General features: G+C 70.0%; 110 protein-coding genes and 1 other RNA gene (2 of these 111 running past the window's edge). 40 read left to right on the plus strand and 71 right to left on the minus strand.

Going from position 1 to position 112,921, the window contains the following annotated elements:
• The 3 genes from JNB50_RS07725 to sucB form a co-directional block, all read left to right on the plus strand.
• On the plus strand, positions 1–574 hold the final stretch of the coding sequence (locus JNB50_RS07725) for a leucyl aminopeptidase (protein ID WP_208039510.1). It extends 908 nt beyond the left edge of the window; the window shows 574 of its 1,482 coding nt (coding positions 909–1,482); the start codon falls outside the window, past its left edge; its stop codon occupies positions 572–574.
• A gap of 106 nt (positions 575–680) precedes the next feature.
• A complete protein-coding gene (gene lpdA, locus JNB50_RS07730) occupies positions 681–2,054 on the plus strand; it encodes a dihydrolipoyl dehydrogenase (RefSeq protein ID WP_208039511.1) in 1,374 nt (457 codons plus the stop codon).
• Positions 2,055–2,120: 66 nt separating this feature from the next.
• On the plus strand, positions 2,121–3,650 hold the full coding sequence (gene sucB / locus JNB50_RS07735) for a 2-oxoglutarate dehydrogenase, E2 component, dihydrolipoamide succinyltransferase (protein ID WP_208039512.1): 1,530 nt from the start codon (positions 2,121–2,123) through the stop codon (positions 3,648–3,650).
• Between the two features lie 51 nt (positions 3,651–3,701).
• Here sucB and JNB50_RS07740 read toward each other — a convergent pair whose 3' ends face one another.
• Positions 3,702–5,372 (minus strand): hypothetical protein, encoded by a 1,671-nt coding sequence (locus tag JNB50_RS07740; RefSeq protein WP_208039513.1) that lies wholly within the window; start codon positions 5,370–5,372, stop codon positions 3,702–3,704.
• Positions 5,373–5,520: 148 nt separating this feature from the next.
• Between JNB50_RS07740 and lipB the strand changes: the two genes are divergently transcribed.
• From lipB to JNB50_RS07755, 3 genes are all read left to right on the plus strand, one after another.
• The gene (lipB, locus tag JNB50_RS07745; RefSeq protein ID WP_208039514.1) at positions 5,521–6,270 is read left to right on the plus strand and encodes a lipoyl(octanoyl) transferase LipB; all 750 of its coding nucleotides are present in this window, start codon (positions 5,521–5,523) and stop codon (positions 6,268–6,270) included.
• Entirely contained in the window at positions 6,267–7,256 is a 990-nt protein-coding gene (gene lipA / locus JNB50_RS07750; protein WP_208039515.1) for a lipoyl synthase, read from the plus strand. The genes lipB and lipA overlap by 4 nt, the downstream gene beginning before the upstream one ends.
• A gap of 85 nt (positions 7,257–7,341) precedes the next feature.
• Entirely contained in the window at positions 7,342–8,040 is a 699-nt protein-coding gene (locus JNB50_RS07755) for a DUF4191 domain-containing protein (RefSeq protein WP_208039516.1), read from the plus strand.
• Between the two features lie 3 nt (positions 8,041–8,043).
• Here JNB50_RS07755 and JNB50_RS07760 read toward each other — a convergent pair whose 3' ends face one another.
• Positions 8,044–9,222: a low temperature requirement protein A gene (locus tag JNB50_RS07760; RefSeq protein ID WP_208039517.1), complete on the minus strand. Its 1,179-nt coding sequence runs from the start codon at positions 9,220–9,222 to the stop codon at positions 8,044–8,046.
• Between the two features lie 36 nt (positions 9,223–9,258).
• A complete protein-coding gene (locus JNB50_RS07765; RefSeq protein WP_208039518.1) occupies positions 9,259–9,678 on the minus strand; it encodes an RDD family protein in 420 nt (139 codons plus the stop codon).
• A gap of 137 nt (positions 9,679–9,815) precedes the next feature.
• Between JNB50_RS07765 and glnA (JNB50_RS07770) the strand changes: the two genes are divergently transcribed.
• Positions 9,816–11,240: a type I glutamate--ammonia ligase gene (gene glnA / locus JNB50_RS07770; protein WP_055915700.1), complete on the plus strand. Its 1,425-nt coding sequence runs from the start codon at positions 9,816–9,818 to the stop codon at positions 11,238–11,240.
• A 138-nt stretch (positions 11,241–11,378) separates the two neighbouring features.
• Here glnA (JNB50_RS07770) and JNB50_RS07775 read toward each other — a convergent pair whose 3' ends face one another.
• The gene (locus tag JNB50_RS07775) at positions 11,379–11,612 is read right to left on the minus strand and encodes a histidine ammonia-lyase (protein ID WP_208039519.1); all 234 of its coding nucleotides are present in this window, start codon (positions 11,610–11,612) and stop codon (positions 11,379–11,381) included.
• Between the two features lie 104 nt (positions 11,613–11,716).
• Positions 11,717–12,121 carry a hypothetical protein gene (locus JNB50_RS07780; RefSeq protein ID WP_208039520.1) on the minus strand — a complete coding sequence of 135 codons (405 nt, stop codon included), beginning with the start codon at positions 12,119–12,121 and terminating at the stop codon, positions 11,717–11,719.
• Positions 12,122–12,270: 149 nt separating this feature from the next.
• On the opposite strand from JNB50_RS07780, the gene JNB50_RS07785 reads away from it, so the two are divergent.
• Entirely contained in the window at positions 12,271–12,780 is a 510-nt protein-coding gene (locus JNB50_RS07785; protein ID WP_208039521.1) for a hypothetical protein, read from the plus strand.
• 134 nt (positions 12,781–12,914) lie between these two features.
• Positions 12,915–13,226, plus strand: a complete 312-nt coding sequence (locus JNB50_RS07790) for a YciI family protein (protein ID WP_208039522.1) — start codon at positions 12,915–12,917, stop codon at positions 13,224–13,226.
• Positions 13,227–13,256: 30 nt separating this feature from the next.
• On the opposite strand, the gene JNB50_RS07795 is transcribed toward JNB50_RS07790, so the two are convergent.
• The gene (locus JNB50_RS07795; RefSeq protein WP_208039523.1) at positions 13,257–16,295 is read right to left on the minus strand and encodes a bifunctional [glutamine synthetase] adenylyltransferase/[glutamine synthetase]-adenylyl-L-tyrosine phosphorylase; all 3,039 of its coding nucleotides are present in this window, start codon (positions 16,293–16,295) and stop codon (positions 13,257–13,259) included.
• 7 nt (positions 16,296–16,302) lie between these two features.
• Positions 16,303–17,640, minus strand: a complete 1,338-nt coding sequence (gene glnA / locus JNB50_RS07800) for a type I glutamate--ammonia ligase (protein WP_208039524.1) — start codon at positions 17,638–17,640, stop codon at positions 16,303–16,305.
• Between the two features lie 92 nt (positions 17,641–17,732).
• Here glnA (JNB50_RS07800) and panB point away from each other — a divergent pair, with 92 nt between their 5' ends.
• On the plus strand, positions 17,733–18,584 hold the full coding sequence (gene panB, locus JNB50_RS07805; RefSeq protein ID WP_208039525.1) for a 3-methyl-2-oxobutanoate hydroxymethyltransferase: 852 nt from the start codon (positions 17,733–17,735) through the stop codon (positions 18,582–18,584).
• 10 nt (positions 18,585–18,594) lie between these two features.
• On the opposite strand, the gene JNB50_RS07810 is transcribed toward panB, so the two are convergent.
• Entirely contained in the window at positions 18,595–19,065 is a 471-nt protein-coding gene (locus JNB50_RS07810) for a DUF6194 family protein (protein ID WP_243768139.1), read from the minus strand.
• A gap of 41 nt (positions 19,066–19,106) precedes the next feature.
• Here JNB50_RS07810 and JNB50_RS07815 point away from each other — a divergent pair, with 41 nt between their 5' ends.
• On the plus strand, positions 19,107–19,895 hold the full coding sequence (locus tag JNB50_RS07815; protein ID WP_208039526.1) for a MerR family transcriptional regulator: 789 nt from the start codon (positions 19,107–19,109) through the stop codon (positions 19,893–19,895).
• Here the strand turns inward: JNB50_RS07815 and JNB50_RS07820 are convergent.
• Positions 19,892–20,104 (minus strand): SPOR domain-containing protein, encoded by a 213-nt coding sequence (locus tag JNB50_RS07820; RefSeq protein WP_208039527.1) that lies wholly within the window; start codon positions 20,102–20,104, stop codon positions 19,892–19,894. The two genes, JNB50_RS07815 and JNB50_RS07820, sit on opposite strands and share 4 nt — an antisense overlap.
• A gap of 12 nt (positions 20,105–20,116) precedes the next feature.
• Here JNB50_RS07820 and map point away from each other — a divergent pair, with 12 nt between their 5' ends.
• The gene (gene map / locus JNB50_RS07825) at positions 20,117–20,983 is read left to right on the plus strand and encodes a type I methionyl aminopeptidase (RefSeq protein WP_208039528.1); all 867 of its coding nucleotides are present in this window, start codon (positions 20,117–20,119) and stop codon (positions 20,981–20,983) included.
• Here the strand turns inward: map and JNB50_RS07830 are convergent.
• Positions 20,946–22,406, minus strand: a complete 1,461-nt coding sequence (locus JNB50_RS07830; protein ID WP_243768140.1) for an MDR family MFS transporter — start codon at positions 22,404–22,406, stop codon at positions 20,946–20,948. The two genes, map and JNB50_RS07830, sit on opposite strands and share 38 nt — an antisense overlap.
• A 74-nt stretch (positions 22,407–22,480) precedes the next feature.
• On the opposite strand from JNB50_RS07830, the gene JNB50_RS07835 reads away from it, so the two are divergent.
• The 4 genes from JNB50_RS07835 to JNB50_RS07850 are packed head-to-tail and all read left to right on the plus strand — an operon-like array spanning position 22,481 to position 27,085.
• Positions 22,481–23,086 carry a TetR/AcrR family transcriptional regulator gene (locus JNB50_RS07835; RefSeq protein WP_208039529.1) on the plus strand — a complete coding sequence of 202 codons (606 nt, stop codon included), beginning with the start codon at positions 22,481–22,483 and terminating at the stop codon, positions 23,084–23,086.
• Positions 23,087–23,096: 10 nt separating this feature from the next.
• Positions 23,097–23,855 carry a polyphosphate--glucose phosphotransferase gene (ppgK, locus tag JNB50_RS07840; RefSeq protein ID WP_208039530.1) on the plus strand — a complete coding sequence of 253 codons (759 nt, stop codon included), beginning with the start codon at positions 23,097–23,099 and terminating at the stop codon, positions 23,853–23,855.
• A 30-nt stretch (positions 23,856–23,885) separates the two neighbouring features.
• A complete protein-coding gene (locus tag JNB50_RS07845) occupies positions 23,886–26,381 on the plus strand; it encodes a DUF4118 domain-containing protein (RefSeq protein WP_208039531.1) in 2,496 nt (831 codons plus the stop codon).
• Positions 26,378–27,085, plus strand: coding sequence for a response regulator (locus tag JNB50_RS07850; RefSeq protein WP_208039532.1), 708 nt, complete (start codon positions 26,378–26,380; stop codon positions 27,083–27,085). Before JNB50_RS07845 ends, JNB50_RS07850 begins: the two co-directional genes overlap by 4 nt.
• 2 nt (positions 27,086–27,087) lie before the next feature.
• Here the strand turns inward: JNB50_RS07850 and rnpB are convergent.
• The 4 genes from rnpB to JNB50_RS07870 all read right to left on the minus strand — a co-directional run bounded on the left by rnpB (position 27,088) and on the right by JNB50_RS07870 (position 31,638).
• Positions 27,088–27,457, minus strand: an RNA gene (gene rnpB / locus JNB50_RS07855) — RNase P RNA component class A.
• 59 nt (positions 27,458–27,516) lie between these two features.
• Positions 27,517–28,251 carry a zinc ribbon domain-containing protein gene (locus JNB50_RS07860; protein ID WP_208039533.1) on the minus strand — a complete coding sequence of 245 codons (735 nt, stop codon included), beginning with the start codon at positions 28,249–28,251 and terminating at the stop codon, positions 27,517–27,519.
• Positions 28,252–28,308: 57 nt separating this feature from the next.
• Positions 28,309–29,124 carry a Nif3-like dinuclear metal center hexameric protein gene (locus JNB50_RS07865; RefSeq protein WP_208039534.1) on the minus strand — a complete coding sequence of 272 codons (816 nt, stop codon included), beginning with the start codon at positions 29,122–29,124 and terminating at the stop codon, positions 28,309–28,311.
• 159 nt (positions 29,125–29,283) lie between these two features.
• On the minus strand, positions 29,284–31,638 hold the full coding sequence (locus tag JNB50_RS07870; RefSeq protein WP_208039535.1) for a cytosine permease: 2,355 nt from the start codon (positions 31,636–31,638) through the stop codon (positions 29,284–29,286).
• A gap of 73 nt (positions 31,639–31,711) precedes the next feature.
• Here JNB50_RS07870 and JNB50_RS07875 point away from each other — a divergent pair, with 73 nt between their 5' ends.
• Positions 31,712–32,521: a thymidylate synthase gene (locus JNB50_RS07875; protein WP_208039536.1), complete on the plus strand. Its 810-nt coding sequence runs from the start codon at positions 31,712–31,714 to the stop codon at positions 32,519–32,521.
• Entirely contained in the window at positions 32,518–32,997 is a 480-nt protein-coding gene (locus JNB50_RS07880; protein ID WP_208039537.1) for a dihydrofolate reductase, read from the plus strand. The genes JNB50_RS07875 and JNB50_RS07880 overlap by 4 nt, the downstream gene beginning before the upstream one ends.
• On the opposite strand, the gene JNB50_RS07885 is transcribed toward JNB50_RS07880, so the two are convergent.
• On the minus strand, positions 32,990–33,634 hold the full coding sequence (locus JNB50_RS07885) for a DUF1345 domain-containing protein (RefSeq protein ID WP_208039538.1): 645 nt from the start codon (positions 33,632–33,634) through the stop codon (positions 32,990–32,992). The two genes, JNB50_RS07880 and JNB50_RS07885, sit on opposite strands and share 8 nt — an antisense overlap.
• Positions 33,635–33,695: 61 nt before the next feature.
• On the opposite strand from JNB50_RS07885, the gene JNB50_RS07890 reads away from it, so the two are divergent.
• Together JNB50_RS07890 and JNB50_RS07895 are read left to right on the plus strand one after the other, a co-directional pair.
• The gene (locus JNB50_RS07890) at positions 33,696–34,985 is read left to right on the plus strand and encodes an aminotransferase class I/II-fold pyridoxal phosphate-dependent enzyme (RefSeq protein ID WP_307794641.1); all 1,290 of its coding nucleotides are present in this window, start codon (positions 33,696–33,698) and stop codon (positions 34,983–34,985) included.
• A gap of 1 nt (position 34,986) precedes the next feature.
• Positions 34,987–35,544 (plus strand): GNAT family N-acetyltransferase, encoded by a 558-nt coding sequence (locus JNB50_RS07895; RefSeq protein WP_208039540.1) that lies wholly within the window; start codon positions 34,987–34,989, stop codon positions 35,542–35,544.
• 4 nt (positions 35,545–35,548) lie between these two features.
• Here JNB50_RS07895 and dhaM read toward each other — a convergent pair whose 3' ends face one another.
• Genes dhaM through trpD form a run of 4 tightly spaced genes read right to left on the minus strand, consistent with a single transcriptional unit; the run spans position 35,549 to position 39,038 of the window.
• Complete coding sequence (gene dhaM / locus JNB50_RS07900; protein WP_208039541.1) at positions 35,549–36,262, minus strand: dihydroxyacetone kinase phosphoryl donor subunit DhaM; 714 nt, start codon at positions 36,260–36,262, stop codon at positions 35,549–35,551.
• Entirely contained in the window at positions 36,259–36,891 is a 633-nt protein-coding gene (dhaL, locus tag JNB50_RS07905; RefSeq protein ID WP_208039542.1) for a dihydroxyacetone kinase subunit DhaL, read from the minus strand. The genes dhaM and dhaL overlap by 4 nt, the downstream gene beginning before the upstream one ends.
• A gap of 55 nt (positions 36,892–36,946) precedes the next feature.
• The gene (gene dhaK, locus JNB50_RS07910) at positions 36,947–37,948 is read right to left on the minus strand and encodes a dihydroxyacetone kinase subunit DhaK (protein WP_208039543.1); all 1,002 of its coding nucleotides are present in this window, start codon (positions 37,946–37,948) and stop codon (positions 36,947–36,949) included.
• Between the two features lie 40 nt (positions 37,949–37,988).
• Entirely contained in the window at positions 37,989–39,038 is a 1,050-nt protein-coding gene (gene trpD, locus JNB50_RS07915) for an anthranilate phosphoribosyltransferase (RefSeq protein WP_208039544.1), read from the minus strand.
• A 132-nt stretch (positions 39,039–39,170) separates the two neighbouring features.
• Between trpD and JNB50_RS07920 the strand changes: the two genes are divergently transcribed.
• From JNB50_RS07920 to JNB50_RS25455, 6 genes are all read left to right on the plus strand, one after another.
• A complete protein-coding gene (locus JNB50_RS07920; protein WP_208039545.1) occupies positions 39,171–39,815 on the plus strand; it encodes a heme-copper oxidase subunit III in 645 nt (214 codons plus the stop codon).
• Between the two features lie 24 nt (positions 39,816–39,839).
• On the plus strand, positions 39,840–40,691 hold the full coding sequence (locus JNB50_RS07925; RefSeq protein WP_208039546.1) for a c-type cytochrome: 852 nt from the start codon (positions 39,840–39,842) through the stop codon (positions 40,689–40,691).
• A 44-nt stretch (positions 40,692–40,735) separates the two neighbouring features.
• Positions 40,736–41,809 carry a ubiquinol-cytochrome c reductase iron-sulfur subunit gene (locus JNB50_RS07930; RefSeq protein WP_055915642.1) on the plus strand — a complete coding sequence of 358 codons (1,074 nt, stop codon included), beginning with the start codon at positions 40,736–40,738 and terminating at the stop codon, positions 41,807–41,809.
• A complete protein-coding gene (locus JNB50_RS07935; RefSeq protein ID WP_208039547.1) occupies positions 41,806–43,425 on the plus strand; it encodes a ubiquinol-cytochrome c reductase cytochrome b subunit in 1,620 nt (539 codons plus the stop codon). Before JNB50_RS07930 ends, JNB50_RS07935 begins: the two co-directional genes overlap by 4 nt.
• Before the next feature lie 82 nt (positions 43,426–43,507).
• Complete coding sequence (locus tag JNB50_RS07940) at positions 43,508–44,320, plus strand: methyltransferase domain-containing protein (protein ID WP_208039548.1); 813 nt, start codon at positions 43,508–43,510, stop codon at positions 44,318–44,320.
• 239 nt (positions 44,321–44,559) lie between these two features.
• Positions 44,560–45,705, plus strand: a complete 1,146-nt coding sequence (locus JNB50_RS25455; protein WP_208039549.1) for a glycosyltransferase — start codon at positions 44,560–44,562, stop codon at positions 45,703–45,705.
• 114 nt (positions 45,706–45,819) lie between these two features.
• Here the strand turns inward: JNB50_RS25455 and JNB50_RS07950 are convergent, their stop codons facing one another.
• From JNB50_RS07950 to JNB50_RS07970, 5 genes are all read right to left on the minus strand, one after another.
• Positions 45,820–46,242 carry a cytochrome c oxidase subunit 4 gene (locus JNB50_RS07950; protein ID WP_208039550.1) on the minus strand — a complete coding sequence of 141 codons (423 nt, stop codon included), beginning with the start codon at positions 46,240–46,242 and terminating at the stop codon, positions 45,820–45,822.
• A 4-nt stretch (positions 46,243–46,246) separates the two neighbouring features.
• Positions 46,247–47,998: a cytochrome c oxidase subunit I gene (ctaD, locus tag JNB50_RS07955; RefSeq protein WP_208039551.1), complete on the minus strand. Its 1,752-nt coding sequence runs from the start codon at positions 47,996–47,998 to the stop codon at positions 46,247–46,249.
• A gap of 25 nt (positions 47,999–48,023) precedes the next feature.
• Entirely contained in the window at positions 48,024–48,911 is an 888-nt protein-coding gene (gene coxB, locus JNB50_RS07960) for a cytochrome c oxidase subunit II (RefSeq protein ID WP_208039552.1), read from the minus strand.
• 144 nt (positions 48,912–49,055) lie between these two features.
• Entirely contained in the window at positions 49,056–49,412 is a 357-nt protein-coding gene (gene erpA, locus JNB50_RS07965) for an iron-sulfur cluster insertion protein ErpA (protein WP_208039553.1), read from the minus strand.
• A 104-nt stretch (positions 49,413–49,516) separates the two neighbouring features.
• Positions 49,517–50,950, minus strand: coding sequence for a dipeptidase (locus tag JNB50_RS07970; RefSeq protein WP_208039554.1), 1,434 nt, complete (start codon positions 50,948–50,950; stop codon positions 49,517–49,519).
• A gap of 42 nt (positions 50,951–50,992) precedes the next feature.
• On the opposite strand from JNB50_RS07970, the gene JNB50_RS07975 reads away from it, so the two are divergent.
• Together JNB50_RS07975 and JNB50_RS07980 are read left to right on the plus strand one after the other, a co-directional pair.
• Positions 50,993–51,589 (plus strand): DUF3043 domain-containing protein, encoded by a 597-nt coding sequence (locus tag JNB50_RS07975; protein WP_208039555.1) that lies wholly within the window; start codon positions 50,993–50,995, stop codon positions 51,587–51,589.
• A gap of 1 nt (position 51,590) precedes the next feature.
• Positions 51,591–52,511: a ribonuclease HI family protein gene (locus tag JNB50_RS07980; protein ID WP_208039556.1), complete on the plus strand. Its 921-nt coding sequence runs from the start codon at positions 51,591–51,593 to the stop codon at positions 52,509–52,511.
• On the opposite strand, the gene JNB50_RS07985 is transcribed toward JNB50_RS07980, so the two are convergent.
• The 3 genes from JNB50_RS07985 to hisD are packed head-to-tail and all read right to left on the minus strand — an operon-like array spanning position 52,479 to position 55,391.
• On the minus strand, positions 52,479–53,522 hold the full coding sequence (locus JNB50_RS07985; RefSeq protein ID WP_208039557.1) for a quinone-dependent dihydroorotate dehydrogenase: 1,044 nt from the start codon (positions 53,520–53,522) through the stop codon (positions 52,479–52,481). The two genes, JNB50_RS07980 and JNB50_RS07985, sit on opposite strands and share 33 nt — an antisense overlap.
• A gap of 36 nt (positions 53,523–53,558) precedes the next feature.
• Positions 53,559–54,032, minus strand: coding sequence for a transcriptional regulator NrdR (gene nrdR, locus JNB50_RS07990; protein WP_208039558.1), 474 nt, complete (start codon positions 54,030–54,032; stop codon positions 53,559–53,561).
• A gap of 54 nt (positions 54,033–54,086) precedes the next feature.
• Positions 54,087–55,391 carry a histidinol dehydrogenase gene (hisD, locus tag JNB50_RS07995; RefSeq protein WP_208039559.1) on the minus strand — a complete coding sequence of 435 codons (1,305 nt, stop codon included), beginning with the start codon at positions 55,389–55,391 and terminating at the stop codon, positions 54,087–54,089.
• A gap of 76 nt (positions 55,392–55,467) precedes the next feature.
• Here hisD and JNB50_RS08000 point away from each other — a divergent pair, with 76 nt between their 5' ends.
• On the plus strand, positions 55,468–55,974 hold the full coding sequence (locus tag JNB50_RS08000) for a flavin reductase family protein (RefSeq protein ID WP_208039560.1): 507 nt from the start codon (positions 55,468–55,470) through the stop codon (positions 55,972–55,974).
• Between the two features lie 83 nt (positions 55,975–56,057).
• On the opposite strand, the gene dnaE is transcribed toward JNB50_RS08000, so the two are convergent.
• From dnaE to JNB50_RS08105, 21 genes are all read right to left on the minus strand, one after another.
• A complete protein-coding gene (gene dnaE / locus JNB50_RS08005; protein WP_243768141.1) occupies positions 56,058–59,528 on the minus strand; it encodes a DNA polymerase III subunit alpha in 3,471 nt (1,156 codons plus the stop codon).
• Positions 59,529–59,621: 93 nt separating this feature from the next.
• On the minus strand, positions 59,622–60,542 hold the full coding sequence (locus JNB50_RS08010; protein ID WP_208039562.1) for an RluA family pseudouridine synthase: 921 nt from the start codon (positions 60,540–60,542) through the stop codon (positions 59,622–59,624).
• Positions 60,542–61,141 carry a signal peptidase II gene (gene lspA / locus JNB50_RS08015; protein WP_208039563.1) on the minus strand — a complete coding sequence of 200 codons (600 nt, stop codon included), beginning with the start codon at positions 61,139–61,141 and terminating at the stop codon, positions 60,542–60,544. Before lspA ends, JNB50_RS08010 begins: the two co-directional genes overlap by 1 nt.
• 31 nt (positions 61,142–61,172) lie before the next feature.
• On the minus strand, positions 61,173–62,009 hold the full coding sequence (locus tag JNB50_RS08020) for a DivIVA domain-containing protein (protein WP_208039564.1): 837 nt from the start codon (positions 62,007–62,009) through the stop codon (positions 61,173–61,175).
• A gap of 163 nt (positions 62,010–62,172) precedes the next feature.
• Positions 62,173–62,469, minus strand: coding sequence for a YggT family protein (locus JNB50_RS08025; RefSeq protein WP_208039565.1), 297 nt, complete (start codon positions 62,467–62,469; stop codon positions 62,173–62,175).
• 74 nt (positions 62,470–62,543) lie between these two features.
• Positions 62,544–63,059, minus strand: a complete 516-nt coding sequence (locus JNB50_RS08030; RefSeq protein ID WP_208039566.1) for a cell division protein SepF — start codon at positions 63,057–63,059, stop codon at positions 62,544–62,546.
• A gap of 69 nt (positions 63,060–63,128) precedes the next feature.
• Complete coding sequence (locus JNB50_RS08035; RefSeq protein WP_208039567.1) at positions 63,129–63,830, minus strand: YggS family pyridoxal phosphate-dependent enzyme; 702 nt, start codon at positions 63,828–63,830, stop codon at positions 63,129–63,131.
• On the minus strand, positions 63,796–64,974 hold the full coding sequence (ftsZ, locus tag JNB50_RS08040) for a cell division protein FtsZ (protein ID WP_208039568.1): 1,179 nt from the start codon (positions 64,972–64,974) through the stop codon (positions 63,796–63,798). Before ftsZ ends, JNB50_RS08035 begins: the two co-directional genes overlap by 35 nt.
• A 143-nt stretch (positions 64,975–65,117) precedes the next feature.
• Complete coding sequence (locus tag JNB50_RS08045; protein ID WP_208039569.1) at positions 65,118–66,116, minus strand: FtsQ-type POTRA domain-containing protein; 999 nt, start codon at positions 66,114–66,116, stop codon at positions 65,118–65,120.
• Between the two features lie 6 nt (positions 66,117–66,122).
• Entirely contained in the window at positions 66,123–67,535 is a 1,413-nt protein-coding gene (murC, locus tag JNB50_RS08050) for a UDP-N-acetylmuramate--L-alanine ligase (protein WP_208039570.1), read from the minus strand.
• A 145-nt stretch (positions 67,536–67,680) separates the two neighbouring features.
• Positions 67,681–68,751, minus strand: a complete 1,071-nt coding sequence (locus JNB50_RS08055; RefSeq protein WP_208039571.1) for a glycosyltransferase — start codon at positions 68,749–68,751, stop codon at positions 67,681–67,683.
• Positions 68,748–70,007: a putative lipid II flippase FtsW gene (ftsW, locus tag JNB50_RS08060; protein ID WP_208039572.1), complete on the minus strand. Its 1,260-nt coding sequence runs from the start codon at positions 70,005–70,007 to the stop codon at positions 68,748–68,750. Before ftsW ends, JNB50_RS08055 begins: the two co-directional genes overlap by 4 nt.
• Positions 69,970–71,514, minus strand: a complete 1,545-nt coding sequence (murD, locus tag JNB50_RS08065; protein ID WP_208039573.1) for a UDP-N-acetylmuramoyl-L-alanine--D-glutamate ligase — start codon at positions 71,512–71,514, stop codon at positions 69,970–69,972. The genes ftsW and murD overlap by 38 nt, the downstream gene beginning before the upstream one ends.
• The gene (mraY, locus tag JNB50_RS08070; protein ID WP_208039574.1) at positions 71,511–72,623 is read right to left on the minus strand and encodes a phospho-N-acetylmuramoyl-pentapeptide-transferase; all 1,113 of its coding nucleotides are present in this window, start codon (positions 72,621–72,623) and stop codon (positions 71,511–71,513) included. The genes murD and mraY overlap by 4 nt, the downstream gene beginning before the upstream one ends.
• Positions 72,620–74,071 (minus strand): UDP-N-acetylmuramoyl-tripeptide--D-alanyl-D-alanine ligase, encoded by a 1,452-nt coding sequence (gene murF, locus JNB50_RS08075; RefSeq protein WP_208039575.1) that lies wholly within the window; start codon positions 74,069–74,071, stop codon positions 72,620–72,622. The genes mraY and murF overlap by 4 nt, the downstream gene beginning before the upstream one ends.
• Entirely contained in the window at positions 74,071–75,615 is a 1,545-nt protein-coding gene (locus JNB50_RS08080) for a Mur ligase family protein (RefSeq protein ID WP_208039576.1), read from the minus strand. Before JNB50_RS08080 ends, murF begins: the two co-directional genes overlap by 1 nt.
• Positions 75,616–75,660: 45 nt before the next feature.
• The gene (locus tag JNB50_RS08085) at positions 75,661–77,403 is read right to left on the minus strand and encodes a penicillin-binding protein 2 (RefSeq protein ID WP_208039577.1); all 1,743 of its coding nucleotides are present in this window, start codon (positions 77,401–77,403) and stop codon (positions 75,661–75,663) included.
• Positions 77,404–77,442: 39 nt separating this feature from the next.
• A complete protein-coding gene (locus JNB50_RS08090; RefSeq protein WP_307794642.1) occupies positions 77,443–78,129 on the minus strand; it encodes a hypothetical protein in 687 nt (228 codons plus the stop codon).
• Positions 78,126–79,076 carry a 16S rRNA (cytosine(1402)-N(4))-methyltransferase RsmH gene (rsmH, locus tag JNB50_RS08095; protein ID WP_208039693.1) on the minus strand — a complete coding sequence of 317 codons (951 nt, stop codon included), beginning with the start codon at positions 79,074–79,076 and terminating at the stop codon, positions 78,126–78,128. The genes JNB50_RS08090 and rsmH overlap by 4 nt, the downstream gene beginning before the upstream one ends.
• A gap of 106 nt (positions 79,077–79,182) precedes the next feature.
• The gene (mraZ, locus tag JNB50_RS08100) at positions 79,183–79,614 is read right to left on the minus strand and encodes a division/cell wall cluster transcriptional repressor MraZ (RefSeq protein WP_208039578.1); all 432 of its coding nucleotides are present in this window, start codon (positions 79,612–79,614) and stop codon (positions 79,183–79,185) included.
• A gap of 250 nt (positions 79,615–79,864) precedes the next feature.
• Positions 79,865–80,245 (minus strand): DUF3040 domain-containing protein, encoded by a 381-nt coding sequence (locus JNB50_RS08105; RefSeq protein ID WP_208039579.1) that lies wholly within the window; start codon positions 80,243–80,245, stop codon positions 79,865–79,867.
• Positions 80,246–80,323: 78 nt separating this feature from the next.
• Here JNB50_RS08105 and JNB50_RS08110 point away from each other — a divergent pair, with 78 nt between their 5' ends.
• The gene (locus JNB50_RS08110) at positions 80,324–81,442 is read left to right on the plus strand and encodes a polyprenyl synthetase family protein (RefSeq protein WP_208039580.1); all 1,119 of its coding nucleotides are present in this window, start codon (positions 80,324–80,326) and stop codon (positions 81,440–81,442) included.
• A gap of 31 nt (positions 81,443–81,473) precedes the next feature.
• Here the strand turns inward: JNB50_RS08110 and JNB50_RS08115 are convergent, their stop codons facing one another.
• On the minus strand, positions 81,474–81,815 hold the full coding sequence (locus JNB50_RS08115) for an Rv2175c family DNA-binding protein (protein ID WP_208039581.1): 342 nt from the start codon (positions 81,813–81,815) through the stop codon (positions 81,474–81,476).
• Between the two features lie 152 nt (positions 81,816–81,967).
• Between JNB50_RS08115 and JNB50_RS08120 the strand changes: the two genes are divergently transcribed.
• Positions 81,968–83,098: a LysM peptidoglycan-binding domain-containing protein gene (locus tag JNB50_RS08120; protein WP_208039582.1), complete on the plus strand. Its 1,131-nt coding sequence runs from the start codon at positions 81,968–81,970 to the stop codon at positions 83,096–83,098.
• 85 nt (positions 83,099–83,183) lie between these two features.
• A complete protein-coding gene (gene pknB, locus JNB50_RS08125) occupies positions 83,184–85,088 on the plus strand; it encodes a Stk1 family PASTA domain-containing Ser/Thr kinase (RefSeq protein ID WP_208039583.1) in 1,905 nt (634 codons plus the stop codon).
• A gap of 121 nt (positions 85,089–85,209) precedes the next feature.
• On the opposite strand, the gene JNB50_RS08130 is transcribed toward pknB, so the two are convergent.
• From JNB50_RS08130 to JNB50_RS08140, 3 genes are all read right to left on the minus strand, one after another.
• Positions 85,210–86,538, minus strand: a complete 1,329-nt coding sequence (locus tag JNB50_RS08130; RefSeq protein ID WP_208039694.1) for a class II 3-deoxy-7-phosphoheptulonate synthase — start codon at positions 86,536–86,538, stop codon at positions 85,210–85,212.
• Between the two features lie 147 nt (positions 86,539–86,685).
• The gene (locus tag JNB50_RS08135; protein ID WP_208039584.1) at positions 86,686–87,372 is read right to left on the minus strand and encodes a 1-acyl-sn-glycerol-3-phosphate acyltransferase; all 687 of its coding nucleotides are present in this window, start codon (positions 87,370–87,372) and stop codon (positions 86,686–86,688) included.
• 73 nt (positions 87,373–87,445) lie between these two features.
• The gene (locus tag JNB50_RS08140) at positions 87,446–88,393 is read right to left on the minus strand and encodes an ROK family glucokinase (protein WP_208039585.1); all 948 of its coding nucleotides are present in this window, start codon (positions 88,391–88,393) and stop codon (positions 87,446–87,448) included.
• 164 nt (positions 88,394–88,557) lie between these two features.
• Here JNB50_RS08140 and JNB50_RS08145 point away from each other — a divergent pair, with 164 nt between their 5' ends.
• Complete coding sequence (locus JNB50_RS08145) at positions 88,558–90,387, plus strand: long-chain fatty acid--CoA ligase (RefSeq protein ID WP_208039586.1); 1,830 nt, start codon at positions 88,558–88,560, stop codon at positions 90,385–90,387.
• On the opposite strand, the gene JNB50_RS08150 is transcribed toward JNB50_RS08145, so the two are convergent.
• The 5 genes from JNB50_RS08150 to JNB50_RS08170 form a co-directional block, all read right to left on the minus strand.
• A complete protein-coding gene (locus JNB50_RS08150; protein ID WP_208039587.1) occupies positions 90,384–91,235 on the minus strand; it encodes an endonuclease domain-containing protein in 852 nt (283 codons plus the stop codon). The two genes, JNB50_RS08145 and JNB50_RS08150, sit on opposite strands and share 4 nt — an antisense overlap.
• Before the next feature lie 361 nt (positions 91,236–91,596).
• Positions 91,597–92,445 (minus strand): NAD(P)-dependent oxidoreductase, encoded by an 849-nt coding sequence (locus JNB50_RS08155; protein ID WP_208039588.1) that lies wholly within the window; start codon positions 92,443–92,445, stop codon positions 91,597–91,599.
• A 21-nt stretch (positions 92,446–92,466) separates the two neighbouring features.
• Complete coding sequence (gene def / locus JNB50_RS08160) at positions 92,467–92,958, minus strand: peptide deformylase (protein ID WP_208039589.1); 492 nt, start codon at positions 92,956–92,958, stop codon at positions 92,467–92,469.
• 45 nt (positions 92,959–93,003) lie between these two features.
• Positions 93,004–94,326, minus strand: a complete 1,323-nt coding sequence (locus tag JNB50_RS08165) for a MinD/ParA family protein (protein WP_208039590.1) — start codon at positions 94,324–94,326, stop codon at positions 93,004–93,006.
• 57 nt (positions 94,327–94,383) lie between these two features.
• Positions 94,384–97,788, minus strand: a complete 3,405-nt coding sequence (locus tag JNB50_RS08170; RefSeq protein WP_208039591.1) for a pyruvate carboxylase — start codon at positions 97,786–97,788, stop codon at positions 94,384–94,386.
• A 70-nt stretch (positions 97,789–97,858) separates the two neighbouring features.
• Here JNB50_RS08170 and JNB50_RS08175 point away from each other — a divergent pair, with 70 nt between their 5' ends.
• Entirely contained in the window at positions 97,859–98,677 is an 819-nt protein-coding gene (locus JNB50_RS08175) for a ParA family protein (protein WP_208039592.1), read from the plus strand.
• An 89-nt stretch (positions 98,678–98,766) separates the two neighbouring features.
• Here the strand turns inward: JNB50_RS08175 and JNB50_RS08180 are convergent, their stop codons facing one another.
• From JNB50_RS08180 to JNB50_RS08195, 4 genes are all read right to left on the minus strand, one after another.
• A complete protein-coding gene (locus JNB50_RS08180; protein ID WP_208039593.1) occupies positions 98,767–99,318 on the minus strand; it encodes a MerR family transcriptional regulator in 552 nt (183 codons plus the stop codon).
• 123 nt (positions 99,319–99,441) lie between these two features.
• The gene (locus JNB50_RS08185) at positions 99,442–100,143 is read right to left on the minus strand and encodes a MerR family transcriptional regulator (protein ID WP_208039594.1); all 702 of its coding nucleotides are present in this window, start codon (positions 100,141–100,143) and stop codon (positions 99,442–99,444) included.
• 11 nt (positions 100,144–100,154) lie between these two features.
• Entirely contained in the window at positions 100,155–100,604 is a 450-nt protein-coding gene (locus tag JNB50_RS08190) for an FHA domain-containing protein (protein WP_208039695.1), read from the minus strand.
• Between the two features lie 64 nt (positions 100,605–100,668).
• A complete protein-coding gene (locus JNB50_RS08195; RefSeq protein WP_208039595.1) occupies positions 100,669–101,298 on the minus strand; it encodes a CDP-alcohol phosphatidyltransferase family protein in 630 nt (209 codons plus the stop codon).
• Between the two features lie 63 nt (positions 101,299–101,361).
• Here JNB50_RS08195 and JNB50_RS08200 point away from each other — a divergent pair, with 63 nt between their 5' ends.
• On the plus strand, positions 101,362–102,189 hold the full coding sequence (locus JNB50_RS08200) for a DUF1295 domain-containing protein (RefSeq protein WP_307794643.1): 828 nt from the start codon (positions 101,362–101,364) through the stop codon (positions 102,187–102,189).
• On the opposite strand, the gene JNB50_RS08205 is transcribed toward JNB50_RS08200, so the two are convergent.
• The gene (locus tag JNB50_RS08205) at positions 102,173–102,670 is read right to left on the minus strand and encodes a hypothetical protein (protein WP_208039597.1); all 498 of its coding nucleotides are present in this window, start codon (positions 102,668–102,670) and stop codon (positions 102,173–102,175) included. The two genes, JNB50_RS08200 and JNB50_RS08205, sit on opposite strands and share 17 nt — an antisense overlap.
• Before the next feature lie 71 nt (positions 102,671–102,741).
• On the opposite strand from JNB50_RS08205, the gene JNB50_RS08210 reads away from it, so the two are divergent.
• Genes JNB50_RS08210 through JNB50_RS08220 form a run of 3 tightly spaced genes read left to right on the plus strand, consistent with a single transcriptional unit; the run spans position 102,742 to position 104,398 of the window.
• Positions 102,742–103,230 (plus strand): hypothetical protein, encoded by a 489-nt coding sequence (locus JNB50_RS08210; protein WP_208039598.1) that lies wholly within the window; start codon positions 102,742–102,744, stop codon positions 103,228–103,230.
• Positions 103,227–103,589 (plus strand): RNA-binding S4 domain-containing protein, encoded by a 363-nt coding sequence (locus tag JNB50_RS08215; RefSeq protein ID WP_208039599.1) that lies wholly within the window; start codon positions 103,227–103,229, stop codon positions 103,587–103,589. The genes JNB50_RS08210 and JNB50_RS08215 overlap by 4 nt, the downstream gene beginning before the upstream one ends.
• Complete coding sequence (locus tag JNB50_RS08220) at positions 103,589–104,398, plus strand: DUF72 domain-containing protein (RefSeq protein WP_208039600.1); 810 nt, start codon at positions 103,589–103,591, stop codon at positions 104,396–104,398. The genes JNB50_RS08215 and JNB50_RS08220 overlap by 1 nt, the downstream gene beginning before the upstream one ends.
• Positions 104,399–104,418: 20 nt before the next feature.
• On the opposite strand, the gene JNB50_RS08225 is transcribed toward JNB50_RS08220, so the two are convergent.
• Together JNB50_RS08225 and JNB50_RS08230 are read right to left on the minus strand one after the other, a co-directional pair.
• Positions 104,419–104,808: a VOC family protein gene (locus JNB50_RS08225; RefSeq protein WP_208039601.1), complete on the minus strand. Its 390-nt coding sequence runs from the start codon at positions 104,806–104,808 to the stop codon at positions 104,419–104,421.
• Positions 104,809–104,841: 33 nt separating this feature from the next.
• Complete coding sequence (locus JNB50_RS08230; protein WP_208039602.1) at positions 104,842–105,786, minus strand: nuclease-related domain-containing protein; 945 nt, start codon at positions 105,784–105,786, stop codon at positions 104,842–104,844.
• Positions 105,787–105,922: 136 nt separating this feature from the next.
• Between JNB50_RS08230 and JNB50_RS08235 the strand changes: the two genes are divergently transcribed.
• Positions 105,923–106,303, plus strand: a complete 381-nt coding sequence (locus JNB50_RS08235) for a VOC family protein (RefSeq protein ID WP_208039603.1) — start codon at positions 105,923–105,925, stop codon at positions 106,301–106,303.
• A gap of 3 nt (positions 106,304–106,306) precedes the next feature.
• Here the strand turns inward: JNB50_RS08235 and JNB50_RS08240 are convergent, their stop codons facing one another.
• Genes JNB50_RS08240 through JNB50_RS08265 form a run of 6 tightly spaced genes read right to left on the minus strand, consistent with a single transcriptional unit; the run spans position 106,307 to position 111,461 of the window.
• Positions 106,307–107,191, minus strand: coding sequence for a prenyltransferase (locus tag JNB50_RS08240; protein ID WP_208039604.1), 885 nt, complete (start codon positions 107,189–107,191; stop codon positions 106,307–106,309).
• The gene (locus tag JNB50_RS08245; protein WP_208039605.1) at positions 107,188–107,505 is read right to left on the minus strand and encodes a lycopene cyclase domain-containing protein; all 318 of its coding nucleotides are present in this window, start codon (positions 107,503–107,505) and stop codon (positions 107,188–107,190) included. Before JNB50_RS08245 ends, JNB50_RS08240 begins: the two co-directional genes overlap by 4 nt.
• On the minus strand, positions 107,502–107,828 hold the full coding sequence (locus JNB50_RS08250) for a lycopene cyclase domain-containing protein (protein WP_208039606.1): 327 nt from the start codon (positions 107,826–107,828) through the stop codon (positions 107,502–107,504). Before JNB50_RS08250 ends, JNB50_RS08245 begins: the two co-directional genes overlap by 4 nt.
• Entirely contained in the window at positions 107,825–109,456 is a 1,632-nt protein-coding gene (gene crtI, locus JNB50_RS08255) for a phytoene desaturase family protein (RefSeq protein WP_208039607.1), read from the minus strand. The genes JNB50_RS08250 and crtI overlap by 4 nt, the downstream gene beginning before the upstream one ends.
• Positions 109,453–110,355: a squalene/phytoene synthase family protein gene (locus tag JNB50_RS08260; RefSeq protein WP_208039608.1), complete on the minus strand. Its 903-nt coding sequence runs from the start codon at positions 110,353–110,355 to the stop codon at positions 109,453–109,455. Before JNB50_RS08260 ends, crtI begins: the two co-directional genes overlap by 4 nt.
• The gene (locus JNB50_RS08265) at positions 110,352–111,461 is read right to left on the minus strand and encodes a polyprenyl synthetase family protein (RefSeq protein WP_208039609.1); all 1,110 of its coding nucleotides are present in this window, start codon (positions 111,459–111,461) and stop codon (positions 110,352–110,354) included. The genes JNB50_RS08260 and JNB50_RS08265 overlap by 4 nt, the downstream gene beginning before the upstream one ends.
• A 76-nt stretch (positions 111,462–111,537) precedes the next feature.
• Between JNB50_RS08265 and JNB50_RS08270 the strand changes: the two genes are divergently transcribed.
• Positions 111,538–112,095, plus strand: coding sequence for a MarR family winged helix-turn-helix transcriptional regulator (locus tag JNB50_RS08270; RefSeq protein ID WP_208039610.1), 558 nt, complete (start codon positions 111,538–111,540; stop codon positions 112,093–112,095).
• On the opposite strand, the gene JNB50_RS08275 is transcribed toward JNB50_RS08270, so the two are convergent.
• Positions 112,076–112,921, minus strand: the 3' portion of a protein-coding gene (locus JNB50_RS08275; RefSeq protein WP_208039611.1) for an SDR family oxidoreductase. The gene runs 693 nt beyond the window's last position; the window shows 846 of its 1,539 coding nt (coding positions 694–1,539); its start codon lies off the right edge, out of view; it ends in the stop codon at positions 112,076–112,078. The two genes, JNB50_RS08270 and JNB50_RS08275, sit on opposite strands and share 20 nt — an antisense overlap.

Genomic DNA, 112,921 nt, shown 5'->3' on the forward strand with positions numbered 1-112,921 from the left:
GAACATGCCCTCCGGTTCGGCCATCCGGCCCAACGACGTGCTGCGCATCCGCGGCGGCCGCACCGTCGAGGTGCTCAACACCGACGCGGAGGGCCGGCTCGTGCTCGCGGACGGCCTCGTCGCCGCGAGCGAGGAGCACCCCGACGCGATCGTCGACGTCGCGACCCTGACCGGCGCCGCGATGGTCGCGCTCGGCACGCGCTACGCGGCCGTGATGGGGTCCGACGACCTGGTCGGCGACGTGCTCGCCGCGGCCAAGGCCTCCGGCGAACTGCTCTGGCCGATGCCGCTCGCCAGCGAGCTGCGCGCGACCATCAACTCCGACGTCGCCGACATCGCCAACGCGAACCCGGGCGTCACCGCGGGCGGGATGCTGCTGGCCGGCGTCTTCCTGCAGGAGTTCGTTGGCCGCACCGACGACGGGGACGACGCCCCGCGGATCCCCTGGGCGCACCTCGACATCGCGGGGCCGGCCAAGGGGCCGTCCGCCCCGTACGGGTTCACCGGCAAGGGACCGTCCGCCGTGAGCGTACGCGCGCTCATCCGTTTGGCCGAGGACTTTTCCCAGAGGTAGTAGGGTCGTATGGGCGGGAAAATCCTGCCCATGCAACTCCTGCCTCGGGCCACCCCTCGGGGCAGGATCGTGTCACGAATCCTGATGCACGCGAGGGAGTAGCTGGGTGTCTGAGCAGAACTTTGACATTGTGGTGCTCGGCGGTGGGAGTGGAGGCTACGCAGCAGCGCTGCGTGCGGCCGAGCTCGGTTTCACCGTCGGCATGATCGAGAAGGACAAGGTCGGCGGCACCTGCCTGCACCGCGGCTGCATCCCCACCAAGGCGCTGCTGCACGCGGCCGAGGTCGCGGACTACTCGCGCGAATCCGCCAAGTACGGCATCATCACCCAGCTGCAGGGCGTCGACATCAACGGCGTGACCGAGTACCGCCAGGGCATCATCGCCAAGAAGTACAAGGGCCTCCAGGGCCTGGTGAAGGCCCGCGGCATCACCGTCATCGAGGGCGAGGGGCGCCTCACCTCCCCGACCACCGTGCAGGTCGGCGAGGACACCATCGTCGGCAAGAACGTCATCCTCGCCACCGGCTCCTACTCCCGCAGCCTTCCCGGCCTCGAGATCGGCGGCCGCGTGATCACGAGCGAGCAGGCGCTCGAGCTCGACTTCGTGCCCAAGAAGGTCGCGGTCCTCGGCGGCGGCGTCATCGGCGTCGAGTTCGCCAGCGTCTGGAAGTCGTTCGGCGCAGAGGTCACCATCATCGAGGCGCTGCCGCACCTGGTCCCCAACGAGGACGAGGCGATCAGCAAGTCCCTCGAGCGCGCGTTCCGCCGCCGTGGCATCGACTACCGCCTCGGCGTCCGCTTCTCCGGCGTGACCCAGAACGAGAACGGCGTCGTCGTCTCCCTCGAAGACGGCAGCACCGTCGAGGCCGAGCTCCTCCTCGTCGCCGTCGGCCGCGGCCCGCTCACGCAGGGTATGGGCTACGACGAGGTCGGCGTCACGCTCGACCGCGGCTTCGTCATCACCGACGAGCGCCTCCAGACCAACATCCCCGGCGTCTACGCCGTCGGCGACATCGTCCCCGGCCTGCAGCTCGCGCACCGCGGCTTCCAGCAGGGCATCTTCGTGGCGGAGGAGATCGCCGGTCTCAACCCGATCGTCGTCCCCGACGTCAACATCCCGAAGGTCACCTACTGCGACCCGGAGGTGGCCTCCATCGGCCTCACCGAGGCCAAGGCGGTCGAGCAGTACGGAACCGACGCGGTCACGAGCTACGACTACAGCCTGGCCGGCAACGGCAAGAGCGAGATCATCGGCACCAGCGGCTCCGTCAAGGTCGTGCGTGTGAAGGACGGCCCCGTGGTCGGCGTTCACATGATCGGAGCCCGTGTCGGCGAGCTGATCGGCGAGGCGCAGCTGGCCGTGAACTGGGAGGCGTACCCGGAGGACATCGCCCCGTTCATCCACGCGCACCCCACGCAGAACGAGTCGCTCGGCGAGGCCTTCCTGTACCTCGCCGGCAAGCCGCTGCACACCCTCTGAAGACGTCTGCCGCGGGAGCGGCTGCAATAAGCTACTGAACGATCAGGTTTTGAAGGAGAAAAGCTCATGAGCGAATCCGTCAGCCTCCCGGCACTCGGCGAGAGTGTCACGGAAGGCACGGTCACCCGCTGGCTGAAGAACGTTGGCGACCGTGTCGAGGTCGACGAGCCCTTGCTCGAAGTCTCGACCGACAAGGTCGACACCGAGATCCCCTCGCCCGTGGCGGGCGTGATCGAGGCGATCCTGGTGCAGGAGGACGAGACCGTCGAGGTGGGCACCGCGCTCGTGACGATCGGCGACGGTTCCGGCGCCGGCTCGGCTCCCGAGGCCGCGGCCCCCACTCAGGAGGCCGCCCCGGCCGAGGCTGCAGCCCCGGCCCAGGAGGTTGCCGCGGCTCCCGCTGAGGCCGCTCCCGCCGCTCCGGCGCAGGAGGCTCCGGCCGCCGCTCCGGCTCCGGAGGTTGCTCCGGCTGCTCCGGCTCCGGCCGCTGCTCCGGCTCCGGCCGCCGAGCCCACGCCGGCTCCTGCTGCTGCTCCGGTCCAGGAGGCTCCCGTTGCCGCTCCCGCGCCTGCTGCAGCTCCGGCTCCGGCCGCCGCTGCTGCTCCTGCGGCCGCTGCTGCTCCGGCGCCTGCCGCCGCTCCGGCTCCCGCTGCCGCCCCGGCCGCTGCTCCTGCTGCGACCTCGGGGGCGCACGCGGGCAACGCCGGCTACGTCACCCCGATCGTCCGGAAGCTCGCGAACGAGCAGGGCGTCGACCTGTCGACCGTCACCGGCACCGGTGTCGGCGGTCGCATCCGCAAGGAGGACATCCTGTCCGCCGCCGCTCCTGCGGCCGCGGCTGCCACCCCGGCCGCGGCGGCTCCTGTCGTCGAGGTCTCGCCGCTGCGCGGTACCACGCAGCAGATGTCGCGTCTGCGCAAGGTTGTGGCCGAGCGTGCCGTCATCTCGATGCAGTCGACCGCGCAGCTGACGACCGTCGTCGAGGTGGACGTGACCAAGGTCGCCGCCCTCCGCGACAAGGTCAAGGCCGACTTCCTCGCCAAGACCGGCACGAAGCTGTCGTTCCTGCCGTTCTTCGCTCTCGCCGCCGCTGAGGCGCTGAAGGCCTACCCGGTCATCAACGCCACCGTCGACGGTGACAGCATCGTCTACCCGGACCACGAGAACATCTCGATCGCCGTCGACACCGAGCGCGGGCTGCTGACCCCGGTCATCCGCAACGCGTCCGACCTCGACATCGCCGGCCTCGCCGGTGAGATCACCGATCTGGCCGAGCGTACGCGCGACAACCGCCTCAAGCCGGACGAGCTGGCGGGCGGCACGTTCACGCTGACCAACACGGGTTCGCGCGGCGCGCTGTTCGACACCCCGGTCGTCTTCCTCCCGCAGGTCGCGATCCTGGGAACCGGCATCGTCACCAAGAAGCCGGTCGTCATCTCGGCCGACGGCACGGACTCGATCGCGATCCGCTCGACGGTGTACCTCGCCCTGTCGTACGACCACCGCATCGTCGACGGCGCCGACGCCGCCCGCTTCCTCGTCGCGGTGAAGAACCGCCTCGAGGGCGGCGCGTTCGAGGGCAGCCTCGGCATCTGACCCACCCGCGACCTCGACCGTCGCACCAGCTCGGGCGCTCAGCTCGAGTGATCACCGGTTCGGCCCTGTTCCGCCTTCGCGGAGCAGGGCCGAACTGCTTTTCCCGACGACGTCAGCGGCCGGTCCGTCCGCCGGAATCAGCACGAGGGCGAGCAGCACTCCCACGAGCGGAACGAGCGCGATCCCGACCAGCAGGGGCCGCTCGCCAGCCCACGCTCGCGCAGCGCCGACGAGCCGCCCGATCGGCCGGTCGCCGACCTCGTACAGCACCCGTTCGGCGGCCCCCAGAGCGCGCCCACTCCCCGAGGTGGCAACACCATTCCACTCGGTGCGTTCCGGTTGGCGGCCGCCGCGACCCGACTCCGCACGTTCCCGTGCACGCCGACCGCCACCCCGCTCGGCCCGATCCGGTGCGCGCCCACCGCCCCCATCCCGCACCGCGCGCTCTGGTGGGCGCCGACCGCCATCCCACATCGTGTGGTCTGGTGTGCGACCGCCGCCGTCCCGCGCAGTGCGGTCAGGTACGCGACCGCCGCCATCCCTCCCCACGGGTTCCCGTGCGCGACCGCCGCCATCCCACCTCAGGGGTCCCGGCGCGGGTCTTCGACCGGCCGGCACGGTCATGACCGTGTCTCGCCCGCCGCCGTCGTGGGGTGGAGCCTCCGCGTGCGTCACTCCGTACAGTCCTGGGGCAGCGTCGCGCGGCAACGCGGACACGACGGCACGCACGTCGTCGCGGAGGACGGTCGCTTCGAGGTCCCAGAAGGCCTCGACCGGGGGCGGCTCGTTCGAGTTCGGGGCGGCGCCGCTACGAGCCGGTTCTCTGCGTGTCGACGCTGCGTCGGCGTTCAGGGGCGCTGCAGTGTCCGCTCCGGCGTCTGACGGTCGAGCGATCGCGATCGGATCCGCGGAGCGCAGTACCGCTGAGATCACGTCGTCCCAGGACCGGTGGCCTCCCGCCGTCGATGCTGCCAGCAGTGCCGCGGCCCTCCCTCCGCGCACCGCGGAGCACACGGTCGTCGCCAGCTCCGCGAACGCGCCCAGGTCTTCCCGAGCCGTGCCGTGGTCGAGCGGACGCAGCCGGTCGATTCCCGTGAGGATCGGGCAACCGTCGTCACGGAACCCGACGTACGGCGCCGCGAGCAGCACACCGGCCCGACCTCCCGCGTGCAGGTCGGCGACACCGCGGGCGACGGCCGCCAGCACGGTGACGGCCTCCCCGATCGCCAGCCCGTCCGCTCGCGCAAGAACGTCGTCGAGCGTACCTCTCGTCGGATGCTCGACGAGACGGATCGCGAGACCGCGGGCGCGCGCCGCCCGCACCGCACGCAGCTCTGGGGGTGGCAGTGTGCGCGGGAGGTGTTCCGACCGGATACCCGCGACCGGGTCCGTACCGGGCGCATCACCGCCGGCGTGGGCGGCGATCGTCACACGTGCCGGAACGCGCAATTCTCCCCCACTCACCACGATCGAGACCTGCTCCATCGACCGCGCCGCAACCGTGCCCTCCGCTCCCCCGTACCCGGGCACCGCACGCCCGCGCCTTCGCGCCCTGCGCCGTCGCTCCCCGCGCCTTCGCACCCCGCCCGCCGCTGCACCGCCAGCACCCGCATCCACCCCGCTCCCGCCCGCATCCCACCGCTCGATCCGCCATCCCGCTTCGGACGCGACGGCCGCGACCAGCCGTGCCAGGTCGATGGGACGTCGCGCGAAGATGCTCATACCCCATCTCACCGCCCCGACTCCGGCCGCGGCGGCCGATCCCACGATCGGTGGACAACGCGTGCTTGCGCCGACCTGTGAGGGACGGAAGACGGTCGAACGGGCCCACAGTTCGAATTTTTGTACTGAGTCCACTTAGGATGCTGGCATGACCCTCTTCGATGTCTCCGGGCTCGGGTCCGGCCACGTTCCCTACGACGAGGCGCTGCGTCACCAGCGCGCCGTCCACGCCGAGGTCTCCTCCGGCGCGGCACCCGACACGATCCTGCTCCTGGAGCACGAGTCCGTCTTCACCGCGGGCAAGCGCACCTCTCCCGACGAGCGGCCGACCGACGGCACGCCCGTGATCGACGTCGATCGCGGCGGCAAGATCACCTGGCACGGACCGGGTCAGCTCGTCGGCTACCCGATCCTGCGGCTCGCCGAGCCGATCGACGTCGTCGGCTATGTGCGCTGGCTGGAGGAGGTGCTCATCGGAGTGCTCCACGAGCTCGGCGTGCCGGGCGAGCGCGTCGACGGACGATCCGGAGTGTGGCTGCGCGGCGACACCGCGGCCCCGAACGGCACCGGGCGCGACGAGAAGATCGCCGCCATCGGCATCCGGGTCGCCGAAGGCGTGACCATGCACGGCTTCGCGCTGAACTGCTCCAACAGCCTCGACGCCTACGACACGATCGTCGCCTGCGGAATCCGCGATGCCGGAGTCACCACGATCTCCCGCGTTCTGGGCCGCACGGTCACCCCCGTCGATGTCGCCCCGCTGGTGCGCGACGCCCTCGACCGCGCGCTGGCCGATCCCGCCTCCAGTCCGGTCGCGGCCGCCAGGCACACCGAGCCCACGGCTGGGCAGCCGACCGCTCAGCCCGCACACCCCACCACGCAGGAGGTCGCCGCATGAGCGCGCCGGTCGAGGGCCGCAAGCTGCTGCGGCTCGAAGTACGCAACGCCCAGACGCCGATCGAGCGCAAGCCCGCCTGGATCAAGACCAAAGCCAAGATGGGGCCGGAGTACCGGCAGCTCCAGAACCTGGTGAAGTCCGAGGAGCTGCACACCGTCTGCCAGGAGGCCGGCTGTCCGAACATCTACGAGTGCTGGGAGGACAGGGAGGCGACCTTCCTCATCGGCGGCTCCCAGTGCACCCGGCGCTGCGACTTCTGCCAGATCGACACCGGTAAGCCGGCCGACTTCGACCGCGACGAACCGCGCCGCGTCGGCGAATCCGTCGCGAAGATGGGGCTGCGGTACTCCACCGTGACCGGCGTCGCCAGGGACGACCTCCCCGACGAAGGCTCCTGGCTCTACGCCGAGACCATCCGCGAGATCCACCGGCAGAGCCCCGGCACCGGCGTCGAGATCCTGGTGCCCGACTTCTCGGGCAACCCGGAGCACCTGGGCGAGGTGTTCTCCGCCCGGCCCGAGGTGTTCGCACACAACGTGGAGACCGTCCCGCGCATCTTCAAGCGCATCCGCCCTGCGTTCCGCTACGAGCGGTCGCTCGACGTGATCACGCAGGGACGCGCTGCCGGGCTGATCACCAAGTCGAACCTCATCCTCGGAATGGGCGAGGAGCGCGCCGAGATCAGCCAGGCGCTCCACGACCTCCACGACGCGGGCACCGACATCATCACGATCACGCAATACTTGCGGCCGAGCCCGCGCCACCTCCCCGTTGCGCGATGGGTGCACCCGGACGAGTTCGTCGAGCTCAAGCAGGAGGCCGAGGAGATCGGCTTCCTCGGCGTGCTGTCCGGCCCGCTGGTGCGGTCGTCGTACCGTGCCGGACGGCTCTGGGCGCAGTCCATGCAGGCCAAGGGACGCCCGGTTCCCGCGGAACTCCAGCACCTCGCCGACGCGTCTGCGGGGTTCGCCCAGGCGGTCTCCTGACCGTCTGAGCAGCGCCTCAGCATCGGTGCTACGCCGCCCGTGAACAGGTCATCCAGAGGCGGGTCGAGCCGGTATCCTTGTCACTATGGCACGCAAGGACAAGTCCACCAAGGAGCCCGGTCGGCTGAAGCAGATGTGGCAGGTCTTCCAGATGACCCGCCGCTACGACGACCGCGCGCTGCTCTACATCGTGGGCGGAGTCGTGCTGCCGATCCTCGCCGGCATCGCGATGGCGGTGTTCCTGTCCGGCGGCAACGTGTTCACGATGGTGCTGTGGATCGTGGCGGGCGTGCTCGCGGGCGTGCTGGTCGGCCTCATCATCCTGGGCCGACGCGCCGAGCGCGCGGCCTACTCGCAGATCGAGGGCCAGCCGGGCGCCGTGGGCGCGGTGCTGCGCAGCTCGCTGAAGCGCAGCTGGCGCGGCTCCGAGATGCCGATCGCGGTCAACGGCAAGACCCAGGACGCCGTGTACCGTGCCACCGGCCGCGGCGGTGTCGTGCTCATCAGCGAGGGCCCCAAGACCCGCACCCAGCGCATGGTCGACGAGGAGCGCCGCAAGGTCACCCGCGTGCTGCCCAACGTCCCCGTCACGACCATCTCGGTCGGCCCCGACGCCGACTCGGTGCCGCTCCACAAGATTCCGCGCACGCTGGCCAAGATCAAGCCGACCCTCACCAAGGCGGAGGTCCTGGCGATCAGCAACCGTCTGCAGTCGCTCGAGAACCCGATGCCGATCCCGAAGGGCATCGACCCGATGAAGGTTCGCGCCCAGCGCGCACGCTGACGATCAGGTCGCGGCGCGGCGGCGATTCAGCAGCTGCTCCGCGACGACGACAGCCGCAAGCACGGCGTTCACCGTCCAGGTGACGACGGACGTCGGCAACAGGCTGCCGAGCGGCCACAGCACGCCGAGCGCGAGTGCGCCGATCGCCACCGTGAGCGACCACCGCATCCCGGTCGCCCGGCGGAACAGCAGCAGCCCGACCAGGTAGACGATCGCCGAACCGCACAGCAACCCCGTCGTCCACGGCGGCGAAGCGCCTACCGGACGCTGGAGCACGAGCCCGTCCGCCACCGCGGAGAGCACGATCCCGAGCACGAGCAGCAGCGGGATGTAGGTGTAGGCCGTCTGCGCGATCATCCCCCGCTCCCTGGCACCTTCGAGGTACTCGCTGCCGCGCTGCTGCACGTGCGAGAAGTAGAGCAGCCAGAGCAACACCGTCCCGGCGAATGCGGCGAGGAACGCCCCCAGGTGGACGGCGTCGAGCGGGGCGGTGGAGAATGCCGCCCCCGTGACCACGATCGACTCGCCGAGCGCGATGATCAGGAACAGACTCACCCGTTCGGACATGTGGGCGCCGGAGACGTTCCAGCTCGCCAGTGGTGACCCGCCCATCCCCGGCGTCCAGAATCTCAGCCTCGGCCCGATGTAGTCGATGGCGAGAGCGACCAGCCAGACGGCGAGCCTGGCCTGGTCGGGCAGGAACGCACCGGCGATCCAGAGCGCCCCGGAGACGGCGTGCCACACGATGATGCGCACGAAGTTCGCCGCGTGGTCGGGATGTTCGCGGGAGAACGCGAAGAACGTGAACACACTGCGGCTGAGTTGCATGGCCACCAGGCTGACGGCGAAGAGTACGGCGCGATCGCCGAACGCCTCGGGGATCGCGGATGCCAGGAGCAGGCCGAGCAGCATCAGCACGACGAAGAGCGCGCGCACGGCGCCGCGCTCCGGGTCGAGCCAGCTCGACGCCCAGGTGGTGAACATCCACACCCACCAGACCACCATCGCCAGCATCACGGCGTGCAGCAGGGACAGCGCGGACTGCTCGTGGAGCAGCACATGCGAGACCTGGGTGACGGCGAAGACGAACACCAGGTCGAAGAAGAGCTCGGTGTAGGTCACCCGGTGGGCGCCTGCGGCATCCGACCGCAGCACATCGCGGGCGAAACCGAAGGCGCGCATGGCAGGAGTGTAGCGGCGACGGGACCGCCGAGCGGCTCAGGCGCGGATGAGGACCGTGCCGGCGACCTTGTCGTGGAAGCCGCGCTGGTCGGAGTCCCAGACCAGGGCCGGGATGACGATGCAGAGCAGGACCGTGCGGACGATCGGCCGCCACACGCCGACCCAGCCACCGGCGACCGCGACCACGCGCATCCCGAACACCCGGTGGCCGATGCTGCCGCCGATCGTCGGGATGAAGAGGACCTGCATCAGCGCGAAGACGCCGAGGGTCGCCCACTGGTCGTAGTGGAAGAACGCGAGTGAGATCAGCGAGGCGAGCGCCCAGTCGATGACGATCGCGCCGAGGCGGCGACCGAGGCGCCCCACCGAGTGCGGACCCGCCTCCGGGAGGCCGAGCCGTTCGCCCGGGTAACGGCTGGGCGCGATGTCTCCCGAGCGGGAGGAGTTCTGGGGCACCTGACGAGTTTACCGGGCGGACAGCGGCGTAACATGCCGGAAACATTTGCGTCACCGGAGGGAAACGGCCTCCCCCTAGCGTGTAGCTTGGGCTGCAGGCGCAGTCCCTCACCGCAAAGCCATTGGGAGTCCTCCGTATGTTCCGTGATTCTTCCGAGGTGCTCAAGTTCATCAAGGACACCGACGTCAAGTTCCTTGATATCCGCTTCACCGACCTGCCCGGTGTGCAGCAGCACTTCAACATCCCCGCAGCGACCGTCGACGAGGAGTTCTTCTCGGTCGGCCAGCTGTTCGACGGTTCCTCGATCCGGGGTTTCGCGTCGATCCACGAGTCGGACATGCAGCTGATCCCGGATGTCTCGACCGCCTACATCGACCCGTTCCGCGTCGAGCGCACGCTGATCATGGTCTTCGACATCTACAACCCGCGCAACGGTGAGATCTACGCGAAGGACCCCCGCCAGGTCGCCAAGAAGGCCGAGAAGTACCTCGCCTCGACCGGCATCGCGGACACCGCGTTCTTCGCGCCGGAGGCCGAGTTCTACATCTTCGACGACGTGCGTTACGAAGTGAAGCAGAACTCCTCCTTCTACTCGGTGGACTCCGAGGAGGGTGCCTGGAACTCCGGCCGCGTCGAAGAGGGCGGAAACCTCGGCAACAAGACCCCGTACAAGGGCGGCTACTTCCCGGTGAGCCCGGTCGACAAGCAGGCCGACCTGCGTGACGACATCTCGCTCAAGCTGATCGACGCCGGCCTGATCCTGGAGCGCGCGCACCACGAGGTGGGCACCGGTGGCCAGGCCGAGATCAATTACCGGTTCGACACCATGGTCCACGCGGCGGACGACATCCTGAAGTTCAAGTACATCGTCAAGAACACGGCGGAGCAGTGGGGCAAGACCGCCACGTTCATGCCGAAGCCGCTCTTCGGCGACAACGGCTCGGGCATGCACACTCACCAGTCGCTGTGGAACGACGGCAAGCCGCTGTTCTACGACGAGGCCGGCTACGGCGGCCTGTCTGACATCGCCCGCTGGTACATCGGCGGCCTGCTCAAGCACGCCCCGGCGGTGCTGGCCTTCACGAACCCGACGGTGAACTCGTTCCACCGCCTGGTCCCCGGCTTCGAGGCCCCGGTCAACCTGGTCTACTCGGCCGGAAACCGCTCGGCGTCCATCCGCATCCCGATCACGGGCACCAACCCGAAGGCCAAGCGCATCGAGTTCCGCGCTCCGGACGCCTCGGGCAACCCGTACCTCGCGTTCGCCGCCCAGCTCATGGCGGGCCTCGACGGCATCAAGAACCGCATCGAGCCGCACGAGCCGGTCGACAAGGACCTCTACGAGCTGCCGCCCGAGGAGGCCAAGAACATCCCTCAGGTGCCGGCTTCGCTCGGCGAGGCCCTCGACGCGCTCGAGGCCGACCACGACTTCCTCACCGCGGGCGGCGTGTTCACCCCGGAGCTCATCGAGACCTGGATCGAGTACAAGCGCGAGAAGGAGATCAAGCCCCTCGCGCAGCGCCCGCACCCGTTCGAGTACGAGCTGTACTACGGGGTCTGATCGGTAACCCCTGACCATCAGGGGTTCCCACGGCTTCGCGGACGCCTCAGTCCGCTCACAGTCCGCACGAGTCGCAGGACGGTCCGCGAAAGCGACCGACACCGCGACTCGTGCGGATTCGTGTTTGTCCGGCCTCCCTCAGCTGGACGACCCGCCGGGGACGAACGGGTTCCCCGGCCCGTGCAGACGGCCGGTCGCGGGGTCGACCCAGTTGCCGGATCCGGTGGCCCGGTGCCAGCGTTTGTGGAACGCCAGGTCGGTGGTGTCGGCTTCGACCACGGCCGCACCGCACAGATCGCAGATGCGCAGGATGACTGTCTCGCCGCCCGCTGTCGTGACAGAGACAGACCCCTCTGGAAACGCGATTCCCATCACCCGGCTCCTCTCGATCGTCGACCGCCGCGGTTCGGCGCCGACACCGGCTCCCAAACTACGGCATGCGGAGCGGGGCTCCCTTCAGGTCCGAGGCCGTTCGATCAGCGGTCTCGGGCGTCGATCTGCGTGGAGTCCTCGAATCGGGCGAGACCGAGAGTGTCCGCGATGACGTCGCGCAGCTCGTCGGGCGTCAGATGGTCGAGCGACGTCCTGACCCGGTCGGGGATCGCGATGTCGCGGGCTGATGCGAGCACTTCGAAGACGGCGGTGAGGCGGGCGCGCTCGTCCGCGGTCGCGGGATCGGGCTCGACCCCTGCTTCGGCGAGGCGCGCCGCCCTGTCGAGGGCTGTACGCGCGTCGGCCGCGCGCTCCGCGGCTGTGCGGGCGTCATCCGTCGGCCAGGACCCCGCCGTGCGTCGCCGCACTGCCAGGAACACGGCGACAGCGGCGAAACCCGCTCCCGCCACAATGAGGGCCACCCCGACGGTGGACGGAGCGATGATCACTCCGTGACGCTATGGTCGGGAGGTGAACGCGACGAGTCCGGGGGCGGAACGGGCAGTGCGGCGGCATTCGATCCCGTGTGCGGTCGACCACGTGCGGCTACCGTTGTCGGTGTGACCGCTCACGACGTGGAGCGGGAGGAGGGCGTCGCATGGCCGACCGGGATCTGACCGAGGTGCTCGACGAGGTCGCGCGGGCGCTCTCCGGCCCTGCATGGGAGCGCCTCCGCAGGGACGACCGCGCCGAATGGTTCGGGCACTTCGTCAGCGGGATCGCGCTCGCTGTCGGGCTGCGGCCGATCGAGCATCAGGACTCGGGAATCCGCCTCGACGACGGCGGAGTCTTCTCCGCGAAGGTCGTCGTCTTCACCGACAAGACCATCGTGTTCGCCGACGCCGTCGGGCGCAGCTCCGACCCGTACGACGTCGAGACGCTCGTGGTCGCCCGACCGCGCGCCGGGCTCGCCCAGCTGACGGTGTCCGACGCGAATTCGGCGTTCCGGCGCGACCTGTTCGACCCGTGGCCGGGCGATTTCACGATCACGGCCGAGTGGACGTACGGCGCGAAGGTGACCTTCCCGCTCAGCCCGATCGAGACGGCCGACCATCGGGCGCGGTTCAGCGCACTGTACGCCGCTCTGATCGACGCATTGGGTGACTAGGCGCGCCACCGGCGCGTGAACATCGCCTGAGAACCGTCGCAGGGTGGCCGGGCGAGCATTCCCGGGACGCGGGCGGGCGGCTAGATTCGTCCGCGCCGGGGCCACTCGGACCCCGCCAGAGATCGGAGACCCCCATGGCCCGCTACCTCCTCCTCTACCGTGCCGACCCCGAGGCGATGGCCGCGATGCCGGAACCCACGCCCGAACAAGCCGAGGAGATGAACGCGGCGTGGAACGCCTGGGCGCAGCAGGTCGGCGCCGGACTGATCGACTTCGGAGCGCCGACTGCGGCTGTCTCGGAGGGCGCCGACCGCAGCGTCGGCGGCTACACGCTCATCGAGGCCGACGACGCCGACGCCGTCGAGACCGTGCTCACCGGCCACCCGCACCGTGCGATGGGGGGCACGATCGACGTCTACGAGCTGACGCCCGTCCCCGGCATGTGACGAAGCGACTCCCTGGCGCCGACAGCCCGATCAGCCCGTCGGCGCCGGGCGCTGCGGGAGCCCGTAGAACGAACGCTCGAACACCGCGCGCGCACGCCGGGTGACGGCCAGGTAGTCCTCCTCGAGCCGGCTCGCCGACCCGGGAGGGTATTCCATCAGCCGCGCGACACCCTCCAGCGCCACCCGGTCGGCCGGGAGCACGTCGGCGGTCTTGTTCGTCCACAGTGTCATCGCCGAGCGTGCCCGGGAGGCGAACAGCCAGGCATCATGCAGCTTCGCGGCGTCGTCCGCGTCGATGAAGCCGTGCTCGACCGCGACCGCGAGCGCCTCCAGAGTAGAGGTCGTGCGCAGTTCGGGGATGGCGGCAGCGTGCTGCAGCTGCACGAGCTGCACGAACCACTCGACGTCGCTGAGCGAGCCGCGGCCCAGTTTGAGGTGCCGTGACGGGTCGGCGCCCTGCGGGAGCCGCTCGTTCTCGACGCGCGCCTTGATGCGCTTGACCTCGCGGACCTCCTGCTCGCCGATGCTCGCGGGGTACCGCACCTCGTCGGCGACGGCTTCGAAGTCGGCGAGAAGTGCGGCATCGCCCGCGACCCCTCTGGCTCGCAGGAGCGCCTGGGCCTCCCAGGTGAGCGACCAGCGGCGGTAGTAGGCGCGGTAGGCCTCCAGCGAGCGAACGGCCGGACCGTTCTTGCCCTCCGGGCGCAGACCGATGTCGAGGTCGAGCGGCAGCCGGCTGTCTTCGGTGAGCGTGTTGAGCTGCGCGACGATCGCGAGTGCGGCCTTGTGCGCGGTGTCCTGGTCGGCCGCGAGCGGGCGGAAGACGTACATCACGTCGGCGTCGGACCCGAAACCCAGCTCCCGGCCGCCGAAGCGTCCCATGCCGATGATCGCGAACTCGAGCGCGTCGGCGTCGCCGCGCTCGGCGCGGATCGCGGCCAGCACCCCGGCGATGACGTTCTCGGTGACGGCGGTGAGCCCGCGCGCGAGCTCCTCGATCGTCGAGAAGCCGAGGATCGCGGAGAACGCCAGGCGCAGTACCTCGCGCCGGCGAACCGCGCGCAACGAGGCCGCAGCAGTGGCCGCCGACTCGTGCCGGCCGAGGATCGCCGCCGTCTCCTCCCGCAGCAGCTCGGCCGGGCGCGGACGCAGCTCCTCCTCCGACTCCAGCCAGGCGACCGACTCGGGGATGCGCCCGAGCAGATCTCCGGCGAACCGCGAGCCGGACAGCACGCGCGTGAGACGTTCCGCGGCGCCGGTGGAGTCGCGCAGCATCCGCAGATACCAGTGCGTCGAGCCGAGGTCCTCGCTCAGGCGCCGGAAGGTGAGGAGGCCGTAGTCCGGATCCGCGCCGGCCGCGAACCACTGCAGGAGCACCGGGAGGAGGTGTCGCTGGATGGTCGCGCGACGCGAGACGCCCGCGGTGAGCGCGGCGATGTGCGCAAGGGCGCCCCGCGGGTCGCGGAATCCGATCGCTGCGAGCCGCGCTTCCGCCTGCTCGCTGGTGAGCCCGGCACCGCCCTCTGTGGCCGGTGCGTCGGCCAGCCGCGCGTCCGCGTTGGTGGCCGCCACGGCGCTCAGCAGCGGCCGGTAGAACAGGCGCTCGTGGAGGCCGCGGACGCGGTGCTTGATCTCGTTCCAGCGCACCATCAGCTGCTCGGCGCTCGACGCCAGCCCTGTCGCCCTCGCCAGCACCCGCACGTCGCCCTCGTCGCGCGGCATGAGGTGGGTTCGGCTGAGGTGCCGCAGCTGGAGGCGGTGCTCCATGAGCCGCAGCGTGCGGTAGTCCTGCGAGAACGTCGCCGCCTCCTCGCGGCCGATGTACCCCTGGGCGGCCAGAGCGGCCAGGGCGGAGAGCGTGTCGCGCTGGCGCACGAGCTCGTCGCTCTGTCCGTGCACCAGCTGCAGCAGCTGCACGGTGAACTCGACGTCGCGCAATCCGCCCGGCCCGAGCTTCAGCTGATAGTGCACCTCGTCGTCCGGGATGTTGTCGGTGACGCGCTCGCGCATCCGCTGCACCGACTCCACGAAGTTCTCACGGGACGCGCTGCTCCACACCTTGGGGGCGAGCGCGGCGACGTACCGGGCGCCGAGGTCGGCATCGCCCGCGAGCGGGCGTGCCTTGAGCAGCGCTTGGAACTCCCAGCCCTTGGCCCAGCGGTCGTAGTACGCGATGTGCGACTCGAGCGTGCGCACCAGCGCGCCGTCTTTACCCTCTGGCCTGAGGTTGGGGTCGACCTCCCACAGTCCGGGCTCGATCGCCGGCTCGTGGATCCCGCGCTGGGTGAGCATCGCGAGCCGGGTGGCGATGTCGACCGCGCGGCCCGCGCTGAGGCCGGCGGACTCCACGCCCTCCGTCACGTAGATGACGTCGACATCGCTGACGTAGTTGAGTTCGCGCGCCCCGGCCTTGCCCATGCCGATGACGGCGAACGGGGTGGCGCGCACCTCGGCCTCGGGGAACCGGCCCGGCCCGGTGCCGATGGTCTGCTTCCGCGCGACCGCGAGCGACGCCTCCAGGGCGGCGGCGGCGAGGTCGGAGAGGGCGGCCGCGACCGCGTCGAACCCGGCGACCGGGTCGTCCTGCTCGAGGTCGAAGCTCGCGATCTGCACGAGACGACGACGGTAACGGACCCGCAGTGCGGTGCGCCCCTCGTCGTCCTCGAGCGCCGCGACCCCGTCGATCGCGCCGACGGCGTCGAGCAGGTCGGCGCGCAGCTCGTCGGCGGTCGGCAACACGGAGACCGGGAGGTCGAGCGCGCTCAGTTCCGCCGGCTGGCGCAGGAAGAACTCCGCTGCGCCCTCCGACGCGCCGATCACGCGCAGGACCCGGCGGGCGTCGTTGCGCGACGGCACGTAGCGGGCGCTCTGCACGGGAGCATGACGCAGCAGCCGAAGCGCGAGCGCCAGCGCGGTGTCCGGATCCGCCGCCGCCGAGAAGGCGGGAAGCAGATCGTCCACGTCGAAGCCGGTCAGCGCGACGAGCTCGTCGAGCTGCCCCCGCACCGAGCTCAGCCCCACGAACCCGGCGCGCGCGAGCGTGGTGAGGGAGAGCTGCTCGCGGGTCACGACTCGTTCAGAGGATCTCGAGGTTGGTGCGCAGCTCGAACGGTGTCACCTGGGCGCGATACTCCGCCCACTCCCTGCGCTTGTTGAGCAGAGCGTAGTTGAACACCTGCTCGCCGAGCGTCTCGGCGACGAGCTCCGACTCCTCCATGAGCGCGATCGCGTGGTCGAGGCTGGCGGGCAGCTGGTTGTAGCCGAGAGCCCGGCGCTCGGCGTCGGACAGCGCCCAGACGTTGTCCTCGGCCTCCGGAGGCAGCTCGTACTGACCTTCGATGCCCTTGAGTCCGGCGGCCAGCATCAGCGAGAACGCGAGATAGGGGTTCGCCGCCGAGTCGATCGCGCGGTACTCGACGCGCGAGCTCTGGCCCTTGTTGGGCTTGTAGAGCGGAACACGCACGAGCGCCGAGCGGTTGTTGTGCCCCCAGCAGACGAAGCTCGGGGCCTCGTCGCCGCCCCAGAGCCGCTTGTAGGAGTTGACGAACTGGTTCGTGACCGCCGTGATCTCGGGCGCATGCTTGAGCAGGCCCGCGATGAACTGCCGGCCGACCTTCGACAGCTGGTATTGCGCGCCGGCCTCGAAGAACGCGTTGGTGTCACCCTCGAACAGCGACATGTGGGTGTGCATGCCCGAGCCCGGGTGCCCGGAGAGCGGCTTCGGCATGAACGTCGCGTAGACGCCCTGCTCGATCGCCACCTCCTTGATGACCGTGCGGAACGTCATGATGTTGTCGGCCGTGGTCAGCGCGTCGGCGTACCGGAGGTCGATCTCGTTCTGACCCGGGCCGGCCTCGTGGTGGCTGAACTCCACCGAGATCCCGAGGTCTTCGAGCATGCGCACCGAGCGCCGGCGGAAGTCGTGCGCGGTGCCACCCGGCACGTTGTCGAAGTAGCCGGCCGAGTCCACCGGCTCGGGGCCTTCGTCGCCGAAGGTCGACGACTTGAGCAGGTAGAACTCGATCTCCGGGTGCGTGTAGAACGTGAACCCGCGATCGGCGGCCTTCTCGAGCGTGCGCTTGAGCACGTTGCGCGGGTCGGACACCGAGGGCTGGCCGTCGGGTGTCGTGATGTCGCAGAACATGCGGGCGGTCGGGTCGACCTCCCCGCGCCACGGCAGGATCTGGAAGGTGGTGGGGTCGGGATGCGCGAGGAGGTCGGACTCGAACGCGCGGGTCAGGCCCTCGATGGCCGAGCCGTCGAAACCGAGACCCTCGGTGAACGCGCCCTCGACCTCGGCCGGGGCGATCGCCACGGACTTGAGCGTGCCCACGACGTCGGTGAACCACAGCCTCACGAACTTGACGCCGCGCTCCTCGATGGTCCGAAGAACGAAGTCGCGCTGCTTGTCCATCCTGCCCCTTTCGTCAGCCCCTCCAGACTAGTGGTTCAGCCGCCGGAATCCCGCCGGATCCCGCTCGGTGACGCATCACTAGACTGAGGCGCATGAGCGAGCAGTCCCCTGTGCCCTCCGTCCACCCCGCCACCCCGTCGATGGAGTCGCTGAAGCGGGTGCGGACCCGTCACTTCCAGGCGGCGAAGGAGGAGGGCGCGCCGTTCACCGGCCTCACCAGCTACGACATGCTGACGGCCCAGATCTTCGACGAGGCGGGCATCGACTTCCTGTTGGTCGGCGACTCCGCCGGCAACAACGTCCTCGGGTACGACACCACCCTTCCGGTGACGGTCGACGACCTCATCCCGCTGACGCGCGCCGTCGCGAAGGCCGTCAAGCGCGCGTTCGTCGTCGCCGACATGCCGTTCGGCTCCTACGAGACCGGCCCGCAGGAGGCGCTGCACACCGCCGTGCGGTTCATGAAGGAGACCGGCGCCCACGCGGTCAAGCTGGAGGGCGGCGAGCGCAGCGCCAAGCAGATCCGTCGCATCGTCGACGCCGGCATCCCGGTGATGGCGCACATCGGCTTCACCCCGCAGAGCGAGCACGGGCTCGGCGGCCACATCGTGCAGGGCCGCGGCGCGGGAGCCGAGCAGGTGCTGGCGGACGCCCACGCGGTCGAGGACGCCGGAGCGTTCGCCGTGGTGATGGAGATGGTCCCCGCCGACGTGGCCCAGCGGGTGACCCGGGAGCTGCGCATCCCCACCATCGGTGTCGGCGCCGGCCCGCACGTCGACGGCCAGCTGCTGGTGTGGACCGACTGGGCCGGGTTCACGACGGGCCGCATCCCGCGCTTCGTCAAGCAGTACGCCGACCTCAAGGGCATCCTGTCGGACGCGGCGCGGGCCTACAAGGACGACGTCAAGGGCGGTCAGTTCCCGACCGAGGAGCACAGCTTCTAGTCGGGGTCGATCACTCGGCGGCCGTCCGGCGTTCGACACGCCGGCGGTCGGCGGCGTGCGCGTCGGCGAGAGCCTGGAGAGCGCGGTCGAGCGTGGCGTCGCCGGGGTTCACGATGCAGACCCAGCCGTACGCACCGTAGAGCGGATGCGGGAGGAACACGTCCTCGACGCCGAAATCCGGCACCGCTCCACCGGAGCCGCCGAGCGCGTGACCGACGAGCTCAGCGGCGACCCGCGACCCCACGTGGATGTTGAGTCGCCAGCGATCGGGCGCGCCGAGCCGCGACTGCACATCGTCCGGGTAGTCCGTGGTCACGATCGTCGCGTAGGGCTGCCGGTTCGTCGGCACCCGCCCGTCGGGTGCGTAGTAGAAGAAGTGGTCGCCCCAGGAGATCTCCGGGAACGCGCTGCCGGCCTCCGGCGCGAGTTCGAGCACCCCGTCGAAACGCCTGACCTCTGAGAGAATCCGTTGCATCGTCATGCTTCGAGTGTGTGCTTGAAGTGCTAATGGAGGGTTGGCGGATGAGCGATCGGAGCGACGGCGACACTGCCCACTTCTCGACCAGTCGACTCGCGTCGGCCAGCGGGTATTCCGTGCAGCAGATCCGCGACCTCGAACGGCTCGCCGTGATCCCTCCCGCGCTCCGGCAGGCCAACGGCTATCGCCGGTTCGCCCGGGAGCATCTCGTCGCGCTGCGCGCCTACCGCGGCCTGGCCGTCGCCATCGGACCCGTCGCGGCGCGGGTCGCGATGAGCGAGCTGCGCGCGTCCCCCTACGAGAAGGCGGTCGCCCGCATCGTCGCACTGCACGTGTCGCTCGCCGCGGCCCGTGACGAGACGCTGGCCGCGCTGGCTGCCCTCGACGCCATCGAACGGGAGCGGGTGCACGAGGCGCCGGCTGTGCGCGAGGACGAGCTGACGATCACCGAGCTGTCGGTCGCGATCGGCGTGCGCTCCTCGACCCTGCGCTTCTGGGAGCAACAGGGGCTCGTCACACCGGCGCGAGACACGACCACGGGGGCGCGCCGGTATCCGCCGGACGCCGCACGCGACGCCCGTATCGTCGGGGCGCTGCGCGCGGGCGGCTACCGCATCCCGGACGTGCGGGTCGTCCTGGCGTCGCTGGTCGGCACCGGGGATCCCGCCGAGGCGCGCGAGGCGCTGCAGGGTCGACTGCGGGCGATCGCCGCGCAATCCGAGGCGCTGCTTCGAGCCGGAACCGACCTCGCCGACCTGTTGACGCCACCGGACGACGGTGGCCCGAACAACGGCAGCCGTACGAGCGGACGCCCTCCGGCGGCAGCCAGCTAGCGGCCCTCTTCCCTGTCCTCTTCGGCCCACTTCGCGCTGTTCTCGCGGAGCTTCTCGAGGGCGTTCTCGGCCTCTGCGTGCGTGTCGAACGGCCCGACGCGGTCGGGCGCTGGCGACAGGAAGCCCTGCTCGACCTGGCCGGTCTTCAGGTTGTACCAGTACTTGTGCTCGGCATCCTGGCGGATCCCGTAGTCGTTCTCGCCGGTCATAAGCTTGATCCTATGCCCAAGGATTCCGCCGGTCACCTGATCCCGGGCCGCGTCACCGCGATGCGCGCCGTTCCGTCACGCATCCCGCGGCCGGAGTACGTCGGCAAGCTGGGCCCCGCGCCGTCCGACCGCGGTGACGTCTACACGCCGGCCGAGATCGAGCTGATCCGCGAATCCGGGCGGATCGCGGCACGGGCGATCGAGCGCGTGGGACAGGCCGTGCGTCCCGGCATCACGACGGAGGAACTCGACGCCATCGGTCACGAGTTCCTGATCGAGCACGACGCCTATCCATCGACGCTGGGCTACCGGGGCTATCCGAAGTCGCTCTGCAGCTCGATCAACGAGGTCGTCTGCCACGGCATCCCCGACGACACTGTGCTCGACGACGGCGACATCGTCAACATCGACATCACCGCGTACAAGAACGGCTTCCACGGCGACAGCAACCAGACCTTCATCGTCGGAACCGCCTCGCAGGAGGTCACCCTGCTCGTCGAGCGCACCCGCGAGGCCCTGAACCGCGGCATCAAGGCGGTCGCCCCCGGCCGCCAGGTCAACGTGATCGGCCGCGCGATCGAGTCGTACGCCCGGCGCTTCGGCTACGGCGTCGTGCGCGACTTCACCGGGCACGGCGTCGGGGCGACGTTCCACTCCGGCCTGATCATCCCCCACTACGACGCCGCTCCGGCGTTCGACGACGTGATGGAGGTCGGCATGGTGTTCACCATCGAGCCGATGCTGACGCTGGGAACGAGCGAGTGGGACATGTGGGCGGACGACTGGACGGTCGTCACGCGCGACCGCAGCATCACCGCCCAGTTCGAGCACACGCTCGTCGTCACCGAGCGGGGCGCAGAGATCCTGACGCTTCCGTAGCGGAGGCGGGCGACGGATCCGGGGCGGCCGCCACCGCCGCCGCCTTCGCCGTACCCGCCGACGGCAAGACGAACGAGATCCCCACGCCGAGCAGAGTCGCGGCGGACGCCACCCAGAACGCCAGGTCGAACGCCTCGGTGAGCTCTGCCCCGCCCTGCACCGCGGCCTGGAGGAGCACCGCGAACAGCGCGGTGCCGAATGAGCCGCCGAGTTGCTGGGCCGTGCGCGTGAGGATGCTCGAGTGCGCGATCTGCTCCCCCGCGAGCCCCTGGTACGACGCGACCATGAGCGGCATCGTGATGGCCCCGAGGCCGAACCCGCGGACGAAGAGCGCGACGAGCAGCAGCGGGTCGGCGGCGGAGGTCGGGCCGAGGGCGAACGGAACCGTCGCGACCGCGACGATCGCGAAGCCCGCCACGGCGATCCAGCGCGCGCCGACGCGATCGATGAGCCGACCCGCGATCGGACGGCAGGCCAGCGTTCCCAACCCCTGCGGCACGAGCAGGAGGCCCGCGCCGAGGGCGTCGGTGCCGCGCACCTGCTGGAAGAACAGCGGGAGGAGCAGCATCGCCCCGTAGAGCGCGACGCTCGACAGGAACAGCAGCGCGGACGCCGACCAGACCGAGCGCACCCGCAACAGTCGCACATCGACCAGCGCCTCGCCGCGCCGCCGCAGCGCCCAGAGCGCGAACGCCGCGACGAGCACCGCCCCTCCCGCGAGCGGAAGCCACGCGTCCACGCGGCCGAACCCGCCCGCCTGCACGGAGTTCGAGAGTCCCAGCAGCAGGCCGGCGAGGCCGGGCACGAGCAGGAGGACCCCGACGACGTCCAATCGGCGCTTCGGGTCGCGACCGCGGTCGGACGGCAGCATCCGCCACGCCAGCAGCAGGCCCGCGACCGTGAACGGGATGTTGACCCAGAAGATCCAGCGCCAGTCGCCCAGGGCCAGGATGAGGCCGCCGAGCACCGGCCCGAGCACGGGCCCGGCCATCGCCGGCAGCCCGATGACCGCGGACACCCGGCCGAGCTGCCTGCCGCCGGCGGCCTCCATCACGAGCGTCGTCATCACCGGCAGCATCAGTCCGCCGCCGACCCCTTGGAGGATGCGGAACGCGATGAGGGACTCCGCGTTCCACGCCAGTCCAGAGAGGATCGAGCCGACCAGGAAGATGGCGAGCGCGACCATCCAGACGCGCTTGCCGCCGAACCGGGCCAGGAGCCACGCCGAGAGCGGCACCGTCGCGGCGAGCGCCAGCAGGTACCCGGTCGTGACCCACTGGATCTGCGCGACCGAAGTGTGCAGATCGATCGCGAGCGTGTGCAGCGCGACGCTGAGGATCGTGGTGTCGAAGACGACCGCCAGCGCACCGATCACCAGCGCGGTCGCGGTGCGGACGACCGTCCTGTCCAGCTTCGCCGCCATGTCGGGCTCCCTCGTTAAGATGCAGTCGCGTATCTAATCGACAACACGATAGCTCGTTTCGATAAGATGCACAAATGGATCTTGACGAGTCCCCCGCCCGCCGCCGCCGCGGCGCCGAACTCGAGGCGGCACTGCTCGACGCGGCGTGGGCCGAGCTCGACGAGAACGGCTATTCCGCTCTCACGATGGAGGGGGTGGCCGCGCGCGCGGGCACCAGCCGCCCGGTGATCGCCCGCCGCTGGCCCACGCGGAGCGAGCTCGCACTCGCCGCGGTCCGGCACCACTTCGACGCCGAGAAGATCGAGCTCCCCGACCACGGCAACCTCCGTGACGACCTCATCGACTACCTGCGCCAGGCCAACGCCCGCCGCAGCCAGCTGGTCGGGCCGCTGATGCTCCGCTTCAGCGGCATCGTCTCCGACAGCGAGGGCGGCATCGCCGGGCTGCGCGAGCAGCTCATCGGCGGCCGGCCGACGATGCTCGACGCGATCCTCGAGCGCGCTTCCGCCCGTGGCGAGCTCGACAGGCGCGCCCTGCCGCCGATCGTCAGCCAGCTGCCGTTCACCCTGTTGCGTCACGAGCTGCTGATGCGGATGGCGCCGGCCGACGACGACACGATCGTCGCCATCGTCGACGATGTCTTCCTCCCGCTCGTCGCCCGCTACCCGAGCGCACGGTAGATTCGTGCACATGAGCGCGCAGAACCACGCAATCGGAATCGACGTCGGCGGAACGGGCATCAAGGGGGCGCTGGTCGACCTGGAGACAGGCGAGCTGCTCAGCGACCGGGTCAAGCTGCCCACCCCGGAAGGCGGCAAGCCCGACGACATCGTGGAGACCACGAAGGAGATCGTCGAGAAGCTCGCCGCGGAGGAGCCGGACGCGCCCGTGGGCGTGTGCTTCCCCGCGATCGTCAGCCACGGCGTCACCCTCTCAGCGGCCAACGTGTCCAAGAAGTGGATCGGCCTGCACGCGGAAGACCTCTTCGAGAAGGGCCTCGGTCGCGACATCCACTTCGTCAACGACGCCGACGCCGCCGGCTACGCCGAGACCCGCTTCGGTGCGGCGAAGGGCAGGGACGGTCTGGTCATCATGACCACGCTCGGCACCGGCATCGGCTCCGCACTGATCTACGACGGCGTGCTCATCCCGAACGCCGAGCTCGGGCACCTGGAGATCGATGGGCACGACGCGGAGTCGCGCGCCGCCTACTCGGCGAAGGAGCGCGAAGACCTCTCCTGGGAGAAGTGGGCCAAGCGGCTCCAGAAGTACTACTCGACGGTCGAGTTCCTGTTCACGCCCGATCTCTTCATCGTCGGAGGTGGCGTCTCCAAGAACTACGAGGAGTTCCTGCCGCTGCTCGATCTCAAGACCGAGATCGTCCCTGCCGTGCACCGCAACAACGCGGGGATCCTCGGGGCGGCCGCTCTGGCGGTCCGCAGCGCTTGAGCAGGTAACGGACGATGGGGTGTCGGTGACATGGCTCGCGGTCATCTCCGGGTCATGCTCGGCGCGGCGCCCGGCGTCGGCAAGACCTACGCCATGCTCGAAGAGGGCAAACGGCTGAAAGCCCTCGGCAAGGACGTAGTGGTAGCGGTCGTGGAGACCCACGGTCGCGCCGCCACCGCCGCGCTGCTCGAGGGGCTGGAGGTCGTCCCCCGGGTGACGGTGGAGCACCGCGGCGTCGAACTCACCGAGCTCGACCTCGACGCCGTGCTCGCCCGCCACCCGCAGCTCGCCCTGGTCGACGAGTTGGCGCACACCAACGCCCCTGGCCTGCGGAACCAGAAGCGCTGGGAGGACGTGGAGGCGATGCTCGCCGCGGGCATCGACGTGATGTCGACGGTCAACATCCAGCACATCGAGTCGCTGAACGATGTGGTCGAGCAGATCACCGGCGTGCAGCAGCGCGAGACCATCCCGGACGCCGTGCTGCGCCGCGCCGACCAGATCGAGGTGGTCGACCTCGCTCCGCAGGCGCTGCGCGACCGGCTCGCCGAGGGCGTCGTCTACCCGGCCGCACGCGTCGACGCCGCCCTGTCGAACTACTTCCGGCTCGGCAACCTGACCGCCCTGCGCGAGCTCGCCCTGCTCTGGCTGGCTGACGAGGTCGACAGCGCACTGCAGAAGTACCGCGCGGAGCACGGGATCGCGGGCAAGTGGGAGGCACGCGAGCGTGTCGTGGTGGCCCTCACCGGCGGCCCGGAGGGCGAGACGCTGTTGCGCCGCGGTGCGCGGATCGCCGCGCGCTCGGCCGGAGGAGAGCTGCTCGCGGTCCACATCACCAGCCAGGACGGCCTGCGCGACGCCGCGCCGGGTGCCCTCGCCGCGCAGCGCGCTCTCGTGGAGCAGCTCGGCGGCAGCTACCACCAGGTGGTCGGCAGCGACATCCCGCGGGCGCTCGTCGACTTCGCGCGCGGCGAGAACGCCACCCAGCTGGTGATCGGAGTCTCCCGCCGCAGCCGGCTCGTCGCCCTGCTCACCGGACCGGGGATCGGATCGACCGTCATCCGGGAATCCGGCGACATCGACGTGCATATCGTGTCACACTCGCGGGCCGGCGGGCGGTTCTCGCTCCCCCGGCCGCGCGGCGGACTGACGGTGCGGCGACGCGTCTACGGCTTCCTTCTCGCCCTGGTCGGCGGGCCGCTGCTCACCCTGCTGCTGGTCACGATGCGCTCGGGCGACTCGATGACCGCCGACGTCCTCAGCTACCAGCTGCTCGTCGTCATCGTCGCCCTGGTCGGCGGGATCTGGCCTGCGCTCTTCGCCGCGCTGCTCTCCGGCCTCACTCTCGACTACTTCTTCGTCGCTCCGCTCTACACCATCACCATCGCCGAACCCCTGCACCTCGTGGCGCTCGTGCTCTACCTGGTCATCGCCGCGCTGGTCAGCCTCGTCGTCGACCAGGCCGCGCGCCGCACCAGGGCCGCGAAACGCGCAGCAGCCGAAGCCGAGCTGCTCGCGACCGTCGCCGGCGGCGTGATCCGCGGCGAGGACGCGCTTCAGGCGCTCGTGACCCGCACGCGCGAGGCATTCGGGCTGACCGGCGTGCGCCTGTTCGCCGGCGACGAGGTGGTCTCCACCGACGGCGAGCCAGCCGACCCCTCCCACACGCACCGGATCCCCGTTGGCGACCGCGGCACCCTGGAGCTGTCCGGACGCGACCTGGAGGCGGCCGACCGGCGACTGCTCGCCGCCATCGTCGCGCAGCTCGACGCGGCGCTCGAGCACAGGGAGCTCGCCGCGACCGCGAGCGAGCTCGCACCGCTCGCCGAGACCGACCGGGTGCGCAGCGCGCTCCTCGCGGCCGTCGGGCACGACCTCCGTCGTCCGCTGGCGGCCGCGACCGCCGCCGTGACGACGCTGCGTCAGACCGACGTCGCCCTCAGCGACGCCGACCGGGAGACCCTCTTGGAGACCGCGGAGGTCAGCCTCCACGGTCTCGCGACCCTCGTGACCAACCTGCTCGACGTCAGCCGGGTCGAAGCCGGGGTCCTGGGCGTGTCCCTCGCACCGACCGAGATCGACGATGTCATCCCTCCGGCCCTGGACGAGCTGGGGCTCGGCCCGGCGGAGGTCGCACTCGACCTGGCCGACGACGTACCGCCGGTGCTCGCCGACGGTGTCCTGCTGCAGCGCGTGCTGGTGAACCTGCTCGGCAACGCCCTGCGCTTCTCGCCGCGCGACCGGCCTCCGGTGATCGCGGCCAGCGAGTTCGGCGGCACGGTGCAGTTGCGGGTCATCGACCACGGGCCCGGCATCCCCGGCGAGCGCCGCGAGGCCGTCTTCCAGCCGTTCCAGCGGCTCGGCGACACGGACAACGACACCGGGATCGGGCTCGGGCTCGCCCTCTCGAAGGGCTTCGCCGAGGGAATGGGCGGCACTCTGGAGGCCGAGGACACCCCGGGAGGCGGCCTCACCATGGTGGTCTCGCTCCCGGCGGCCCCCGACCGGACGGAAGGGCAGCGATGAAGATCCTGATCGCCGACGACGACCAGCAGATCCTTCGGGCGCTACGCATCCTGCTCGGCGCCCGCGGCTACGAGGTCATCACCGCGAAGAACGGCGCAGAGGCGCTGTCGCAGGCGGTCGAGCACCATCCGGACCTGGTCATGCTCGACCTGGGGATGCCGGAGCTGAACGGCATCGAAGTCATCGAGGGGCTGCGCGGCTGGTCGACCGTGCCGATCCTCGTCGTCTCCGGACGCACGGGCTCCATCGACAAGGTGGATGCGCTCGATGCCGGCGCCGACGACTATGTGACAAAGCCGTTCGCGGCCGACGAACTGCTCGCCCGCATCCGCGCGCTCACGCGCCGACAGTCGAGCGCCGCCGACGAGCCGGCCGTGCGATTCGGCGACATCACGGTCGACCTCGCCGCGCACCAGGTGCTCAAGCGCACGGCGGACGGCGAGAGCCCGGTGCGGCTCACGCCGACGGAGTGGGCGATCCTGGAGGTGCTGCTGCGCAACCCGCGGAGGCTCGTAACCCGGCAGTCGCTGCTCACGCAGGTCTGGGGTCCGCAGTACACGAACGACACCGGCTACCTGCGGCTCTACCTCGCGCAGCTGCGCAAGAAGCTCGAGCCCGTGCCCTCCACCCCTCGCTATCTGCTCACCGAGCCGGGAATGGGCTACCGTTTCTCCCCCGATCCGGACGGAGACCGGGGGACGTGAAGGGAACGGGACGGCCGATACGCCGGGTTCTGTCACGGCGCTTGCGCGCCGCGGACGGCCATCTCTCTCGGGACGACGTCGCCGCCGCCCTCTAGCGGTCTACCCGGGGACGAGGCGAGCCACCTCATCGTCCCCTGTCTGACCTTGCTCCAGGCGAGGTTTACCCAGCCGGCCGGGTCACCCCGGCCGCTGGTGGTCTCTTACACCACCGTTTCACCCTTACCGCGCACTCGCGTGCGAGGCGGTCTGCTCTCTGTTGCACTTTCTCGCGGGTCACCCCGGGTGGGTGTTGCCCACCACCCTGCTCTGCGGAGCCCGGACGTTCCTCGGCAGCCCGCTCGCGCGGACCGACGCGACCGTCTGGCCGTCCCGTTCCGGGCTCCACCCTAGCGCAGTGCGCCTGTGCGGCGGCCTCGCGGGCCGGGTCTCGATCAGAGGCCGGACTCCTCGTTGCGGATCAGGATGGCGCCGCTGTCCGGGCACAGCACGACGTCGTCGGCCGCGGCGCGGCGGATCTCGGCGAGGTCCGACTCGGTGAGCTTGACGTTCGACCCCATGGACACGCCCCGCAGCAGGAGGGCGGCGCCGAGGCCGTAACGCGAGCGCTGGCGCTCGTACAGGGCGACCAGGTCGTCCGGCAGCGCCTCGGCGATGGTGGCGCGGTCGCGGGCGAGGGCGTCGCGCTGCGCGCCCACGGTGCCGGCCTCCGCGTCGCGGGCGGCCTGCAGTGCCTCCACGCGCTTCTCGAGTTCCGAGCGCTCGGCGTCGATGGACGCCAGAGCAGCCTCGAGAGCCTCCACCCGCTCCATGACCGTGAGCTCGATCTCCTCCAGGTCGTTCTGCCGCTTGTCGAGGGCGGCGAGCTCGGCCTCGAGCGCCTGCACGTCCTTCATCGACGAGGTCTGCTGCACGCGCTCGGTGTCCCGGCGCTTGCGGGCCTCCACGAGCTCGACGTCCGACTCCACGCGCTTGAGCTCGGCCCTGGCGTCCTCGACTTCGCCGGTCGCCGCGATCCAGCGCGCGCGGAGGGCGTCGACCTCCGGCTGCAGGGCGGCGAGCTCTGCAGCCTGCGGGAGGTTCCTGACGGAGTGGTCGAGCTGGCTGAGCCGCGTGTCGGCGGCTTGCAGCCTCAGCAGCTCGTTCTGGTCGGAGGGGCTGGCTTTCACAGTGGTCTGCTCTCTGCTGTCGTGTTCGGTGCTGTGCTCATCGTCGCTGATCGCCGCTCACTGCAGGATGGCGAAATCCCACGGGTCGGTGCGCAGCTCGCTGACGGTGACCTCCACGCCGGGCAGCGCCGCCCGCAGGGACTGCGCCGCCGTGTCGAGCCACAGCCACTCGCTCGCCCAGTGCGAGACGTCGAGAAGCGCAGGGCCGCCGCCGAGCGCGGCCTGCTCGCGCGCCTCCGAGGCGGGATGGTGCCGCAGGTCGGCGGTGATGTAGACGTCGGCGCCGCGGACCGCCTCCGTCGCGAGCAGCGAGTCGCCCGCGCCGCCGCACACGGCGACGCGCGAGACCGGCTGATGGTAGTCGCCCGCCGCACGGACGCCGCCCGCGGTGGGCGGAAGCAGGTCGGCGACGACGCGCGCGAGGGCGCCGAGCGTCAGGGGCTCGGCGAGAGTGCCCACCCTCCCGATCCCGGTGACACCGTCTGGCGCCGGCGCGATCGGCGCGGTGTCCGTGAGGCCGAGGGCCGAGGCCAGCACCGCGCTCGTCCCGTCGGCGACGACGTCGGCGTTCGTGTGCGCGGCGATGAGTGCGCAATCGGCGCGGATCAGCGTCGCCAGGAGCGCGCCCTTGTACCGGTCTTCTGCGATCGAGGTCACGCCGCGCAGCAGCAGCGGGTGGTGCGCGATGAGGAGGTCGGCGTCGAGGCCGACGGCTTCGTCGACGGTCGCGGCGACGGCGTCCACGCTGAGGAGGATGCGGTCGATCGGAGCGTCGGGGTCGCCCGAGATCAGGCCGGGCGCATCCCACGCCTCCGCGCCGGCGATCGGCCAGAGCGATTCGACGACGTCGCAGACGGAACGGAGAGTTGGCACGGTCTAGAGCCTACGTGATCGGTGCCGGGCGGCGACGGCAACGGAGGAGATCCGGCTCGACACGCCGCCGTGCCGCAGGCGACGGAGGAGATCGGAGGCCGCGGCGCTCCTGTCTCCTCCGTTACCGACACCCGCCGGTGGGCGGCGGCCATGCGGCCGCTACGCCTGCGCGCGCTCCTGGCGGCGCACCGCCGGGATGCCCGACACCATCGGCGTGAGCAGTCCAACGGCGAGCGCGATCACGACGCCGATGTTGCTCGCGCCGATCCCCGCGTGCGGGTCGACCCCCAGCGCTCGGAAGAGGTAGCCCTCCCACGCCAACCACGGCAGCGACGAGCTCACGAAGCCGAGTCCCACCGCGCTGGCGACGAGGAGCATCGCCAGGTTGGGCCAGCGCCAGTCCGGATAGACACCGCCGCGGGTCAGCAGCGACGGCTGGTGGAACCTGCGCGTGCGCAGCATCATCTCCCCGGTGAACAACCCCGCCCAGGCGGCCACCGGCACGGCGAGCGTGGTGGGCACGCCGCGCACGACGTCGTCGAGGTCGCGCACCGTGAGCGCCAGAGCGACCCCCGCCACGGCGATGGCGCCCGCCACGATCACGGTGCTCCACCGTCTGCCGAGCCGGACGCCCAGAGCATCGAGGGTGAAGCCTCCCGAGTACATGGTCAGCACCAGCGCCGAGATCAGGCTGAGGCCGACCGCGAGCAGCAGCGGCACCGGATACCAGGCCGGAAGGCCGAGCCGGGTGAGCCCGGCGACCGGGTCGCGCGCGATGTCGTCGGCCAGCGACGGATCGGAGGCGGCGAGCAGTCCGCCGTAGGAGACGAGCACGAACGGCGGAACCCCGGCCCCGAAGGTCGCCCACAGCATGCCGGTCGCGCCGGACGATTTCGGGCGCTGGTAGCGCGCGACCTCGGCGCTGCTCATCGCCCAGGCCAGGCCGACGTAGCTGAAGACCAGGACGGCGCCGGTGACGACGTGCGTCCAGACGGCGTCGGGCACGCCGAGCGCGCGCGTCAGGTCGACGTGCCGCCAGGTGGCGGCGATCATCACGACGATCAGCACGGCGGACGCGATCGTCAGCACCAGTTGCACGCGCGCGAGCAGCCCGTACCCGAAGTACGCGACGACACCGGCGACCGCCACAGTCACCAGCAGCGCGAACGTCGTCGGCCCCACGCCGAGCTGGGACCAGCCGCCGGCGATGGCGACGGAACCGGTCGCGGCCGCCGCCAGCCACAGCAGGACCGCTCCCCAGAACACCTTGGTCACGAGGGCCAGCGCGGTGGGCACGGCGTTGCCGAGCAGGCCGAAGGTGGCGCGCGAGACGACCATCGTCGGCTGCCCGCTCCACTTGCCCGCCAGGGTGCCCAACCCCAGCGGGAGGAACGACAGCGCGACGCCGACGAGCGTGGCGACGAGCAGCTGCCGCAGGCTCAGCCCGAGCAGGAACAGCGTCGCGCCGACGCCGATGCTGATGAGCGAGGACGTGCCGGCGAACCACAGCCAGAACAGCCGGGACGCACGCCCGGCCCGCTGCTCCAGCGGGGTCGGCTCCAGGTCGGCGGTCTCCGGCACGAACGGCGGAGGCTGCGCCGGCGGCGCACCGAAGAGCACGGAGCCGTCGGGCAGCCGCGGCGTCGCGACGGGGGTGGGCGCGCCGGTGCTCACATCGTCGGCGTCGTCGGCGACATCCCCGTCGATGTGGTCCGGCGTGGCCGTCGTGGCACCGAGGTCGTGCGCGACCAGCGGCTCCTCCGCGGCGAGCGGCGCGACGAGCGGCGCGGACGGCAGGACGTCAGAGAGCAGCGGGACGGGCTGCGAGTCGCGCGGAGCGAACTCTTCCGGCACGAGCCCGAGCGGCTCGACGCGCGCGGGGGTCGACGTGTCGGCTCGCGGCTCGGGCTCGCGGCCTGCCGCCTGCGGCTCCATCGCGACCGTCGGGAACTTCGGGGGTGGGACCTCCGCAGCGGTGGCGGGAGGCGGCGTCGGCTGCGGGACCGCCGCGCCGACCCACGCGCTGTAGGTCGGCTGCGGTCCGGTGTCCCGCTTCCGCACCGGGAGGTCGTCGAAGCTGATCAGCTGGGTCGGCGGACCGACCCAGTCGTCGTCCGCGTCGGTGTCGGCGGTGTCGTCCTCGGCCCTCGAGTCCTCCTCGGCCGTCGAGTCCTCCTCGGCGCCGGACTCCGACGGGACGACGGGGATCGACGATGTGGCCGCCCGCGCGTCCAGCACCGACTGCAGGAGCGCGATCGCGGCTGTCGTGTCGTGGATCCTCAGGTCGGCGTCCACGATCGCCGTGACCTCGTCGTCACTGAGCGACGCTGCCTCGGGCGACGCCGCTTCGGGCGACGCCACCTCGGGAGGGACCGCAGACGGCCGCGCGACGATCGGGATCGCGGCGGTCGCCCGGTCGACCTCGGCCTGGAGGGCGTCGGCCAGTTCGTCGTCGCTGTGGCGGATCCTGCGGTCCGGCTCGGCGACGCCCTCCCCCTCCACGCCATCGGCCATGCTCGAAGCCTACGACGCCGACGCCGGGCGGGTCAGGGGTCATCCGTGCCCGAGGCGAAGTACCATCGTCTCGATGAGCACGCCGATCCCGACTCCGTACGAAGACCTGCTGCGCGACGTCCTCGCGAACGGCAGCCACAAGTCCGACCGCACAGGGACGGGCACGCGCAGCGTGTTCGGCCGCCAACTGCGGTTCGACCTCGCAGAGGGCTTCCCCCTGATCACCACCAAGCGCGTCCACTTCAAGTCGATCGCCTACGAGCTGCTGTGGTTCCTGCGGGGCGAGAGCAACGTCGGCTGGTTGCGCGACAACGGCGTGACGATCTGGGACGAATGGGCAGACGAGCGCGGCGAACTCGGCCCGGTGTACGGCGTGCAGTGGAGGTCGTGGCCCGCGCCCGACGGAACGCACATCGACCAGATCCAGCAGGTGATCGACACGCTGCGCAGCGATCCCGACTCCCGGCGGATCATCGTCTCCGCCTGGAACGTCGCCGACATCCCCGACATGGCGCTCGCCCCCTGCCACGCGTTCTTCCAGTTCTACGTCGCCGACGGCAGACTGTCGTGCCAGCTCTACCAGCGCAGCGCCGATCTGTTCCTCGGCGTCCCCTTCAACATCGCCAGCTACGCCCTGCTCACCCTCATGGTCGCGCAGCAGGTGGGGCTGGAGCCCGGCGAGTTCGTCTGGACGGGCGGCGACTGCCACATCTACGACAATCACGTCGAGCAGGTGACCGAGCAGCTCACGCGCGACCCGTTCCCGGCGCCGACGCTGCGATTCGCGCGCACCCCGGAGAGCATCTTCGACTACCGGTTCGAGGACTTCGTGGTCGAGGGCTACCAGCACCACCCGGCGATCCGCGCGGCCGTCGCCGTATGAGCCTCGCGCTCATCTGGGCCGAGGCCCACGACCGGGTCATCGGCGCGGGCGGCGTGATGCCCTGGCACCTCCCAGAGGACCTGAAGCACTTCCGCGAGCTGACCGGAGCCGATCCGGTCGTGATGGGCCGCCGCACGTGGGAGTCCCTTCCCGAGCGCTTCCGGCCGCTGCCGGGCCGGTCCAACATCGTGGTGACGCGGCAGCACGACTTCGACGCGCCGGGCGCGACGGTCGTCCACTCTCTGCGGGACGCGCTGAGCGGGCACGAGGGATCGACCGTCTGGGTGATCGGCGGTGCCGAGCTGTACGGGCAGGCGCTGCAGCTGGCCGACCGTGTGGAGGTCACCGAGATCGACCTCGAGGTGGCGGGAGACACCGTCGCTCCCGCGCTCGGCCCCGAGTGGCACGGTGAGCACGGGCCATGGCGGGAGGCCGCGGGCGGACTGCGCTACCGGTTCGTCCGCTACCTCAGGTGAGGCCGGCCACCAGGTTGACCGTCGCGGCGACGATCACCGTGCCGAACACGTACGACAGCAGCGTGTGGCCGAGGATCGTCCGGCGCACGTAGGTGCTCGAGATGTTCGTGTCCGACACTTGGAACGTCATCCCCAGGGTGAACGCGAGGTAGGCGAAGTCGCTGTACTGCGGCGGCTCCTTCTGGTTGAAGTCCACGCCGCCATTCTTCCGGTAGTAGATGCGCGCGTACCGCAGCGTGTAGAGCGTGTGGACCAGCAGCCACGACAGTGCGACGCTCACGATCGCGAGCAGGGCGACGCCGATCTGTGCGCCGCCCTTCAGGCTGCGCGCGTCGACCAGCACCCACACGACCGCGACCACGCTGGCCATCGCCGTGATGATCAGGACGAGGTCGACCGTCCGGCGGCCGGGATCCTCCAGGGTCGCGTGGCTCTTGGTGTCGGCGGCATCCATCCGCCAGATCGTCGACCAGACCCAGACGACGTACACCAGGCAGGCCACCGCCCAGCCGGCGATGATCGCGTGGTGCACGACGTCGAAGAAGGAGGCCAGGACCGCTACGACGACGCCGACCAGCAGCGCGACATACAGCTTGACGCGGGTGCGGCCTCGGCCGCGCTTCAGATCGTCCGTCACAGTCTGGATGTTCGCACGTCACGGCCGGGCAGACGCCCCAGCGCGCCGGTACGATCGGAATGTGACCACCGCTCCCGCCCCCCTCGCCGACCTCGACACCGAAGCGCTGCGCGCCGCCCACGCGGAGTTCGCGCGCGCCTACGACGACCTCAAGGCCCGCGGCCTCGCGCTCGACATCACGCGCGGCAAGCCGTCCGCCGAGCAGCTCGACCTCTCGGACGACCTGCTGCACCTGCCCGACGGCGCGTTCCGCGACGCGGCCGGGACCGACCTGCGCAACTACGGGGGCCCGAACGGGCTCCCGGAGCTGCGGGCGATCTTCGCCGACGCTCTGCGCGTGCCGCCGGCGCAGCTCCTCGCGCTCGGCAACTCCAGCCTGACGATCATGCACGACACGGTGGCGCAGGCCCTGATCCACGGCGTTCCCGGGGGCGACCTCCCCTGGGGCCGCCAGCCCGTCTCGTTCCTGGCGCCCGTGCCGGGCTACGACCGTCACTTCACCATCCTCGAGCGCTTCGGCATCCGCATGATCGCGGTGCCGATGAACGACGACGGCCCCGACATCGCGACCATCGAGACCTTGCTCGCGACCGACGACAGCATCAAGGGCATGTGGTGCGTGCCGGTGTACTCCAACCCCACCGGCGCCGTGTACAGCGAGGACGTCGCACGCGCGCTCGTCTCGCTCCCGGCCGCACCCGACTTCCGGCTGTTCTGGGACAACGCGTACGTCGTGCACCACCTCTCCGACGAACGCCCGGAGCCGATCGACATCCTGGCGCTGGCCGCCGAGGCGGGCAACCCCGACCGTCCGCTGATCTTCGCCTCCACCTCCAAGGTCACCTACCCCGGTTCCGGAGTGGCGTTCTTCGGCGCCTCCGAGACGAACGTCGCCTGGTTCCAGCGTAACTCGGCCGCGCAGAGCATCGGTCCCGACAAGCTGAACCAGCTGCGCCACGTCCAGCTCCTGCGCGACGCCGACGGCCTGGCGGCACACATGGAGAAGCACCGCGCCATCCTCGCTCCGAAGTTCGCCGCGGTCGACGAGACCTTCCGCGCCCGTCTGGCCCCCTGGGGCGCCGGCGCGTGGAACGCTCCGCTCGGCGGCTACTTCGTCAGCCTCGACGTGCTCGACGGCTGCGCCAAGCGTGCCGTGCAGCTGGCCAAGGAGGCCGGGATCGCCGTCACGCCCGCCGGCGCGACCTTCCCTTACGGCGAGGACCCGCGCGACGCGAACATCCGCATCGCGCCCACGTTCCCTCCCCTGGCGGAGCTGAACGAGGCGCTCGACGGCCTGTGCACGGCGATCCTGCTCGCCGAGACCGAGGCGCTGCTGGCCGAGCGGAACTGACGTGACCGCGCGCCGACGCGACGCGGCGGATCCTCCCGGGGCCGAACGATCCTGGGACGATCGATCCTGGGAGGTCCGTCCGGCCGTGGAGGCCGACTGGCGCGCCTACCGCGCGATCCGGCTGGAGATGCTCGAGGACACCCCCATCGCGTTCCTCGAGACGCTGGAGGCCGCTCGGGCGCACCCGGAGGAGCACTGGCGGCGGCGGGCGGCGAACGGGTCGGCCGCAAGCGAACTGTTCGGCGCCGTCACCGACGACGGGCGCTGGATCGGCACGATGGGCGGCTTCCACGCGGTGAGCTCGCCCGATCCGCACCTGGTCGGCGTCTACGTCACTCCGTCACGGCGGGGCCGCGCTCACGGCGTCGCGGACGCCCTCCTCGATGCCGTCGTGGGTTGGGCGCGCCTGCGCTCCGGCCGCCTGCTGCTGGAGGTGCACGAGCGCAACCTGCCGGCGATCCGCTACTACGAGCGGCACGGTTTCGCGTTCACCGGCCGCACCCAGCCGTATCCGCTCGACCGCACGGCCCTCGAGCTCGAGATGGCGGTCGAGCTCTGAGGCGTCAGACCTCCCCGAATCCGCTCTCCACCAGAGCGACCAGTGCGTCGACGGCCGACTCGCCGTCGTCGTCCGGCGAGGCGATGGAGGCCGTCGCCCCGGCGGTCAGACCCAGTGACATGACGCCGAGCAGACTTTTCGCGTCCTTGCCGTTGACGGTCACCGTCACCGGGAAGGTGTTCGCAAGCTTCACGAACTCGGCAGCAGGCCGCGCGTGCAGGCCCTGGGGATTGCGCACCAGCACGTCCCGCGCATAGCCGCCTTCCGGCCGCGCGGGCGACACGGCCTGAGCGGGCGTGTCCGCCGGAGCGGGGGCTTCCGCTCCACCCCAGGCCGATCGCGCGCCCTCGACGGCGGCGGCGACGGCCGCCAGGTCGGCGCCGGTCTCCGCAGCGACGGCAGCAGCGACGCCACCCTCCACGAACGGTCCGTCGACGACGCGAACGCGTGCCCGCTCATCGTCCGGCAGCAGGTCCAGCACCGTCTCGGCCGTGAGCAGGGCGGAGCCGAGGTCGCTCACGACCACAACGCCCGCACCCTGGTCGGCCTCGCCGACAGCGGTCATGACCTTGCCGAAGCTCGTGCCGATCCCGTCGTCGTCCGTTCCGCCCGCGGCCAGCAGCGTCACCGACGGCGCCATCTGCCCGGCGAGCGCGACGGCGCCGGCGGCGAGCTGCGAGCTGTGCGAGACGAAGACGATCCCGACGTTCCCGCTCATCCGGCTGCCCCGGCGGCGGCCCGGAGGATCAGCGCGGTCGACTGCGCTCCCGGATCGCGGTGACCGGCCGAGCGCTCACCGAGATAGCTGGCGCGACCCTTGCGGGCCACGAGCGGGATGGTGGCGTCCGACCCCTTCTCGGCGGCGTCCGCGGCCGCGGAGAGAATGGCTGCGGGGTCGGCCCCCGCAGCGAGGGCGGCCGAGGCCGCCTCCACCGCGGGGGTCCAGGCGTCGATCATGGTCTTGTCGCCCGGCTCCGCCTTGCCGCGTGACACGATCCCGTCGCGCGCCGCCGTCAGCAGCGCCACGAGCGTCTCTCCGTCGATCTCCTCCGCGTCGCCCACCGGCTCCGCCGCCTTGAGGAAGGCGGTGCCGTAGAGCGGGCCGGAGGCTCCACCGACCGTGGAGATCAGGGTCATCGCGATCGAGCGCAGCGCCGCGGACGGCGTCGCGTCGCCCGGCAGCTTCGCCAGCGCGTCCACGGAGGCGCGGAGGCCGCGGTCCATGTTCTCGCCGTGATCGCCGTCGCCGATCTCCCGGTCGAGCGTGTTCAGCTCGCCTTTGTGCTCGGTCACGGCCTGCGCCGCAGCCGAGATCCAGGACGAGACCCAGTTCGTGTCCAACGCCATCAGCGTTTCCTTCCTCGCGTCGTCTCCGTCGTCGTTCCCGAGCGCGCCGGCGGCCTCAGACGCCCCAGCGGAGCGCAGCGGTGTGCACCGGGGCGTCCCATAGGCCGGTGAGCTCGTCGTCCAGCTTCAGCACCGAGATGGAGGCGCCCTGCATCTCCAGAGAGGTGACGTAGCTGCCGACCAGCGACCGGCCGAGGACGATGCCCTTCTCGTCGAGGATCTCCGCCGCGCGCCGGAACAGGATGTAGAGCTCCGAGAGCGGCGTGCCGCCCATCCCGTTCACGAACAGCAGCACCGTGTCGCCCGACGAGAACGGCAGATCGGTGAGGATGGCGTCCATCATCCGGTCGACCAGCCGGTCGGCCGGCTCGATCTTGATGCGTTCGCGGCCCGGCTCGCCGTGGATGCCGACGCCGAACTCGATCTCGTCCTCCGGGAGCACGAAGCCGGGCTCGCCCGCGTGCGGGACGGTCCCGTCGGTCAGCGCGAGCCCGATCGAGCGCACATTGGCGTTGACCTTCTCGGCGATCGCGGTCACAGCGTCGAGGTCGTCGCCGCGTTCGGCGGCGGCCCCCGCGATCTTCTCGACGAGCACGGTGCCGGCGACGCCGCGCCGCCCCGCCGTGTAGAGCGAGTCCTGCACCGCGACGTCGTCGTTGGTGACGACGGCGCGCACCGTGATGCCCTCCGCGCCCACCAGGTCGGCGGCCGTCTCGAAGTTCAGGACGTCGCCCGTGTAGTTCTTCACGATGTGGAGCACGCCGGCGCCGCCGTCCGCGGCCTTGGTGGCCTCCACGATCGGCATCGGAGTCGGCGAGGTGAACACCTCGCCCGGCACGGCCGCGTCCAGCATGCCCGTGCCCACGAACCCGGCGTGGAGCGGCTCATGACCGCTGCCGCCACCGCTGACCAGGCCGACCTTGCCGCGCACCGGGCCGTCGGCCCGGGAGACGAAGCGGGGGTCCTGCGACACCGAGACGATGTCGGCGTGAGCTCGGCCGAAGCCCGCAAGGGACTCCGCCACGACGTCGGGAACGTCGTTGATGAGCTTCTTCATTGAAAACCCTTCCTTCCACTTGCTGTCGGTTCTTGCTACATCAGTGCGTAGCCGCCACCCAGTCCTCGAGCTTCGCGGCAGCAGCCCCGGAGTCGATCGCCCGGGCGGCGACCTCCATGTGCGAACGGAACCGATCCAGGATGGACACCTGGACCCTCGACGGGTCGGACGCGAGCTCGTACGACACGAGCCCGGCCGCCGCGTTGAGCAACACGATGTCGCGGACGGGGCCTTCCTGGCCCGCGAGCACGGCACGCACGACAGCCGCGTTGTACGCGGCGTCCTTTCCGAGCAGGTCGTCGATGCGCGCGCGCGGGACGCCCAGATCGCGCGGGTCGATGTCGTGCTCGGTGACGAGGCCTCGCGAGACCTCCCAGACGTGGCTGTGGCCGGTGGTCGACAGCTCGTCGAGTCCGTCGTCGCCCCGGAAGACCAGCGCGGTCGCTCCGCGGGTCTGGAAGACGCCGACGATCAGCGGGATGCGGTCGAGCGCCGCGACGCCGACGGCAGACGCCTCCGGGCGGGCCGGGTTGCACAGCGGGCCGAGGTAGTTGAAGACCGTCGGCACGCCGAGCTGCGAGCGCACGGGACCGGCGTTGGCGAACCCGGGGTGGAACGCGCTGGCGAAAGCGAAGGTGATGCCGGTGCGGCGGAGCACGTCCGCGACCCGCTCAGGCGGCAGGGTGAGGTCGATCCCGAGTGCCGCCAACACGTCGGAGGCCCCCGACGACGAGCTGGCCGCCCTGTTGCCGTGCTTGATCACGGGCACACCGGTCGCGGCGGCGACGATGGAGGCCGTGGTGGACACGTTGACGGTGCCGAACCGGTCGCCGCCGGTGCCGACGATGTCGAGAGCCATCGGGTCGACGGGCAGCGGAACGGCGTGGTCGAGGATGGCGTCGCGGAAGCCGACGATCTCGTCGACGGTCTCGCCCTTCGCCCGCAATGCGATCAGGAAAGCGGCGAGCTGGGCCTCCGTGGCCTCGCCGGTCATGACCTGATCCATGGCCCAGGCCGCGTCCGCCACGCTGAGGTCCTCACGGGCGAGGAGCGAGGTGAGCACGGCCGACCAGGACTGCATTTCCGTCATACAGCGATCCTATTGGGAGGCGACACGCCACGGGGAGCAGGGCCTTTGTACCAGGTGTAAGGCTGTCCTCACTCGAATCGAGGCGAATTCGTGCCTTTCAGGTGAGAAAACCACGGCTTCTTTTCAGCCATAATGGGTTTTGTGACGAGCACCTCCATTTCCCCTGCAACGAGTGCGCCGGCGATCAACCGGCCCAATGTCGTGGCCGTCGGCACGATCGTCTGGCTCGGCTCCGAGGTGATGTTCTTCGCGGGTCTCTTCGCGATCTACTTCACGCTCAAGTCGACGTCCCCCGATCTGTGGGCAGCAGAGACGCAGCACTTGAACATCCCGTACGCGGCCGTGAACACCACGATCCTGGTGCTCAGCTCCGTGACCTGCCAGATGGGCGTGTTCGCCGCCGAGCGCCTCCAGCCGCGACGCAGCGGCGGCCTCTTCCAGTTCTGGAAGTGGGGCATGGTCGAGTGGTTCGCCCTCTCGTACATCATGGGCGCCGTCTTCGTCTCCGGCCAGGTGCTCGAGTACGCCACGCTCGTCTCCGAGGGCATCGCGTTCGACTCCAACGCCTACGGCTCCGCCTTCTATCTGACGACCGGCTTCCACGCCCTGCACGTCACCGGCGGCCTCATCGCCTTCCTGCTCGTCATCGGCCGCGCGTTCGCGGTCAAGACCTTCGGCCACAAAGAGGCCACGAGCGCCATCGTCGTGTCGTACTACTGGCACTTCGTCGACGTCGTGTGGATCGGACTGTTCGCGGTCATCTACATCATCCGATAGATCAACAGGAGCTGACCCCACCTCATGCGTCCCCGCGTTCCCGGCACCCAGAAGTCCCGCGCCACGGCCCCAGGCCGCACCACGGCTGCGCGCAAGACCGGTCGCCGCCATCCGCTCGCCACCGTCGCCCTGCTCGCCATCGGCCTCGGCCTCACCGGCGGCGCGTACGCCGCGTTCACCACCACGACGGCGTCGGCCGACACCGCTTCGGTGCAGCCCTCGTCACAGTCTCAGATCGACAAGGGCGAGAAGCTCTTCCAGGCCAACTGCGCCACCTGCCACGGCATGGACGCACAGGGCACCGTGAACGCGCCGACCCTGATCGGCGTCGGCGCCGCCGCCGTCGACTTCCAGGTCGGCACCGGCCGCATGCCCATGCAGATGCAGGGGCCGCAGGCGGAGCAGAAGCCGGTGCAGTTCTCCGACGCCGAGGTCGCGGCCCTCGCCGCATACGTCGCGTCGCTCGCGCCCGGCCCCTCGATCCCCGAGCAGAAGTTCCTCGACGGCAAGGGCGACGCTGCAGCAGGCGCCGAACTCTTCCGCATCAACTGCGCGATGTGCCACAACGTCGCCGGCGCGGGTGGAGCGCTCACCGAGGGCAAGTTCGCCCCGCCGCTGACCGGCGTCAGCGCCAAGCACATCTACGAGGCCATGATCACGGGCCCGCAGAACATGCCGGTGTTCAACGACCTGAACATCTCGCCCCAGGGCAAGGCCGACATCATCACGTACCTCAAGTACATCCAGAACAACCCGTCGCCCGGCGGCTTCGAGCTCGGCTCGCTCGGCCCGGTCGCCGAGGGACTCTTCCTCTGGATCTTCGGCCTGGGCGCCATCGTCGCCCTGACCGTGTGGATCACGGCGAAGTCCAACTGACCGTTCTGTCGTACTTGTAGAAGCACAGCGTAAGAAGGAGAACAATGGCACAGGACGAGAACGGCGGTCACGAGCTGACGCCAGCCAGTTCGTCGGCCGTCGACGTGCACCGGACCGGAGACCCCGGAACGGCGGTGATCATCCGCGACGCCGTCGAGAACCCCGGTTTCCCGCCGCACCGCCCCCGGGTGACCGACCTCGACCCCAAGAAGGAACGGCGCGCCGAGCGCACCGTCTACACGCTGTTCTATCTGTCGATCGCGGGCTCCGTGTGGGCGGTCGCCGCCTACATGGCCTTCCCGATCAACGACTCCGACCCGGGCTCCGTGCGACTGAACAACCTGTTCATCGGCCTCGGCATCGCCCTGGCGCTGCTCGCCATCGGCATCGGCGCCGTGCACTGGGGCAAGGCTCTGATGCACGAGAAGGAGGGCGTCGACCTCCGCCACCCGGTGCGCGGCTCCGAGCAGACCACCGAGCGCGCCGCGGAGATCTTCCGCCAGGCCGACCAGGAGTCCGGCTTCAACCGCCGCACCCTGGTGCGCAACAGCCTCATCGGCGCGCTGATCGCGTTCCCGCTCCCCGCCGTCGTCCTGTTCCGCGGCCTCGCGCCGCAGGGCGAAGACCCGGCAGAGCTGCTCTCGCAGACGATGTGGGCCAAGGGCATCCGCCTGACGCGCGACCCCTCCGGCACCCCGATCAAGGCGTCCGACGTCACGCTGGGCAGCGCCTTCCACGTCATCCCGGAGGGTCTGAACGACGCTCCCGACATGCTCGAGCAGAAGGCCAAGGCGGCCGTGCTGCTCATGCGCCTCAAGCCCGAAGACCTGCACGTCTCCAAGGGCCGCGAGAACTGGAACTACGACGGCATCGTCGCCTACTCCAAGATCTGCACGCACGTCGGGTGCCCCGTGGCGCTCTACGAGCAGCAGACCCACCACCTGCTGTGCCCGTGCCACCAGTCGCAGTTCGACATCACGCACGAGGCAGAGGTCATCTTCGGACCGGCGAAGCGGCCACTGCCGCAGCTGCCGATCACCGTTGACGCCGACGGATACCTGGTCGCCCGCAGCGACTTCCACGAGCCCGTCGGCCCGAGCTTCTGGGAGCGCCATTGAGCACCACGACCGCCGCACCTCCTGCGGCAGAAACCACGGTCAAGAGCGGCGGCTTCACAGCGGCGGCCGCCAACTACATCGAGGACCGCACCAGCATCTCCGGCGCGGTCAAGGAGTTCGGTCGCAAGATCTTCCCGGACCACTGGTCCTTCCTCCTCGGTGAGGTCGCCCTCTACAGCTTCATCGTCATCCTGCTGACGGGAACGTTCCTGACGTTCTTCTTCCAGGCGTCGATGGCCGAGGTCGTCTACAACGGCTCCTACGTGCCGCTCAAGGGCATCCACATGTCCGCGGCGATGGAGTCCACGCTGAACATCTCGTTCGAGGTGCGCGGCGGCCTGCTCGTGCGCCAGATCCACCACTGGGCGGCTCTGCTCTTCGTGGCGGCGATCGGCCTGCACATGCTCCGCATCTTCTTCACGGGTGCGTTCCGCAAGCCGCGCGAGCTCAACTGGGTGATCGGCTTCACGCTGTTCATCCTCGCGATGGCCGAGGGCTTCACGGGCTACTCGCTCCCCGACGACCTCCTGTCGGGCAACGGCCTCCGCATCATCGACGGCCTCATCAAGGGCCTCCCCGTCGTCGGCACCTGGATCTCCTTCCTGCTGTTCGGCGGCGAGTTCCCCGGCACCGCGATCGTCGGACGCCTCTACACGCTGCACATCCTGCTGCTGCCCGCGCTCGTGGTCGCGTTCATCGCACTGCACCTGGTGTTCGTGGTCGTCCACAAGCACACGCAGTACGCCGCGCCCGGTCGCACGCAGGGCAACGTCGTCGGCTACCCGGTGCTCCCGGTGTACGCGGCGAAGGCCGGCGGCTTCTTCTTCATCGTGTTCGGTGTCGTCGCGCTCATGGCGTCGCTCTTCACCATCAACCCGATCTGGAACTACGGGCCGTACGACCCCTCTCCCGTGTCCGCCGGTACACAGCCCGACTGGTACATCGGCTTCGCGGACGGCGCCCTGCGCCTGGTTCCGCCGGGCTGGGAGTTCGTCTGGCTCAACCGCACCTGGTCGTTCAACATCATCGTGCCGGTCGCCATCCTCGGTCTCTTCATCGTGACCGTGATGATCTACCCCTTCATCGAGGCGTGGATCACCGGCGACAAGCGCGAGCACCACATCCTCGACCGCCCGCGCAACGCGGCGACCCGCACCGCCATCGGCGCTGCCGGCGTGACCTTCTACGCGGTCTTCTGGGCGGCGGCGTCGTCCGACATCATCGCGACGCACTTCATGCTGACCATGGAGGGCGTGATCCACACCCTCCAGGCGCTGTTGTTCATCGGTCCGGTGGTGGCGTACTTCCTCACAAAGCGTGTCTGCCTCGCGCTGCAGAAGAAGGACCGCTCTGTCGCCCTGCACGGCTACGAGACCGGCCGCATCGTCAAGCTCCCCGGTGGCGAGTTCATCGAGGTGCACGAGCAGCTCAGCGACTACGAGCGCTGGCGCCTGGTCAGCTACGAGGCGTACGAGCCGCTGATGATCCGCCCGAACAAGCGCGGCAAGATCACGGCAGGAACGCGGATGCGCGCAAGCCTGTCCCGCTGGTTCTTCGAAGACCGGCTGGTACCGCCGACCCGCGGAGAACTTGAGTCGGGTCACGGACACCACTGATCCATCCAGCTCCCCGTGAAGGCGCCGGTGCAGTCTCTGCACCGGCGCCTTCGCCGCTCCACCCGCAGACGAGAGGACGTCGATGGCCGACCTGACCCGTCTCGCATCCTGGCTGCGCTGCCCCGTGTGCGGCCACGACCTCGAACAGGTCGACCGGCTCACGCTCGGCTGTGACGCCGGCCATCGCCACGATGTGAACAAGCGCGGCTACGTGTCCCTGCTCGGCGGTGGCAGCAAGTTCCTGGGCGACACCGCCGACATGCTCGACGCGCGGGACGCGGTGCTCGAGCGCGGCTCGTACTCCCCCATCGCGGACGGCCTGGTCGCCGCAGCCGCGCCGATGGAGGCCGCGCGCATCCTCGACGCCGGTGCCGGCACCGGCTACTACCTTCGCGCGCTCCTTTCCGCTGCGCCCGGAGCAGACGGCCTCGCCCTGGATCTCTCCCCCGCCGCAGTGACCAGGGCCGTGCGCTCGTCCCCGCGCATCGACGGACTCGTCGCCGACACCTGGCGCCCGCTCCCGGTCCGTTCGGCCAGCGTCGATCTCGTCGTCGACGTGTTCGCTCCACGCAACCTCCCCGAGTTCCGCCGGGTACTGCGCCCCGGCGGCAGGCTCGTCGTCGTCGTGCCCCGCGAGGACCACCTGGCCTCGCTGCGTCGGGAGGGGACAATGCTGGACATCCCCGCAGACAAGGGCGACGAGGTGAGCGCCGCCGCTGCGGCCCTGTACGCCCCTCTCGCGCGCGAACGCATCACCTACGCCCTCCCGGTCGATGAGACCCTCCGACGCGCCCTGACCGCCATGGGGCCCTCGGCACGCCACGCGGACGCCACGCCCGCCGAGGTGGCGGAGACGACCGTCTCGGTCGACGTGCTCTCCTTCGTCGCCCGCTGAGCTCCGGCCGGCGCGTCGATGGGCGGATCCACCGGCCCGCGCGGTCGCGACCACCCGTCTGGCACCCTCCGGCCGGATACGTCACCATGTCTGACATGGCAGAGGTGATGCTTGCAGTCATGCCGTTCTCCGGTCATGTCGCGCCCATGCGGGCGGTCGCACGCGCCTTCGCTGCCGCTGGGCACCGGGTTCGCGTGTACACAGGGTCAGCCCACGCCGACGCGTTCCGAGCCGACGGGGTGGAAGCGGTGCTCTGGGTGCGGGCGCCCGACTTCGATGAGAACGATCTGCCTGCGACCTTCCCGCGGCTGCGCGGCCGCAAGGGTGCCCGCCAGATGATGGTGAACGTCGAGGACCTTTTCGTCCGAACGGGAGCCGCGCAGTGCGCCGACCTGACGGCGTCCTTCGACGCACGGCCCTGGGATGTCCTGGTCGCCGACGGTCTCTCCGTCGGCGCGCATCTGGCCGCCGAACGGACCGGTACTCCGCGGGTCACCGTCGCGCTCGTCCCCCTCGCCACGCCGTCCCCCGGTGCACCTCCGCCCGGCCTGGGCCTGCAACCGGCGACGTCGGTGCTCGGTCGCCTGCGGGACCGCGCACTCTGGGCGGCGCTTTCGGCCGTATCCCGCCCGATTCAGCGCGCGTTCCACGAGCAGCGCGCCCTCGCCGGCCTCCCGACTGCGGTGCTCACCCTCCAGGAAGCGCTGTATTCACGCGATCTCGTGTGCGCCAGCGGTGTCGAACACTTGGAGTACCCCCGGCCTCAGTGGCCGGGTCGGATCGTCTGGGTGGGCGAGCTCACGGACCATGCCGGCAGCGGCATTCCGGAACCCGGGTGGTGGCCGGAATCGCTCGCGGACCCGCGTCCCGTGGTGCACGTGACTCAAGGCACCCAGAATGTGGATCCAACCGACCTCATCCGCCCGACCTTCACAGCTCTCGGACGTCAGCGGGTGCAACTCGCCGTAGCTACCGGGGTGCGCGGGAACCGCGAGTTGCCGTTCCCTGCGCCACCGAACGCCCGCGTCGCAGACCTGCTTCCGTACGATCGGCTGCTGCCCCGCATCGACGTGATGGTGACCAATGGCGGGTGGGGTGGCGTATTGGCTGCGCTGCACCACGGCGTTCCTCTGGTGGTCGCGGGCGGGGACCTGGACAAGCCGGAGATCGCAGCCCGCGTCGAGTGGGCCGGCGCCGGACTGAATCTGCGCACGGGAAGGCCATCCGCTCGCGCGATCCTGCGCGCCTGGCGGCGGGTCTCCGCCGAGGCGAACTACCGGACAGTCGCCGAACGCATCGGCGAGGCCCTCCGCGTGCATGACGGACCCCGCGAAGTCGTCGAGCACACAGAGGCTCTCCTCGCTTCACGCTCAAGCGGCTCGTGAGTGCGACAATCACCCGCCGAACGAACAACTGCTCCCCGGGAGCTCGGACGGGAAACCCATCCGGCTCACGGGGAGCAGTTCACAACATCGGGGCGTACCCCGGCAAAGCGTGGATCAGCGGGCGAAGAAGCCCCGGTAGTACTCGTAGACCCAGCCGACGATGCAGACCAGCGCGAAGGCCACACCGATGAAGCAGATCCAGAAGCCGACGGCGAGGCCGAGCATCACCAGAGCCGCTGCGGCCGCCAGGGCGACCGGCCACCAGCTCCACGGGGAGAAGTGCCCCAGCTCGGGGTCGCCGTCGTCGATGTTCGCGTCGAGCTTGTCCTCCGGCAGCTCACCGCCCTGCGACGCGTGCGAGCGTCCCACGTAGAACGCGATGAACGCCGCGAGGATCGCGCTCAGCGTGAGCGCCACCGTGCCGACCCACTCGACCTTCATGTGCATCGGGTCGAGCAGACTCCACAGCGTGTAGACGATCGCCGAGAGAAGGAAGAAGATCGCGAGGATCCAGAAGAGGATTGCGTTGGCTCTCATGGGTTCACTTCACCTTGCTGTCTGCAATGTCGAGCACCGGGGCGTCGGGAGCGTCCTTGCCGCCACCCACGCCGATCGGGATGCCGGCCTCCGGGTGGTTCAGATCGAACGCCGGCGACTCCGAACGGATGCGCGGGATCGACGTGAAGTTGTGCCGCGGCGGCGGGCAGGAGGTCGCCCACTCGAGCGAGCGGCCGTAGCCCCACGGGTCGTTGACCGTGACCTTCGGCGCATTGCGGGCCGTGAGGTAGACGTTGACGAAGAACGGGATCATCGAGACGGCGAGGATGCCCGCACCGATCGAGGAGACCTGGTTCATCCAGGTGAAGCCGTCGGACGGCAGGTAGGTCGCGTACCGCCGGGGCATGCCCACGACACCCAGCCAGTGCTGGATGAGGAACGTCGTGTGGAACCCGATGAACAGCAACCAGAAGTGCCACTTGCCCAGCCGGTCGTTGAGCATCTTGCCCGTCCACTTGGGCCACCAGAAGTAGAACCCGGCGAACATCGCGAACACGACGGTTCCGAACACCACGTAGTGGAAGTGCGCGACGACGAAGTACGTGTCGGACACGTGGAAGTCGAGCGGCGGCGACGCGAGGATGACACCCGTCAGACCACCGAACGTGAACGTGATGAGGAAGCCGATCGACCACAGCATGGGCGACTCGAAGGTCAGCGAGCCCCGCCACATCGTGCCGATCCAGTTGAAGATCTTCACGCCGGTCGGAACCGCGATGAGCATGGTCATCAGCGAGAACCAGGGCAGCAGGACCGAGCCGGTCACGTACATGTGGTGCGCCCACACGGTGACGGACAGGGCGGCGATCGAGATCGTCGCGTAGATCAGCGTCTTGTACCCGAAGATCGGCTTGCGGCTGAACACCGGGAAGATCTCGGACACGATGCCGAAGAACGGCAGCGCGATGATGTAGACCTCCGGATGCCCGAAGAACCAGAACAGGTGCTGCCAGAGCAGGGCGCCACCGTTGGCCGCGTCGTAGATGTGCGCACCGAACACGCGGTCGGCGGCGAGCGCGAAGAGCGCCGCGGCGAGGACCGGGAAGGCCATGAGCACGAGGATGGACGTGACCAGGATGTTCCAGGTGAAGATCGGCATGCGGAACATGGTCATGCCCGGGGCGCGCATCGTGATGATGGTGGTGATGAAGTTCACCGCACCGAGGATGGTTCCGAAGCCCGACAGGCCGAGGCCGACGACCCAGAGGTTGCCTCCGACTCCCGGTGAGAACGTCGTGCTCGACAGGGGCGCATAGGCGAACCAGCCGAACGACGCCGCACCCTGCGGGGTGAGGAATCCGGCGACCGCGATCAGCGAGCCGAACGAGTAGAACCAGTACGCCAGCGCGTTCAGACGCGGGAACGCCACGTCGGGGGCGCCGATCTGCAGCGGCATGAGCACGTTGGCGAAGCCGGCGAACAGCGGGGTCGCGAACATCAGCAGCATGATCGTGCCGTGCATCGTGAAGAGCTGGTTGTACTGCTCCTTGGTGCCGACCACCGCAAGGCCCGGCTCGAACAGCTGGGCGCGGATGATCAGCGCCATGACGCCGCCGATCAGGAAGTAGATGAACGACGAGATGAGGTACATGTACCCGATCGTCTTGTGGTCCGTCGACGTGATGTAGTTCACGAGGATGTTGCCCTTGCGCTCCACCCCGTTCGCGGTGAGGAGCGTGGGCTTCGGAGCTGCAGGAGCGGTGGTCGCTCCCGGCGCCGGTGCTGTCGTCGTCATGCGTCTGTCCTACTCGTTGCCGGAATCACTCGTTGCCCGTGGGGGCGCCCGTGCCGGGCAGGTTGTTGTTGCGGTCGTACTCCGACCCCAGCTGACCCTCGAAACCCTTGTCGCGGAGGGACTGGATGTGAGCGTCGTACTCGCTCTGCGACACGATCTTCACGTTGAAGAGCATCGCCGAGTGGTACTCGCCGCACAGCTCGGCGCACTTGCCGACGAAGGTTCCCGTGCGGCCGGTGGTCGAGAAGTACATGTAGTTCGTCTTGCCCGGGATGACGTCCTTCTTGTAGAGGAAGGCGGGCACCCAGAAGGAGTGGATCACGTCGCGCGAGTCGAGCTGGATCGTGACCTTCTTGTTCTCGGGCAGGTAGAGCGTGGGGATCTGGCTCTCCTGGACCGTGCCGGGTGCGGCGTTCGCGTCGTCGGGCTGAGCCTGGATTCCCGGGTCGTACACGTTGTCGGTGACGTAGTTGAAGTCCCACGCCCACTGCTTGGCGTAGACCTGGATCTTGAGGTCCGGGTTGGCGTAGGGCTGCTCGATGGCGTTCTGGTCACGCGCGGTGAAGGCGAAGAAGCCGAGCACCAGGATGAGCGGCACGATCGTGTAGAAGATCTCGATCGGCATGTTGTAGCGCAGCTGCACCGGCAGGCCGGTCTGGCCCTTGCGGCGCCGGTAGACGATGACCGCCCAGAGGATCAGGCCCCACACGACGATGCCCACGATGAGAAGGACGATCCAGCTCGTCACCCAGAGACCGCTGATGCGGTCCGTGTGGTTCGTGACGGGCTGCTCGCCCTCGACGAAGCCCGGCAGGAAGCCGTGGAGCTGGGCCTGCGTGCAGCCCGCGAGGACGAGAGCGAGTGTCGCTGCGATCGGGATGGCAGCCCATCGGAGACGGCGATTGTGACGCACCGGTGACCTTTCGAGAGACTCGGGGACAGTTCACATGCAACTGTATGTGGCGTTCTCTACCCTACTCCGCCGGACACCCGGTTTTGAACACAAAGGGCCGCCCACGCGGGGCGGCCCTGAGGTGTTTTCTATGCTATGGACGACTCAGTGGAACGAGTCTCCGCAGGCGCACGAACCCGTCGCGTTGGGGTTGTCGATGGTGAAACCCTGCTTCTGGATGGTGTCCTCGAAGTCGATCGTCGCGCCGTCCAGGTAGGGCACGCTCATCTTGTCGACGATGACCTCGACCCCGTCGAAGTCCACCGTTGCGTCGCCGTCGAGCATGCGCTCGTCGAAGTACAGCTGGTAGATCAGGCCGGAGCAGCCGCCGGGCTGGACGGCGACGCGCAGGCGCAGGTCGTCGCGGCCTTCCTGCTCGAGCAGGCTCTTGACCTTGCCTGCGGCATTGTCGGTCAGGCCGACGCCGTGGGGCTTGGTCGCGGTCAGCGCTGTGTCGGTCATGGGGCTCCTCACACGAGTGTCGAGAGTTCGATTGCGAAATCTGGGTCGATTGTACGTCTCTTCGATGCAAGATCGCTCAGCGGCGCGAGATCGACCGCGGGCGCTCAGCTCGCCCGGCGGTCCAACCGCGCCAGCAGGAGGGCCTCGGCGAGAATCGCCCGCTTGAACACCCCCAGGTGCAGCGACTCGTTCGGGCTGTGTGCGCGCGTGTCGGGGTCCTCGACACCGGTCACCAGGATCTGCGCCTCCGGGAACTCGCGCACGAGGTCGGCGATGAACGGGATCGACCCGCCGACGCCGGTCTCGACCGCGTCCTTCCCCCAGGCGTCCGCCATGGCCTGTTTCGCCTCGGTCGCGGCCCAGCCGGCCGTGTCGACCAGGAAGGCGTCGCCGGTGTCGACGTCGCTGATCTCGACGTGCGCGCCGAACGGGGCGTGCGCGCGCAGATGACGCTCGAGCGCCGCGTAGGCCTCGGAGGCCGGCTGCCCCGGGGCGACGCGTGCGCTCAGTCGCACCGCCACGCTGGGGAGCAGGGTGTTGGAGGCGTCGACGACGCTCGGTGCGTCGATTCCGGTGATGGTGACGGTCGGCTGCGACCACATCCGAGACAGGATCGGCCCCGTCCCGATCGGCGTGACGCCGGGCAGCAGCGCGGCCTCCTCGCGGAACTGCTCGTCGCTGAGCGCCGGCGGCTCCGCCGCGTCGTCGTGCGAGCGGAGGCCGTCGACCGCGACGGATCCGTTCTCGTCGTGCAGCGTGGCCAGGAGGGCGACGAGGGCCAGCATCGCGTCCGGCGCCGCTCCCCCGTACATGCCGGAGTGCGACGCGTGCTCGAGCGTCGAGACGGTGAGCTTGAAGGTCACGTTCCCGCGCAGCGAGACCGTGAGCGCCGGAGTGTCGACGTCGACGTTGTCGGAGTCGGCGACGACGATGACGTCCGCGGCCAGCGCCGCCTTGTTCTGCTGCAGGAAGTTCGCGAACGATCGCGACCCGAACTCCTCCTCGCCCTCGATGAAGACCGCGAGGCCCAGGTCGAAGTCGGGCCCGAGGGCCTCCACCAGCGCCCGCACGCTGGCCACGTGCGACATCACGCCCGCCTTGTCGTCGGCGGCTCCCCTGCCGTAGAGCCGGTCGCCGCGCACCGTTGGCTCGAACGGAGGGGTGTCCCAGTTCGCGGCATCGCCCTGCGGCTGCACGTCGTGGTGGGCGTAGAGCAGCACGGTCGGGCGACCGTTCTTCGCTGCGCGGGTCGCGAGCACGGCGGGCTGGCCGAGGGTCTCACCCGAGATCGGCGCCCGCTTCACCTCCACACTGTCGAACGCGCCCGTCTCGCGCAGCAGGCCGGCCACGGCGTCGGCGCTCGCGCGGACGTTGGCGGGGTCGTACGCCGTCCACGACACCGACGGGATGCGCACCAGACGCGAGAGCTCGGCGATCGCGGAGGGCAGGCCGGCCTCGACGGCGGAACGGACGCGCGCTTCGGCGTCGGCGTCCGCACCTGCGATTCGGCCGGAAGGAGTCTGCTGGGAGTCTGTCATGCGGGTAATCTTAAACGGACCCCTGAAACGAAGGCGCAAGCGTTGGCGAAACGACAGAACCCGGCGGCCGAGGCGGAGACGCCCGCCGTCGAGACCCCCGAAGAGACCGCGGCCCGGCTCACGCAGGGCAAGGGCGCACCCACGCCCACCCGCCGTGAGCAGGAGGCCGCGCGCAAGCGGCCCCTGGTGCCCACCGACCGCAAAGAGGCGGCTCGCGTGGCGCGCAGCAAGCAGGCCGAGGCTCGCGAGAAGGCCCGCATCGGCATGGCGGCAGGCGACGAGCGTTACCTGACCGCCCGCGACCGCGGGCCGCAGCGTCGCTACGTGCGCGACTACGTCGACGCGCGCTTCAGCATCGGCGAGTTCCTCATCCCCGTCATGCTGCTGGTGATCGTGCTCAGCTTCCTGCCGTGGCAGTTCATGCAGCTCTGGGGTCTGGTCGCGCTGTGGGCGTTCTTCCTGATCGCGGTCATCGACTGCATCGTGCTCGGCTTCATGGTCACCAAGAAGATCGGCGACAAGTTCGGCAAGACGAAGGTCGAGCGCGGCCTCAAGTGGTACGCCGCCATGCGCGCGCTGCAGCTGCGCGTCATGCGCCTGCCGAAGCCGCAGGTCAAGCGCGGCCACTACCCCAGCTGACGTGACGATCGTCGCAGCGGCGGACGGCTCCGCCCTCGGTAACCCCGGCCCGGCAGGCTGGGCCTGGTACGTCGACGACGACCACTGGTCGGCGGGCGGCTGGGCGCACGGCACCAACAACATGGGCGAGCTCATGGCGGTCATCGACCTCCTGGAGTCCACCGCCCACGTCGACGACGATCTGCGCATCCTGTGCGACAGCCAGTACGTGATCAACTCGGTCACCAAATGGATGCCGGGGTGGAAGCGCAAGGGCTGGCGCAAGTCCGACGGCTCGCCCGTGCTCAACCGGGAACTCCTCGAACGTCTCGACCGCGCGCTGCACGGGCGCCGCTACACGTTCGAGTGGGTCAAAGGCCACGCCGGGCACGACCTCAACGAGGCGGCCGACCTGAGGGCACGTGCCGCCGCCACCGCGTACCGTGACGGCGACGCCATCCCGATCGGTCCCGGCTGGCCAGGGGCGGCGGTGCACGAGCCCGCACCGCCTCTGGCGGTCGCCGAGCCGGTCGTGCCGAGCGCCGCACCGGTCGCGACCAGTGTGGAGTTCGATCTGTTCGACGACCTCCTGAGCGCCGCGGAGAGCGACGAGGAGATCGTTCGCCGGTTGGAGCGCGAGCTCATCGAGCCCGCGGTCCGGTCCGACGCCGCCCGTGTGGCAGCCCTGCTGCATCCCGAATTCGAGGAGATCGGCCGCTCCGGCACGCTGTGGGGGCGCGACGCGATCCTCGAGGCGTTGGCGGAAGAGGACTCCCCCGCCGCCGAACTCGCCATCCTCGGAACCGAGCGCATCGGCTCCGACGCGATCCTGCTCACCGCGCGCACCGTCGACGAGCGCGGAGCCAGCCTGCGCAGCTCGCTGTGGCTGCGCAGCAGCGGACGGTGGCGCCTACGCTTCCACCAGGGAACGCCGGAGGCGTAGCAGCCCGACGTTGATCTGCCGCGCCCAGAGCGGGCCGCGGTAGAGGAAGGCCGTGTAGCCCTGCACGAGCGTTGCGCCCGCGTCGAGCCGGCGCTGAACGTCCTCCGCGGTCTCCACACCGCCGACCGAGATCACGCACAGTTCGGCGGGCACGTGCGCCCGGATCAGCCGGAGCACCTCGAGCGACCGCGCGGCCAGCGGAGCGCCGGAGAGCCCGCCTGCGCCCGCGGCCTCCACCACGGCAGGGTCGGTCGTCAGGCCGTCGCGCGAGAGGGTGGTGTTCGTCGCGATGATGCCTGCGAGCCCCAGCTCGACGGCCAGCCCCGCGATCTTCTCCACCTGCTCGTCGGTCAGATCGGGCGCGATCTTGACCAGCAGCGGCGTCGAGTCGGCGACCTCCTTCACCGCGGTCAGCAGCGGCGCGAGGAGTTCGAGCTCCTGGAGGCCGCGCAGACCGGGCGTGTTCGGCGAGCTGACGTTCACGACCAGGTAGTCGGCGACCGGTGCGAGGGCGCGCGCGCTCGTCAGGTAGTCCTGGGTGGCATCCTCGACCGCGACGACGCGGCTCTTGCCGATGTTCACTCCGAGCACCGGTCGCCGCCGCGCGCGCCGCACCCTCAGGAGCCGGTTGGCCGCGACGCCCGCGCCGTGGTTGTTGAAGCCCATCCGGTTGATCACCGCGCGGTCCGGGATCAGCCGGAAGAGTCGTGGCCGGTCGTTGCCCGGCTGCGCGAGCGCCGTGATGGTGCCGACCTCGACATGCCCGAACCCGAGGTCGCCGAGCCCGATCACGGCCTCGCCGTCTTTGTCGAAGCCGGCGGCGATGCCGAACGGCGACGCGAACCGCAGACCGAGCGCCTCGACCGCGAGCGACGGGTCGGGTGCCGTGAACCGGCGGACCAGCCCGCCCAGCCCGAGGGCGGGCAGGGCGCGGATCACCAGGAAGGCGAGGTGATGGGCGCGCTCAGGGTCGAACTTCGACAGGACGAGGGAGAAGAGTGTGCGATACATGCCGGTACGAGAATACCGCTGCTCGGCCATCGACTCTTAGCCCTCGACCTCCACCGGCTCGCCGTGGTGCGCGATGCGCAGCTGCTGGATGGCGTCCTCGAAGTCCTCGAGGGAGTCGAAGGCCTGGTAGACGCTGGCGAAGCGCAGGTAGGCGACCTCGTCGAGCTCGCGGAGCTCGGGGAGGATCGCGAGGCCGATGTCGTTGGCCTCGATCTGGGAGGCGCCCGTCGAGCGGATCGTCTCCTCCACCTTCTGGGCGAGCACCGCGAGGTCGGAGTCGGTCACCGGGCGGCCCTGGCAGGCCTTGCGGACACCGAGCACGATCTTCTCCCGGCTGAACGGCTCCACCACCCCGCTGCGCTTGATCACGCTGAGACTCGCGGTCTCGGTCGTCGAGAAGCGGCGGCCGCACTCCGGGCACTGCCTACGCCGCCGGATCGAGAGCCCGTCGTCGCTCGTGCGGGAGTCGATGACGCGGGAGTCGGGGTGACGGCAGAAGGGGCAGAACATAGCAAAAATCCTACCTGGGATTCACGGGAGCACGCCCGGAAGGCGGCTCTCGCGTCACGGGAAGCGGATCGTCACCGCTTCGCCGTGCGCCGGGAGGTCCTCCGCCGAGGACAGCGCGACGATGCGGTCGGCGACCGCGCGCAGCGCCTCCCGGTCGTAGCGGATGACCTGCTGCGGACGGAGGAAGGAGTATGCGCCGAGGCCGGGCGAGAACCGGGCCTGACCGCCGGTCGGCAGCACGTGGTTGGAGCCGGCGAGGTAGTCGCCGAGGCTGACCGGGGCGGTCGGGCCGACGAAGATCGCGCCGGCGTTCTGGATGAGGGCGAGCACCGCATCCGGGTCGGCGGTCTGGAGTTCGAGGTGCTCGGGGCCGTAAGCGTTGCTGAACGCAGCGGCGGCGGCGAGGTCGTCGACGAGCACGATCGCCGACTGCTGGCCCCCGAGGGCCGTGCGGACCCGCTCGGCGTGCTTGGTGGCGCCCGCGAGCGACTCCAGCTCCGCGGTGACACGGTCGGCGAAGGCCGGGCTGTCGGTGACGAGCAGGGAGGCCGCCGCCTCGTCGTGCTCGGCCTGGCTGATGAGGTCGGCGGCGACGAAGCGCGCGTCGGCGGCGTCGTCGGCGATCACGAGGATCTCGGTGGTGCCCGCCTCCGAGTCGATGCCGGTCTGGCCGCGGACGACGCGCTTGGCTGCTGCGACGTAGATGTTGCCGGGGCCGGTGATGACCTGGACGGGATCGAGACCGATCTCATCCGCCCCGTAGGCGAGCGCTCCGATCGCGCCGGCGCCGCCCATCGCGTAGACCTCGTCGATGCCCAGCAGACCCGCGGCACCGAGGATGACCGGGTGCACCGCTCCGCCGAACTCGCGCTGCGGCGGGCTCGCCAGGGCGATGGAGGAGACGCCAGCGACCTGGGCGGGAACCGCGTTCATGACGACGCTCGAGGGGTACACCGCCTTGCCGCCCGGAACGTAGAGGCCGGCACGCTCGACGGGTTGCCAGCGCTGCACGATCGTCGCGCCGGGGCCGATCGCGGTCTCGGCGGCCGGAGGCACCTGAGCGGCGGTCGCCTGGCGCACGCGCGCGATCGCCTCTTCGAGGGCCTCACGCACGTCGGGCGCGAGGGCCTCCACGGCGGCCGCGATGTCGGCGGCAGGAACACGGATCGAAGCGGGTGCCCCGCCGTCGAACCTCTCCGCCTGCTCGGCGAGCGCGGCGGCTCCGCGCTCCCGGACGTCATGGATCAGCTCTTCGGCGACCGTCATCGCGACCCGGACGTCGACGACAGGACGGGGGACGAGCCGCTCGAAGGCGGCGCGGGTAGGCTGGATTCCGCGGAGATCGATGGTGTTCATCATGGCCGTCCCAGCCTATCCGCTCCCGACCCCTCCCCCTTCGGGAATCCTCCGCGCCGAACGGTACTTCTTAACCTGTATGAACGATGCGACGACCGACCGCACTCCCGACCTCTCCGCGTTCCGTCAGGCGTTCCGCCGACACGCCGCCGGCGTCGCCATCGTGACCGCCCAGACCGCGGACGGCAGCCCGGTCGGCTTCACGGCCACATCGCTCGCGTCGCTTGCCGCCGTCCCCCCGCTCGCGACCTTCAACATGGCCCTCTCGGCGTCGAGCTGGCCCGCGATCCTCGAGACCGACCGGGTCGTCATCCACATGCTCGGCGTCCGCAACAAGGGTGTCGCCGAAATCCTCTCGGCGGACAACTCGCAGCGCTTCCTGGGCGACCACTGGCATCGCGGACCGCACGGCCTCCCCGTCATCAACGATGTGACGTCGTGGATGGTCGGGCGCATCGTCGAGCGATTCCCCGTACACAACAGCGCGGTCGTCGTCGTGCAGATCGAGCAGGGCGAGCTCGGCGAGCCCGACGAGCCGCTGCTCTACCACGAGCGCCGCTACCACCGGCCCAGCGAGCTCGACTGAGCGCGCGGGCCTGAGCGGGCACATTCGTCACGAATGTCGAGTTTCGTGGCACGAATGTCGACATTCGTGACGAATGTGCTGAGCTACACCAGGCAGTTCGGGCCGAGGAGGCCCTTGAGCTCGCCGTAGAGGTCGGGCGACACCTTGACCGGCTTGGGCACCTCGAAGACGCGCGCTACCTGACCCTTGACGAGCCGCAGGCGCACCTCGCTCTCGCCCGGGTGACGCGACAGCACCTCCGCCAGCGACGAGACCGTGTCGGTGGTCGCACGCTGGTCCGGCATCGTGATCATCAGGGTCCCGACGTCGTCGGCCTGGCCCAGGTCGGGGATCATCAGGCTGAAGGCGTGCAGGTTCATCCCGTCGTCGCGCATGCTCACGCGCCCGCGGACCACGACGATGGAGTCGCCCTGCAGCATCGGCGAGAACTCCTGGTAGGCCTTGCCCATGAACATGACGGTCATCTCGCCGCCGAAGTCCTCGACCTGGATCATGCCGTACTGATTGCCCGAGGCCTTGGCCACCCGGTGCTGCACACTCGTGACGAGACCGGCGATGACGACCGTGTCGCCGTCCTGGACGGTGTCGGACGCGAGCAGCTCGGCGATCGACGTGCTGGCGAGCTTCGCGAGCTGCAGCTCCAGCCCGGCCAGCGGGTGGTCGGACACGTAGAGACCGAGCATCTCGCGCTCGAACGCGAGCTTGTCGCGCTTCACCCACTCCGGTCGCTCCGGGATGTGGTGCTGCGACTGGTTCGGCTCGTCGTCGCCCCACAGGCTGTCGAAGTCGAAGCCGACGTCGCCGTTCGCCTCGCTGCGTTTGATCTTGACCGCGGACTCGACCGCGTCCTCGTGGACCTCCACGAGCGCGCGCCGGGTGTGCCCGAGCGAGTCGAACGCGCCGGCCTTGATCAACGACTCGACCGTGCGCTTGTTCGCGGCGTGGATCGGCACCTTGCTGAGGAAGTCGTGGAACGACTCGAAGCGCCCCTTGCCTTCGCGGGCTTCCCTGACGCCCTCGACGACGTTCGCGCCGACGTTGCGCACCGCGCCCATGCCGAAGCGGATGTCTTCACCGACGGCGGCGAAGTAGAGGTTGGACTCGTTGACGTCGGGCGGCAGCACCTTGATGCCCATGCGCCGGCACTCGTTGAGGTAGAGCGCCATCTTGTCCTTGGAGTCGCCGACGCTGGTGAGCAGCGCGGCCATGTACTCCGCGGGATAGTGGGCCTTGAGGTAGGCCGTCCAGTACGAGATGACGCCGTACGCGGCGGAGTGGGCTTTGTTGAACGCGTAGTCGGAGAACGGCAGCAGGATCTCCCACAGCTTGCCGACGGCCTCCATCGAGTAGCCGCGGTCGACCATGCCCTGCGAGAAGCCCTCGAACTGCTTGTCCAGTTCGGACTTCTTCTTCTTGCCCATCGCGCGACGCAGGATGTCGGCCTGTCCGAGCGAGAAGCCCGCGACCTTCTGCGCGATCGCCATGACCTGCTCCTGATAGATGATCAGGCCGTAGCTGGTGGAGAGGATGTCCTCCAGGGGCTCGGCGAGCTCCGGGTGGATGGGCGTGATGTCTTGCAGGCCGTTCTTGCGCAGCGCGTAGTTGGTGTGCGAGTTCGCGCCCATGGGGCCGGGGCGGTACAGCGCGATCAGTGCCGAGATGTCCTCGAAGTTGTCGGGCTTCATCAGGCGCAGCAGGGAGCGCATCGGGCCGCCGTCGAGCTGGAACACGCCGAGCGTGTCGCCGCGGGACAGGAGCTCGTAGGCGGGCCGGTCGTCGAGCTCCAGGTCTTCCAGGACGAGGTTCACGCCTCGGTTGTCCCGGATGTTGTCGAGGGCGTCGTTGATGATCGTGAGGTTGCGCAACCCCAGGAAGTCCATCTTGATCAAACCCAGCGACTCGCACGCCGGATAGTCGAACTGGGTGACGATCTGGCCGTCCTGCTCCCGCTTCATGATCGGGATGACGTCGATGAGCGGGTCGGACGACATGATGACGCCGGCCGCGTGCACACCCCACTGGCGCTTGAGGTTCTCGAGCCCGAGCGCCGTGTCGAAGACGGTCTTGGCCTCGGGATCCGACTCGACGACCGAGCGGATGTCGACGGCCTCTTTGTAGCGCGGGTGGTCCTTGTCAAAGATCCCGGTCAGCGGGATGTCCTTGCCCATCACAGGCGGCGGCATCGCCTTCGTGAGCTTCTCACCCATCGAGAACGGGAAGCCGAGCACGCGTCCGGAGTCTTTCAGCGCCTGCTTGGCCTTGATGGTGCCGTACGTGACGATCTGGGCGACGCGCTCCGAGCCGTACTTCTCTGTCACGTACTTGATGACCTCGCCACGGCGGCGGTCGTCGAAGTCGACGTCGAAGTCGGGCATGGAGACGCGGTCGGGGTTGAGGAACCGCTCGAAGATCAGGCCGTGCTGCAGCGGGTCGAGGTCGGTGATGCGCATCGCGTAGGCGGCCATCGAGCCGGCGCCGGAGCCACGGCCGGGGCCGACGCGGATGCCGTTGCGCTTGGACCAGTTGATGAAGTCGGCGACGACCAGGAAGTAGCCGGGGAAGCCCATCTGCGAGATCACGCCGATCTCGTAGTCGGCTTGCTTGCGCACCTCGGGCGTGATGCCGTTCGGGTAGCGCTGCTCGAGCCCCTTCTCGACCTCCTTGACGAACCAGCTCTGCTCGTTCTCGCCCTCCGGCACAGGGAAGCGCGGCATGTAGTTGGCGGCGGTGTCGAACTTCACGTCGACGCGCTCGGCGATCGCGAGCGTGTTGTCGCACGCGTCCGGGTGGTCGCGGAAGAGCTGACGCATCTCCTCCGGCGTCTTGAGGTAGAACTCGTCGGCGTCGAACTTGAACCGGTTGGGGTCGTCGAGGGTGGAGCCGGACTGCACGCACAGCAGGGCGGCGTGGCTCTTGGCGTCGGCCGCGTGCGTGTAGTGGAGGTCGTTGGTGGCGACGAGCGGGAGCCCGAGCTCCTTCGCCAGCCGGATCAGGTCGCTCATGATGCGGCGCTCGATGCCGAGGCCGTGATCCATGATCTCGGCGAAGAAGTTCTCGGCGCCGAAGATGTCCCTGAACTCCGCGGCGGCCTTCTTGGCCTCGTCGTACTGCCCCAGCCGGAGGCGCGTCTGCACCTCGCCCGACGGGCAGCCCGTCGTCGCGATGATGCCCTTGGAGTAGCGGCTGAGCAGCTCGCGGTCCATGCGCGGCTTGAAGTAGTAGCCCTCCATCGACGCGTAGGACGACAGCCGGAAGAGATTGTGCATCCCCTCGGTCGTTGCCGCCAGCATCGTCATGTGCGTGTAGGCGCCGGATCCCGACACGTCGTCGCCGCCGCCGTCTCCCCAGCGCACGCGGGTCTTGTCGGTGCGGTGCGTGCGCGGCGTCAGGTATGCCTCGGTGCCGATGATCGGCTTGATGCCGGCGTCGGTCGCGGTGCGCCAGAAGTCGAACGCGCCGAACATGTTGCCGTGGTCGGTGATCGCCACGGCCGGCATGCCCTGCTCGACGGCGGCCTCGATCAGCGGTTTGACGCGCGCTGCCCCGTCGAGCATGGAGTACTCGCTGTGGACGTGGAGATGGACGAAGGAATCAGTCGAAGGCACTGGTGCTCCGGGTCGAGGTGTGGGCTTAAGACTACGTCTGACCTACGACGCTCGGAGCACGTCGAGAGCGTGTTGCAGATCCTCGGGGTAGGTCGTGGTGAACGTCACCCACTCCCCCGTCGCCGGGTGCGCGAACGCCAGCTGCACGGCGTGCAGCCACTGCCGCGTCAGGCCCAGCCGGGCGGACAGGGCGGGGTCGGCGCCGTACATGGCATCGCCGACGCACGGATGCCGCTGGGCCGCCATGTGCACGCGGATCTGGTGTGTGCGCCCGGTCTCCAAGTGGATCTCGAGGAGGCTGGCCGCGGGGAACGCCTCGATCGTCTCGTAGTGCGTCACGGACGGCTTGCCGCCGGCGACGACGGCGAACTTCCAGTCCGACCGCGGGTGACGCCCGATCGGCGCGTCGACGGTCCCGGTGAGCGGGTCGGGGTGGCCTTGCACGACGGCGTGGTAGATCTTCTCGACCGTTCGGTCGTGGAAGGCCCGTTTGAGCACCGTGTACGCGTGCTCCGACTTGGCCACGACCATGAGTCCGCTGGTGCCCGCGTCGAGCCGGTGCACGATGCCGGCCCGTTCAGCGGCACCCGACGTCGAGATGCGGAAGCCCGCGGCGGCCAGGGCGCCGAGCACGGTCGGGCCCTCCCAACCGACGGAGGGGTGCGCCGCCACGCCCACCGGCTTGTCGATCACGACGATGTCGTCGTCGTCGTGCACGATCGTGAGCTCGGGCACCGCGATCGGCACGATGCGCGCCTCCTGTCGTGGCTGCCAGCTCACTTCGAGCCAGGAGCCGGCCGTCAGGCGGTCGGACTTGTCGGCCGCACGGCCGTCGACCGTGACGCCGCCGGCCTCGGCGATCTCGGCGGCGAAGCTGCGCGAGAAACCGAGGAGCTTGGCGAGGCCCGCGTCGACACGGGACCCGTCGAGGCCGTCGGGGATGGGGAAGCTGCGCGACTCCATCAGGCCTGCGGCTTGCCGTGCTCGTCGACGTGCGCCGCATCGTCGATGTCGGCGCCGCTCTCCTCGTCGCTCTGACCGACGTCGACGTTCCCGCCGGCGTCGTCATGCTCGCCGCCCTCGTCGTCCTCGTCGGCCCGTCGGCCGTCCAGGCCGATGCCGCGCAACGTGAGAATGAGGAACAGCATCATGCTCGAGACGATGGCGACGTCGGCGAGGTTGAAGATCGCCGGGAGCAGCGGGATCTGCAGGAAGTCGACCACGTGACCGACTCCGAAGCCCGGCTCACGGAACAGCCGGTCCGTCAGGTTGCCGAGCAGGCCGCCGAGGAGGAGCCCGAACAGGATGGCCCACGCGGTCGAGCGGATGCGCGGCGCATACCAGATGACGAAGCCGAGCACCCCGACGCCGACGATGGAGAAGATCCAGGTGGACCCGCTGCCGATCGAGAACGCTGCGCCGGGATTCTTGACGAAGTGGAACTGGAGGAGCTGACCGAGGACCTGGACCTGCTGGCCCTCGTAGAGGTTCGAAACGACCAAGACCTTGGCGATCTGGTCGACGAGGTACACGCAGAGCGCGACCACGGCCAAGATCGCCAAGGCCCTGATGCTGACCTTGGTCCTCGAAGGACTAGCCTCCAAAGCCGGGGAAGACCGGGGGCTGGGCGCCCTGGTCCTGGGTGTTCGCGTCGCTCGAGCCGGCGGGGACCGGGGTCGGGACGCTGCCGGTGCCCTGCGCCGGGCGGCCCTGGCCGAAGCCGGACGGAGCGGCGACGGACTGGCTGTCGAGGTCGCGCAGCTGACCCTCGATGTAGCCCTTCAGGCCCTGGCGGTAGTCGCGCTCGAAGGTGCGGAGCTCGTCGATGCGACGCTCGAGCCCGGAGCGCTCCTGGTCGAGGGCGCTGATCTGCGCACGCTGCTTGGACTCCGCCTCTGCGACGATGCGGGCGGCGGTGGCGTGCCCCTCCGCGATGAGCGCGTCGCGCTTCTCGACACCCTCGCGCACGTGCTCCTCGTGGAGACGGCGGGCGAGCTGCAGGAGGTTGTTGGTCGCGTTGGGGTCGTTCGCGTCGGTCGCGCCAGCGGCGAACCCGGCGGCGGCACCCGCGGCGGCGGCCGGCGCGGCGGACGCCTGCTGACGCGCCGCCTCGGTCTCGCGCTGCGCGGCGGCCAGGCGCTGTTTGAGCTCGTCGTTCTCCTGCTGGAGGCGCTGCACCTCGCCGTTGTCGGCTGCGGGGGCGGCCGCGACCGGAGCGGCCGGGGCGGCGCCGCCGCTGCGCTGCAGCTCGGCGATGCGCGAGTCCGCCGCGACGAGGCGCTGCTTGAGCTCGTCGCTCTCCTGGGTCAAGCGACGCAGCTCGACGACGACCTCGTCGAGGAAGTCGTCGACCTCGTCCTGGTCGTAGCCCTCACGGAACTTCGTCGGTTGGAACCGCTTGTTGACTACATCTTCCGGAGTCAGCGCCATGGCAAGCCACCTTAGATCATGAAAAAGACGAACATTGAGTGCGTTCAGCCAACGCTAGCAAAGTGCACTGCGAGAGCGCACTCCGCCGCACCCGTGGTGCGTCGGCCTCGACCACATTACAACGGGAGCGCGCCGAGACCCGACATCGACTCTCGGCCGATGGTCAGGTGAAACTCAGGGTCACATACAGCCCGATGATGACGACGAGCATGGTGAGACTCCAGCCGAAGTCGATGGCGACGGGGCCCATCGACAGCGGCGGGATGATCCGACGGAAGAAGCGGATCGGCGGGTCGGTGACCACGTACGTGGACTCGGCGAGCACCAGCCCGACACCGCGCGGGCGCCATTGCCGCGCGAAGGTTCGCACCAGGTCGAGCACGAAACGCGCCCAGAGCACGAAGAAGTAGATCAGGAGGACGTAGTAGAGGACGTTCGCGATGATCGAGACGACAAGCACGCTTCCAGTATGAACGACCGAGAATGCACGAAAGCGCACCGCCGGCCGGACGGTGCGCTTTCGGGCGGAGGCGGTCAGGCCTGCGCGAAGAAGGAGGCGTCGACGTCTGCGTCCTGGCCGCCGTGCTCGCCGGAGACGACGACGTGCGACGGGGAGAGCAGAAACACCTTGGGAGTCACCCGCTCGATCTTGCCGTAGAGCCCCTGCGAGAGGCCGCTCGCGAAGTCGATGAGGCGGCGCGCGTCGCTCTCGCTCATCTGCGAGAGGTTGATGATCACCGGGATGCCTTCGCGGAAGGACTCGGCGATCGCCTGCGCGTCGCGGTACTGGCGGGGGTGGACTGTGAGGATCTCGTTCATTTCCTGTACCGAAACATTCCGTGCGGTGGACGATTTGCGCAGCGGCGTGACCGGAGCGCGGCCGGCCACAGGGGCGACCGGAGCGGGGTGCGGAACAGGCTGGACCGGTGCGGGCGCCGGCGCCTCGCGGCGCGGCGCGTGCTGCGCCTGCTCCTGAGGCTGCTCGTCGTACTCGAGCTCCTCGTCGGCGAGGCCCAGGTAGACCATCGTCTTCTTCAGCGGGTTGGCCATGCGCTTCCTCCGTGTAGACCCGGTGCGCCGACGCCTCGCCGCACTGTATGAACCTTCTCCCTTTCGAGGTTAACGAAGGGTCGGCCGATTCCCGGTAATGGCCGTGCCGATCCGAAGGTGTGTCGCGCCGGCGGCGATCGCCTCGCGGTAGTCCTGCGACATCCCCGCCGAGATCGCGGTCGCGTCGGGGGCGAGTGCGCGGACGCGCTCGCTCGCCCGCCTCACCCGCTCGAACGCGCTGGCCGGCTCCTCGTCGAGCGGCGCGACGGCCATCACGCCGAGGAGCCGCAGCCCCGGCGTCTCGAGCACGCGCTCGACGAGGCCCTCGAGGTCGCGATCCGAGACGCCTCCGCGCGCGGGGTCGTCGGTGAGGTTGAGCTGCACGAATCCGTCCACCACTCCCTCGTCCGAGGCCAGGGCGTCGACGAGCGAGGCGCGGTCGAGCGAGTGGATCACCTGCGCGTAGCGCCGGACCTGGCGCGCCTTCTTGCTCTGCAGCTGACCGACGAAGTGCCAGCGCAGTCCGAGGTCGGCGAGCTCCGCCGACTTCACCTGCGCCTCCTGGTGGCGGTTCTCCCCCACGTCCTCCACGCCGAGAGCTGCGAGCTCGCGCACGAGGGATGCCGGGTGGAACTTCGTCACGACGATGGTCGTCAACTCCCCCGGCCGGCGGCCGGCGGCCCTGGCGGCATCGGCGATACCGCCGCGAACCGCCTCCAGCCGCTCGGCGAGCGGGCTACTTGAGGAAGTCGGGGATGTCGAGGTCGTCATTCTCGTCGTCGAACGCCGGGTCCTTCTGGGCCGTCTCGGTGACCGGGGTCTCGCCGGTCGCGTGCCACTCGGCGGCGGGGGCGTCGGCTGCGCCGGCCTCTACGGTCGCCGTCGCCGAGCCGGTAGCCGCCTCCTCCGAACCGGACTCGACGAACGTCGAGCGCCGCGTGTCGGCCGCGGCCTGCACCGACTTCGGCTCGCCGCCGTCGAAGCCCGCGGCGATCACCGTGACGCGCACCTCGTCGCCGAGGGTGTCGTCGATGACCGCACCGAAGATGATGTTGGCCTCGGGGTGCACGGCCTCCTGCACGAGGCGGGCAGCGTCGTTGATCTCGAAGATGCCGAGGTTCGATCCACCCTGGATGGAGAGCAGCACGCCGTGGGCTCCGTCGATGGAGGCCTCCAGCAGCGGCGATGCGACCGCCAGCTCCGCCGCCTTGATGGCGCGGTCGGCGCCGCGCGACGAGCCGATGCCCATGAGGGCCGACCCTGCGCCCTGCATCACCGACTTCACGTCGGCGAAGTCGAGGTTGATGAGGCCGGGGGTGGTGATCAGGTCGGTGATGCCCTGCACACCGGCGAGGAGCACCTGGTCGGCGGTGGAGAACGCCTCCAGCATGCTGATGCCGCGGTCGCTGATCTCCAGCAGCCGGTCGTTCGGCACGACGATGAGGGTGTCGACCTCTTCCTTGAGGCGCTGCACGCCCGACTCGGCCTGCTGCTGGCGGCGCTTGCCCTCGAACGAGAACGGCTTGGTGACGACACCGATGGTGAGGGCGCCGATCGACTTGGCGATCCGCGCGACGACGGGCGCGCCGCCCGTGCCGGTTCCGCCGCCCTCGCCCGCGGTCACGAAGACCATGTCGGCACCCGCGAGCGCTTCCTCGATCTCCTCCGCGTGGTCCTCCGCCGCGCGGCGGCCGACCTCGGGGTCGGCGCCGGCGCCGAGTCCGCGGGTGATCTCGCGGCCCACGTCGAGCTTGACGTCGGCGTCGCTCATCAGCAGCGCCTGGGCGTCCGTGTTGATGGCGATGAACTCGACGCCGCGCAGGCCGAGCTCGATCATGCGGTTGACGGCGTTGACGCCGCCGCCGCCGATGCCGACGACCTTGATCACGGCGAGGTAGTTCTGGTTTGCTGTCACTTCCGGCCTCCACGGGAACCTTCAACCTCAACTCGAGGCTTAAAGTTATGCTGAGTATGCAATTCTCGATTCGACGGTAGAGGCGTCGGGCCTCCAGCCGCCGCAGATACCAGGCGTGTCGGCAAAGTGAGCCGCCAACCCGGTCATCCCGTCGTCACACTGTGCGGCGACGAGACGTCGAAACGGTGAGCGTCGGGCGCTCCCTTGAGGAGTGCGGTGAGATCGGCCGCCTTGAGCGCGGAGTCCTCCGCGCTCCCCCAGACCACGGTCGCGCCGCTGTCGCGCAGGGTGAACGACACATCGTCCTTGGTCTTGGCCGAGATCGTGTCGACCCGCGCGAGCACGTCGGCGGGCAGCGACGCGAGCACGGAGGAGGCCGCCGCGAACCCGGAATCCGCGTTCGCGTCCGCGGCCGCACCCGTCGCCGCGATCAACGGGTAGCCGGCCGGCCGCGCCGCGGTCGAGGAGATCGGGACCTTGGCCTCGTCGACGAGCACGAACGCCGATCCCTGCTGGATGACTCCGATCGGCTGGCGCTCCACGATCCGCACGACCAGGGTGTCGGGCGGCCGGCTCTCGAGCGTGTAGCTGCGGATGAGCGGGAACCCGGCGAGGTCGCTCGAGATCTCCGCCTGGTCGAGGAGTGCCAGCGGCGTGCCGACCTGGTCGCCGAGCTTCTTCGCGAGCGCCGATGCATCGAGTCGGGAGGCTCCGACGACCTCCACATGCCGGAGGGCGAGCAGCGGCGAGAGCCCGACGAGCACCACGCCGAGCACGAGGGCGACGACCACGCCCGCCGACCCCAGCCAGAGCATCCTCCTGTGCCGGGAACGCTTGGTGAACCTCCGCACCTCGCCGCGCTCGACCCGCTTGCGCTCGGCGCGCGCCGCTCGCAGCGCGCGGGAGATCTCCCGGTTGCTGGGCACCCGGCCGATCGACGGGTCCGGCGAGCTCAGCGCGGCCGTCGGCGTCTCTGCGGGCTTCTGGGCGGTCGTGCGGACGATCGGGATGGGTTCGGTGACGGTCCCGACCGCCGCAGGGCGCTCCTGCGCCGGCCGGGCCTCGGGGGGCGCCACGACCGCGGGGTCGGGAGCGCCCGCCCGCCCAGCGGCGGACCGGTCGAAACCCTGGGGACGCTTCACCGGCGCCTACTCGCGGACGCGGCGGAGCGAGTCGAGAAGCTGAGGGACGATGCGGTAGACGTCACCGCAGCCGAGCGTGATGACGAAGTCGCCTTCGCGGGCGATGGTCGCCGTGTGGTCGGCGGCCGCTTGCCAGTCGGCGATGAAGGCCACATGTTCGGGATGCTCGAAGCGCTCGGCGACGAGCGCGCCCGTCACGCCCGGCTCCGGGTCTTCACGCGCGCCGTAGACGTCGAGCACGACGGTCTCGTCCGCGTACGTCTCGAGCGTTTCGGCGAACTCCCGTGCGAAGAGCCTGGTCCGGCTGTAGAGGTGCGGCTGGTGGACGGCGATGATGCGCCCGTCGCCCACGACCGTCCGCGCGGCCGCCAGTGCGGCGGCCACCTCGGTGGGGTGGTGGGCGTAGTCGTCGTAGACGCTCACGCCGCCGACCGTGCCGTGCAGCTCGAAGCGGCGCTCCGTGCCGCCGAACTCCGCGATGGCCGCGAGCGACGCCGCGGGGTCGAAACCGAGCCCGGTGAGCACCGCGAACGCTCCACCGGCGTTGATGGCGTTGTGGTGTCCGGGCACCCGGAGCCGGGCGGTGTACTCCTGCCCCTGGTAGCTCAGGGCGAAGGAGACCGGGCCGTCGGTGACGATCGAGTGGACGCGCACATCGGCGTCGTCCGCCTCGCCGAAGGTGACGACCCGCTTCTCGGGCGCGACCTCGCGGAGTCGACGGTGGACGTGCGTCGCACCGGCGTCGTCCGACGACACGACGACGAACTCGTCCGCCTCCCTGGCGAAGGTCACGAAGGCGTCCTCGAACGCCTCCAGCGAGCCGTAGTGGTCGAGGTGGTCGGGGTCGACGTTGGTGATCAGGGCGACCGCGGTGTCGTAGAGCAGGAACGAGCCGTCCGACTCGTCGGCCTCGACGACGAACAGCTCGCCGCTGCCCGCCTGCGAGCTCTTGCCGAGCGAGGCGATGACCCCGCCGTTCACGAAGCTGGGGTCTTCGCCGAGGCCGAGCAGACCGGTGATGATCATGCCGGTCGACGTAGTCTTGCCGTGCGCGCCGGCGACGGCGACGAGACGCTTGCGGCTGATCAGCCACGCGAGCGCCTGCGACCGGTGCAGCACCGGGATGCCCTTCTCGAGCGCCAGCTGGTACTCCGGGTTGTCCTGCCACAGCGCACCGGTGACCACGAGCGTGTCGGCGTCGCCGACGTTCGCCGCGTCGTGGCCGATCGCGATGGTGGCGCCGAGAGCACGAAGCGCGTCGACGTTCGCCGAGTGCCGCACGTCCGACCCGGTCACGGTGTGACCGGACTCCAGGAACAGCCGCGCGATGCCGCTCATCCCCGAGCCGCCGATGCCGACGAAGTGCAGTGCGCCCAGGTCGTCGGGGATGGTGGCGTCGAGGTCGGGTTTGATCGTCACAGGTGCTGCTTTCGTTCCGCGAGTCGGGGTGAACAGAGTACAGGCTACGCGGCGAACCTCAGGATTCGGCCCAGGGCACTCCGATTGGGCACAGCGCACTCCGGATGAGCGCAGCGCACTCCGGCTTTGCACAGCGCACTCCGGATCAGCGCAGCGCGCTCCGGATCAGCGCGACCATCCGGTCCGAGCCGTCGCGCACGCCCGCGGTCGCGGCATGACGGGACATCGCCTCGACCGCCGGCCGGTCGGCCAGCAGCGGCAGCAGCCGACCATCGACCCAGGACGGCAGGAACTCGGCGTCGTCCACCAGGATGCCGCCTCCCGCGCCCACGACACCGGCCGCGTTGAAGCGCTGCTCTCCGTTGCCGATCGGGAACGGAACGTAGACCGCCGGGATGCCGAGGGCGGCGAACTCGCAGACGGTCGCGGCTCCGGCACGTGCGACGGCGAAGTCGGTCAGTGCGAACGCCAGATCCATGCGGTCGCAGTAGTCGAGGAGCCGGTAGTGCTCGATGCCGGGGTCGGTCAGCTCGCCACGACCGCCCTGGATGTGGAGCACCTGCCAGCCGGCGGCCGTCAGCTGCTTCGCACGGTCGGCGATCGTGCCGTTGAGCCGCCGCGCGCCGAGCGAGCCGCCCGTGACGAGCAGCGTCGGGCGCTCGTCCGCGAGCCCGAACTCGGCGAGTGCGGCCGGGCGGGCGGCCGCGCGATCGAGCTCCTCGATCTCGCGGCGGAGCGGCATCCCGACGAAGCGGGCATGCGGGAGCTTCGTGCCCTCGAAAGCGACGCCGACCCACGGCGTCGAACGCGCGCCGAGGCGATTCGCCAGCCCGGGTCGCGCGTTCGCCTCGTGCAGCGCGTACGGAACCTTCGCGCTGCGCGCGGCCGAGTACGCGGGTGCCGCGGCGTAGCCTCCGAACCCGACCACCACGTCGATGCCGCGATCGCGGATCAGCTCGGTCACGGTGCGGACCGCGCGCCGGTACTCGCCGGGGAAGCGCAGCGCCGCGGCGTTCGGCCGGCGCGGGAAGGGCAGCTTCGGGATGGTCGCGAGCTCGTAGCCGCGGTCGGGCACCAGTCGGGACTCCAGCCCCTCCTTCGTGCCGAGGACGACGACCTCCGCCGACGGGTCGTCGCGGCGCAACCGGTCGGCGACCGCGAGCAGCGGGTTGACGTGGCCGGCGGTGCCTCCGCCGGCCAGGAGGTAACGGCTCACGCTGCGGACCCCGAGCGGACGGGGGCCCCCTTGGCACGACGGGCGTCGCGGGCGTTCTGACGGGCGAAGGACAACACGATGCCGATTGCGATCATGGAACTGATCATCGCAGTCCCTCCCGCAGAGATCAGTGGGAGCGGGACGCCGAGCACCGGGATGACGCCCAGCACGACGGCGATGTTCACGAACGCCTGGAAGATCAGCCACACCATGATGGCCGCCGTCGTGACGCGCGGGAAGGGGTCGGTCGAGGAGTGGATGATGCGCAGGAACACGATCGCGAGCATCACGAAGAGCAGCAGCACCACGATCGCACCGATGAGGCCGAGCTCCTCCCCGATGATGGCGAAGATGAAGTCGGTGTCTGCGGCGGGCAGCCACGACCACTTGGAGTGGGAGTTGCCCAGTCCCACTCCGAACACCCCGCCGGAGGCGAGGGCGTAGAAGCCGTTGTCGATCTGCCAGTTGACGTCGGGGTTCGCGGCGCTCGACCCGCCGAAGAGCGCGGCGATGCGCCCCATCCGGCTGGCGCTCGACATCGCGACGACGACGGCGACGATGGCGACCCCGGCCAAGCCGACGAGCAGATAGCGGATCTTCACGCCGGCGAAGTAGAGGCCGCCGAGCACGAACGCGGCCATGACGACCGTCGTGCCGAGGTCGCCGCCGAGCACCACCACGCCGATGGCGCCTCCCGCGATCGGCAGGATCGGCAGGGCGACATGGCGCCAGTCGTCGATCAGGTCCTGCTTGCGGGCCAGCACGACGCCGAGCCAGACCACCAGGGCGAGCTTGATGGCCTCCGACGGCTGGCCGACGAAGCCGCCGATCCGGATCCAGTTGCGGTTGCCGCCGATCTCGACGCCGAGCGGCGTCACGAGCACCAGGAACTGCAGGAAGCACGCCGCCCCGAGGATGAACCAGATCGAGCGCTTCCAGAACGCCATCGGGATCCGCGACACGATGAACATCAGCGGGAGGCCGATGAGCGTGTACGCGCCCTGCGACCAGAACCGGGAGAAGAAGTTGTCGGTGTCGTTGTGCGACTCGACGGACGACGACGACAGCACCATCACGAGCCCGAAGACCACCATGAAGAGGGTGATCCCGAGGAGCAGGAAGTAGTCGGCCGACTCGCTGTTCATGGCGCGACCGAGCGAGATCCGCGCGGCCAGTGCGCCCGACCGTGACCCGGATCCGGGTTCCGGATCGGAACCGTCAGGCGCCGGGCGGAGCCGAGGCGGAGTGGTCGTCATCCGCCTCACCTCCAAAAAACTCGTTCACGGCCGCCTGGAAGAGGCGGCCTCGTTCCGCGTAGTCGGCGAACTGGTCCATCGACGCCGCCGCCGGCGCGAGCAGGACGGTGTCGCCCTCGCGGGCGAGCCCGCCGGCCAATCGCACCGCCGTCGGCATGACTCTCTCAGTCTCGTCGGCGTCCACCTCGAGCACCGGCAGCCCGGGGGCGTGTCGCTCGAATGCGGCGAGCAGCGCCGACCGGTCCACCCCGATCAGCACGGCGCCGCGCAGCCGGCCGGAGTGCGCCGCGACGAGCTGCTCGATGTCGACGCCCTTGAGCAGGCCGCCGACCACCCAGACCACCGACGGGTACGCGCGGAGGGACGCGTCCGCCGCGTGCGGATTGGTGGCCTTGGAGTCGTCCACCCAGCTGACCCCGGCCTCCACGCGCACGAGCTCGATGCGGTGGGCGTCGAGACGGAACGCGGTGAGCACGTCGCGGATCACCTGCGGCTCGACCCCGTAGGAGCGCGCGAGCGCGCTGGCGGCCAGGATGTTCGCCACGACGTGCGGCGCTGCCAGTCCGGCCTCCGCCAGTTCGTCGAGGGTGGTGAGCTCGATGGCGCTGTTACGGCGGTCTTCGAGGAACGCGCGGTCGCACAGGATGCCGTCCACGATGCCGAAATCGCTGGGACCCGGCACGTCGAGACCGAAGCCGATGGCCCTGGCGCCCTCGACGACCTCCGCCTCCTCGACCATGCGGAGCGTGGTGAGGTCGGCGCGGTTGTAGACGCACGCGACCTGCGCGTTGTCGTAGACCTTCGCCTTCGCCGCGATGTACGCCTCCAGCGAGCCGTGCCAGTCGAGGTGGTCGTCGGCGATGTTCAGGCAGGCCGCGGAGTACGGGAAGAGATGACCGCCGCGATTGCGGTTCACCCAGTGCAGCTGGTAGCTGGACAGCTCGACCACGAGCACGTCGAAGCCCTCGGGGTCCCGGATCGCGTCGAGCACCGGCACCCCGATGTTGCCGCACGGAGCGACACGGGAACCGCCCGCGAGCAGCATCGTCGCCGTCAGCTGCACCGTGGTCGTCTTGCCGTTCGTTCCGGTGACGCAGATCCAGTCGGCGGGGCTGCCGTCCGGACCGGTGACCTTGTCGCGCAGGCGCCAGGCGAGCTCGATGTCGCCCCATACGGCGATGCCCTGCTGCTCCGTCCAGAGCAGCAGCGGGTGATCCCAGTGGAACCCGGGAGAGACCACGACGAGCTCCGGGTCGAACTCGACGAGCCGTGCGGGGGGCGTGCCGAGGTCGGCCTGCTCGAGCAGTTCTGCCCCGATCACCTCCAGCAGCATGGCGCGCTCCTGGTCGGCATGCGCGGCGACGACGAGGACCTCGGCGCCGAGCTCGGCCAGGGTGTCGGCCACGGAGAAGCCGGTCACCCCGAGGCCGAAGACCGCGACGCGCAGCCCCCGCCAGTCGTGATGCCAGCTGGTGAGGGCCTCCAGGCGCTCGTTCGGCGACGTCACGTCGCGAGCCACTCGAGGTAGAACGAGCCGACGCCGGCGGCGACCAGCAGGCCGCCGATGATCCAGAACCGCACGACGACGGTGATCTCTGCCCAGCCCTTCAACTCGAAGTGATGATGGATGGGACTCATCAGGAAGATGCGTCTGCCGTGCGTGAGCTTGAAGTACGCGCGCTGGACGATCACCGACCCGGCCTCGATGACGAACAGGCCGCCGATGAGCACGAGGAGGAGTTCGGTGTGGCTGAGAATCGCCAGCGCGGCGACGGCACCGCCGAGCGCGAGCGAACCGGTGTCGCCGAGGAAGATCTGGGCGGGCGAGGTGTTCCACCAGAGGAAGCCGACCACCGCTCCGACGATCGCCGTCGCGACGATCGCCAGGTCGAAGGGATCGCGCACGCTGTAGCACTTGGCGATGTTCTCGGGGTTCAGGGTCGGGCTGGCGCACGACTGGATGGACTGCCAGAACCCGATGATGATGTACGCGCCGATCGCCAGGATGCTCGCCCCGGAGGCGAGACCGTCGAGGCCGTCGGTGACGTTCACGCCGTTGGAGGTGGCGGCGACGATGAAGTTGATCCAGATCAGGTAGAGCCCGTAGCCCACCAGCACGCCGATGACGCCGAACTTGGTGATCGACCCGAAGTCGATCGGCAGGTCGCGGATGAACGAGACGCTCATGGTCGCCGGGGTGTACCCGCGCGCGTCGGGGAACCCGACGGCGAGGAACGCCCAGATCGTCGCGACCACGACCTGACCGGCGACCTTGGCCCAGCCGGTGAGTCCGAGGCTGCGCTCCCTGCGCGTCTTGAGCAGATCGTCGATGAAGCCGACCACCCCGAGGCCGACCATCAGGAACAGGACGAGCAGCGCCGACACGCTCGTCTCGTCGCCGGTGAGCAGGAGCGCGGTGAAGTAGCCGAAGAGCGTGCCGATGATGACGACGATGCCGCCCATGGTCGCGGTGCCGCGCTTGGCGTGGTGGCTCTGCGGGCCGTCGTCGCGGATGAACTGCCCCCACTGCAGGCGGCGGAAGAGCCGGATGAAGAGCGGGGTGAGGAACAGTGTGAACGCCATCGACAGCGCGCCGGAGGTCAGAAGGGCTCTCACGAGAAGAATTCTCCCAGTCGGTCGCCGAGGAACCGGAGCCCCGCGGAGTTGGACGACTTGACGAGCACGGTGTCACCGGCGCGCAGCGTCGAGGACAGGTGGTCGAACGCCTCGTCCTGGGTCTCGAAGAACAGCGACTCGCCGTCCCACGACCCCTCGTTGATCGCGGTGATGTGCATCCGGCGCGCGGACGGGCCGACGATCACCAGCTGATCGATCCCGAGGCGCACGGCGAGCAGCCCGATACGGTCGTGCTCCTCGCCGGAGAACTCGCCCAGCTCGCTCATCTCGCCGAGGACGGCGACGGTGCGCTCCCCCGGCTCGGAGATCTGCGCCAGGGTCTTGATGGCCGCGGCCATCGAGTCCGGGCTCGCGTTGTACGCGTCGTTGATGACGGTGACGCCGCGGGCGCCGCCGAGGACCTCCATGCGCCAGCGTTCGGCGCGCTGCACGGTCTCGAGCGCTCCGACGATCGTGTCGATGTCGACGCCGAGCGTGTGCGCTGCCGCCGCGGCTGCCAGCGCGTTCATCACGTGGTGCTCGCCGAGGACGCGGAACTGCACGGGGCGGGACTCGCCGTCGCCCTCCACGCCGGTGGGCGACGGCAGGTGCAGCGTGAACGCCGTGCCCCTGGCCGTCGACCGCACGTCGGACGCGCGGACGGCCGCGCGGTCGTCGAGCCCGAACCACAGCACGCGCGCCGCGGTCTTGTCGGCCATCGAGGCGACTCGCGGGTCGTCGAGGTTGAGCACGGCGACGTCGGACTCCAGCAGGTCGCTGACCATCTCCGTCTTGGCGGCGAGCGTCTTCTCGATGCCGCCGAACTCGCCCGCGTGGGCGAGGCCGACCTTGAGCACGATCCCGATGTCGGGGCGCGCCATGCGCACCAGCCTGGCGATCTCGCCGATACCGCTCGCACCCATCTCGGCGACGAGGTACTGGGTCTCCTCCGTGACCTCCAGCATCGTGACAGGGGCGCCGACCTCGTTGTTGAACGACGCGCGCGGCGCGATGGTCGGGCCGAGCTGTTCCAGGATCGCCCGCAGCAGGTTCTTGGTGGTCGTCTTGCCGTTGGAGCCGGTGACTCCGACGATCTTCAGCGTGCCGAGGGCGCGCACCCGCGCGATGACCTCAGTGGCGAGGTCGCCGAGGGCGGTCACCGTGTCGGCCACGAGCAGCTGCGGTACCGGCAGGTCGAGGGCGTGATCCACGACCACGAGTGCGGCGCCGGCCTCGACGGCCTGCGGGGCGAAGAGGTGGCCGTCGGTCACCTCTCCCGGCTTGGCGAAGAAGATCGTGCCGGGCACGACCTCCCGCGAGTCGGTGGTCGAGAGGCCGTCGACGACGGTCTCGGGAGTCGCCGCCGTGCCGTCGGGGAGCACGACGCCGTCGAGCAGCAGCGTGCCACGGGTCGCGGCGGCGATCTCGGCGAGGGTGAGGGGGATCACTACAGCCACCCGGCCTCTCGCAAGGCCAGCCGGGCGTCGTCGCGCGCCGAGTACGGGAGGCGCTGCCCGGCGACCTCCTGATAGTCCTCGTGGCCGGGGCCGGCGTAGAGCACGACGTCGCCGTCGCCCGCGAGGGCGAGGGCCGCCCGGAAAGCGGCGCGCGGGTCGGCCACCTCGTAGAGCTCGGCGTCGGGCACCGCGGCGCGGGCACCGTCGAGCAGCGCGGCCCGGATCGTCGCCGGGTCCTCCGAGCGCGGGTGGAAGTCGGTGATGACGACCGCGTCGGCGCCGCGGGCCGCGATCGCGCCCATGTCGGCCCGCTTGGTGGTGTCGCGGTCGCCGTCGGCGCCGAACACCATGACGATGCGGCCCTCCGTGACGCGGCGCAGCGCGCCGAGGAGCGACTCGAAGGCGTCGGGAGTGTGCCCGTAGTCGATGAAGACGACGGGGCCGTGCTCGCCGGAGAGCCGCTCGGTGCGGCCCGGCACGTAGGCGTCGATGCCGCCGTCGCGGTCGAGGGCCGCGCCGATGGCGTGGAGGTCGTAGCCGGACTCCACCAGCATCACGATCGCGAGAGCGGCGTTGGCGGCGTTGTACGCGCCGAGCAGCGGCACGCGGGTCTCGAGACGCCGCCCGTCGGGACCGGACAGCTCGAACACGGTGTCCTCGAGCGTCTCGGCGAGCACCGTCAGCGTCCAATCCGCGTCGACGCCCGGCACGCTGGCGAGCGTCGACACCGGGATGCGCGACTGCTCGACGAGCGCGCGGCCCCACTCGGAGTCGACGGTGACGACACCCCGGCGCGCCCGGTCCGGCTGGAACAGCTCGAGCTTGGCGGCGAAGTAGTCGTCCATCGCGGCGTAGTCGTCGAGGTGGTCGTGGCTGAGGTTGGTGAAGCCCACGACGTCGAACTCGATGCCGTCGACGCGGTGGCGGCTCAGTGCCTGCGCCGACACCTCCAGAGCGACCGCACGGACGCCCTCCTCGCGCATCCGCGCCAGCAGTGCGTGCAGCTCGCTCGCCTCCGGGGTCGTGAGCTTGCTCGTGATCGCGTGGTCGCCGATCCGGCGCTCCGCCGTCGAGGACAGGCCGGCGACGACGCCGAGCTGACCGAGGATCGCGTAGAGCAGATAGACGACGCTGGTCTTGCCGTTGGTGCCGGTGACGCCGAACAGCGTCGCGGCGTTCTCGTCGGTGCGGTAGACCCACGCGGCGACGGCGCCGAGCGCGGCGCGCGGATCGGGCGTGACGATGACCGGCAGACCCGAGTCGGCGGCGAGCTGCGCGCCGACCTCGTCGGTGAGCACGGCGACGGCACCCGCTTCGGCCGCGGCGGCGGCGAAGCTCGCTCCGTGCACGTTCTTGCCCGGCACGCCGACGTAGAGGTCGCCCGGCTCGACCGCCGAGCTCGCGAGGGCGGCGCCGGTGACCTCGACGGCGTCGAGATCACCTCGCACGTCCAGACCGAACTCCGCGACCAGCTGGGCGAGCGGGCGGGCGACGGGATGCTCGGGGCGCAGAGAGGAGGGCGCCGGTCCTGTCACGGGGCTCACTTTCACTAGACGGGCATCGCTCACTGGACCGTGGTCTCAGTAATACGGCGGGTAGTCGGCCGGGCTCGACGTCGAAGGCTTCACCCGGTAGGTCTTCAGCACCTGGCTCATGATCGTGTGGAACAGCGGAGCGGCGGCTGCCGACGAAGTAATGGTAGTCGGGAACCCGAGGTTGACCGAAACGACGTACTGCGGATCGTCGACCGGCGCGATGCCCATGACCGAGACGTAGTACGACGGCAGATAGCCGCCCTTCCCGTCCGCCTGCTGGGCCGTTCCGGTCTTCGCCGCGACGCGGTAGCCCGGGATCTGGAGCTGTTTCGCGAGCTCGCCCTTGGTGGTCACCGACTCCATCATCCCGAGCGTGGTGCCGGCCGCACCGGGCGAGACGACGTTCACCGGCGTGGGCTTCGGCGCGTCGGTCACGGTGCCGTCCGCCTGCTTGCAGCCTTCGACCATCGTCAGCGGGATGCGGGTGCCGCCGTTCGCGAGCGCCTGGTACGCGCTCACCATCTGCAGCTGGGTCGCCGAGACGCCCTGGCCGAACATGGTCGCGTACTTGGTCTGGTCGTCCCAGTCCTTGACCGGGTTCAGCTGGCCGGAGGACTCGTTGGGATATGGGAGGCCCGTCTGCTCGCCGATCCCGAACTTCTTGAGGTAGTCGTACCTGGACTGGTCGGTCAGCCGCTGGCCGAGCTGCGACATGCCGGTGTTCGACGACATCATCAGGACGCCGGTCAACGTCAGGCGCAGCGGCGCGTGGTACCCCGAGTCGTGGAGGTCGGCGCCCTTGCCGGACTTCCACTCGTAGGGCGCGAGCACCTGCGTCGTGGGGTTCGCCTTGCCCTGGTCGATGAGCATGGCCGCGGTGAGCGCCTTGAACGTCGACCCCGGCTCGCGCGGGTCGGTGAAGGTCTGCAGCCGCCAGTACGACGGATCGGTCGCGTCGATGTTGTTCGGATCGAGCGCGGGCCACTGGGCGATCGCCTTGACCTTGCCGGTCTTGGCCTCCGCCACGGTCACGTAGCCGAACTTCGACCCTGTCGCGGCGACCTGCTGCGCCAAAGTCTGCTCGGCGAACCACTGGAGGTCGCTGTCGATGGTGAGCTCGAGCGTGCCGCCGTCCTTGGCCTTCTGCTGCACGACCGTGCTGCCGGGGATGGCGACACCGTCGGCGCCGCGCTGATAGGTCTCCTTGCCGTTCTCCCCCGCAAGGCAGGTGTTCTCGCTGTCCTCCAGGCCTCCGTTGCCCGCCTGCGAGACGTAGCCGATCAGATTGCCGGCGACCGCTCCGTTGGGATAGCTGCGCGCCTGCTTCTTGTCGAACGTGAGCCAGGGGTACGGGAGCTTGGCGAGTTTGTCGAAGACGGTCACGTCCATGCCCGACTTGATCAGCACGTACTTCGACTTGGGGTTGTCCTTGAGTGCGTCGTCGAAGAGCTTCACGACGGCGTCGCCGCCCTGGCCGGTGATGGCCCCGATCTTCGCCGCGGCCTCCACCATCTTGTCCCGGCCACCCGCGATCGCGTCGGACGGCGAGGCCTGAGCGGTGTACGTGTAGATCGTGGTCGCGAGGACCTTGCCGCTCGCGTCCACGATGTCGCCGCGGTTGCCGTAGAGGACCGTCGAGTCCTCCTTGGCGTTCACGGACTTGCGCTGCAGCTCGTCGGCTCTGACCACCTGGATATCGACCAGCTTGCCGCCGAGGATGGCGACGAACGCCGCGACGGCGACGACGGTCAGGGCCGTCCGCCGCCGCAGCATCTTCCTGTTGAGCATGGAGAGCCTGTCCCGTCCGCTGTCGCGTCAGTGTCCGTGTCAGTGCGTCACCGGTGTCGGCAACGCTCCCTGCAACGGTACGGACGGCTTCGCGGGAGTCGTGGACGCCGCACCCGCGGCTACGGAACTCTCAGCTTGAGTGGCGGCCGCCTGGCCCGCCGCACCCTGGCCAGCCACCAACGGCACACCGTTCAGCTGCGCGTTGGGAACCAGGTTGCCCTGGCCCCCCGTCACCGTGCCCGCGGCGCCGTTCGCCGCGACGGGCGCACCGAGCACCGCGCCGTCGGAGAGCCGCAGATAGGCGGGGTTGCTGTTGCTGACCATGCCGAGCGCGTTCGCGTTGGCGGCCAGGTTCTGCGGCGATGTCAGCCTGTTGAGATCCTCCGAAGCAGCCTGGTAGCTGCGCTGCAGCTCCGTCTGCTTGGTCTGCAGTGAGCTCAGTTGGTAGGCCCCCTGCGAGACCCCGATGCTCAGGAGGAGTTGGGTCACCACGATCACGAGAAGCGCGGAGACGGCCGTGATCGCGTACACCGTGCGCGGGCGCGCCCGGCGCTGGCTGCGGGTGGAGACCACCTCGAGGTGCGTGCGGCGCTCGCGTTCCGGCCGCTGCGGCCTGTCGAGAGCCGGCTCCTCCAGCTTGGGCGCTGTCGCGGCGGTGGACGCCGGTACGTGCCAGGCCATGGTGGGACGTCTGCGGACGCCCACCCCCAGGTCGTTGCTGCTCACGAGCCCCTCCTCACTCGTTCGGCCGCACGCAAGCGCACGGGCGTGGCCCGCGGGTTGGCGGCCTTCTCGTCGTCGTCCGCCAACTCGGCCCCGCGGATCAGGAGCTTCAGCTGCGGCTGGTGCTCAGGCAGCTCGACGGGAAGCCCCGCCGGCGCGCTGGAGCGCGACCTGGTCTGGAGCTCGCGCTTGACGATGCGGTCCTCCAGCGACTGGTAGGACTCCACGACGATGCGACCGCCCACCTCGAGTGCGTCGATCGCGGCGGGGATGGCGCGCTCCAGCACCGCAAGCTCCTGGTTCACCTCGATGCGCAGCGCCTGGAACACGCGCTTGGCCGGGTGCCCCTGCCGCTGGACCGCGACCGGGGTCGCCTTCTGCAGGATGTCCACCAGCTGGCCGGAGCGCACGATCGGGGCCGACTCGCGCTCCTCGACGATGCGACGCGCATAGCGGGCGGCCAGCTTCTCTTCTCCGTAGTCGCGGAAGATGCGGCGCAGGTCGGCCTCGGAGTACGTCGCGAGCACCACCTCCGCTGTCAGCTCGCTGGTGCCGTCCATCCGCATGTCGAGCGGTGCGTCCTTCGAGTACGAGAAGCCGCGTTCGACGCGGTCGAGCTGCAGCGACGAGACGCCGAGGTCGAAGAGCACGCCGTCGATCCGGTCGATGCCCAGCCCGTCGAGGGCCTCGCGGATGCCGTCGTAGACGGTGTGCACGAGGTGGACGCGGTCGCCGAACCGCTCCAGGCGGGCGCCGGCGATGGCGAGAGCTTCCGGGTCGCGGTCGAGACCGACGAGCACGACGTCGGGGAAGCGCTCGAGCACGCCGGCCGAGTGGCCGCCCATGCCGAGCGTCGCGTCGACGAAGACCGCTCCCGGCTTCGCGAGGGCGGGCCCGAGGAGCTCGATGCAGCGCTCCAGCAGTACGGGGGTGTGGATGTCGTCCGTCATGTCCGCACCCGGGAGGGTCGGCCCCTGGTTCCGGATCCCCATCCATTCCGACCTGCCACCGGGGAAGTGGTGTCAGGGCGTATGGCTGGGAGTCCGGCGCCAGGCGCTAGAACAGTCCCGGGATCACCTCCTCCTCCGTGTTCGCGAATGCTGCCTCCTGCTCAGCGAGGTAGGTCTCCCACGCCTCGGCGTCCCAGATCTCGGCGCGGCTGCCCGCTCCGATCACGACCAGGTCTCTGTCGAGACCCGCGTACGTCCGCAACGGGGTCGGGATCGTGACCCGGTTCTGCTTGTCCGGCACCTCCGCGCTCGCCCCCGAGAGGAAGACGCGCAGGTAATCCCTGGCCTGCTTGCTGGTCACCGGCGCCTGCCGGATCTTCTCGTGGAGGGACTCGAACTCCCGCTGCGAGAAGACGTAGACGCAGTGTTCCTGGCCGCGGGTCAGCACGAGGCCGGAGGCGAGCTCATCCCGGAATTTGGCCGGCAGGATGATGCGCCCCTTCTCGTCCAGTTTCGGGGCATAGGTGCCGAGGAACATCGGTCCCACCCCCACTCTCCCGGCCACGGTTGCGGTGTGCCTCCACTTTACTCCACTCTCATCCACAAAGTCAGCACCATTGACCGTTTTGCCCCGTTTAGGGGTGTAAAAACCCCGTGAATCCGCGACAAAACGCGGTGGAGGGAAATGGAGGAGATGAGCGTCCAAAGGGAGGGCCGAACACACGAAAAAGGGCCGATCCGAAGATCGGCCCTGAGGTCGGGGTGCGCCGGGGTGCGCTGTGGAGGGGCTAGCCCTGCCCGTCCTGCCGCTTGTCCCAGCGATCGTTCATGCGGTCCATGAAACCGGGCTGACCGCGTGTCGGCTTGCCCGTCTTTCCTGCGGCTGCGGCGTCGGGATCGATCGCGACGCGCTTGCCGGGCGCGATCGCCAGCAGGACGCCGGCGAACATCACGACGAAGCCGAGGATTCCGACGATCGGCAGCTGGACGAAGACGCCGGTCACCAGAACGGCGACACCGACGACGGCGACGAGCACACCGAGGACGATCGAACGATAAGCGGGACGCGCCCGCTTGCCTCCGACCTTGGCGACGAAATCTGCGTCGTTCTGGTAGAGACTGCGTTCCATCTCTTCGAGGAGGCGCTGCTCATGTTCCGAAAGCGGCATCCGGATCCCCCTCTTTCTAGCGGGTTCTAGGCGTTGTGTGGCCGATTGTAGCCGCACCACTCTGACTAGGCTATACGTGTGTCTGAAAGCATCCGATTCGTCGACCTCATCCAGTCAAGAATCGATGGATTCTTCGATGCACGTGCATCCATTCTCGTCTCGATAGCGGATGAACTCGCCCCGATCGCGGCTTTTTCGAGGGATTTTCTCAGCGGCGGCAAGCGCTTCCGTGCCCTTTTCTGCTTCTGGGGGTGGCAGGCGGTCAGGACGACCGGTGACGAGCCGGACGACGCCCCGGTCACGGCGGGCGGCCCGCTCGACGCAGTGGTGTCCGTCGCATCGGCCCTCGAGCTGTTCCACGCGGCCGCGCTGGTGCACGACGACCTCATCGACAACTCCGACACCCGCCGCGGAAAGCCGGCGGCCCACCGGCGTTTCGAGCACCTGCACGAGCAGGAGGGCTGGCTGGGCTCCGGCGCCGCGTTCGGCACGGGAGCCGCGACGCTGCTGGGCGACTACCTCCTCATCCTGAGCGACGAGCTCTTCGACGAAGGGCTCACCCAGACCGTGAGCGCCTCGGCGCGGCGCTCGGCGCGCGCGGAGTTCAACCGGATGCGACTCGACGTCACCGCCGGTCAGTACCTCGACATCTTCGAGGAGATCGGCTGGGCGGGCAGGCCCGACGCGGATCAGCTCGCCAGGGCCGAACGCGTCATCGTCTACAAGTCGGCCAAATACTCCATCGAGTCACCCCTGCTGATCGGCGCCAGCCTCGCGGGCGCGACGGTCGGGCAACTCGACTCGCTCCGCCGCTTCGGCCTCCCGCTCGGCATCGCGTATCAGCTGCGCGACGACCTCCTCGGCGTCTTCGGCGACGCGGAGGTCACCGGCAAGCCGAGCGGAGACGATCTGCGCGAGGGCAAGCGGACCGTGCTGATCGCCCTGACCCGCCAGGCCGTCCCCGCCGGAGCCCGCGCGACGCTCGACGAACTGCTCGGCGACCCCGACCTCACCGCGCAGCAGATCGAGACGCTTCAGATGACCATCCGGGAGTCCGGCGCTGTCGAGAAGGTCGAGAAGATGATCGCCGACAACGTGGACCGGGCGATCGAGGCACTGGAGGGCGCGCAACTGGGCGCGGGAGCGCGCGCGCAGCTCCGCGACCTCGCGATCACGGTGACGCGGCGCTCGTACTGAGGCCGGGCCGCACCTGCGCCCGGCCGGACGCTCAGGCCAGGGCCTGGGCGACTCTGCGCACCTCGGCCTTGCGGCCCGCGCGCAGCGCCTCGATCGGGGCGGTGCCCAGGCTCTCGTCGTCCGTCAGGAGCCAGTCCACCGCCTCCTCGTCGTCGAAGCCGTTGTCCGCGAGCACGATGAGAGTGCCGTGGAGCTCGCTGAGGGGTTCGCCGTCGCGGAGGAAGACGGCGGGGACTTTGACGACGCCGTCGATGCGCTTCGCCGCGAGGTGGCGGTCTTCGATGAGGCGGCGCACCCGGCTGACACCGAGTCCCAGCTGCTCCACAAGGTCGGGGATGGTGAGCCACTCGGTGGCCTGGACCTGCTCGTTCACAACAACAAGCGTGCCACGACCCCGCGGTGAGCACGAGTCGGATGGAATGTTACGGTCGTGTTAACTGTTGTCACATCCGCCACACTGGTTGACTCCTTACTCAAGGTGTGTCAGCGTGGGGATCGGCCATGTCACTCACGGAGGGGTCGACCATGTCTGCGATCGAGAGCACGAAACGTCAACGGCGACCGCACGGACGCACCGGCGGCCTGCTGGGCACCGTGCCGATCGCCGTCGCCGGCAGCATCGCCGTGACCCTCAACCTCCTGAGCCCCGCACACGCCGCCGCCGACGCCGAACGCGAACGCGCGCCGGAGAAGAGCGACGCGACAGGTCCGCAGAAGACCGTCGGCGTCGACACGATCCGGGGATCGTTCGCGCAGGGAGCCGAGACGGCCTCCCCCGCCGACACCGACACCGCAGCGGCACCCGCGACCTACCGGGTGCAGACCGGCGACACGGTATCGGCCATCGCCGCCCGCTTCGGGCTCTCGACGGCGGCCGTCCTCGCGCTCAACGGACTCAGCTGGAAGAGCCTGATCTTCCCCGGCCAGGTGCTGGCCCTCGGCGGCGCGCCGACACCGGTCTCCGCTCCCGCACCCGCTCCGGCCCCCGCTCCGTCTGCGACCTCGTACACGGTCGTCCGCGGCGACACGATCAGCGGGATCGCCGCCCGGTTCGGGCTGCGCACGGCGGTCGTGCTCAGCGCCAACGGTCTCAGCAGCTCGAGCATCATCTACCCCGGGCAGCGCATCGCCATCCCCGGCGTCGCCGCCGCATCGGTCGACACGCCGAGGGCCGTGGTCGCCCCCGCACCCGTGGTCACCGCGCCGGCGCCGGCACCCGCACCGACGGTCCAGCCGGGGCAGGTCGTGCCCCTCACCGACGAGATGCGCGCCAACGCCGCCCTGATCGTCCGCATCGGCGAGCGGGAGGGCGTGCCCGCCCAGGGCATCGTGGTCGCCCTCGCCGCCGCGGCCCAGGAGTCCGGTCTGCGCAACGTCCGCTACGGCGACCGCGACTCGCTCGGGCTGTTCCAGCAGCGCCCGAGCACCGGCTGGGGCACGCCGGACGAGGTGCTCGATCCCACACGCGCGACCCTCGCGTTCTACGGCGGCCCGAACAACCCCAACAAGGGCCGCACGCGCGGCCTCCTCGACATCCCGAACTGGTCGGCGATGAGCGTCACGCAGGCCGCACAGGCCGTCCAGATCTCGGCGTTCCCCGACGCGTACGCGAAGTGGGAGACCTCGGCGCGCGCGTGGCTCGCGCAACTCGGGTGACCAGAAGGTCACAGCAGGGTCACGGCCCCGCAGCACACCGGTGTTTTGCAGGGTTCACGCACCCGCTGTTCCCTAGACTCGACCCGTGACCACGAGCCAAACCGACCCGATGATCGGACGTCTGATCGACGGCCGCTATCAGGTGCGCTCGCGGATCGCCCGAGGCGGCATGGCCACCGTCTACCTCGCCACCGATCTGCGCCTCGAGCGCAGGGTCGCGATCAAAATCATGCACGGCCACCTCGCCGACGACAGCACGTTCAAGAGCCGGTTCGTCCAGGAGGCGCGGTCGGCGGCGCGCCTGGCGCACCCCAACGTGGTGAACGTCTTCGACCAGGGCCAGGACTCCGACATGGCCTACCTGGTGATGGAGTACCTCCCGGGCATCACGCTGCGCGACCTCCTGAAGGACTACGGCAAGCTCACCCCCGAGCAGACCATCGACATCATGGAGGCCGTGCTCAGCGGCCTCGCCGCCGCGCACAAGGCCGGCATCGTGCACCGCGATCTCAAGCCGGAGAACGTGCTGCTGGCCGACGACGGGCGCATCAAGATCGGCGACTTCGGACTGGCGCGCGCCGCCAGCGCGAACACCGCGACCGGTCAGGCGCTCCTCGGCACGATCGCCTACCTCTCCCCCGAGCTCGTCACCCGCGGCGTCGCCGACGCGCGCAGCGACATCTACGCGCTGGGCATCATGATGTACGAGATGCTCACCGGCACCCAGCCGTTCCACGGCGAGCAGCCGATGCAGATCGCGTATCAGCACGCGAACGACCCGGTGCCCGCGCCGAGCAGCGTCAACCCGGCGGTTCCCCCGGAGCTCGACGAGCTCGTGCTCTGGGCGACCGAGAAGGACCCCGACCGGCGGCCCTCCGACGCGCGCGAGATGCTCGACCGACTGATCGAGGCCGAGAAGTCCATCCGCGGCGACGCGGTGCTGCAGCCGACGATGGTGCTGCCCCCGGCCTTCGAGGCGAACGACGGTGAGACGCAGATCATCAACCCGGCCATCCGCCAGCAGGTCGCCTCCGCAGCGCCCACCGCGACGGATACGCTCACCGCTGCCGCGCGTCGCCGACGGGGCAAAGGCTGGTGGCTCTTCGCCCTGGTGCTCGTGCTCGCGGCGGTCGCCGGGGGAACCGGCTGGTACTTCGGGTCGGGACCGGGATCGCTGGTGACAGTGCCGAACGTGGTGAGCCAGGCTCCGGCTGCGGCGACCGCCACGCTCACCAACCTCGGGTTCAAGACGGCCCAGGCGCAGGAGTACAGCGTCACCGTGCCCGCCGGCCAGGTGTCGAGCACCGATCCGAAGGCGGGGGCGTCGGCCGGACGCGGCAGCACCGTCACTCTGCGGATCTCGCAGGGACCGAAGCCTGTCACCATCCTGCCGCTCGCGGGCAAGACCCTCGACGTCGCCACGTCGGAGATCACCGGCGTCGGCGCCAAGGTCGGCGACGCCGTCAAGCAGTTCGACCCGAAGGTGCCCGCGAACACGGTCATCTCGGCGACCCGAGCCTCCGACGGCAGCGACATCTCGGGCGGCGGCGGCTACTTCGAAGCGGCGACGGTGAACCTCGTCGTCTCGGTCGGCCCCGTGCCCGACGTCGCCGGGATGTCGGTCTCGGACGCCCAGGCCGCCCTGCAGAAGGTCGGGCTGCTGACCACCGCCGGCCCGCAGAGCTACAGCGACACGGTCGACAAGGGCAACGTGATCGCGGCACAGGCGCAGAAGGAAGGCCCCGTGCATCCCGGCGACACGCTGGCGCTCGAGACCTCCAAGGGCCCGGAGCCCGTTCCGGTGCCCGACGTCGTCGGTCAGACCTGGGACAAGGCGAAGGCCGCGCTTCAGGCGGCCGGCTTCCAGCTCAAGTACAGCGCGGCGGCCGACCTGTTGCCCGGCGCCTTCGTCGTCTCCAAGGTGTCGCCCGCCGCCGGTACGCAGGCACCCAAGGGCTCCACCGTCACGGTTAACTTCGCCGGCTTCTGAGCCGCCGCTGGCGGGCGCTCCCCTCGAGCCTCTCCCCTCGAGCGCCGAAGGGCACGTCGTTGTCGCTTCTCGCGTCGAGAAGTGACAACGACGTGCCCTTCGGCTGTCGTCGCGGGGCGGGTCAGCCCTGGCTGAGCTCCTCCGCCACGAGGAAGGCGAGCTCCAGCGACTGCATGTGGTTCAGTCGCGGGTCGCACAGCGACTCGTAGCGGGTCGCCAAGGTCTCCTCGTCGATGTGCTCGGAACCGCCCAGGCACTCGGTGACGTCGTCGCCCGTCAGCTCCACGTGGATGCCGCCCGGGTGCGTACCCGCCGCACGGTGCGCCTCGAAGAAGCCCTTGACCTCGTCCACGACGTCGTCGAACCGGCGGGTCTTGTAGCCGTTCGGCGTCGTGAGCCCGTTGCCGTGCATCGGATCGGTCACCCACAGCGGGTTCGCGTCCGACCGCTTGACGGCCTCCAGCAGCGGCGGGAGGGCATCGCGGATCTTCCCCGCACCCATCCGGGTGATGAACGTCAGACGCCCGGGCTCGCGCTCGGGGTCGAGCGCGTCGATGAGGCGCCGCATGTCGTCGGCCGTCGTCGTCGGGCCGAGCTTGACGCCGATCGGGTTGCGGACGCGCGACAGGAAGTCGACGTGCGCACCGTCGAGGTCGCGCGTGCGCTCGCCGATCCAGACGAAGTGCGCCGACGTGTTGTACGGGGTGCCGGTGCGCGAGTCGATGCGTGTCATCGGACGCTCGTAGTCCATGAGCAGCGCCTCGTGGCTGGAGTAGAACTCCACCCGCGTGAGCTCGTCGAAGTCCGCTCCCGCGGCCTCCATGAACTTGATGGCGCGGTCGATCTCGCGGGCGAGACCCTCGTAGCGCTGGTTGGCCGGATTGGCCGCGAAGCCCTTGTTCCAGCTGTGCACCTCGCGCAGGTCGGCGAAGCCGCCCTGCGTGAACGCGCGGATGAGATTCAGCGTGGAGGCGGCGGTGTGGTAGCCCTGGATCAGGCGGCGCGGGTCGGCCTCCCGCGACTCCGGGGTGAAGTCGTAGCCGTTGACGATGTCGCCGCGGTAGGCCGGCAGCGTCACACCGCCGCGGGTCTCGGTGTCGCTGGAACGCGGCTTGGCGAACTGACCGGCCATGCGGCCCATCTTGATGACCGGCACCGATGCGCCGTAGGTCAGCACGACCGCCATCTGCAGGACCGTCTTGACCCGGTTGCGGATCTGGTCGGCGGTCGCTCCGGCGAACGTCTCGGCGCAGTCGCCGCCCTGCAGCAGGAACGCATTGCCCTGCGCAGCGCGCGCGAGCCGCGAGCGCAGCTGGTCCACCTCGCCGGCGAACACCAGCGGGGGCAGCGTCGCGATCTCGGCCGACGCGGCGGCGGCGGCCTCCGGATCGGGCCAGCTCGGCTGCTGCTTGATCGGGAGCGTGCGCCAATACTCCAGGCCCTCGATCACGGAGTCGTCAGGTTTCACGACGGGATCTGTGGTCTGCAGCACTGTTCTGTTCCGCTCGGTCGGGTGGAAGGGGGATAACCGAGCCTATCGCGCCGGACGGGGGTCGTGCGCAGCGCGACCGGATTGTGACATGCAGACGAGGGAGGCCTAGGTGAGCGCCGCGCGCTTCTCCTTCACCGTGCTCGCGTACACGTCGACGTACTCCTGAGCGCCGAGGCCGTGCAGCGCGTACATGATCTCGTCGGTGACCGACCGCAGGATGAAGCGGTCGCCCTCCATGCCCTCGAACCGGGAGAAGTCGAGCGGCTCGCCGATGATGATGCCGATGCGGCCGATCCGCGGCAGTCGCTTGCCGATCGGCATGATCTCCGCCGTGTCGACCATCGCGACGGGGACGACAGGGACCCCGGCCTCCAGGATCATCCTGGCCACCCCGGTGCGACCCCGGTAGAGCTTGCCGTCGGGGCTGCGGGTGCCTTCCGGGTAGATGCCGAGGATCTCGCCGCGCGCCAGCACCGCGAGACCGGTGTTCAGCGACGCTTCGGAGGCCTTGCCTCCCGAGCGGTCGATCGGCAGCTGGCCGGTCGCGTTCATGAACGCCTTCGTCGCCCAGCCCTTCAGGCCGCGGCGGGTGAAGTAGTCGCTCTTGGCGAGGAACGACACGTGCCTGTCGACGACGAGCGGCAGGAAGATCGAGTCGATGAACGAGAGGTGGTTGCTGGCGAGGATGACCGCGCCCTCCGCCGGGACGTTCTCGATCCCGACGACCCAGGGACGGAAGATCCCGCGGAGGATCGGACCCGCGATCAGGTTCTTCATCAGCCAGTAGAACATCGATCGAAAGCCTACTGCCCCTCGTGTCGTGACGGGAGAGGCGGCACGGCGACGCCTGGGACGGCTCCGCGGCTCACTGGGAGGCGTGCAGGCGCGCCAGGTCGGCCGCGCCGACGACGCCGGCGTCGTTCACCAGCTCCGCGATCTTGAACTCCGGCTCGGGGTGGAAGCCCCGCGCCGGCAGATTCTCGAGGTACGCCTGGCGGATCGGCTCCAGCAGCAGCTCGCCGGCCTGCGCGACACCGCCCCCGAAGACGAAGAGCTGAGGGTCGAGGATGGCACCGAGGCTCGCGCAGGCCTGGCCGAGCCAGTCGCCCAGCTGGCGGAGGGCCGCGAGCGCACCCGGGTCGCCGGCCATGATCAACGCGGAGATGTCGGAGCCGCTCAGCGAGCCGGTGCGGCTGCGCACGTCGGCGAGCACCTGGCCGATGCCGCCCGCGTCGGCCAGCTCGTTCGCCATGCGCTGCAGGGCCCGCCCGGAGCCGTACTGCTCGATGCACCCGTGCGCACCGCAGCCGCAGGGCAGGCCTCCCGGGACGACGCGCATGTGGCCGATCTCGGCGCCGGCGCCGAAACCGCCGCGGAAGAGGCGGTCGTTGCTCACGATGGCGCCGCCAACGCCGGTGCCGATGGTCAGGATGACCATGTCGCTCACCAGCCGCCCCACGCCGTAACGGAACTCGGCCCAGCCCGCCGCGTTGGCGTCGTTCTCGATGAGGACCGGGAGGTCGATCCGCTTCTCGAGCTTCTCGCGGAACGGCTCGTGCCTCCAGTTGATGTTGGGGGCGTAGTAGACGGTCGACTGCGCCGCGTCGATGAAGCCGGCCGCGGCCACACCGGCACCCGCGATCTCCTCCGGTCCGTCGGACAGGCGCTCGATCATCGCGACGACGGCGTTCTCGATCTCCTCCGGGCGGCTGGCATCGGTGGGCACGCGGTCCTCGCGGACGATCGCGCCGAGCTCGTCGACGACCGCACCGGCGATCTTGGTCCCGCCGATGTCGATTCCGATGGCGTGCACAGGCGAGCCCCTTCCGGGTTGGCGCGGTCAGGCGGGTGGGTGTGAGGCGCGGGACGAGCCGGTCGGAGGAGACTCACTGCCGCACCATCTAGAGTGTAATCAACCACTGCGAGCCGAAGCCATTCGGCCCGATTGCCCGCCCGCCCGGTATCGAGGGAGCTACCGTGAATCAGTTCGAAATCCCCGCACTCGTCCCCGCCGACCCGGAGGCCAACGCGACGGACCTGCTCGTCCAGCGTGTCGCGGCCACCCCGGACGCGCCGCTGTTCAGCCTCCCGGACGGCGATGGCTGGAAGGACGTCACGGCCGCCGAGTTCCACCGCCAGGTCATCGCCCTGGCGAAAGGCATCGTCGCCGCCGGCATCCAGCCCGGCGACAAGATCGGCCTGATGTGCAAGACGCGCTACGAGTGGACGCTGATCGACTTCGCGACCTGGTTCGCCGGCGCCGTGCTCGTGCCCATCTACGAGACCTCCTCCCCCGCCCAGGTGCAGTGGAATATGTCCGACTCCGGCGCCGTCGCCGTGATCCTGGAGGACGCGGAGATGTTCTCGCGGTTCGACGAGGTGCACCCCGACCTCCCGCTCATTCAGAACGTCTGGCAGCTGCACCTCGGCGACCTCGAGAAGCTCGTCAACGCGGGCGCCGACGTTCCCGACGAGGAGATCGAGCGGCGTAGGAACCTCGCCCGCGGCGAGGACATCGGCACGCTGATCTACACCTCCGGTTCGACCGGGCGCCCCAAGGGCTGCGTGCTGACGCACTCCAACTTCGTCGAGCTGTCGCGCAACGCCGCAGAGGCGATCAAGGATGTCGTGTCGCCGCCCGGGGGCGCGTCGACGCTGCTCTTCATCACCACGGCACACGTCTTCGCGAGGTTCATCGCGGTGCTGGCCGTCACCGGCGGAGTGAAAGTGGGTCACCAGGCCGACACCAAGCAGCTGCTGCCCGCACTCGCCAGCTTCAAGCCCACCTTCCTGCTCGCGGTGCCTCGCGTGTTCGAGAAGGTCTACAACTCCGCGGAGCAGAAGGCGGAGGCCGGCGGTCGCGGCAAGATCTTCCGCGCGGCCGCCCAGGTCGCGGTCGAGCACTCGAAGGCCGTCGAGGCCGGGTCGGTGCCGTTCGGACTGAAGCTCAAGTTCGCGCTCTACGACCGGCTGGTGTTCTCGAAGCTGCGTGCAGCCATGGGCGGCCGCGTGAAGTACGCGGTTTCCGGCTCCGCGCCGCTCGGGTCGCACCTGGGCCACTTCTACCACAGCCTCGGCATCAAGATCCTCGAGGGCTACGGCCTCACCGAGACCACAGCGCCCGCGACGGTCAACCGCCCCGACATGTTCAAGATCGGAACGGTCGGCCCCGTCCTCCCCGGTGTGGCGGTGCGCCTCGTCGAGGACGGCGAGATCGAGGTCAAGGGCATCAACGTCTTCAAGGAGTACTGGAAGAATCCGGAGGCGACGGCCGCCGCTTTCGACGACGGCTGGTTCCGCACCGGCGATCTGGGCTCGCTGGACGACGACGGGTATCTGACGATCACCGGTCGCAAGAAGGAGATCATCGTCACCGCCGGAGGCAAGAACGTCTCCCCCGCGGCGCTCGAGGACCCGATCCGCGCCAACCCGCTGGTCAGCCAGGTGATCGTCGTCGGGGACCAGAAGCCGTTCATCGCCGCGCTCATCACGCTCGACACCGAGATGCTGCCGACCTGGCTGGCGAACAACGGCGAGGACAAGGACATGACCCTCGCCGAGGCCTCCGTGAACCCCGCGGTCAACGCAGAGATCCAGCGCGCGATCGACACCGCGAACCAGGGCGTGTCGCGAGCCGAGAGCGTCCGCAAGTTCGTCATCCTGGCCACCGACCTGACCGAGGCCAGCGGCCACCTGACGCCCAAGCTCAGCATCAAGCGCAACGTCATCCTCGCCGACTTCGCCGACGTCATCGACGGCGTCTACAGCGGCAACCCCAGCACCCAGGGCATCTCCCTCGCCCACTAGCCCCGAGATTCGTCACGAATGTCGACTTTCGTGCCACGAATGTCGACATTCGTGACGAATCTTCTGAGGCGATCGCGGAACGCGTCGCGGTTTCCGAAGAGGTCGTGCGCGGTCACGCGCACAACACGCCAGCCTTCGGACTCCAGGACGTCGCGACGCTCGATGTCGAGGTGCCATTGACGTCGATCCACTCGATGCCCGTCACCTTCGTACTCGAAGGCGATGCGATGCTCGGGGATGCTCAGGTCTGGATGCAGGATCGTCCGGCCCCGGCGCAGCGAGACCGCGCGATTGACTTCGAGTCCGGTGAAGCCGTCCGCCTCCAGAAGCAGACGGAGGAGGGATTCCGGTCGGGAGTCGGCGCCGAAGCGGATGCGCGGCAGCGCCCACAGACGCTCGCGGGATCCTTTCGTCCGGTGCAGTTCGTCGGCGGCATCCACGAGTTCATGGATCTCTGCGAGAGGTTGCCGCCCGCGCGCACCGACGAGATGGTCTCCGGCCGCGACGAGATCTTCCCGGTCGAGCACTCCGGAGAGCTGACACCACACCTGTGCGGGCACACAGAGCGGCAGACCGTCGACGAGCTCGCCGGTCACGCTCCCGAGGCTGTGGCCGAGAACGCCCCGCCCCCGCGGCGGGGTGCGGGGAAACGCGACCGAGATGTGCAACGGCCCTTCGGCCAGCTCCGAGGGGAGCGGGACGTCGAGAAGCGCAGCCGCCGTCTGATGACTGAAGAAGGCGCCCTCCGACATCAGTGGCAAATACGCCAGGCACAGCTCGCGGACGCCGCGTGGCGCGCTCGCCACGTGCACCGAATGGAACGGACGGTGAGCGGAAATGGTGCGCATCTCCTCATCGTCGCAACGGCACGCACCGTCGCCCCCCTCATCGACCAATCTGTGGAGAACCCGCCACAGGGCCCCGCCTGTGAACAACACATTCGTGACGAATCTCGACATTCGTGCCACGAATCTCGACATTCGTGACGAATGTCAACGATCGCACGGCGAGCGGGATTCGTCACGAATGTCGAGATTCGTGGCACGAAAAGCGGGATTCGTGACGAATGTGGAGATTCGTGGCACGAAAAGTGGGATTCGTGACGAATGTCGAGATTCGTGGCACGAAGGGTGGGATTCGTGACGAATGTCGAGATTCGTGGCACGAAAGGTGGGATTCGTGACGAATCTCGTGAGGGCGTGTCGGCGGCTAGTGGTGGTCGCGCCAGGAATGGGTGGGGGCGTAGCCGAGGATGCGGCGGGCCTTGTCGATGGAGAGGAGGGTGTCGTTGTTGTCGAGGTCGTCGCGCTTCAGCGGGACGCCGGGGAAGACCTCGGCGACGAGCTCGGCGTTCGGGCGCGTCATCACCGTGTCGGCCGCCGCGATGATGAAGCGGTCGAAGCCGGTGGTGTCCCACTCCAGCGCACGGAGCACGGCCTGCGCGCCGTCACGCGCGTCGATGTAGCCCCACAGATTCCACTTGCGCGCCCGCGCGTCGGCGTCGAACGACGGGAACGCCGCGTAGTCGGCCGGGTCCATCACGTTCGAGAACCGGAGCGCCACGATCTTGAGCGCGGGATCCCAGCGCACGAGCTCGATCGCCATCTGCTCTTCGAGGTGCTTCACCAGCGAATAGGTGGACTCTGGCCGGGCCGGGTAGTCCTCGTCGACAGGGATGTACGGCGGCGGCACGTCGAACGGGAGGCCGAGCACGGTCTCGCTCGACGCGTACACGATGTTGCGGATACCGGCACGGCGAGCCGCCTGGAACACGTTGTACGTGACCCGGATGTTGTTGTGGAAGGTCGCGACGTCGCTCAGGATGGCCGGAGCCGGAATGGCCGCCAGGTGGACGATCGCATCGAACCCGCCGTGGAGGTCGTCGACGCCGAGGATCGCGTCCAGCGTCTGCCCGTAGTCCGTGAGATCGACCTGCGCGAAGCCGCGCCCGCGCTCCCCCGTCGCGTCCAGATTGACGACGGTGTGGCCCGCCGCGCGTAGTTCGCGCACGACGGTGCGTCCGAGCTTTCCCGATCCTCCGGTGACTGCGATGTCCATGGGTTCGAGTCTAGACGCGAGCTAGAACCAGTCGCTCTCGCGCACCTGGCGCATCGCCTCGCGGCGGGTCTCCTTGTCGAGCCGGTCGAGGTAGAGCTTGCCGTCCAGGTGGTCGGTCTCGTGTTGCAGGGCCTGCGCCATCACGCCCGTGCCCGACAGCTCGATCTCGTTGCCCTCCAGGTCGATGCCGCGCACACGCGCGAACGGATAGCGGGCCGTCTTGAACCACAGGCCGGGCACCGAGAGACAGCCCTCGTCGACCAGCTCCGGCTCACCGGAGACCTCCACCAGCTCGGGGTTGATGATGTAGCCGATCTCGCCGTCGACGTTGTAGCTGAACGCCCGGAGTCCCACGCCGATCTGCGGTGCGGCGACGCCCGCGCGACCCGGAGGCACGACGCTGTCGATGAGGTCCTCCACGAGGCCGCGCACGCCCTCGTCGATCTCGAGAACCGGCTCGGACGGGGTCTTCAGCACGGGGTCGCCGAACAGGCGGATCTGGCGTTCGGTCACGGGGATCTCCTCGAAGCGCGCACAGCGCGATGGCAGCGGACGGGGTCAGGCGCGCTCGGCGGGCAGGCCCTCGACCACGAGCGCGGCCAGCGCGCGGGCGGAGAGCTTGGTCAGCGGCTTGAGGTCCTTCCAGGACACCACCGAGCCGGCGGCGAGCTGCGGGTCGTACGGGATGCGGACGATCTCGCGCACGCGCGAGCGGAAGTGCGACTCGATCTCCTCGAGCTTCACCAGGTTCGTGGCGTGCGTCGCGGTGTTGAGCGCGACGACCGCGTTGCGGACGAGGTCCGTGTAACCGTTGGCCTCCAGCCAGGTGAGCGTCTCGGAGGCGAGGCGCGCCTCGTCGACGCTGCCGCCGGAGACGATCACCAGCGAGTCGGCGCGCTGCAGAGTCGCGCGCATCACCGAGTGGACGATGCCGGTGCCGCAGTCGGTCAGCACGATCGAGTAGAAGCGGGCCGACAGGTCGGCCACGACGTTGTAGTCGTTCTCGTCGAAGGCCTCGGACAGCAGAGGGTCGGTGTCGGAGGCCAGGATGTCGAGCCGGGTCTCGTCACGGGACACCAGTGCGGAGAAGTCGGTGAATCCGCCGATGCTCGCGGCCTTGTGCACGACATCGCGCACGGTCGCCCTGGTCTGCTTGGGAACGCGCTCCGACAGCGTTCCGCGGTCGGGGTTCGCGTCGATCGCGATGATGCGGTCTTCGCGCGCGTCGGCCAGCGCCATCCCGAGCAGTGTGGTGACCGTGGTCTTGCCGACGCCGCCCTTGCGGGTGAGCACGGGCACGAACCGGGTGCCGCCCTCGAACTGCTTCTGGATGCGGTGGTCGAGCTCCTTGCGCGCCCGCACCTTCGCCGAGTCGCCCAGGTTGACCGTGCGGAACGTGACGTTGTACACGAACCGCTGCCACGGTCCTTCGGGGCCCGGACGCGTCTTGCGGTTGACCTCCAGCAGGCGGTCGGCCGTCAGCATGGCCGCGGGCTCGGGCTGCGGCGAGTGCTCGCCGCGCAGCCGGTCGCGCCGCGACTGGCCGAACGCCTCCGCGTGCGAATCGGACGCGGGGAGCGGGACCTCGTCGCCGCCCGCCTCCTGCTGCGTGGGCGTCGGAGCCGTCGTCAGCCGGGAGGCCACGATCGCGACGGAGGTGGTGGTCGGATCGGTCGGCGACTCCACGAATCCCGGGTCGACGGGCACGTCGTCGATCGCGACGGCGGCCTCGTCCTCCGGGATCTCCTGCGGCGGGGTCGGCGGCAGGTCGACGGCGATGCTCAGCGTCGTGTCGACCTCGAGCGGGGACGGGCGGAAGCTGAGCTTCTCGCTCGTCGACTCGAGGTCGCCGCGTTGCGGCTCCTCCGGCTTGTCAGCCACGGTGGTCACTCCTTCTGCCGCTCGACGTGAGACGACTGCGACAGTTTATCGGGCAGGTCAGGCGGGGGTGATGACGACCAGGAGGTCGCCCGCATCGACCTGCTGGGTCTTCGGGATGGCGAGGCGCTCGATCGTGCCGGCGACGGGGGCGGTGATGGCCGCCTCCATCTTCATGGCCTCGATCGACGCGACCGACTGGCCGGCGGCCACGACATCGCCCGGCACGACGTGGAGGGTGACCACACCGGAGAACGGTGCGGCGACCTGGCCGGGCTTGGCGGTGTCGGCCTTCTCGGCCGCCTTGGCCTCCACGACGATGCTGCGGTCGCGCACGAACACCGGCCGCAGCTGGCCGTTGAGCGTGGTCATGACCGTGCGCATGCCCTTCTCGTCGGCCTCGCCGATGGCCTCCAGTCCGATGTAGAGCCGCACGCCCTTGCTGAACTCGATGACGTGCTCCTCGCCGGCGCCCAGGCCGTACAGGTAGTCGACCGAGTCCACGACGGAGAGGTCGCCGAACAGCTCGCGCATCTGCTCGTAGATCCGCGTCGGGGCCGGGAACAGCAGTCGGTTGAGCGCCGCGCGGCGCGAGGCGCTCGAGCCCTCGAGAGCCTCCGCGTCGGTCGACGAGATCTCTTCGACGCCGACCTTGATGGTCTTGCCCGCGAGCACCTTCGTGCGGAACGGCTCCGGCCAGCCGCCGGGCAGCTCGCCCAGCTCGCCCGCCATGAACCCGACGACCGAGTCGGGGATGTCGTAGTTCTGCGGGTTCTCCGCGAAGTCGTCGGGGTCGGCGCGCACGGCCGCCAGGTGCAGCGCGAGGTCGCCGACGACCTTCGACGACGGCGTCACCTTGGGGATGCGTCCCAGGATGCGGTTGGCGGCGGCGTACATGTCCTCCACCAGCTCGAAGTCCTCGGCGAGGCCCAGCGCCTTGGCCTGCTGACGCAGGTTGGAGAGCTGGCCGCCGGGGATCTCGTGCTTGTAGACGCGACCCGTGGGGCCGGGCAGTCCCGACTCGAACGGCCGGTAGACCTGGCGGACGGCCTCCCAGTACGGCTCGAGGTCCTCCACCGCCGACAGCGAGATGCCGGTGTCGCGATCGGTGTGCGCGAGCGCGGCGACGAGTGCGGAGGCGCTCGGCTGGCTGGTGGTGCCCGCCATCGGCGCGCTGGCCACGTCGACTGCGTCGGCGCCGGCGCGTGCGGCCGCGAGCAGCGTCGCGAGCTGTCCGCCCGGAGTGTCGTGGGTGTGCACGTGCACGGGGAGGTCGAACCGCTCGCGGAACGCCGCGACCAGCTTCTCCGCCGCGGCGGGGCGCAGCAGACCCGCCATGTCCTTGATCGCGAGGATGTGCGCGCCGGACTCCACGATCTGCTCGGCGAGCCGCAGGTAGTAGTCGAGCGTGTACAGGTCTTCCGCCGGGTCGAGCAGGTCGGCCGTGTAGCAGACCGCGACCTCGGCGACGGAGGTGCCGGTGGCCAGCACCGACTCGATCGCCGGGCGCATCTGCGACACGTCGTTGAGCGCGTCGAAGATCCGGAAGATGTCCACACCGGTCGCCGCGGCCTCCCGCACGAACGCGTCGGTCACCTGCGTCGGGTACGGCGTGTAGCCGACGGTGTTGCGGCCGCGCAGCAGCATCTGGATGTTGATGTTCGGCAGCGCCTCGCGCAGGGACGCGAGCCGCTCCCACGGGTCCTCGCCGAGGAAGCGCAGCGCGACGTCGTAGGTCGCGCCTCCCCAGGCCTCGACCGAGAGCAGCTCGGGCGTGAGCCGTGCCACGTAGGGCGCGACGGCCAGGAGGTCCTTGGTGCGCACGCGCGTCGCCAGCAGGGACTGGTGGGCGTCGCGGAAGGTGGTCTCGGTGACCGCGAGCGCGGTCTGGGCGCGGAGGGCGTCGGCGAAGCCCTTCGGGCCCAGCTCCAGCAGGCGCTGGCGGGAGCCGGACGGCGCAGGCACACCCAGGTCGATGCGCGGGAGCTTCTCGACCGGCGCCGCGACCTCCGGACGCGGACCGTTGGGCTGGTTGACGGTGACATCGGCCAGCCAGTTGAGCACCTTCGTGCCGCGGTCTTTGGAGGCGCGGCCCTTGAACAGCTCAGGGCGCTCCTCGATGAAGGACGTGGAGACGTTGCCCGCGATGAAGTCCGGGTCCTCCATGACCGCCTGGAGGAACGGGATGTTGGTGGCGACGCCGCGCACGCGGAACTCGGCCAGGGCGCGGCGTGCCCGCAGCACGGCGGCCGGGAAGTCGCGGCCGCGCGTGATGAGCTTGGCCAGCATCGAGTCGAAGTGCGGGCTGATCTGCGCGCCCGGGTTGATCGTTCCGCCGTCGAGGCGGATTCCGGCGCCGCCGGGCGAGCGGTAGGTCGTGATCTTGCCGGTGTCCGGGCGGAAGTTCGCCGTCGGGTCCTCGGTGGTGATGCGGCACTGGAGCGCCGCGCCGCGCATCTGCACCGAGTCTTGGCTGAGGCCGAGGTCGGCGAGCGTCTCGCCGGCCGCGATGCGGATCTGCGACTGCACCAGGTCGACGTCGGTGATCTCCTCCGTGACCGTGTGCTCGACCTGGATGCGCGGGTTCATCTCGATGAACACGTGCTGGCCGGCGCGCTCCCCCGCGGTGTCGAGCAGGAACTCGACGGTGCCCGCGTTCTCGTAGCCGATCGAGCGCGCGAAGGCGACGGCGTCGCGGTAGAGCGACTGACGGATCTCGTCCGAGAGGTTCGGGGCGGGCGCGATCTCGACCACCTTCTGGTGGCGGCGCTGCACCGAGCAGTCGCGCTCGAACAGGTGGATGGTGTCGCCGGTGCCGTCGGCGAGGATCTGCACCTCGATGTGGCGGGGGCGGAGCACCGCCTGCTCGAGGAACATGGTGGGGTCGCCGAACGCGCTGTCGGCCTCGCGCATGGCCTCTTCGAGCGACGCGCGGAGGTCCTCCTTGCGGGCGACCCGGCGCATGCCGCGGCCGCCGCCTCCCGCGACCGCCTTGGCGAAGATCGGGAACCCGATCTCGTCCGCGCCCGCCAGCAGCTCCTCGATGTCGCGCGACGGCGGCGTCGACTTGAGGACGGGGACGCCCGCGGCGATCGCGTGCTCCTTCGCCGTGACCTTGTTGCCGGCCATCTCGAGCACCTCGGCGCGCGGGCCGATGAACGCGATGCCGGCGGCGCGCGCGGCGTCCGCGAGTTCGGGGTTCTCGGAGAGGAAGCCGTAGCCGGGGTAGATGGCGTCGGCGCCCGACTCCTTGGCGACGCGGATGATCTCCTGAACGTCGAGGTAGGCGCGCACCGGGTGGCCGGGCTCTCCGATCTGGTAAGCCTCGTCCGCCTTCAGCCGGTGCATCGAGTTGCGGTCTTCGTACGGGAAGACGGCGACCGTGGCGGCGCCCAGTTCATAAGCGGCGCGGAACGCCCTGATGGCGATTTCTCCGCGATTGGCAACGAGGATCTTACGGAACATGGGGACCTTTCGAGCAGGGGTCGGCACCACACAGCAAACGGTTAGGTACTCCAAGACTAGTGAAGGTAACGTGGCTGTCGTGCACGTACTCAGCGTTAGTTCCCTCAAGGGCGGTGTCGGAAAGACCACGGTGACGCTCGGTCTGGCCTCTGCCGCCTTCGCGAAAGGGCTCAGGACGCTCGTCGTCGACCTCGACCCGCAGTCGGACGTCTCTACCGGCATGGACATCCAGGTCGCCGGTCATCTCAACGTCGCCGACGTGCTCGCCTCGCCCAAGGAGAAGATCGTCCGCGCGGCGATCGCGCCGTCGGGCTGGACCAAGGGTCGTCCCGGCAAGGTCGACGTCATGATCGGCAGCCCGTCCGCCATCAATTTCGACGGCCCGCACCCGAGCATCCGCGACATCTGGAAGCTCGAGGAGGCACTCGCCAACGTCGAGCACGACTACGAGCTGGTGCTCATCGACTGCGCCCCGTCGCTCAACGCGCTCACCCGCACGGCGTGGGCCGCGAGCGACCGGGTGGCCGTCGTCACCGAGCCCGGCCTGTTCTCGGTGGCCGCCGCCGACCGCGCGCTGCGCGCGATCGAGGAGATCCGCCGCGGCCTCTCGCCGCGCCTCCAACCGCTCGGCATCATCGTCAACCGCGCGCGTGTGCAGTCGCTGGAGCACCAGTTCCGCATCAAGGAACTGCGCGACATGTTCGGCCCGCTGGTGCTCTCGCCCCAGCTCCCGGAGCGCACCTCGCTGCAGCAGGCACAGGGTGCGGCCAAGCCGCTGCACGTCTGGCCGGGTGAAAGTGCGCAGGAGATGGCGCACAACTTCGACCTCCTGCTCGAGCGCGTCCTCCGCACCGCGAAGATCGGCGAGTACGCCGTCGCGGGCTCCTGACCCGACAGCCGAGTACGCCCGAATCCGACGAAAAACCGTCGACTACGCAGACAGTTCGCGTACTCGACGGTTCTCGGGGCGTTCTGGGCTCAGGAGGCCTTGAACTTGGCCGCGCGGCGCGCGGCGAGCTCATCGAGGTCGTCGCCCTGGGTGTCGAGCTCGACGAGGGACGACTCCACCTCGCGCAGCACCTTGCCGACGGCGATGCCGAACACGCCCTGGCCGCGGCTCACGAGGTCGATGACCTCGTCGTTGGAGGTGCAGAGGTAGACGCTGGCGCCGTCGCTCATGAGGGTGGTCTGGGCCAGGTCGTTCACGCCGGCCTCGCGCAGCTGGTTGACCGCCGTGCGGATCTGCTGCAGCGAGATGCCGGTGTCGAGCAGACGCTTGACCAGCTTGAGCACGAGGATGTCGCGGAAGCCGTAGAGGCGCTGCGAACCGGACCCCGCTGCGCCGCGAACGGTCGGCTCCACGAGCCCGGTGCGCGCCCAGTAGTCCAGCTGGCGGTAGGAGATGCCGGCTGCGCGGGCGGCGACGGCGCCGCGGTAGCCGTTGGCGTCGTCCATCTCGGGCAGGCCGTCGGTGAACAGCAGGCCCAGGTCGTACCGGGCGGCGCCGCTGTCACGACTCAATTCGCTCATGCTGCCTGCCTCTCGCCCGGGTCCTTCGGATCCTGCGTCTCCGAATGAGCCGCTTCATCAACGGTACCCATCCCCCGGTCCCCGGGCAACGACATCCGACAATCGTCGTCGGCGTGTCGGGGCTCAGGGCCGAAGACGCTCGAGAGCGGCGCGGATGATGCTGCCGCGCACGACGTCGAGCTGACCGGCGATCTCGCGCGCCAGCTCGGCCGTCTGCGGGCGCGACGTGACGTCGTTGCGCCGCGCCAGCGGCACCAGAGCGGTCTCGATCAAGCCGATCTCACGCTCTGCCGCGGCGCGGAATCCACGCAGATGGCGCGGCCCGATCCCGGTGCGGGCGAGCTCGGCCAGCGCGCGCAGCACGGTCAGCGCCTCCTCGCCGTAGACATCGGCGGGCACGATGAGGGAGGCGCTCACGGCCTCCTGGAGCAGCTCGGGGGTCGCCCCGGCCTCGTGCAGCAGTTCGTCGCGCTGGAAGCGGCGACCGGCCGACAGCATCGACGTGGCCGACGATGCCGACGCGCCACCGGGGATCGGCGGGTCACCCCCGGCGTCGACCTCTGCGAGGTACTTCTTGATCACCTTCAGGGGGAGGTAGTGGTCGCGCTGCATCGCGAGCACCGTGTGCAGCCGCTCGACATCGGCGGGCGAGAACTTGCGATAGCCCGACGCGGTCCGCGACGGGGTGACGAGCCCGCGCTCCTCGAGGAACCGGAGCTTCGACGACGAGAGGTCGGGGAACTCCGGCGTGAGCCGCGCGAGGACCTGGCCGATCGAGAGCAGTGCGGGCGAGGCGGCCGGGGCTCTCGCTGCTTGCCGGGCCACGAAGAGCGGCCCTAGCCGTTCGCCGCGGCGGCGAGATCTTGGCGGGACGCGTAGAACGTGAGCCGGAACTTGCCGATCTGGACCTCGGACGAGTCGCTGAGCAGGGCGCTCTCGATGCGCACGCCGTCGTAATACGTGCCGTTGAGCGACCCCAGGTCGCGGACCTCGAAGGCCGTGCCGCGACGCGTGAACTCCGCATGACGACGCGACACCGTCACGTCGTCGAGGAAGATGTCGGCGTTGGGGTGGCGTCCGGCGCTGGTCACGTCGGCGTCGAGGAGGAAGCGAGCTCCCGTGTTCGGACCGCGTCGCACGATGAGAAGAGCCGACCCGGACGGCAGGGCGGCAATCGCCTCCTGCTCCTCTGGGCTGATCACGCCGTCGACCGGGAACATCTTGGAGACGAACTCCTCGCCGAAGCGTGCTGTCGTGTCCTCGTTCCCCGTCGCGGAATCGCGCAGGGGGTTCGCGGCGTCGCGACCGTCGTCGTCTCCGGCGGGGAAACTCTCGGCCGGGTTGTTCTCGTCAGGCACCGTCAACCTCCTCTCGATCAAGCCTATCGGAATGTGGGCCGCTGTCATCGGCCGGAAGACGGATGACCCGGGCCGTCTCGCGAATGTAGACGATTCCCGCCCACCAGTACAGGAACGCTCCCCAGAGCGCGAACGCCCAGCCGAGCGGCAGGGAGTAGGGAGCGAGCGGCGCGAACGCCTCGCCCAGCATCAGGAGCGGGAGCGCCCAGAACAGGCAGAAGGTGGCCACTTTTCCGAGGTGGTGCACCGGGAGCGGTCCGAAGCCATGGTTCGCGAGGATGACGCCGAGCACCGCGAGCATGACGTCGCGCGCGACGATGACCGCCACCAGCCACCAGGGGATGACCTCCCGCCAGGCGAGGCCGACGAGCGCGGCGAAGATGTAGAGGCGGTCGGCGGCGGGGTCGAGGAGCTGGCCGAGTCGCGAGACCTGGTCGAGCTTCCTGGCCAGCCAGCCGTCGAGGAAATCGGTGATGCTCGACACGATGAGGACGCCGAGCGCGAGCGCGTCCTCCCCCACGATCACGAACCACAGGAACACCGGGACCAGAGCGAGCCGGAAGAAGCTGAGAGCGTTCGGGACCGTCCACACGCGCGAGCTCACCGCGCCGACACCATCCACGTTTCCACTCTAGTGACCGCTTGTCCCCCATCGCGCGTCGATGTGCCCCCTAGGATGTGGGGCGTGGAGCCCTTCATCGTCTGTCTGTGGATCCTCGTCGGCGTGTGCGCCGCCACCTGGGTGCTCTCGCTGATCACCGGCGAGCACTCGTGGGTCGATCGGATCTGGTCGATCGTGCCCGTGGCGTACGTGTGGGTGTTCGCCGGCGCTGCCGGCCTCCAGGACGCCCGGCTGAACCTGATGGCGGGCCTGGTCACGCTGTGGGGAGCGCGGCTCACGTTCAACTTCGCGCGCAAGGGCGGCTACGCGCCCGGCGGGGAGGACTACCGCTGGGAAGTGCTGCGCGGGCGGATGGGACGCGGGGCGTTCGCGCTGTTCAATCTGTTCTTCATCGTGATCTACCAGAACGTGCTCCTGCTGCTGATCGCGCTTCCCGCCTGGACTGCGTACCTGCACCCGACGCCGCTGAACGCGCTCGACATCGTCTGCGTCGTGCTCTTCCTGCTGTTCCTGGCGGGCGAGACGATCGCCGACCAGCAGCAGTGGAGCTTCCACCAGTGGAAGAAGCGGGAGGTCGCAGCCGGCTGGCAGCCGAGCCCGCGCTTCCTGCAGACCGGGCTGTTCCGGTTCTCGCGGCACCCGAACTTCTTCTTCGAGCAGGCGCAGTGGTGGGTGGTCTTCCTGTTCGGCTGCGCCGCCGCCGGTTCGATCCTGCAGTGGACGGTGATCGGCCCGCTGCTGCTGACCGGCCTGTTCATCGGCTCGACCGTGTTCACGGAGAGCATCTCGCGCTCGCGCTATCCCGAGTACGCGGACTACCAGCGACGCACGTCGCCGATCGTCCCGTGGTTCCCGCGCCGCGGCGGCGAGACGGTCACCGCGCGGTCGTGACGGCGCGAGCCGGACGCGGGAAGGCCTCCCGCATGTGGTCGGAGTCGAGGTAGTCGGCGACGCCGATGAGGATGAGGCTGAACACGATCTGCTCCGTCACCATCCAGAGCGGATACAGCCCGGGGATCGCCGCCATCACGAGCGTCACGACCGGGAAGATCTTGGAGAACAGCCGCAGGCGCGAATACGCCCAGTAGTAGCCCTTCTGGGCGCGCCAGGCGAAATAGAACAGTGTCACGGTCATGCCGAGCACGACCACCGAGCGCATCCAGACGGCGAACGGCACGGCCGCACCGTGGAGCGTGAGGACGAGTGCGATGACGACCGCGGTCGTTCCGATGACGAGTTCGGCGAGCAGCAGCCAGGCGATGACGATGAACGCGCGGCGTGTGCGCGGGTGGTCGCGCCCCTCCTCGGGGACGGTGTACCCGGCGTGGCGGCCGCCCGCGATCCGGTCGAGCCGTCGGAGCAGGGATTCCATGCATCCACGGTAACGCGACGCGGCTGCGAGCGCTTCCACCTTTCGATGGATCCAGCGCGTACGGTGGGGATATGTCCTGCATCCGCTTCAACACCCCCGCCCAGCGCCAGGCCATGCGCGACCACCGTCCCGCGATGCTCACGGCCGAGGAGGCCGCTGCGCTGCATCCTGCGCCGGAGTTCACCGAGAGCAAGCTGCGGCGGCTGCGGCTGCTCGCGTCCGACCCGAACCCGAAGATCCGGGAGGCCGTCGCCTCCAGCTACAACACGCCGGAGGACCTGTTCCTGACCCTGGCGAACGATCCGGACGAGGGCGTGCGCGGCTGCGTCGCCAAGAACGAGGCGACGCCGTGCGACATCCTGCGCTCGCTCGCGAGCGACCGCTCGGAGACCGTCAGGGGCTGGGTGGCGGTCAACTATTACGTGCCGGCGGACGTGATGGAGAAGCTGGCGAAGGATCGCTCCAGGACGGTGCGCAGCCTCGTGAAGTGGAAGGCGCAGCTGGCCGAGGAGGACCAGACGGAGACACCCGCCGCCGCGGAGCCCGCACTCCGGCCATGACGAGCGTCCGCGTCGACGCCTGGGCCTGGGCCGTGCGCCTCTACAAGACCCGGTCCGCCGCGTCGGACGCCTGCAAGGCCGGCCACCTGAAGGTCAACGGCGACCGCGCGAAGCCGTCGCAGCAGGTGAAGGTGGGCGACGAAATCCGCGCGTACGTGGGCGGCGGCGAGAAGATCTACATCGCGCGCAGGCTCATCGTGAAGCGCGTGGGTGCCGCGGTCGCCGCCGAGTGCTTCGAGGACCGCACGCCGCCTCCCCCGCCGAAGACCGAGGCGCCGTCGGACGTCACCCGCGAGCGCGGTGCCGGCAGACCCACCAAGCGCGACCGGCGCCTGATCGAGCAGCTCCGGGGTCGCTGATGGCGGTGGCGCGCGTCGGCATCTCCGGGTGGACCTACCCGCCCTGGCGCGGTGTCTTCTACCCGAAGGGGCTGCCGCATCGCGCCGAACTCGAGTATGCGTCGTCGAAGCTCGACTCGATCGAGATCAATGGCAGCTTCTATGCGCTGCAGAAGCCGTCGAGCTACCGCTCCTGGGCCGAGAACACGCCCGACGATTTCGTCTTCTCCGTGAAGGGCGGCCGCTACATCACGCACATCCTGCGGCTGCGCAACGCGCGGGCGGCGCTGGCCAGCTTCTTCGCGTCCGGGGTGCTCGCGCTCGGACCCAAGCTCGGGCCGATGCTCTGGCAGCTGCCGCCGAACCTGCCCTTGGATCCGGAGACGCTCGACGCGTTTCTCGCGTTGCTGCCGACGACGGCGGCCGAGGCGCGGACGCTCGCGGCCGAGACCACGCTGGAGGAGGGCCGCATCGATCTGATCTCCGGCGGCGAGCGACACCTGCGGCACGCGGTGGAGGCCCGGCACCCGAGCTTCGCCGACCCGGAGTTCGTCCGGATCGCGCGTGCGCACGGTGTCGCCGTCGTCCTCGCGGACACGGCCGGGCGCTATCCCGTGATCCGCGAGGTGACGGCCGACTTCGTCTACGTGCGCCTCCACGGCGACGAGGAACTGTACGCCAGCGGGTACACCGATGAGGCGCTGGACCGCTGGGCCGGCGAGCTGCGCGGGCATCTGGAGGCCGGGCGCGACGTCTACGCGTACTTCGACAACGATCTGAAGGTGCGCGCACCCTACGACGCGATGGGACTGCGCGACCGGCTGCGCTGAACGCGGCCGGTCGTCTCCGGTCAGTTCTGCAGGACCGAGATCACGTTGCCTGCCGGATCGCGGAACCACGCGATGTCCGGTCCGCGGTCGACGGCCTTGCCGCGTGCGATGCCCTTCTCGTCGGTCGGCAGCGCGTCGTCGTCGTAGATCTTGGTCACGACGCCCTTCGCGTTGAGCTCGTCGACGGCCGCGTCGATGTCGGCGACGACGAGGTTGAGGATGGTGAAGCTCGCGGGCTGGTGGTCAGGCTTGGGGTAGACGAAGACATGGCTGCCCGCGGGGAGCGCGATGTCGAGGTTGCCCATCGGGCCGTCGGTGACGTCGAGGCCGAGTGCGTCCCGGTAGAACGAGCGCGCCGCATCGATGTCGTTCACGCTGAATCCGCTGAAGATCTCGAGAGTGGTGACCATGCGATCCACTCTGCCCCGAGCCGACCCGCGAGTCTAGACGAAGCGGACCGCTTCCTGCAGCCGTGGCCGCAGTTCGAACGCCCGGTCGACGCTCTCGCGGCCCGCCGCGTCGGCGCCGTCGCGCAGGATCTTCGGCAGCAGCGATCGCCGCACGACCAGCGACCCGGACAGCCGCCCGCGCTGGACGACGTCGAACGGCACGGCGAGCGCGTCGTCGGGGACGACGACGATCAGGCCGGTGAAGCGGACCCCTGCCTGGCGCGCGAAGCTCTTGGCCGATGCGTGGAGCTCGTGGAACGGCTGCTCCTCGCGGCGGATGCCTGCACCCGTGAGTTCACCTTTGGCGAGCTTGACCTCGCTCCCCCAGTCGGCGGAGCGAACGGCGAACAGGCCGGCGGGGCCGAGCACGATGTGGTCGAGCTTGGCATCCGTCGCCGGGTGCACCGCGACATCATTCCAGATCGTGAAGCCGATGCCCAGGCCAGAGACGGCGCGGGCCGTCGCCTCCTCGGCGAGCGCCTCCGCCAGCAGCATGCGGATCTCGCGCGGCGCCGAGCGCACGAGCCCGGGGTCGTACGGGTCGGCGTCGGAGCCGCGGCCCATCCATTCACGCATGAGGGTCAGGAACCGCTCGCGCGCCCGTCCGCCCGGGTGCCCGTAGCTGCGCGCCCGCACGGTGGCCCCGCGCGCGGACGCGCGCGTCGCGTGGAAGGTCGCGCTGAATCCTCCGCCGCCGGACTCTCCGGAGACGGCGTCGACCATGAGGCTCTCGCCGCGGTCGTAGCGCGCGCGGTCCTCCGGGTCGCCGACGAGCTCCCATGCCGCCTGCACCGCCTGGAAAGCCGCTGCCGTCCCGCCGGTGTCCGGGTGCGTGGCGCGGGCGAGGCGCCGGTAGGCGCGGCGCAACTCGTCCTGGCTGACGGTCGCACTGACCCCGAGCACCTCGTACGGGCTCGGCGCGGCGGGACTGTCGGTCATGGTTCACGACACTATCGGGCGGATCCGCGAGTTCGCTTGATTTCCGGTGTGGGCGCAATGTGATTGAGGACGGAATCTGACCGCTAGCCCTCCTACGCTGGAATCACAGGAACGGACAACCGAAAGGGCAGGAATCATGACCATCAGCGATTGGCGTATCGAGCTCATCATCGTCCCCGTCACCGATGTCGACCGGGCCAAGGCCTTCTACGTCGACGCGCTCGGCTGGAACGCGGACCACGACCAGGTCGTCTCCCCCACCCTCCGGTTCGTGCAGGTGACGCCTCCCGGTTCGGCCTGCTCGATCGCGTTCGGCCTGGGACTGACCGACATGGTCCCCGGCACGATGAAGGGCCTGCAGATCGTCATCCCGGACGCCGACGAGGCGCTCGCCCACCTGCGCGAGAACGGAGTGGAGGCCGTCGGCGTCGACGAGCAGTCCTGGGGGCGGTTCGTCTACTTCACCGACCCGGACGGCAACGGCTGGAGCCTGCAGCAGATGATCCCGAGGGACTAGGGCTCAGCTCCGCCAGAGCGCGGAGGCGATCAACAGCAGGGTGACGGCGAAACCACAGGCGTAGTTGATCCAGAGGAAGCGCCGCCAGCCCCGGTTGGCGGCGCTTCCGCGTTCGTCGGGCAGGGACCAGAACGGCGCGGCGGTCAGCAGATACGGCACCGCGAGCAGCGCGCCGACCGGCCCGGGCCAGGGCGTACCGAGCATCGCCAGACCTGCGGCCGTCCACGCGGCCATCGCGAACCGTGTCGTCCAGGCGGCGCCGAGCACCGTCGCTATCGAGGCGATCCCGGCCTCCCGGTCGGGCACGATGTCCTGTACCGCGCCGAACGCGTGGCTGCCGACGCCCCACAGGAAGAACGCGACCAGCACCAGCCACAGCGCGGGTGTGAACACCGCTCCGGCGAGGACGAGACCGTAGAGCGCCGGGCTGACGAAGTGGAAGCTGGAGGTCGCCGAATCGAGGAAGGGGACCTCCTTGAAGCGCAGGCCCGCGACCGAGTACGCCACCAGCGCGAAGAGGCTCACCGCGAGCACGAGCCACGACAGGGGCGGCCCGACGGCGACGAGGAACACGAGGAAGGGGACGTTCGTCACCGCGGCGGCGACGAGCGTCGCCCGGTGCACGCGCCGGTCGAGCAGGACGCCCTCCGCGCCGCCCTTGCGCGGATTGCGCAGGTCGGACTCGTAGTCGAACACGTCGTTGATCCCGTAGAGCGCGAGGTTGTACGGCACCAGGAAGTACAGCGTGCCGACCACGAGCACGGTGTCGACGCGTCCGGTGGTGAGCAGGTAGGCGGCGGCGAACGGGAACGCGGTGTTGATCCAGCTGAGCGGGCGGGAGGCCAGCACCAGCTGGCGAAGCAGCGAAGGCGCGGTGGTCGTGGTCATGCCGGCCTCCGTCGCAGGAGGATCCAGAGGCCGGTGAGGATCAGGAGCCCGCCGACCGGGTAGGCGAGATCCTCGACGGGGACCAGGCCGATGCGGGCTCCGGAGACCGTGTGCGGGGCGTACGTCATCAGGCCTGCGGCGATCATCGCGTTGTCGAAGACGACCGTGAGCACCACCAGCACCAGCACGGAGACGATCGCCGGGAGCCACCATCGGCGCACGAGCCTTGCGCGATCGGGCTCGCGGGCGAGCGCGACCGCGAGCACGGCGACGGCCGACGCCAGGAAGACGAGGTCGATGAGGAGGTAGGTCATCGGCGCCGCTCCCGGCGGTCGAGCGCCGCGCGGACGCCGAAGAGCAGGATCAGCGTCAGATAGCAGAGGAACGCGAGGAACACCGGTTCCTCCAACGGGAGCTCGGGGGCGAGCTCGACGCCGGTCATGAACGGCGAGCTTCCGCGCGCGAAGACCCCGAGCGCGATCCCCGCGGCATCCCAGCAGAGGAAGAAGGCCAGCCCGACGACCAGCGTCAGCGCGGCACGGCGGGCATCCCGCCAGAAGACCAGGGAGAACCGTCGGTCGAGCAGAACGAGTGCGGCGGAAGCGATCGACAGGCAGGCGAGGTAGGCGACGCTCACGGCACCCGCTCCGGCCGTCCCGCTGGAGCCAGCGGCTCGGCCAGCCGCTCCGCGGAGTCGTCGCCGCGCAGCCGCTTGACGACCAGCTCCGCGCTGATCAGGCACATCGGCAGCCCGATGCCGGGAATGGTCGACGAGCCGGCGTACAGGAGGCCGTCGACCCGGCGCGAGGCGTTGCCCGGTCGGAAGAACGCGCTCTGCCGCAGCGTGTGCGCCAGCCCGAGCGCACCGCCGCGCCAGGCGTTGACCTGCTGGGCGAAGTCGTCGGGGCCGACGGTGCGCCGCACCACGACCCGGTCGGCGAGATCGGGGATGCCCGCCCAGGCGGCGATCTGCGCGACCGCCGCGTCGGCAGTGCGCTCGACGAGACGGTCGCCCGCTCCGTCGACGCCGCCTGCGCCGATCGACACGTCGGCGGCCACCGGCACGAGGACGAACAGGTTCTCGTGGCCGGCCGGCGCGACGCCGGGATCGGTCGCGCTCGGCCTGCAGACGTACAGCGATGCGGGGTCGGGGATGCCGGGGCGCGGGCCGAACACGCGCGAGAAACCGGCCTCCCAGTCGGCCGTGAAGAACAGGTTGTGATGCGACAGCTGCGGGAGGCCGCCGCGCACGCCGAGCATCGCCAGCACGGCTCCCGGTCCGGGATCGCGGCCGCGCCAGCGGCGTTCGGGGTGCGTGCGCAGCCCGGGAGCGAGCAGCTGCGTCTCCGTGTGGTGCAGGTCGGCGGCGGAGACGACGAGGTCGGCCTCGGCGAGCTGGAGAGCACCCGCCGCGTCGAGCCATTCGACACCGGAGACCCTGGCCCTGGTCCGGCGGCCGGCGGCCTCCGTGCGGATGGCCACGGCACGGGCACCGGTGACGAGCTGCGCTCCCCCGGCTTCGGCGAGCGCCGCGATCCGTGCGACGAGCTCGGCGAAGCCTCCCATCGGGTAGCGGACGCCGTCGTCCAGGTCGAGGTGGCTCATCAGGTGGTACATGCTCGGTGCGCGTCCGGGCGACGTGCCGAGGAAGACGGCGGGATAGCCGAGGAGCTGGCGGAGGCGCGGGTCGTCCACGAAGCCGGCGGCGTAGCGGTCGAGCGGTTCCACGAGCAGTCGCACGAGCCGGCCGAGTCGCCGGATCACGGCGGGGTCGAGCAGCGGGCGCGGCGACGCGTAGGTCGCGTAAAGGAATCGGTCGACCGCGAGCCGGTAGGTCTCGGATGCGCTCGCCAGGTAGCGGTCGAGGGCTGCGGCGCCTCCCGGCTCGACGCTCTCGAACAGAGCGCGGTTCGCCGCTCCGCTGGACCGGATGTCGAGTGGTGCCTCCGCCCCCTCGGCGAACAGCCGGTAGCCGGGATCGAGCGTCACCAGGTCGAGCTGCTCCTGCGCGCTCGTGCCCAGGAGCCGGAAGAAGTGGTCGAAGACCTCGGGCATCAGGTACCAGGACGGCCCGGTGTCGAAGCGGAATCCGTCGGCCTCCCACAGGCCGGCTCGGCCGCCGAGCACGTCCCGCTGCTCGAGCACCGTGACCCGGTGGCCGTCGTGCGCCAGCAGGGCGGCCGTCGCGAGCCCCGAGATCCCGCCGCCGATCACGACGGCGCGGCGCGGGCCGGAAGAGCGGTCGTGCCCGGTGCGCGCCGTCACCGCAGTGTCTCCGCGGTCGCCCGGACCAGGACGGCCAGCTTCGTGCGCGTCGGAACGCTGACCCGGCGCGCGATCAGGTCGGCGGCCGGCGTGGCGCGGATGCGGTCGCTCAACTCGGAGAACAGACCGTGCGCCGCCAGGATCGCGCGACGGCAGTTCGCCGGGAGCTCGGGGATGACATCGGCGGCGGCTCCCAGATCGCAGTCGATGTCGACCACGAGCGCGAGCTTCTGGCGCTCGGTCAGCTGGGCCGGGTCGATGCCGGGGAAGTAGCTCCGCCCGAGCTCGGCGTAGTCGACCGCGAGGTCGCGCAGGAAGTTGAGCTTCTGGAAGGCCGCGCCGAGGCGTCGGGCGCCGGCCTCCAGGCGCTGTCTGACGGGGTCGGCGACGGGCGCGTCGTGCAGGAACACCGCCAGGCACATCAGGCCGACGACCTCCGCCGAGCCGTAGATGTAGGTGCTGAGCTCGTCGGCGCTGAAGTCGACCGGATCGAGGTCGCGCCGCATCGACGCGAAGAACGGGCGGGTCAGCTCGGGTCCGATGCCCGCGGTGCGCGCCGTGCGGGCGAAGGCGTGCACGACGACGTTGGCGCTGTAGCCGACCCGCAGCGCGCGCTCGGTGTCGTCCTCCAGGGCGTCGAGCATCTCCGCGATCTCGGCCGGGGACAGTCCGGCCTCCGCGGCGGCTCCGTCGACGATCTCGTCGGCCACCCGCACCAGCGCATAGACGTCCTCCACCCCCGGGCGCACGGACGGCGCCAGCAGGCGCGTCGCCATCCCGAACGACGTCGAGTACTCGTGGATGATCGTGGCGGCGCTGCGGTGTGCCGCCTGCCCGTACAGCGCGAGATCGGTCGGCGGGGACGAGGCCGCGGCGGGCGACGGGACGACGCGCGTCATGACGTCCGCCCGACGCAGGTCAGCGCGAGCCCGGTGAGGGCCGCGGCGAGTTCGGCGGGGACCAGCGCCGAGTCGAGTGCCGCGATCGCGGCCGCGACGTGCGCGGCGAGCTGACGCTCCACGTGCGCCCGCGCGCCGCAGCGCTCCAGCGCCCCGCACGCCGCCGCCGCGTCGGCGGCGCTCAGGTCGGGGCGGCCCAGCAGCGGCCCGATCGCGGGCCACTCCGCGGTTCCGCGCGCGAAGGCGATCAGCGAGGTCTGCTTGCCCTGGCGGAGGTCGCTGCTCGTGCTCTTGCCGGTCACGGACTCCTCCCCGAACACGCCGAGGAGGTCGTCGCCCAGCTGGAAGGCCGTGCCGACGAGCCGTCCATAGCCCGCGAGGAGGTCGCGGAGCTCCTCGCCGGCGCCGGCGAGGGCCGCACCGGCCGCGAGCGGAGCCGCCACGGTGTACTCGGCGGTCTTCTGCTCCGTCATCGCGAGCACGTCCTCGATCCGGCCCCCGGACAGTCCGGTCGCCAGGCCGACGTCGGCCAGCTCGCCCGCGGCCGTCACGAACACCGCGCGGTCGAGCAGATCGAGGATCAGCGAGCGCGCGGGCTCCGCAGTCGACAGCCGCGCGACCCGCTGGATGGCGGCGTGGAGCAGGAGGTCGCCGGCGAGGATGGCGGCCGACTGGCCCCAGAGCAGCGCTCGCGCCGCGTCGGCCCCGCGGAACACCGCATCGGCACTGAACTCGCCCGCGACGTTCGGCCGGCCCCTGCGCACGGTGTCGCCGTCGATCACGTCATCGTGGAGCAGGAACGCGGTGTGCAGGAGCTCGAACGCCAGAGCGGTCTGCACGGCGTCGGACCGGCCGCCGGCGCCGTTCAATCCGTGGTAGGCGGTCAGCACGAGGCGGGGTCGCAGTCGCTTGCCGCCGCGGGCGGACTCGGTCACGCTCTGCCACAGCCGCAGGTAGGCGTCGCCGTACTCGGCGGCCTCGGCGCTGCGGGCGGCGAGGAACGCCGAGAACTCGTGCTCGACGAGGAGCAGGTCCGCCTCGATCGCGTCGGCGACGTTCTCCCTCGGGCTGCTGACGCCCGCGCTGTCCGGATGGAGCTGGGTCATGCGACGATCTTCCCTTACCTAGCCAGGTTAGTAAATAACCTAGCACGCTTCTTATGGGCGGCAATAGGATGTCCGCATGAGTTCGAAGGACGAGGCGCGCCGCATCTCCGGCGCGCTGATCGACCCGCGCGTCATCGACCCGCGACAGGAGCTCGTGCGCCACGACGACCTCGCCGACGACGAGCTCCAGCAGATCATCGGCGTGCTCGACGCGGTGCGCCGCTGGCGGGAGTCCGAGCAGCGGCTCAACCTCGAGTCGCGCACCGCCCTCCAGCTCAACGAGACCGACATGAAGGCGCTGCGGTACATCATCGCGTCGATGAACGCGAACGTCGCGGTGACCGCCGGCGCCCTCAGCGAGCACCTTCACGTGTCGACCGCCTCCGTCACGAAGCTGCTCGACCGGCTGGAGCGCGCCGGACACATCGTGCGGCGCCCGCACCCCACCGACCGCCGGGCCGTGACCGTGGAGATCACGCCAGAGACGCACCGTCAGGTGCGGCGCACCATGGGCATGCAGCACGCGCGACGCTTCGAGGTGGCCCGCGGGCTCAGCCCGGAAGAGCGGGAGATCGTCACCCGGTTCCTCGACGACCTGAGCGCGACCACGCTCATCAGCGCTCCCCCGGAGTGACGGCGGCGCCGGCGCGCCGTGCGGCCGCCGCGCGCTCGGCCTCCACCACGATCCGGTTGGCCATCCCCTCGAAGACGATCCCGTGGAACGGGAGGACGGCCAGCCAGTAGAGTCGGCCGGGAAGCCCGCGCGGAAAGAACACGGCCCGCTGCCAGTACCGGCTGCCCTCGCCCTCGGGCCGGACGCCCAACTCGAGCCAGGCGCGCCCTGGCACGCGCATCTCGGCGCGCAGCCGCACGGTGGAACCGCGCTCGAGGTGCTCCACCCGCCACCAGTCGAGGGCGTCCCCCGTCTGCAGCCGGTCGGCGTGACGACGCCCGCGACGCAGGCCGACCCCGCCCACCAGTTTGTCGGCCCAGCCGCGCAGCGCCCAGGCGAGCGGGAACGAATACCAGCCGCGCTCTCCCCCGATACCCTCGATCACCCGCCAGACGTCGTCGGCGCCGGCGTCGCTGGCCCGTTCGCGGACATCCGTGTAGACGGCGTGTCCCGACCACTCCGGATCGCTCGGCAGCGGGTCGCTGGGTGCGCCGGAGACGGACGCGTCCTTCCAGCTCGTCTCGATGGCGCCCTCCCGCATGCGGGCGAGGGCGAGGCGGACCGCCGCCCGGTACCCGGTGAGCCCGCCGTCCGGCGGCGGGATCAGCGCGTCGATGTCGCTCTCGTGCCGCACGCAGTCGTACTGGAGCGACTCGATGATCGGCACCGCGAGCGCGCGCGGGATCGGCGTGACGAGGTTGACCCACTGCGACGCCAGCCACGGGGTGAACACCGGCAGGGAGGCGATCGGCCGCTGCCGAAGACCCGCCTCCAGCGCGTAGCCGTT

The sequence above is a fragment of the Leifsonia sp. TF02-11 genome (genome assembly GCF_017565305.1).
In the GTDB taxonomy this organism is placed as follows: Bacteria; Actinomycetota; Actinomycetes; order Actinomycetales; family Microbacteriaceae; genus Leifsonia.

Excerpts from the sequence above, each read along its gene's own strand:
- JNB50_RS07785 (WP_208039521.1), top strand. The coding sequence starts at position 12,271 with ATGGCCGACCGGGATCTGACCGAGGTGCTCGACGAGGTCGCGCGGGCG.
- JNB50_RS08270 (WP_208039610.1), top strand. The coding sequence starts at position 111,538 with ATGAGTTCGAAGGACGAGGCGCGCCGCATCTCCGGCGCGCTGATCGAC.
- JNB50_RS07985 (WP_208039557.1), bottom strand. The coding sequence starts at position 53,522 with ATGTATCGCACACTCTTCTCCCTCGTCCTGTCGAAGTTCGACCCTGAG.
- JNB50_RS08240 (WP_208039604.1), bottom strand. The coding sequence starts at position 107,191 with ATGACCACGACCACCGCGCCTTCGCTGCTTCGCCAGCTGGTGCTGGCC.
- JNB50_RS07940 (WP_208039548.1), top strand. The coding sequence starts at position 43,508 with ATGGCCGACCTGACCCGTCTCGCATCCTGGCTGCGCTGCCCCGTGTGC.
- JNB50_RS07850 (WP_208039532.1), top strand. The coding sequence starts at position 26,378 with ATGAAGATCCTGATCGCCGACGACGACCAGCAGATCCTTCGGGCGCTA.
- mraZ (WP_208039578.1), bottom strand. The coding sequence starts at position 79,614 with ATGTTCCTCGGCACCTATGCCCCGAAACTGGACGAGAAGGGGCGCATC.
- JNB50_RS08210 (WP_208039598.1), top strand. The coding sequence starts at position 102,742 with ATGTCCTGCATCCGCTTCAACACCCCCGCCCAGCGCCAGGCCATGCGC.
- JNB50_RS08235 (WP_208039603.1), top strand. The coding sequence starts at position 105,923 with ATGACCATCAGCGATTGGCGTATCGAGCTCATCATCGTCCCCGTCACC.
- map (WP_208039528.1), top strand. The coding sequence starts at position 20,117 with ATGCCCAAGGATTCCGCCGGTCACCTGATCCCGGGCCGCGTCACCGCG.
- trpD (WP_208039544.1), bottom strand. The coding sequence starts at position 39,038 with ATGACGGAAATGCAGTCCTGGTCGGCCGTGCTCACCTCGCTCCTCGCC.
- JNB50_RS07775 (WP_208039519.1), bottom strand. The coding sequence starts at position 11,612 with ATGGGAATCGCGTTTCCAGAGGGGTCTGTCTCTGTCACGACAGCGGGC.
- JNB50_RS07880 (WP_208039537.1), top strand. The coding sequence starts at position 32,518 with ATGAGCCTCGCGCTCATCTGGGCCGAGGCCCACGACCGGGTCATCGGC.
- JNB50_RS07835 (WP_208039529.1), top strand. The coding sequence starts at position 22,481 with ATGGATCTTGACGAGTCCCCCGCCCGCCGCCGCCGCGGCGCCGAACTC.
- JNB50_RS08135 (WP_208039584.1), bottom strand. The coding sequence starts at position 87,372 with ATGTTCTACTGGCTGATGAAGAACCTGATCGCGGGTCCGATCCTCCGC.
- ppgK (WP_208039530.1), top strand. The coding sequence starts at position 23,097 with ATGAGCGCGCAGAACCACGCAATCGGAATCGACGTCGGCGGAACGGGC.
- lipB (WP_208039514.1), top strand. The coding sequence starts at position 5,521 with ATGACCCTCTTCGATGTCTCCGGGCTCGGGTCCGGCCACGTTCCCTAC.
- JNB50_RS07810 (WP_243768139.1), bottom strand. The coding sequence starts at position 19,065 with ATGACGATGCAACGGATTCTCTCAGAGGTCAGGCGTTTCGACGGGGTG.
- JNB50_RS08170 (WP_208039591.1), bottom strand. The coding sequence starts at position 97,788 with ATGTTCCGTAAGATCCTCGTTGCCAATCGCGGAGAAATCGCCATCAGG.
- JNB50_RS08035 (WP_208039567.1), bottom strand. The coding sequence starts at position 63,830 with ATGACGACCTCGACATCCCCGACTTCCTCAAGTAGCCCGCTCGCCGAG.
- JNB50_RS08155 (WP_208039588.1), bottom strand. The coding sequence starts at position 92,445 with ATGGACATCGCAGTCACCGGAGGATCGGGAAAGCTCGGACGCACCGTC.
- JNB50_RS08120 (WP_208039582.1), top strand. The coding sequence starts at position 81,968 with ATGTCTGCGATCGAGAGCACGAAACGTCAACGGCGACCGCACGGACGC.
- JNB50_RS08105 (WP_208039579.1), bottom strand. The coding sequence starts at position 80,245 with ATGCCGCTTTCGGAACATGAGCAGCGCCTCCTCGAAGAGATGGAACGC.
- JNB50_RS07925 (WP_208039546.1), top strand. The coding sequence starts at position 39,840 with ATGCGTCCCCGCGTTCCCGGCACCCAGAAGTCCCGCGCCACGGCCCCA.
- JNB50_RS07820 (WP_208039527.1), bottom strand. The coding sequence starts at position 20,104 with ATGACCGGCGAGAACGACTACGGGATCCGCCAGGATGCCGAGCACAAG.
- JNB50_RS07790 (WP_208039522.1), top strand. The coding sequence starts at position 12,915 with ATGGCCCGCTACCTCCTCCTCTACCGTGCCGACCCCGAGGCGATGGCC.
- glnA (WP_055915700.1), top strand. The coding sequence starts at position 9,816 with ATGTTCCGTGATTCTTCCGAGGTGCTCAAGTTCATCAAGGACACCGAC.
- JNB50_RS07930 (WP_055915642.1), top strand. The coding sequence starts at position 40,736 with ATGGCACAGGACGAGAACGGCGGTCACGAGCTGACGCCAGCCAGTTCG.
- JNB50_RS08245 (WP_208039605.1), bottom strand. The coding sequence starts at position 107,505 with ATGACCTACCTCCTCATCGACCTCGTCTTCCTGGCGTCGGCCGTCGCC.
- JNB50_RS08010 (WP_208039562.1), bottom strand. The coding sequence starts at position 60,542 with ATGGAGTCGCGCAGCTTCCCCATCCCCGACGGCCTCGACGGGTCCCGT.
- dhaL (WP_208039542.1), bottom strand. The coding sequence starts at position 36,891 with ATGGCGTTGGACACGAACTGGGTCTCGTCCTGGATCTCGGCTGCGGCG.
- JNB50_RS08265 (WP_208039609.1), bottom strand. The coding sequence starts at position 111,461 with ATGACCCAGCTCCATCCGGACAGCGCGGGCGTCAGCAGCCCGAGGGAG.
- JNB50_RS07830 (WP_243768140.1), bottom strand. The coding sequence starts at position 22,406 with ATGGCGGCGAAGCTGGACAGGACGGTCGTCCGCACCGCGACCGCGCTG.
- JNB50_RS08085 (WP_208039577.1), bottom strand. The coding sequence starts at position 77,403 with ATGCTCAACAGGAAGATGCTGCGGCGGCGGACGGCCCTGACCGTCGTC.
- JNB50_RS07950 (WP_208039550.1), bottom strand. The coding sequence starts at position 46,242 with ATGAGAGCCAACGCAATCCTCTTCTGGATCCTCGCGATCTTCTTCCTT.
- JNB50_RS07870 (WP_208039535.1), bottom strand. The coding sequence starts at position 31,638 with ATGGCCGATGGCGTGGAGGGGGAGGGCGTCGCCGAGCCGGACCGCAGG.
- dhaK (WP_208039543.1), bottom strand. The coding sequence starts at position 37,948 with ATGAAGAAGCTCATCAACGACGTTCCCGACGTCGTGGCGGAGTCCCTT.
- erpA (WP_208039553.1), bottom strand. The coding sequence starts at position 49,412 with ATGACCGACACAGCGCTGACCGCGACCAAGCCCCACGGCGTCGGCCTG.
- JNB50_RS07845 (WP_208039531.1), top strand. The coding sequence starts at position 23,886 with ATGGCTCGCGGTCATCTCCGGGTCATGCTCGGCGCGGCGCCCGGCGTC.
- JNB50_RS08220 (WP_208039600.1), top strand. The coding sequence starts at position 103,589 with ATGGCGGTGGCGCGCGTCGGCATCTCCGGGTGGACCTACCCGCCCTGG.
- JNB50_RS08205 (WP_208039597.1), bottom strand. The coding sequence starts at position 102,670 with ATGGAATCCCTGCTCCGACGGCTCGACCGGATCGCGGGCGGCCGCCAC.
- ctaD (WP_208039551.1), bottom strand. The coding sequence starts at position 47,998 with ATGACGACGACAGCACCGGCGCCGGGAGCGACCACCGCTCCTGCAGCT.
- panB (WP_208039525.1), top strand. The coding sequence starts at position 17,733 with ATGAGCGAGCAGTCCCCTGTGCCCTCCGTCCACCCCGCCACCCCGTCG.
- JNB50_RS08030 (WP_208039566.1), bottom strand. The coding sequence starts at position 63,059 with ATGGCCAACCCGCTGAAGAAGACGATGGTCTACCTGGGCCTCGCCGAC.
- rsmH (WP_208039693.1), bottom strand. The coding sequence starts at position 79,076 with ATGACGGACGACATCCACACCCCCGTACTGCTGGAGCGCTGCATCGAG.
- JNB50_RS08020 (WP_208039564.1), bottom strand. The coding sequence starts at position 62,009 with ATGGCGCTGACTCCGGAAGATGTAGTCAACAAGCGGTTCCAACCGACG.
- JNB50_RS07970 (WP_208039554.1), bottom strand. The coding sequence starts at position 50,950 with ATGACAGACTCCCAGCAGACTCCTTCCGGCCGAATCGCAGGTGCGGAC.
- JNB50_RS08180 (WP_208039593.1), bottom strand. The coding sequence starts at position 99,318 with ATGAGCGAATTGAGTCGTGACAGCGGCGCCGCCCGGTACGACCTGGGC.
- JNB50_RS07755 (WP_208039516.1), top strand. The coding sequence starts at position 7,342 with ATGGCACGCAAGGACAAGTCCACCAAGGAGCCCGGTCGGCTGAAGCAG.
- JNB50_RS08225 (WP_208039601.1), bottom strand. The coding sequence starts at position 104,808 with ATGGTCACCACTCTCGAGATCTTCAGCGGATTCAGCGTGAACGACATC.
- JNB50_RS07760 (WP_208039517.1), bottom strand. The coding sequence starts at position 9,222 with ATGCGCGCCTTCGGTTTCGCCCGCGATGTGCTGCGGTCGGATGCCGCA.
- JNB50_RS08215 (WP_208039599.1), top strand. The coding sequence starts at position 103,227 with ATGACGAGCGTCCGCGTCGACGCCTGGGCCTGGGCCGTGCGCCTCTAC.
- JNB50_RS07875 (WP_208039536.1), top strand. The coding sequence starts at position 31,712 with ATGAGCACGCCGATCCCGACTCCGTACGAAGACCTGCTGCGCGACGTC.
- JNB50_RS08000 (WP_208039560.1), top strand. The coding sequence starts at position 55,468 with ATGAACGATGCGACGACCGACCGCACTCCCGACCTCTCCGCGTTCCGT.
- sucB (WP_208039512.1), top strand. The coding sequence starts at position 2,121 with ATGAGCGAATCCGTCAGCCTCCCGGCACTCGGCGAGAGTGTCACGGAA.
- lipA (WP_208039515.1), top strand. The coding sequence starts at position 6,267 with ATGAGCGCGCCGGTCGAGGGCCGCAAGCTGCTGCGGCTCGAAGTACGC.
- JNB50_RS08260 (WP_208039608.1), bottom strand. The coding sequence starts at position 110,355 with ATGACGCGCGTCGTCCCGTCGCCCGCCGCGGCCTCGTCCCCGCCGACC.
- glnA (WP_208039524.1), bottom strand. The coding sequence starts at position 17,640 with ATGGACAAGCAGCGCGACTTCGTTCTTCGGACCATCGAGGAGCGCGGC.
- JNB50_RS07920 (WP_208039545.1), top strand. The coding sequence starts at position 39,171 with ATGGGTTTTGTGACGAGCACCTCCATTTCCCCTGCAACGAGTGCGCCG.
- nrdR (WP_208039558.1), bottom strand. The coding sequence starts at position 54,032 with ATGTTCTGCCCCTTCTGCCGTCACCCCGACTCCCGCGTCATCGACTCC.
- JNB50_RS07815 (WP_208039526.1), top strand. The coding sequence starts at position 19,107 with ATGAGCGATCGGAGCGACGGCGACACTGCCCACTTCTCGACCAGTCGA.
- JNB50_RS08230 (WP_208039602.1), bottom strand. The coding sequence starts at position 105,786 with ATGACCGACAGTCCCGCCGCGCCGAGCCCGTACGAGGTGCTCGGGGTC.
- JNB50_RS07740 (WP_208039513.1), bottom strand. The coding sequence starts at position 5,372 with ATGAGCATCTTCGCGCGACGTCCCATCGACCTGGCACGGCTGGTCGCG.
- hisD (WP_208039559.1), bottom strand. The coding sequence starts at position 55,391 with ATGATGAACACCATCGATCTCCGCGGAATCCAGCCTACCCGCGCCGCC.
- dhaM (WP_208039541.1), bottom strand. The coding sequence starts at position 36,262 with ATGAGCGGGAACGTCGGGATCGTCTTCGTCTCGCACAGCTCGCAGCTC.
- JNB50_RS08150 (WP_208039587.1), bottom strand. The coding sequence starts at position 91,235 with ATGCGCACCATTTCCGCTCACCGTCCGTTCCATTCGGTGCACGTGGCG.
- ftsW (WP_208039572.1), bottom strand. The coding sequence starts at position 70,007 with ATGACGACCACTCCGCCTCGGCTCCGCCCGGCGCCTGACGGTTCCGAT.
- dnaE (WP_243768141.1), bottom strand. The coding sequence starts at position 59,528 with ATGCTCGACGGGGCAGCGCGCGTCAAACCGCTGATCGAGGCCGCCGTC.